The 115,343-nt window shown below is 69.5% G+C and carries 107 protein-coding genes, 3 pseudogenes, 1 CRISPR repeat array and 3 riboswitches (2 of these 114 cut by a window edge); of the genes and pseudogenes, 49 read left to right on the top strand and 61 right to left on the bottom strand.

Annotated elements, in window-relative coordinates; genetic code table 11:
- Positions 1–1,830 carry the 3' portion of a beta-galactosidase gene (locus ID554_RS00245; RefSeq protein ID WP_223884374.1) on the top strand. 534 nt of this gene lie to the left of the window's left edge, so 1,830 of the gene's 2,364 nt are visible here — the last part of the coding sequence; the start codon falls outside the window, past its left edge; its stop codon occupies positions 1,828–1,830.
- Positions 1,831–1,892: 62 nt separating this feature from the next.
- Here the strand turns inward: ID554_RS00245 and ID554_RS00250 are convergent, their stop codons facing one another.
- From ID554_RS00250 to ID554_RS32870, 4 genes and pseudogenes are all read right to left on the bottom strand, one after another.
- Positions 1,893–2,054 carry a hypothetical protein gene (locus ID554_RS00250; RefSeq protein WP_158573871.1) on the bottom strand — a complete coding sequence of 54 codons (162 nt, stop codon included), beginning with the start codon at positions 2,052–2,054 and terminating at the stop codon, positions 1,893–1,895.
- A gap of 282 nt (positions 2,055–2,336) precedes the next feature.
- Positions 2,337–2,801 carry an RCC1 domain-containing protein gene (locus tag ID554_RS32620; RefSeq protein ID WP_317985237.1) on the bottom strand — a complete coding sequence of 155 codons (465 nt, stop codon included), beginning with the start codon at positions 2,799–2,801 and terminating at the stop codon, positions 2,337–2,339.
- A pseudogene (locus tag ID554_RS32865) lies at positions 2,802–3,026 on the bottom strand (hypothetical protein); the annotation flags it as partial.
- Positions 3,027–3,034: 8 nt separating this feature from the next.
- Positions 3,035–3,385 (bottom strand): annotated as a pseudogene (locus tag ID554_RS32870) (RCC1 domain-containing protein); the annotation flags it as partial.
- Here ID554_RS32870 and ID554_RS32630 point away from each other — a divergent pair.
- The 3 genes from ID554_RS32630 (at position 3,339) to ID554_RS00265 (ending at position 4,917) form a co-directional block, all read left to right on the top strand.
- Positions 3,339–3,560 carry a hypothetical protein gene (locus tag ID554_RS32630; protein WP_317985239.1) on the top strand — a complete coding sequence of 74 codons (222 nt, stop codon included), beginning with the start codon at positions 3,339–3,341 and terminating at the stop codon, positions 3,558–3,560. The pseudogene ID554_RS32870 and the gene ID554_RS32630 overlap by 47 nt on opposite strands.
- 195 nt (positions 3,561–3,755) lie before the next feature.
- Positions 3,756–4,757, top strand: a complete 1,002-nt coding sequence (locus ID554_RS00260) for an ATP-binding cassette domain-containing protein (protein ID WP_223884375.1) — start codon at positions 3,756–3,758, stop codon at positions 4,755–4,757.
- Entirely contained in the window at positions 4,723–4,917 is a 195-nt protein-coding gene (locus tag ID554_RS00265) for a winged helix-turn-helix transcriptional regulator (RefSeq protein ID WP_117231123.1), read from the top strand. The genes ID554_RS00260 and ID554_RS00265 overlap by 35 nt, the downstream gene beginning before the upstream one ends.
- 54 nt (positions 4,918–4,971) lie before the next feature.
- Here ID554_RS00265 and ID554_RS00270 read toward each other — a convergent pair whose 3' ends face one another.
- Entirely contained in the window at positions 4,972–5,691 is a 720-nt protein-coding gene (locus ID554_RS00270; protein WP_117231124.1) for a VOC family protein, read from the bottom strand.
- A gap of 158 nt (positions 5,692–5,849) precedes the next feature.
- Entirely contained in the window at positions 5,850–6,212 is a 363-nt protein-coding gene (locus tag ID554_RS00275) for a DUF4345 family protein (protein ID WP_117231125.1), read from the bottom strand.
- Positions 6,213–6,707: 495 nt separating this feature from the next.
- On the opposite strand from ID554_RS00275, the gene ID554_RS00280 reads away from it, so the two are divergent.
- Positions 6,708–7,865: an ISAs1 family transposase gene (locus tag ID554_RS00280; RefSeq protein ID WP_117230052.1), complete on the top strand. Its 1,158-nt coding sequence runs from the start codon at positions 6,708–6,710 to the stop codon at positions 7,863–7,865.
- 442 nt (positions 7,866–8,307) lie between these two features.
- Complete coding sequence (locus tag ID554_RS00285) at positions 8,308–8,502, top strand: SH3 domain-containing protein (protein WP_325051150.1); 195 nt, start codon at positions 8,308–8,310, stop codon at positions 8,500–8,502.
- Between the two features lie 115 nt (positions 8,503–8,617).
- Here ID554_RS00285 and ID554_RS00290 read toward each other — a convergent pair whose 3' ends face one another.
- The 3 genes from ID554_RS00290 to ID554_RS00300 all read right to left on the bottom strand — a co-directional run bounded on the left by ID554_RS00290 (position 8,618) and on the right by ID554_RS00300 (position 11,827).
- The gene (locus ID554_RS00290) at positions 8,618–9,460 is read right to left on the bottom strand and encodes a carbohydrate ABC transporter permease (protein WP_191088686.1); all 843 of its coding nucleotides are present in this window, start codon (positions 9,458–9,460) and stop codon (positions 8,618–8,620) included.
- 97 nt (positions 9,461–9,557) lie between these two features.
- Positions 9,558–10,496 carry a carbohydrate ABC transporter permease gene (locus ID554_RS00295; RefSeq protein ID WP_117230725.1) on the bottom strand — a complete coding sequence of 313 codons (939 nt, stop codon included), beginning with the start codon at positions 10,494–10,496 and terminating at the stop codon, positions 9,558–9,560.
- Positions 10,493–11,827 (bottom strand): ABC transporter substrate-binding protein, encoded by a 1,335-nt coding sequence (locus tag ID554_RS00300; protein WP_158573836.1) that lies wholly within the window; start codon positions 11,825–11,827, stop codon positions 10,493–10,495. The genes ID554_RS00295 and ID554_RS00300 overlap by 4 nt, the downstream gene beginning before the upstream one ends.
- Positions 11,828–12,089: 262 nt before the next feature.
- On the opposite strand from ID554_RS00300, the gene ID554_RS00305 reads away from it, so the two are divergent.
- The 12 genes from ID554_RS00305 to ID554_RS00360 are packed head-to-tail and all read left to right on the top strand — an operon-like array spanning position 12,090 to position 25,002.
- The gene (locus tag ID554_RS00305) at positions 12,090–12,893 is read left to right on the top strand and encodes an IclR family transcriptional regulator (RefSeq protein WP_158573837.1); all 804 of its coding nucleotides are present in this window, start codon (positions 12,090–12,092) and stop codon (positions 12,891–12,893) included.
- Between the two features lie 48 nt (positions 12,894–12,941).
- A complete protein-coding gene (locus ID554_RS00310) occupies positions 12,942–14,753 on the top strand; it encodes a thiamine pyrophosphate-binding protein (protein WP_117230728.1) in 1,812 nt (603 codons plus the stop codon).
- Between the two features lie 50 nt (positions 14,754–14,803).
- Positions 14,804–16,189, top strand: a complete 1,386-nt coding sequence (locus ID554_RS00315) for an aspartate aminotransferase family protein (protein ID WP_117230729.1) — start codon at positions 14,804–14,806, stop codon at positions 16,187–16,189.
- A 14-nt stretch (positions 16,190–16,203) separates the two neighbouring features.
- A complete protein-coding gene (locus ID554_RS00320) occupies positions 16,204–17,520 on the top strand; it encodes a neutral/alkaline non-lysosomal ceramidase N-terminal domain-containing protein (RefSeq protein ID WP_117230730.1) in 1,317 nt (438 codons plus the stop codon).
- Positions 17,517–18,446: a 2-hydroxyacid dehydrogenase gene (locus ID554_RS00325; RefSeq protein WP_158573838.1), complete on the top strand. Its 930-nt coding sequence runs from the start codon at positions 17,517–17,519 to the stop codon at positions 18,444–18,446. Before ID554_RS00320 ends, ID554_RS00325 begins: the two co-directional genes overlap by 4 nt.
- On the top strand, positions 18,443–19,468 hold the full coding sequence (locus tag ID554_RS00330; protein WP_117230732.1) for a hydroxyacid dehydrogenase: 1,026 nt from the start codon (positions 18,443–18,445) through the stop codon (positions 19,466–19,468). Before ID554_RS00325 ends, ID554_RS00330 begins: the two co-directional genes overlap by 4 nt.
- A complete protein-coding gene (locus tag ID554_RS00335) occupies positions 19,443–20,345 on the top strand; it encodes a dihydrodipicolinate synthase family protein (protein ID WP_158573839.1) in 903 nt (300 codons plus the stop codon). The genes ID554_RS00330 and ID554_RS00335 overlap by 26 nt, the downstream gene beginning before the upstream one ends.
- A complete protein-coding gene (locus tag ID554_RS00340) occupies positions 20,342–21,808 on the top strand; it encodes a hypothetical protein (RefSeq protein ID WP_117230734.1) in 1,467 nt (488 codons plus the stop codon). Before ID554_RS00335 ends, ID554_RS00340 begins: the two co-directional genes overlap by 4 nt.
- A complete protein-coding gene (locus ID554_RS00345) occupies positions 21,805–22,701 on the top strand; it encodes a sugar phosphate isomerase/epimerase family protein (protein WP_158573840.1) in 897 nt (298 codons plus the stop codon). The genes ID554_RS00340 and ID554_RS00345 overlap by 4 nt, the downstream gene beginning before the upstream one ends.
- Positions 22,694–23,440 (top strand): SDR family NAD(P)-dependent oxidoreductase, encoded by a 747-nt coding sequence (locus ID554_RS00350; protein ID WP_191088687.1) that lies wholly within the window; start codon positions 22,694–22,696, stop codon positions 23,438–23,440. The genes ID554_RS00345 and ID554_RS00350 overlap by 8 nt, the downstream gene beginning before the upstream one ends.
- Positions 23,433–24,401, top strand: coding sequence for an aldo/keto reductase (locus ID554_RS00355; protein ID WP_117230736.1), 969 nt, complete (start codon positions 23,433–23,435; stop codon positions 24,399–24,401). The genes ID554_RS00350 and ID554_RS00355 overlap by 8 nt, the downstream gene beginning before the upstream one ends.
- Before the next feature lie 4 nt (positions 24,402–24,405).
- Complete coding sequence (locus ID554_RS00360) at positions 24,406–25,002, top strand: carboxymuconolactone decarboxylase family protein (RefSeq protein WP_117230737.1); 597 nt, start codon at positions 24,406–24,408, stop codon at positions 25,000–25,002.
- Here the strand turns inward: ID554_RS00360 and ID554_RS00365 are convergent.
- From ID554_RS00365 to ID554_RS00380, 4 genes are read right to left on the bottom strand one after another with little or no spacing between them, the layout of a single operon-like run.
- Positions 24,986–25,708 (bottom strand): (2Fe-2S) ferredoxin domain-containing protein, encoded by a 723-nt coding sequence (locus ID554_RS00365; RefSeq protein ID WP_117230738.1) that lies wholly within the window; start codon positions 25,706–25,708, stop codon positions 24,986–24,988. The genes ID554_RS00360 and ID554_RS00365 overlap by 17 nt on opposite strands.
- Positions 25,705–26,466, bottom strand: a complete 762-nt coding sequence (locus ID554_RS00370; protein WP_117230739.1) for an ABC transporter ATP-binding protein — start codon at positions 26,464–26,466, stop codon at positions 25,705–25,707. Before ID554_RS00370 ends, ID554_RS00365 begins: the two co-directional genes overlap by 4 nt.
- On the bottom strand, positions 26,466–27,470 hold the full coding sequence (locus ID554_RS00375; RefSeq protein WP_117230740.1) for an iron chelate uptake ABC transporter family permease subunit: 1,005 nt from the start codon (positions 27,468–27,470) through the stop codon (positions 26,466–26,468). Before ID554_RS00375 ends, ID554_RS00370 begins: the two co-directional genes overlap by 1 nt.
- 56 nt (positions 27,471–27,526) lie before the next feature.
- Positions 27,527–28,510, bottom strand: a complete 984-nt coding sequence (locus ID554_RS00380; RefSeq protein WP_117230741.1) for an ABC transporter substrate-binding protein — start codon at positions 28,508–28,510, stop codon at positions 27,527–27,529.
- A gap of 31 nt (positions 28,511–28,541) precedes the next feature.
- Positions 28,542–28,734: riboswitch (cobalamin riboswitch) on the bottom strand.
- Between the two features lie 320 nt (positions 28,735–29,054).
- Here ID554_RS00380 and ID554_RS00385 point away from each other — a divergent pair.
- The 5 genes from ID554_RS00385 to ID554_RS00405 all read left to right on the top strand — a co-directional run bounded on the left by ID554_RS00385 (position 29,055) and on the right by ID554_RS00405 (position 36,287).
- Complete coding sequence (locus tag ID554_RS00385; protein ID WP_117230742.1) at positions 29,055–29,591, top strand: alpha/beta hydrolase; 537 nt, start codon at positions 29,055–29,057, stop codon at positions 29,589–29,591.
- A 134-nt stretch (positions 29,592–29,725) separates the two neighbouring features.
- The gene (locus ID554_RS00390; RefSeq protein WP_117230743.1) at positions 29,726–30,961 is read left to right on the top strand and encodes an MFS transporter; all 1,236 of its coding nucleotides are present in this window, start codon (positions 29,726–29,728) and stop codon (positions 30,959–30,961) included.
- Positions 30,962–31,555: 594 nt separating this feature from the next.
- Positions 31,556–32,671, top strand: a complete 1,116-nt coding sequence (locus ID554_RS00395; protein ID WP_199489290.1) for a 3-oxoacyl-ACP synthase III — start codon at positions 31,556–31,558, stop codon at positions 32,669–32,671.
- Positions 32,672–32,757: 86 nt separating this feature from the next.
- Positions 32,758–35,244, top strand: a complete 2,487-nt coding sequence (locus ID554_RS00400; RefSeq protein WP_199489291.1) for an alpha/beta fold hydrolase — start codon at positions 32,758–32,760, stop codon at positions 35,242–35,244.
- The gene (locus ID554_RS00405; RefSeq protein ID WP_117230745.1) at positions 35,241–36,287 is read left to right on the top strand and encodes an NAD-dependent epimerase/dehydratase family protein; all 1,047 of its coding nucleotides are present in this window, start codon (positions 35,241–35,243) and stop codon (positions 36,285–36,287) included. Before ID554_RS00400 ends, ID554_RS00405 begins: the two co-directional genes overlap by 4 nt.
- Before the next feature lie 184 nt (positions 36,288–36,471).
- On the opposite strand, the gene ID554_RS00410 is transcribed toward ID554_RS00405, so the two are convergent.
- From ID554_RS00410 to ID554_RS00425, 4 genes are all read right to left on the bottom strand, one after another.
- Positions 36,472–37,692, bottom strand: coding sequence for a reverse transcriptase/maturase family protein (locus ID554_RS00410; RefSeq protein WP_191088848.1), 1,221 nt, complete (start codon positions 37,690–37,692; stop codon positions 36,472–36,474).
- A gap of 146 nt (positions 37,693–37,838) precedes the next feature.
- The gene (locus ID554_RS00415; protein ID WP_117231419.1) at positions 37,839–39,539 is read right to left on the bottom strand and encodes an IS1634 family transposase; all 1,701 of its coding nucleotides are present in this window, start codon (positions 39,537–39,539) and stop codon (positions 37,839–37,841) included.
- A gap of 78 nt (positions 39,540–39,617) precedes the next feature.
- Positions 39,618–40,253: a reverse transcriptase domain-containing protein gene (locus tag ID554_RS00420; protein ID WP_191088688.1), complete on the bottom strand. Its 636-nt coding sequence runs from the start codon at positions 40,251–40,253 to the stop codon at positions 39,618–39,620.
- A gap of 574 nt (positions 40,254–40,827) precedes the next feature.
- Positions 40,828–42,606 carry a reverse transcriptase/maturase family protein gene (locus ID554_RS00425; protein WP_191088689.1) on the bottom strand — a complete coding sequence of 593 codons (1,779 nt, stop codon included), beginning with the start codon at positions 42,604–42,606 and terminating at the stop codon, positions 40,828–40,830.
- A gap of 724 nt (positions 42,607–43,330) precedes the next feature.
- Between ID554_RS00425 and ID554_RS00430 the strand changes: the two genes are divergently transcribed.
- From ID554_RS00430 to ID554_RS00450, 5 genes are all read left to right on the top strand, one after another.
- Positions 43,331–43,711 (top strand): GNAT family N-acetyltransferase, encoded by a 381-nt coding sequence (locus tag ID554_RS00430; RefSeq protein WP_199489324.1) that lies wholly within the window; start codon positions 43,331–43,333, stop codon positions 43,709–43,711.
- A gap of 113 nt (positions 43,712–43,824) precedes the next feature.
- Positions 43,825–44,742 carry an IS5 family transposase gene (locus ID554_RS00435; RefSeq protein ID WP_191088674.1) on the top strand — a complete coding sequence of 306 codons (918 nt, stop codon included), beginning with the start codon at positions 43,825–43,827 and terminating at the stop codon, positions 44,740–44,742.
- Between the two features lie 218 nt (positions 44,743–44,960).
- Positions 44,961–45,794 (top strand): phytanoyl-CoA dioxygenase family protein, encoded by an 834-nt coding sequence (locus ID554_RS00440; RefSeq protein WP_117230291.1) that lies wholly within the window; start codon positions 44,961–44,963, stop codon positions 45,792–45,794.
- Positions 45,795–45,862: 68 nt separating this feature from the next.
- Positions 45,863–46,723, top strand: a complete 861-nt coding sequence (locus ID554_RS00445; protein WP_117230290.1) for a TrmH family RNA methyltransferase — start codon at positions 45,863–45,865, stop codon at positions 46,721–46,723.
- Between the two features lie 556 nt (positions 46,724–47,279).
- A complete protein-coding gene (locus ID554_RS00450; protein WP_147333558.1) occupies positions 47,280–47,567 on the top strand; it encodes a hypothetical protein in 288 nt (95 codons plus the stop codon).
- 169 nt (positions 47,568–47,736) lie between these two features.
- Here the strand turns inward: ID554_RS00450 and ID554_RS00455 are convergent, their stop codons facing one another.
- Positions 47,737–48,273, bottom strand: coding sequence for a hypothetical protein (locus ID554_RS00455; RefSeq protein ID WP_117230287.1), 537 nt, complete (start codon positions 48,271–48,273; stop codon positions 47,737–47,739).
- 114 nt (positions 48,274–48,387) lie between these two features.
- On the bottom strand, positions 48,388–49,278 hold the full coding sequence (locus ID554_RS00460; protein ID WP_233527467.1) for a hydroxymethylglutaryl-CoA lyase: 891 nt from the start codon (positions 49,276–49,278) through the stop codon (positions 48,388–48,390).
- Between the two features lie 86 nt (positions 49,279–49,364).
- Between ID554_RS00460 and ID554_RS00465 the strand changes: the two genes are divergently transcribed.
- A complete protein-coding gene (locus ID554_RS00465; RefSeq protein WP_117230285.1) occupies positions 49,365–50,021 on the top strand; it encodes a GntR family transcriptional regulator in 657 nt (218 codons plus the stop codon).
- A 55-nt stretch (positions 50,022–50,076) separates the two neighbouring features.
- Here ID554_RS00465 and ID554_RS00470 read toward each other — a convergent pair whose 3' ends face one another.
- From ID554_RS00470 to ID554_RS00550, 17 genes are all read right to left on the bottom strand, one after another.
- Positions 50,077–51,036 (bottom strand): ABC transporter ATP-binding protein, encoded by a 960-nt coding sequence (locus ID554_RS00470; protein ID WP_191088951.1) that lies wholly within the window; start codon positions 51,034–51,036, stop codon positions 50,077–50,079.
- Positions 51,033–52,070, bottom strand: coding sequence for an ABC transporter ATP-binding protein (locus ID554_RS00475; RefSeq protein ID WP_117230283.1), 1,038 nt, complete (start codon positions 52,068–52,070; stop codon positions 51,033–51,035). Before ID554_RS00475 ends, ID554_RS00470 begins: the two co-directional genes overlap by 4 nt.
- The gene (locus ID554_RS00480; protein ID WP_117230282.1) at positions 52,067–52,933 is read right to left on the bottom strand and encodes an ABC transporter permease; all 867 of its coding nucleotides are present in this window, start codon (positions 52,931–52,933) and stop codon (positions 52,067–52,069) included. Before ID554_RS00480 ends, ID554_RS00475 begins: the two co-directional genes overlap by 4 nt.
- A complete protein-coding gene (locus ID554_RS00485; protein ID WP_117230281.1) occupies positions 52,926–53,939 on the bottom strand; it encodes an ABC transporter permease in 1,014 nt (337 codons plus the stop codon). Before ID554_RS00485 ends, ID554_RS00480 begins: the two co-directional genes overlap by 8 nt.
- Positions 53,939–54,574, bottom strand: coding sequence for an isochorismatase family protein (locus ID554_RS00490; protein ID WP_117230280.1), 636 nt, complete (start codon positions 54,572–54,574; stop codon positions 53,939–53,941). The genes ID554_RS00485 and ID554_RS00490 overlap by 1 nt, the downstream gene beginning before the upstream one ends.
- Positions 54,575–54,585: 11 nt before the next feature.
- Positions 54,586–55,758 carry a CaiB/BaiF CoA transferase family protein gene (locus ID554_RS00495; RefSeq protein ID WP_233527466.1) on the bottom strand — a complete coding sequence of 391 codons (1,173 nt, stop codon included), beginning with the start codon at positions 55,756–55,758 and terminating at the stop codon, positions 54,586–54,588.
- Positions 55,759–55,951: 193 nt separating this feature from the next.
- Positions 55,952–57,367: an FAD-dependent oxidoreductase gene (locus ID554_RS00500; protein WP_158573814.1), complete on the bottom strand. Its 1,416-nt coding sequence runs from the start codon at positions 57,365–57,367 to the stop codon at positions 55,952–55,954.
- A complete protein-coding gene (locus ID554_RS00505; RefSeq protein WP_117230278.1) occupies positions 57,364–58,152 on the bottom strand; it encodes an alpha/beta fold hydrolase in 789 nt (262 codons plus the stop codon). The genes ID554_RS00500 and ID554_RS00505 overlap by 4 nt, the downstream gene beginning before the upstream one ends.
- 1 nt (position 58,153) lies before the next feature.
- Positions 58,154–58,561, bottom strand: coding sequence for a BMC domain-containing protein (locus ID554_RS00510; protein ID WP_223884376.1), 408 nt, complete (start codon positions 58,559–58,561; stop codon positions 58,154–58,156).
- 1 nt (position 58,562) lies between these two features.
- Positions 58,563–58,850, bottom strand: coding sequence for a EutN/CcmL family microcompartment protein (locus ID554_RS00515; protein WP_117230277.1), 288 nt, complete (start codon positions 58,848–58,850; stop codon positions 58,563–58,565).
- Positions 58,851–58,869: 19 nt separating this feature from the next.
- Positions 58,870–59,499, bottom strand: coding sequence for a hypothetical protein (locus ID554_RS00520; protein WP_117230276.1), 630 nt, complete (start codon positions 59,497–59,499; stop codon positions 58,870–58,872).
- Position 59,500: 1 nt separating this feature from the next.
- Positions 59,501–60,658 (bottom strand): class I SAM-dependent methyltransferase, encoded by a 1,158-nt coding sequence (locus tag ID554_RS00525; RefSeq protein ID WP_117230275.1) that lies wholly within the window; start codon positions 60,656–60,658, stop codon positions 59,501–59,503.
- Positions 60,655–61,425, bottom strand: a complete 771-nt coding sequence (locus tag ID554_RS00530) for a hypothetical protein (protein ID WP_117230274.1) — start codon at positions 61,423–61,425, stop codon at positions 60,655–60,657. Before ID554_RS00530 ends, ID554_RS00525 begins: the two co-directional genes overlap by 4 nt.
- Before the next feature lie 35 nt (positions 61,426–61,460).
- Complete coding sequence (eutM, locus tag ID554_RS00535) at positions 61,461–61,760, bottom strand: ethanolamine utilization microcompartment protein EutM (RefSeq protein ID WP_117230296.1); 300 nt, start codon at positions 61,758–61,760, stop codon at positions 61,461–61,463.
- 90 nt (positions 61,761–61,850) lie between these two features.
- Positions 61,851–63,866: a hydantoinase B/oxoprolinase family protein gene (locus ID554_RS00540; protein WP_117230273.1), complete on the bottom strand. Its 2,016-nt coding sequence runs from the start codon at positions 63,864–63,866 to the stop codon at positions 61,851–61,853.
- Positions 63,863–65,923 carry a hydantoinase/oxoprolinase family protein gene (locus ID554_RS00545; RefSeq protein WP_199489280.1) on the bottom strand — a complete coding sequence of 687 codons (2,061 nt, stop codon included), beginning with the start codon at positions 65,921–65,923 and terminating at the stop codon, positions 63,863–63,865. Before ID554_RS00545 ends, ID554_RS00540 begins: the two co-directional genes overlap by 4 nt.
- A 119-nt stretch (positions 65,924–66,042) precedes the next feature.
- Positions 66,043–67,656, bottom strand: a complete 1,614-nt coding sequence (locus tag ID554_RS00550; protein ID WP_117230271.1) for an ABC transporter substrate-binding protein — start codon at positions 67,654–67,656, stop codon at positions 66,043–66,045.
- A gap of 345 nt (positions 67,657–68,001) precedes the next feature.
- Between ID554_RS00550 and ID554_RS00555 the strand changes: the two genes are divergently transcribed.
- The 3 genes from ID554_RS00555 (at position 68,002) to ID554_RS00565 (ending at position 70,786) form a co-directional block, all read left to right on the top strand.
- Positions 68,002–68,790 (top strand): cupin domain-containing protein, encoded by a 789-nt coding sequence (locus tag ID554_RS00555; protein WP_147333557.1) that lies wholly within the window; start codon positions 68,002–68,004, stop codon positions 68,788–68,790.
- A complete protein-coding gene (locus tag ID554_RS00560) occupies positions 68,787–69,233 on the top strand; it encodes a dimethylsulfonioproprionate lyase family protein (protein WP_147333556.1) in 447 nt (148 codons plus the stop codon). The genes ID554_RS00555 and ID554_RS00560 overlap by 4 nt, the downstream gene beginning before the upstream one ends.
- Before the next feature lie 62 nt (positions 69,234–69,295).
- Complete coding sequence (locus ID554_RS00565; RefSeq protein WP_117230268.1) at positions 69,296–70,786, top strand: CoA-acylating methylmalonate-semialdehyde dehydrogenase; 1,491 nt, start codon at positions 69,296–69,298, stop codon at positions 70,784–70,786.
- A gap of 120 nt (positions 70,787–70,906) precedes the next feature.
- Here the strand turns inward: ID554_RS00565 and ID554_RS00570 are convergent, their stop codons facing one another.
- The 10 genes from ID554_RS00570 to ID554_RS00615 form a co-directional block, all read right to left on the bottom strand.
- A complete protein-coding gene (locus ID554_RS00570) occupies positions 70,907–71,377 on the bottom strand; it encodes a CBM35 domain-containing protein (protein WP_158573813.1) in 471 nt (156 codons plus the stop codon).
- The gene (locus tag ID554_RS00575) at positions 71,353–72,366 is read right to left on the bottom strand and encodes a glycoside hydrolase family protein (RefSeq protein WP_158573812.1); all 1,014 of its coding nucleotides are present in this window, start codon (positions 72,364–72,366) and stop codon (positions 71,353–71,355) included. Before ID554_RS00575 ends, ID554_RS00570 begins: the two co-directional genes overlap by 25 nt.
- 4 nt (positions 72,367–72,370) lie before the next feature.
- Positions 72,371–73,147: an enoyl-CoA hydratase gene (locus ID554_RS00580; RefSeq protein WP_117230267.1), complete on the bottom strand. Its 777-nt coding sequence runs from the start codon at positions 73,145–73,147 to the stop codon at positions 72,371–72,373.
- A complete protein-coding gene (mmsB, locus tag ID554_RS00585; RefSeq protein ID WP_223884377.1) occupies positions 73,144–74,043 on the bottom strand; it encodes a 3-hydroxyisobutyrate dehydrogenase in 900 nt (299 codons plus the stop codon). Before mmsB ends, ID554_RS00580 begins: the two co-directional genes overlap by 4 nt.
- Complete coding sequence (locus ID554_RS00590; protein WP_117230266.1) at positions 74,040–75,086, bottom strand: enoyl-CoA hydratase/isomerase family protein; 1,047 nt, start codon at positions 75,084–75,086, stop codon at positions 74,040–74,042. Before ID554_RS00590 ends, mmsB begins: the two co-directional genes overlap by 4 nt.
- Positions 75,083–76,228, bottom strand: a complete 1,146-nt coding sequence (locus ID554_RS00595; RefSeq protein ID WP_117230265.1) for an acyl-CoA dehydrogenase family protein — start codon at positions 76,226–76,228, stop codon at positions 75,083–75,085. Before ID554_RS00595 ends, ID554_RS00590 begins: the two co-directional genes overlap by 4 nt.
- A gap of 7 nt (positions 76,229–76,235) precedes the next feature.
- Positions 76,236–77,735 carry a CoA-acylating methylmalonate-semialdehyde dehydrogenase gene (locus ID554_RS00600; RefSeq protein ID WP_117230264.1) on the bottom strand — a complete coding sequence of 500 codons (1,500 nt, stop codon included), beginning with the start codon at positions 77,733–77,735 and terminating at the stop codon, positions 76,236–76,238.
- Positions 77,736–77,840: 105 nt separating this feature from the next.
- Positions 77,841–78,962, bottom strand: coding sequence for a bifunctional 2-methylcitrate synthase/citrate synthase (locus ID554_RS00605; protein ID WP_117230263.1), 1,122 nt, complete (start codon positions 78,960–78,962; stop codon positions 77,841–77,843).
- Between the two features lie 48 nt (positions 78,963–79,010).
- Entirely contained in the window at positions 79,011–79,922 is a 912-nt protein-coding gene (gene prpB, locus ID554_RS00610; protein ID WP_117230262.1) for a methylisocitrate lyase, read from the bottom strand.
- Complete coding sequence (locus ID554_RS00615) at positions 79,919–81,478, bottom strand: MmgE/PrpD family protein (protein ID WP_223884378.1); 1,560 nt, start codon at positions 81,476–81,478, stop codon at positions 79,919–79,921. The genes prpB and ID554_RS00615 overlap by 4 nt, the downstream gene beginning before the upstream one ends.
- Positions 81,479–81,621: 143 nt before the next feature.
- Between ID554_RS00615 and ID554_RS00620 the strand changes: the two genes are divergently transcribed.
- Entirely contained in the window at positions 81,622–83,025 is a 1,404-nt protein-coding gene (locus tag ID554_RS00620) for a short-chain fatty acyl-CoA regulator family protein (protein ID WP_117230261.1), read from the top strand.
- A 34-nt stretch (positions 83,026–83,059) separates the two neighbouring features.
- Here ID554_RS00620 and ID554_RS00625 read toward each other — a convergent pair whose 3' ends face one another.
- Positions 83,060–83,704 (bottom strand): TetR/AcrR family transcriptional regulator, encoded by a 645-nt coding sequence (locus ID554_RS00625; RefSeq protein WP_117230260.1) that lies wholly within the window; start codon positions 83,702–83,704, stop codon positions 83,060–83,062.
- An 83-nt stretch (positions 83,705–83,787) separates the two neighbouring features.
- Between ID554_RS00625 and ID554_RS00630 the strand changes: the two genes are divergently transcribed.
- The 6 genes from ID554_RS00630 to ID554_RS00655 all read left to right on the top strand — a co-directional run bounded on the left by ID554_RS00630 (position 83,788) and on the right by ID554_RS00655 (position 90,363).
- Complete coding sequence (locus ID554_RS00630) at positions 83,788–84,537, top strand: enoyl-CoA hydratase/isomerase family protein (protein ID WP_117230259.1); 750 nt, start codon at positions 83,788–83,790, stop codon at positions 84,535–84,537.
- A complete protein-coding gene (locus ID554_RS00635) occupies positions 84,527–85,957 on the top strand; it encodes an AMP-binding protein (RefSeq protein WP_117230258.1) in 1,431 nt (476 codons plus the stop codon). The genes ID554_RS00630 and ID554_RS00635 overlap by 11 nt, the downstream gene beginning before the upstream one ends.
- 148 nt (positions 85,958–86,105) lie before the next feature.
- Complete coding sequence (locus ID554_RS00640; RefSeq protein WP_117230257.1) at positions 86,106–87,704, top strand: amidohydrolase; 1,599 nt, start codon at positions 86,106–86,108, stop codon at positions 87,702–87,704.
- Positions 87,695–88,321 carry a GNAT family N-acetyltransferase gene (locus tag ID554_RS00645; RefSeq protein ID WP_117230256.1) on the top strand — a complete coding sequence of 209 codons (627 nt, stop codon included), beginning with the start codon at positions 87,695–87,697 and terminating at the stop codon, positions 88,319–88,321. Before ID554_RS00640 ends, ID554_RS00645 begins: the two co-directional genes overlap by 10 nt.
- 75 nt (positions 88,322–88,396) lie before the next feature.
- A riboswitch (cobalamin riboswitch) is annotated at positions 88,397–88,613 on the top strand.
- 402 nt (positions 88,614–89,015) lie between these two features.
- Entirely contained in the window at positions 89,016–89,318 is a 303-nt protein-coding gene (locus tag ID554_RS00650) for a hypothetical protein (RefSeq protein ID WP_117230255.1), read from the top strand.
- Between the two features lie 121 nt (positions 89,319–89,439).
- The gene (locus ID554_RS00655) at positions 89,440–90,363 is read left to right on the top strand and encodes a MerR family transcriptional regulator (RefSeq protein ID WP_158573811.1); all 924 of its coding nucleotides are present in this window, start codon (positions 89,440–89,442) and stop codon (positions 90,361–90,363) included.
- An 80-nt stretch (positions 90,364–90,443) separates the two neighbouring features.
- Here ID554_RS00655 and ID554_RS00660 read toward each other — a convergent pair whose 3' ends face one another.
- The 6 genes from ID554_RS00660 to ID554_RS00685 all read right to left on the bottom strand — a co-directional run bounded on the left by ID554_RS00660 (position 90,444) and on the right by ID554_RS00685 (position 97,798).
- Positions 90,444–91,859, bottom strand: coding sequence for a glycine hydroxymethyltransferase (locus ID554_RS00660; RefSeq protein WP_396888444.1), 1,416 nt, complete (start codon positions 91,857–91,859; stop codon positions 90,444–90,446).
- A 57-nt stretch (positions 91,860–91,916) separates the two neighbouring features.
- Complete coding sequence (gene metE / locus ID554_RS00665; protein WP_117230292.1) at positions 91,917–94,154, bottom strand: 5-methyltetrahydropteroyltriglutamate--homocysteine S-methyltransferase; 2,238 nt, start codon at positions 94,152–94,154, stop codon at positions 91,917–91,919.
- A gap of 113 nt (positions 94,155–94,267) precedes the next feature.
- Positions 94,268–94,478: riboswitch (cobalamin riboswitch) on the bottom strand.
- Between the two features lie 95 nt (positions 94,479–94,573).
- Entirely contained in the window at positions 94,574–94,801 is a 228-nt protein-coding gene (locus ID554_RS00670) for a hypothetical protein (RefSeq protein ID WP_147333554.1), read from the bottom strand.
- Positions 94,802–95,012: 211 nt separating this feature from the next.
- Positions 95,013–96,218: an IS4 family transposase gene (locus tag ID554_RS00675; protein ID WP_191088630.1), complete on the bottom strand. Its 1,206-nt coding sequence runs from the start codon at positions 96,216–96,218 to the stop codon at positions 95,013–95,015.
- A 75-nt stretch (positions 96,219–96,293) separates the two neighbouring features.
- Positions 96,294–96,623, bottom strand: coding sequence for a winged helix-turn-helix transcriptional regulator (locus ID554_RS00680; protein ID WP_117231453.1), 330 nt, complete (start codon positions 96,621–96,623; stop codon positions 96,294–96,296).
- 257 nt (positions 96,624–96,880) lie between these two features.
- Positions 96,881–97,798: an IS5 family transposase gene (locus ID554_RS00685; protein WP_191088674.1), complete on the bottom strand. Its 918-nt coding sequence runs from the start codon at positions 97,796–97,798 to the stop codon at positions 96,881–96,883.
- Positions 97,799–97,940: 142 nt separating this feature from the next.
- Here ID554_RS00685 and ID554_RS00690 point away from each other — a divergent pair, with 142 nt between their 5' ends.
- From ID554_RS00690 to ID554_RS00700, 3 genes are all read left to right on the top strand, one after another.
- The gene (locus ID554_RS00690; RefSeq protein WP_191088690.1) at positions 97,941–98,087 is read left to right on the top strand and encodes a hypothetical protein; all 147 of its coding nucleotides are present in this window, start codon (positions 97,941–97,943) and stop codon (positions 98,085–98,087) included.
- Positions 98,088–98,150: 63 nt separating this feature from the next.
- A complete protein-coding gene (locus ID554_RS00695; RefSeq protein WP_113974894.1) occupies positions 98,151–98,582 on the top strand; it encodes a transposase in 432 nt (143 codons plus the stop codon).
- Between the two features lie 5 nt (positions 98,583–98,587).
- Positions 98,588–99,604 carry an IS3 family transposase gene (locus tag ID554_RS00700; RefSeq protein WP_113974893.1) on the top strand — a complete coding sequence of 339 codons (1,017 nt, stop codon included), beginning with the start codon at positions 98,588–98,590 and terminating at the stop codon, positions 99,602–99,604.
- Positions 99,605–99,839: 235 nt separating this feature from the next.
- Here ID554_RS00700 and ID554_RS00705 read toward each other — a convergent pair whose 3' ends face one another.
- Positions 99,840–100,130, bottom strand: a complete 291-nt coding sequence (locus tag ID554_RS00705; protein ID WP_317985225.1) for a group II intron maturase-specific domain-containing protein — start codon at positions 100,128–100,130, stop codon at positions 99,840–99,842.
- Positions 100,131–100,198: 68 nt separating this feature from the next.
- On the opposite strand from ID554_RS00705, the gene ID554_RS00710 reads away from it, so the two are divergent.
- Positions 100,199–101,446, top strand: a complete 1,248-nt coding sequence (locus tag ID554_RS00710) for an IS4 family transposase (protein ID WP_191088605.1) — start codon at positions 100,199–100,201, stop codon at positions 101,444–101,446.
- Between the two features lie 119 nt (positions 101,447–101,565).
- Here ID554_RS00710 and ID554_RS00715 read toward each other — a convergent pair whose 3' ends face one another.
- A complete protein-coding gene (locus tag ID554_RS00715) occupies positions 101,566–102,330 on the bottom strand; it encodes a reverse transcriptase domain-containing protein (protein ID WP_223884379.1) in 765 nt (254 codons plus the stop codon).
- A gap of 104 nt (positions 102,331–102,434) precedes the next feature.
- Here ID554_RS00715 and tnpC (ID554_RS00720) point away from each other — a divergent pair, with 104 nt between their 5' ends.
- Positions 102,435–103,895, top strand: a complete 1,461-nt coding sequence (tnpC, locus tag ID554_RS00720; RefSeq protein WP_117231431.1) for an IS66 family transposase — start codon at positions 102,435–102,437, stop codon at positions 103,893–103,895.
- Positions 103,896–103,971: 76 nt separating this feature from the next.
- Here the strand turns inward: tnpC (ID554_RS00720) and ID554_RS00725 are convergent, their stop codons facing one another.
- Positions 103,972–104,307: an RNA-dependent RNA polymerase family protein gene (locus ID554_RS00725; protein WP_223884380.1), complete on the bottom strand. Its 336-nt coding sequence runs from the start codon at positions 104,305–104,307 to the stop codon at positions 103,972–103,974.
- A gap of 739 nt (positions 104,308–105,046) precedes the next feature.
- On the opposite strand from ID554_RS00725, the gene ID554_RS00730 reads away from it, so the two are divergent.
- The 5 genes from ID554_RS00730 to ID554_RS00750 all read left to right on the top strand — a co-directional run bounded on the left by ID554_RS00730 (position 105,047) and on the right by ID554_RS00750 (position 110,015).
- Entirely contained in the window at positions 105,047–105,607 is a 561-nt protein-coding gene (locus tag ID554_RS00730) for a transposase family protein (protein ID WP_223884381.1), read from the top strand.
- Entirely contained in the window at positions 105,502–106,920 is a 1,419-nt protein-coding gene (gene tnpC, locus ID554_RS00735; RefSeq protein WP_191088609.1) for an IS66 family transposase, read from the top strand. The genes ID554_RS00730 and tnpC (ID554_RS00735) overlap by 106 nt, the downstream gene beginning before the upstream one ends.
- Before the next feature lie 70 nt (positions 106,921–106,990).
- Positions 106,991–107,380, top strand: coding sequence for a transposase family protein (locus ID554_RS00740; RefSeq protein WP_263407317.1), 390 nt, complete (start codon positions 106,991–106,993; stop codon positions 107,378–107,380).
- A 64-nt stretch (positions 107,381–107,444) separates the two neighbouring features.
- The gene (locus ID554_RS00745; RefSeq protein WP_191088637.1) at positions 107,445–108,761 is read left to right on the top strand and encodes an IS256 family transposase; all 1,317 of its coding nucleotides are present in this window, start codon (positions 107,445–107,447) and stop codon (positions 108,759–108,761) included.
- Between the two features lie 273 nt (positions 108,762–109,034).
- The gene (locus ID554_RS00750) at positions 109,035–110,015 is read left to right on the top strand and encodes an HNH endonuclease (RefSeq protein WP_117231003.1); all 981 of its coding nucleotides are present in this window, start codon (positions 109,035–109,037) and stop codon (positions 110,013–110,015) included.
- Between the two features lie 148 nt (positions 110,016–110,163).
- Positions 110,164–112,024: a CRISPR direct-repeat array (repeat unit 28 nt; unit sequence GGATCATCCCCGCGTGCGCGGGGAGCAG).
- Positions 112,025–112,226: 202 nt separating this feature from the next.
- Here the strand turns inward: ID554_RS00750 and cas2e are convergent.
- The 5 genes and pseudogenes from cas2e to cas6e (ID554_RS00775) all read right to left on the bottom strand — a co-directional run.
- Positions 112,227–112,625 (bottom strand): type I-E CRISPR-associated endoribonuclease Cas2e, encoded by a 399-nt coding sequence (gene cas2e / locus ID554_RS00755; RefSeq protein ID WP_117231002.1) that lies wholly within the window; start codon positions 112,623–112,625, stop codon positions 112,227–112,229.
- Entirely contained in the window at positions 112,625–113,608 is a 984-nt protein-coding gene (cas1e, locus tag ID554_RS00760) for a type I-E CRISPR-associated endonuclease Cas1e (protein ID WP_117231001.1), read from the bottom strand. Before cas1e ends, cas2e begins: the two co-directional genes overlap by 1 nt.
- The gene (cas6e, locus tag ID554_RS00765) at positions 113,605–114,282 is read right to left on the bottom strand and encodes a type I-E CRISPR-associated protein Cas6/Cse3/CasE (protein WP_117231000.1); all 678 of its coding nucleotides are present in this window, start codon (positions 114,280–114,282) and stop codon (positions 113,605–113,607) included. The genes cas1e and cas6e (ID554_RS00765) overlap by 4 nt, the downstream gene beginning before the upstream one ends.
- 2 nt (positions 114,283–114,284) lie before the next feature.
- Positions 114,285–114,899, bottom strand: a pseudogene (gene cas5e / locus ID554_RS00770) (type I-E CRISPR-associated protein Cas5/CasD); the annotation flags it as partial.
- A 125-nt stretch (positions 114,900–115,024) separates the two neighbouring features.
- Positions 115,025–115,343, bottom strand: the final stretch of a protein-coding gene (gene cas6e, locus ID554_RS00775; protein ID WP_117230998.1) for a type I-E CRISPR-associated protein Cas6/Cse3/CasE. It continues 386 nt past the right edge of the window; only the last 319 of its 705 coding nucleotides appear in the window; its start codon lies off the right edge, out of view; its stop codon occupies positions 115,025–115,027.

The raw sequence follows: 115,343 nt of genomic DNA on the forward strand, positions 1-115,343 counted from the left end.
ATCCAGCTGGAGAACGAACTCTACGACCAGCCCGACCACCTGATCACCCTCAAGCGGCTGGCCCGCGAGGCCGGCATGTCGGCACCACTGTGGACCGCCACCGCCTGGGGCAGCGCCGCCCTTCCCCAGCACGAGGTACTGCCGCTCTACGGCGGCTACGGCGACGGCTTCTGGGTCGACGCAGACGCACCCTGGGACCCGACCTTCCGCGACCACTACTTCTTCTCGCACGTCTGGGACGATCCCGGCATCGGATCCGACGTACGCCGCCTGCACGCCGACAACGCCCACGCCACGCGCCCCCGCTCCCCCTCGACACACTTCCCGCCGGCCACCTGCGAACTCGGCGGCGGTATGGCCACCGCTTACCATCGCCGCCCGCGTCCCCGCGCCCTGGACATCGCCGCCATCGCGCACTGCAAGATCGGCAACGGCTCCGCCTGGCAGGGCTACTACATGTACGCGGGCGGCACCAACCCGCACGGCGAGCACGGCATGCAGGAGTCCCACGCCACCGGCTACCCCAACGACCTGCCCCCGCTCGGCTACGACTTCCACGCTCCGATCGGCGAGGCCGGTGTGCCAGCCGGCAGTCACGCCGTACTACGCCGGCAGCACGCCTTCCTGGCCGCCTTCGGCGCCTCGCTCGCCGAGATGCCCTCCAGCCTGCCCGCGATCCGCCCGTCGGGCGTCGACGACGCGCACACCCTGCGGTACGCGCTGCGCAGCGACGGCACCAGCGGCTTCCTCTTCGTCGCCTGGCACCAGCCGCACCTGCCACTCGCGTCCCACCGCGACGCCCAGTTCCGGGTCGTCCTCGACCACGAGGAGATCGTGATGCCCGCCCGGCCGATCGACATCCCTCCCGGCACCCTGGCCCGCTGGCCGCTGGCGCTGAAAGCCGGCGGGGTACGCCTGGACTGGAGCACCGCGTCGGCACTCACCCTGCTTCCGGGCGACGTGCCCACCCTGGTGCTGGTCGCCGAGCCCGGCATCGAGGCCACCTACTCGGTCGACGGCGTCGTCACCACGGCCACGCCGTGTCTGTCACCGGTCCGGCTGCGCACCGCCGCCGGTGGCGCGCTGGACCTGCTGATCCTGCCTGCCACCATGGGCGACGAGATCTGGGTCTGCGAGGACGGTCCGACGCGCCGACTGCTGCGCTGCCCGCACGAGCTGTGCTGGGGCCCGGACGGCCGGATCGAGGCGTACGGGCCGCAGGCACGGGTCTACGAGCCGGCGCAGCGCGCGTTCGTCGACCTCCCGCTGGAGGGCGGCCTGCCCAGCACCGCCACGCCCGTCGCCCCGCACCCGGCCGGGACCGCCGGCCCGGCACAGCCGGTAACACCCGAACTCGTCCGGCCGGCAGCGACTCCGGTACCGGCCGGCTACGGCACGTTCCAGCGGCGACAGTCCGCGCCCACCCCGCAGACCTTCGACGACCTGGCCGCCGTCTACCGGATTCCGCTGCCCCGCTGGGCCGCCGATCCACGGCTCGACGCGATCCTCCGGATCCGCTGGGCCGGTGACGTCGGACAACTGCGGGTCGACGGCCGACCGGTCACCGACCGCTTCTGGGACGGCGCCGAATGGCTTGTCAACCTGCCCGACATCGGGCTGCGCGCCGACGCCGAGCTGACCCTGCACCTGCTGCCGCTGGCTGTCGACTCACCCGTGTCGCTGCCCCGGGACGCCCGCGACCGGCTGGCGGCGGTCGACGGGCAGTTGTCGGCCGTCGACGCCCTGCTGGTCCAGGGCCGTGGCATCTGGCGTGAACCCGCACCGCTACCTGCTGCCGCACACCTCGTCGGGCATCCGATGGTCAGCTGACCGGCACTCGTACAGGGCCCGCCACTGTCCCGGTGCGTCGGCGTCGCGGTGGACGGTGTCGGTCAGTGCTCGTGCTCCGCTGCGAGATCCTCGTTCGCGGCCGCACCTCGAAGTGTGACGAGGGCCCAGATCGCGGCGACGACCATGATCACTGCACCGGTGATGCCGGTGACGGTGATCGCGTCGGTGAACGCGGTCCTTCCGCCACTGGAACACCCACTCACCATCGACTCCGCTACGGACCAGTTGGTCGACAGTACAACACAAGCGAACAGTGAAGCGGTTCGCTGAGGGCGTCCGGGCGTAGAACGCCACCCGCGGACCAGGGTCGCCTCGGGCCTACGGCGCCGACCTGGGCCGGCGTGGCGGCTCAGGTCGGCGCCCCGATGATCACATGCTGCCGGAATGCCGAGGTTGGCTTCGGCACTGCGCGGGGACGGGTTTCGCACTCCCATTAATGAGGGCAGCGTGGACCAGCGGCTCGGGTTCTTCCGTCGGTGCCCCGGTCAGGCAGGCAGGGTCACCTGTCCCGGGGTCGTCCGGCCGGTGGTGGTGCCGTCGCCGAGCTGCCCGAGGAAGTTGTCGCCCCAGCACCACAGGCTGCCGTCGGTGCGCGCCGCGCAGGCGTGATAGGAGACGGCCAGACCGCCCGTCCAGGTGGTGGCGCTACCGACCTGGACGGGGGTCGACCGGTGGGTGGTGCTGCCGTCGCCGACCTGCCCGTAGGTGTTCCTGCCCCAGCACCACAGGGTGCCGTTGGTACGGGCCGCGCAGGACGAGTCGATGCTCGCCTCGACCCGTGCCCAGGTGGTGGCGGTACCGACCTGCAGCGGGGTGGTCTGGTAGCCGCTGCCCCCACCCACCTGGCCGTACCCGTTCTCGCCCCAGCACCACAGGGTCCCGTCGGTGCGGACCGCGCAGGTGTGGACGTACCCGGTCGTCACCCCGGACCACGTGGACGCGGTGCCCACCTGGGTCGGGGTCGCCCTGTAGCTCAGGATGCCGAGACCGAGCTGCCCGTCGGAGCTGCTGCCCCAGCACCACAGGGTCCCATCGGTGCGGACGGCGCAGCTGTGCGCATAGCCGGTGGCGACTTTGGCCCAGGTGGTCGCCGTGCCGACCTGCAGGGGGTGGTCGACATCAGGGGGGTGGCGCCGGTGCCGAGCTGGGCGTGACCGTTCAGGCCCCAGCACCACAGGGTGCCGGTGGTCCGGACCGCGCAGGTGTGGTTGTTGCTGGTGCTGACGCTGGCCCAGGTGGTGGCGTCACCGACCCGCACGGGGCTGTTCCGGGCCGTGGTCGTCCCGTCACCGAGCTGCCCGTGGTTGTTGCCGCCCCAGCACCACAGCGTTCCGTCCGTACGGACCGCACAGGTGTTGCTCCTGCCCGCGTCGACCCGCGCCCAGGTGGTGGCGTCACCGACCTGGACCGGCGCGGACCGGCTCGTGGTGGTCCCATCCCCGATCTGACCGTTGAAGTTGTTGCCCCAACACCAGAGCGTCCCGTCGGTGCGGACCACACAGGTGTGCAGATCACCCGTAGCGACCTGGGACACCGCCGCGGCGGCGACCGAGACGCCCGACGCACCCCCCTCGGCGGGGCTGCTGCCCGCCGTAGCCGCGCCCGCCGTGAAGCCGACCGCGAGCACGGCGATCCCCACGACGGCCGTCGCCGCCGCAGCGAGGGTCCGGGCTGCCCGCCGCAACCGCGTCCGCAGCCGGGCCTCCTGATATTCCTTCATGTGCTGTTACCTCCAGGCATCGTCGGATCTGCTGAGTGGAGGCGGCGCTGCCCCGCCAGGTCGCCAGCGGCCCACCACTTCATATCGATCGGCACGGTTGGCTGACTGGACGAACTCGCTCCCGGTCTACGGGTTCGGCACGGCCGCATGACTCACGGCATGCGGCGAGCGCGATCAGCTCAACGTGGTTAGGCGGGTCGACGGTGCCCAACCGTCGCCCAGGCCCCCAGCTGCTACAAGAGGGTCGGGTGTTCCCGCGCGGGTGACTCGCAGCAATCCTGCCGTGCACCCAGACCACCGTCAATATAACCTGCCCGGCGACCCGCCAGCGCTGTCCGTCCGGGCCATCCGCAAGCGCTACGGCACGCATGACGTGCTGCGCGATGTCACCTTCGACGTTCCCGCCGGCCAGGTCTTCGCGCTACTGGGACCCAACGGTGCCGGCAAGACAACCCTGATCCGCATCCTGACCACCCTGATCGCCGCCGACGGGGGTTCGGCGCGGGTGCTCGGTCACGACCTCAGTCGGGAAAGCGCCCACGTCCGCAAGCTCATCAGCGTGACCGGCCAGTACGCATCGGTCGACGAGGAACTGACCGGGCTGGAGAACCTCGTGATGATCGGCCAACTCCTGTGCCTGCGAAAGGCTGCGGCCCGTGTACGAGCACAGGAGCTTCTCGCGGAGTTCGACCTGACCGATGCGGCCAGACGCCGAGTGGGCCAGTACTCCGAAGGCATGCGGCGGCGCCTGGACCTGGCGGCCAGCCTGGTCTCGTCGCCGCCGCTGATCTTCCTCGACGAACCGACGACGGGGATGGACACCCGCAGTCGAAGCGCACTGTGGAACGTGGTGAGACGGCTCGCCAGCCAGGGCAAGACGATCTTCCTTACCACGCAGTATCTCGACGAGGCCGACGTCTTGGCCGACCGGATCGCGGTGCTGGACGGCGGGACGATCGTGGCCGAGGGCACCGCGGCAGACCTGAAACAACGGGTCGGCGGGGAGTCCGTCGAGATCGTCCTCGACGATGGCAGCACACTCCGCGAACTCACCGACGGCAGCCCGGAGCGCGTGCGCCAGCTACTCAACCGGCTCCACGACGAAGGCCGCGCCCCGCAGGCACTCACCATCCAGACCCATCAGCCCACGCATGCTCACGCGGACGCTGCGGACGCTGGAGAGTAACGGTCTGGTCGAACGTGAGGTGTTTCCCACGGTGCCGCCGAGCGTCGAGTACCGGCTGACACCGCTCGGCGTCAGCCTTCTGGAGCCGCTCTCGGCGCTGGCGGACTGGGCGGTCGACCACTCCGCCGAGATCGCTATGGCACGTCAGCGGCCCAGCTGAAACGCCACGGGCACACGCATCTGGCCGAGATGAGGGAGGCGTTCGTATGGTGAGTCACCGCAGTGCCGCTGCGAGGTCGGCGGCGTTGTCGAACGCGGGTGCCGCCCTTTCGGTTTCGTCCTTCGTGAGCGTGACGGACTCGGCACGGGCCAGCATCTCGGCCGCGGTCTGTGGATCGTGCAGCACCATCGCGAGTTCGGCGCGGTAGATCAGGACCTCTACCTGCTCGACCGGGGCGTCGTCGGCTTGTGGGCGAGCCAACGCGCTGTCGAGGATCCGGACGGCCTGTCCGACGCTTCCCCGGGAATCGGCCTGTACGACAGCATTGGCCAGGGCCTTGGCCAGCCGCCCGCCGGGCGTGGTGGCCGGCATGGGCGCGGTGGCGGCGTCCCGGAAGACGCGGATCCAGTTGCCGCCCGGGTCGATGATGCTGAACCCGCCCCACCCGTCGGCGTTCTTCCGCGCCCTGGGCCGGGTCATCCGCGGCGTTCCGGACACCAGCACCTTGCCGTACGCGGCGCGCATGCCGGCTACGAATGCCCGGTGTAGTCCCTCGATGTCCGCCGTGAGTACCAGACAGGAGCCATAGGACTGCTCCGGGTCAAATCCGGGGATCTCGAAGAACTGTAGTTGCAGGTCTTCCCGCTGCACCCCCACACACGGGTGGGGCTTGCGCTGCTTGTACGTGGTGCGGAAACCGAGAACTCCGTAAAAGGTTTCGATGTCGTCGATGGATGCGCATGGCAGCAGGGGAACGGTCCGCTCGTTGGTCATGCCTCCTTCCTAGACGTCGCGGGGTGTCCGTCGCCCATGGAAATAGCCGATCATCACCTTCGGTCATCCGATCGGCTGATGACCCAGAACGCAACGCCGCCGAGCCAAGCCATCGGCGGCGCCTTCCCTGCCTGCGATACGGCTCGCCAAGATCAGGGTCAGGCGACGCCGAACAGCAGGGCGGCACCGATGGTCTCGATCCAGAAATACCACCAGATCGGATAGAACGCAGTGGCCTTGTCGGCGATCCGGGAGAACAACCGGCCGAGGGCCATTCCGGCAAGGGCCGCTGCGACGGTTATGACCGCGCCGGGCCGGACATCGCCGATGTCGAGCGCCGCCGCAGCCAGTACGGCGGCGATCGCCAGGCCGAACCCGCCGTAGACCGCACGGATCTCGGACCGGCTTTCTGCTGATTCGATGACGATGCGGAACGGACGGGCAAGTGCCGCAGGCGCGGCGAGCGCGTAGACACCCATGCCGAAAAAGAACATCCCGACGATGATGACCGTTGTCGTCATTCGCGCCCTCGAACCGCTGGCGTCGTGCGGCGCCCGCAGGGGCCGGACGCCAAAACGATCACGGTGACGCCGACCAGAGCGAGCAGGATCGCCCGATGTCGCATGAGTATCTCCAGGTCCGCGCCCGTGACGTCCACGCCGTAGGCCGAACGGGCCCAGGCCGGCGACACGGCACCAGCGCCGGGCAGCACGTTGAGCAATCCGGCCGCCACAAGGAGCCCTTGCCCCAGTCGCCGCCTGATTCGTCCTGGCGGGCGCAGCACGCGCGTTGGCCGTTCCTCTGCGGTTATGAGCACATGTGCGATCATCGGCCACGTGGCCGATGTCCCAGGGCGTTCGCAAGGTAGTGAGATGACCGGATTGCCGATTGTGGGGTAGTCACGCCGGTTCCGGCGGGTACGTGAGAGAGCGCGGCCTTCTGGTGATCATTCAGGTGTCTAGACTGGATGATCGAGGAAGACCGCGCTCGTGGAAGCATCATTGTTGATCGGCGGGTTGTCCGCACGCCTGGGTGGCGTGTCGCCGTTGTCGGAGCGGGACACGCCGGGGTTGCTGCAGGTCCTTGCCGAGGTGCCGGACCCGCGTGATGCCCGGGGTCGGATCTATGCGCTGCCGGGGCTGCTCGCGATGGCGATCGCGGCGGTGCTCTCGGGATCCAGCCGGGTCGTGGAGATCGTCGAGTGGGCTGCGGATCTGCCGGACGCGGTGTGGGACCGTCTCGGCGCGGCCCGCGACGCCTTGACCGGGGCCCGGCGGGTGCCTGATGACGGCACGCTGGGCCGGGTGCTGGCCGGCATCGACGCCGACGCGTTGGATGCCGCGGTGTGTCGCTGGCTGCTCGGCCGGGCCGGTGTGACCGGGCGGGGTCGGCGGGTGATCGCCGTTGACGGCAAGACGCTGCGTGGCAGCGGCCCGGCCGGGTCTCAGGCGCACCTGCTGGCCGCGTTGGACCAGGCCGAGCAGATCGTCCTGGCGCAGATCGACGTTAATGGGAAGACGAATGAGATCAGCCGGTTCCAGCCGTTGCTCGACGGTCTGGACCTGGCCGGGGCGGTCATCACGGCGGACGCGCTGCACACCCAGCGCGAGCATGCCCGCTGGCTGGTCGAGGACAAACACGCCGGATACGTCTTCGTCGTCAAGCGCAATCAGCCACGGCTCTACCGACAGGTCAAGGCCCTGCCCTGGGGGAAGATCCCCGCCCTGGACGCCACCCGTGAGCGCGGGCACGGCCGCTACGACATCCGGGAGTTGCAGGCGGTCACCTGTCTGGGGCCGCTCGCGCTGGACTTCCCACACGCGGCCCAGGCCCTGCGTATCCGGCGCCGCCGACACAACCCGGCCACCGGACGTTGGTCCACCGTCACCGTGTACGCGATCACCAGCCTGACCGCAGCCGCGGCCGGTCCCGCTGACCTGGCCGACTGGCTACGCGGACACTGGGCCATCGAGGTCCTTCACCATATTCGCGACACCACCTACCGCGAGGACGCCAGCCGGCTACGCACAGGCAACGCGCCTCGCGCCCTGGCCACCCTTCGCAACACCGCGATCAGCCTCCTCCGCCTCAACGGCGCCACCTCGATCGCAGCAACCCTGCGCCGAAACAGCCGAGATCCATACCGATCCCTACAAATACTCGGACTCACCTAGAACGGACATACCTCGACCTTGCGAACGCCCTGGCCGATGTCCCGCTTCCAGAAACGTGTTGTGCCGAGCAGGCGAGGATCTGGATCTGGCTCGGACAGGCGGCCTATCTGGGGCCCTCACTGAGGCTGAATGCGCACTCCGGTTCCGTGCACTGCTTCGCGTTGGGCGTCGACGCACCGTTCACGCTGCAAGCCGTGGCCCTCGGCCTACCGCTGCTGGTCGGGCCGGTCGTGGCCGCCGCCCCGGCGACCGCGCAGTCCGCCCCGCAGATCGCGACCGCCCCGGGTGCGGGCGGTAGCACGGATGGCACCGCCCCGGCGGCGCGGATCTCCGCTGGCGACCGAGCCGGCACCGGCCCGGCCACGGAGATGGCGCCGCGCTGCGGCTGGCTGCCCGGCGCATACGAGCCGTACAGCGTCGGCTTCTCGGGCACCGGATCCGCCTGCGCACCGGCCCGTCGACGACCTGCACCGTGCTGGGCCTGGGCTACGCGGGCCAGAGCGCGACCCTGCGGTGCGGCGCGGTGGGTGACGACGGGTGGGGCTGGTACTACGTCAGGAACAACAGCACCGGCGTCACCGGCTTCGTCCGGAGTGACGGCCTGACGGGCGTACCGACCTCCACCCTGGCGTGCTGACCCCCGGCGTCGGCCGGCAGCGGTCGGCACCGACGGCCACGCATGGCGTCCGATACCTCGACGGTGCCATCACGAAGGTGGCGGACCATGAGCGGAAGGACTGGACCGGCCCAGGTCAGCCCTTTATCGCTCCGGAGAGCAGCCCCCGAGTGAGCTGCCGCTGCAGGATGAACGCGAGGATCATCGGGGGCACGCAGGCGAGAACGGTGCTGGCGAACAGCACGTCGTAGTCGGCGCGCATGTCGCTGTAGGTGGCGGCGATCTGCGGCTGCACTGTCATCACGGTCGGGCTCGATGACAGCACCAGGGGAAAGATGAAGGAGTTCCAGCTGGTGAGGAACGTGAAGATGGCGGCGGTGGCGACACCCGGGCGGGCCGCCGGCAGCATGATCAGTCGAAGCATCTGTGGCTTGGTCGCGCCGTCCACCAGGGCCTGTTCATCGAGCTCCACATCGATCGTGTCGAGGTAACTCTTCATGAGCCAGATGCTGAACGGCAGCGTCACCGCCAGCTCGGCGAGCACGAGCGCAAGATAGGTGTCGTAGATGCCCACGCGGCTGAACAGCAGGAAGAGCGGGATGATGATGGCGAACATGGGCACCATCCGGGAGATGATGAGCCCGTTGAGTGCCATCGACCACCCCCGGCCCCTGGCCCGGGAGAAGCCGTACGCCGCGGCGAAGCCCAGCACGACATTGATCACGGTGACGACGACACCGACGACCATGCTGTTCTGTAGGCCGAGGGCGATCAGCTGGGCGGTCGTCGTACCGTCGCCGGGCGCGAAGAGCGCGGCCAGCAGGTCGGCGTAGCTGGCGAACGTCACGGTCTCGGGCCACCAACTGATGGGTACCCGGGTCATCTCGCCCGACGGGGACAGACTGCTGCGCAGGAGCCAGAGGAACGGCGCGACAGACCAGACAATGATCAGAACTGCGCCGGCCAGCACCCCGGCCATCCGCCAGCGTCCCCGACGGCGCGGCCTACGCCGCGCGGCGGCGCTCGGGGTGGCCTCCTCGGCACGGGTCGGAGTCGCCTGCATCGCCGCTCCCGGTTCAGACGGCGGGACGCCGCAGCGCCCGCATGTAGACAAGGGAGACGGCCATCACCATCGCCGTCAGGAAGTAGAGAATCGCGGCGCCCTTCTCGGTCGCGCCGTAGGTGAACATCGTCGCGTAGCCCCACCAGGCGAGCACCGTCGTCTCGTACCCGGGGCCACCGTTGGTGAGCATGTAGATGAGGCTGAACGCAAGGAAGCCCTCCAGCGAGGCCACGACGAACACGACGGCGAAGCTGTTCCTCAGCCACGGCAGTGTGACGTACCGGAAGCGTTGCAGGACGTTGGCCTGGTCGATCTTCGCCGCCTCGTACTGTTCCTTGGGGATCGCCTGTAGCCCGGACAGGAAGATCAACGTCGCGTACGGCGCGATGCTCCAGATGAACGCCGTGCCCAGCAGGACGAATGCCGTCGTGCCGTCGTTGAGCCAGGCCCGATACCCGTCGATGAGGCCGAGGTCGAAGAGCAGACCGTTCAGTGCCCCGTACGAGCCGTTGTAGATCCAACCCCAGATGACGGCGACCGCGACCTGCGACATCGACCAGGGGATGAGCATGGCCACTCGGGCGGCACCGCGCAGCGGCGACGGGATGTTCAGCAGGAGCGCCATGGCCAGCCCGAGGATGATCGAGCCGGCGATCGCGATGACCGCGAACAGGAACGTGTTCCGCAGGGCGGTGGGCAGGATCGGATCGCCGAACATGGCGGCGTAGTTGCCGAAGCCGAAGGTGCGACCGGTATCGCTACGCTCGGTGAGGCTCAACCACAGCGAGTAGACCAGCGGATAGAAGAGCACGCCCAGCACGACGAGGATGGCCGGGCCCATCAGCCCGAACTCGCCGAGGCGCTGCCGCCGTCGGGCGGCTCGCCGGGTGGCTGTCGTGGGCGGTCGCCCGGGACCGGGCGACCACCCACGCGGGGCGGACCGAACCGTCATCGCTGTTCCTGGGCGAACGACGCCGAGTTGGCCAGAGCCTCCTTGACGCTCGTCCTGCCGAGCAGGGCGTTCTGCAACTCCGCCGCGGTGCGGTCGAGCCACTCGGTGAACCACGACTGCTGGATCACCGGTCCCAGCAGCCGTGACTTCGACTTCTGCTCGGCCACCAGCGCGGGATCGCTGAAGGTGCTCCACTTGGCGGTCACATCCGGGTCGTCGAACACCGGGGCGTAGCCCGGTTCGACGCCGAGGTCGATCGCGCGGTAGCGGGTGGGTATCAGGTACGTGTCGTCCCGGTCCAGCGCCCCGAGAAAGCGCGCCAGGTCGGGGCCGTTCTCCGCCTCGGCGCCGGACCTGGTCAGACAGACCCAGTTCGAGCCGGTCAGGCACTCGTGGGTGGCGCCCGGATACATCATCAGCTTGATCTTTCCGGCGACGTTCGCGTACTTCGTCGTGTCGAGGTTGAGCACCGGCAGGACCTGGGAGATGTTGTGCTGGAAGTAGGCGGCGTTGCCGGCCGCGAAGATCTCCAGGGTGGCGTTGTGGTCGGCCGTCAGCACGTCCGGCGGCACCAGCTCGGCGGCCCACATGCGCCGCCAGAACTCGATGGTCTCGATGACGGCCGGGTCGTCCTGGTAACGCGGGCTCAGCGTCTGCGGATCAAACCACTCCTGCGCACCCCGCGAATAGCTGTCGCCGATCGCGAAGTACGTGATGAGGCTGTACGCCTTCGTCCACATCGGCACGAACGGGTACTGTGCGGCGCCCGCGCGTTTGAGGGCGGTGAGCTGGGTGAAGAACTCCTCCCAGTCGTCGGCCGGATCGAAGCCGCCGGCACCCAGCACACTCTCGTTGAAGACCATGACCTTGGTCAGGCCGTTGCCGGGCAGGGCCACCACCTTGCCGCCGTCGGTGACCGACTCGAGCAGCGACGGGTACATGTCGTTCTTGATCTTCGACAGGTCCATCGCGTCCTCGACGGCGACCAGCCAACCCTCCTTCAACCACTTCTGTGGGTAGCCGTCGTCGCAGGTGACGACGGTGAGGTCGGTGCCGGCGCGCAGCCGCGTCTCGGTCGTCGGGTGGTAGTCCCTCGGCACGGCGGACGTGGTCACCGAGCTGCCGTACTGCTGGGTGAAGGTTGCCAGGTAGGGCGTGATCTGCTCGACGCCGAACGACGGCGTGTGGTAGGTCAGGCTCGCGGCGGAGCCGCCACCGGACCCGCGACCACAGGCTGACAACGCGGTGGCCACCAGCGCGGCACCGCCGACCCCGAGGAACGATCGGCGCGACAGGCCACGGGGCAGCCCTGTGTGAACTCCTTTGTCCATCTGCGTTCGGTCCTTTCGCGTCGCCTGCACGGCGGTTCGCCGGCGGCGGATGGTCATCTGGGCACTACCAAGGCGAGGCGCGGACGGGGCTACCAGGCAGATCATCGCCAATCTGGTAACGGGTGCCAAACTAAACCGGCTCTAGCATCCCGTCAAGCATTGATTTCCCATGATCAGAGCATTGACTACCTGCCCAATTACCCCTAGCCTGCGTTCTGGAACCAAGTTCCAAAACCGTCCAGTTGGCAGTTCAGGAGGCAGGGTGGCCACCCAACAGGGAGCCGCGGCAGCAGCGCAGGCGACAGTCCTGTCGCAGTCGATCCAGCGCGCGTTGGATGTGCTCGAAACACTCAGCGCCGAAGCACCGGAGGTCGGTCAGACACTGACTGAGCTCGCCGACCGGCTCGGTCTGCCGAAGTCGACCGTGGCCCGGGTGCTGCACAACCTCGAGGTGCGCGGCTTCGTCGAGCAGGACGGCCTACGCCGTTACCGGGTGGGCATGCGGCTGTTCTCCATCGGCGGGCAGGCCCTCGCCCACAGTCACCTACGCGTCACCAGCCGCCCCTATCTCGAAGATCTGACACTGCGCGTCGGGGAGTCGTCCTACCTGGGCGTCCTCGACATGCATCAGGTCCTCTACGTCGACCGGATCGAGTCGCCCCAGCCGGTCAAGTCGCTGTCGCCGATCGGCTCACACCGTCCGATCAACGCCACCGCGATGGGCAAGGCGATCGTCGCCTGGATGGACGAGAGCGACCTCCGACGACTCCTGACGCGGGCCGGGATGGCCTCCCGTACCCGGCACACGGTGACGGAACTCGACACCTTCGTGGCCCAGCTCGCGCAGATCCGGGCCGACGGGTTCGCAGTCGACGTCGGCGAATGGGACGAGGGCCTGACGTGCGTGGCCGCGCCGGTACGGGCCAGCAACGGCGCCGTCGTGGGTGCCCTGGGCATCAGCGGACCGAGTTGGCGGCTCGCCGGCGAGCAGCTCAACGACGCCACGCGTCTGCTTTCGAAGGCGGTCACCGAACTCGGCGCCGAGCTGGCGCCCGCGGTCCGCTGACCGCCGCCGGCCAGGAACGACGGCAGGAAACGACGACAGGAGGATCTGGTGGTTGAGGCAGTGCGGGCACGTGGTGTGCTCCCCGAGGCGATCGACGAGAACGGCCACCGGGGCCGGGTCCGGTCCGGCGCGCAGGCCATCGTCGAGACCCTTGAGGCGTACGGCGTGCGGTTCGTCTTCGGTATGTGCGGCCATACCAACCTGGCGATGCTGGGCGCGATCGAACAGTCGTCGTTGACCTTCATCGGGGTCCGCCACGAGCAGGTGGCCGCGCACGCCGCGGACGGCTACTTCCGGGCCACCGGCGAGCTGGCGGCGGTGCTGACCACCATCGGTCCCGGTCTGACGAACGCCCTCACCGGGATCGGCGACGCCGCCCTCGACGGCGCCGGCATGGTGGTGGTCGCCGGCGACGTGCCGTCGTACCTGGCCGGGCGGGGCGGCTTCCAGGAACTCGACCTCCATGGTGAGGCTCAGCAGGTGGAGATGGTGCGTCCACTGGTGAAGCGTGCCTGGAAGGTGGCCAGCCGCGAAGGGCTCGCCGACATCGCGGGCCGGGCGTGCCAGGTCGCCCTGGCCGACCAGCCCGGTCCGGTGCTGCTCGACGTGCCGATGAACTTCTTCTCCGCCACCTTCTCCGACGAGATCCACGTGGCCGCGCAGCGGCTGCCGGCCGATCGGCGACGCTACGCCGCCGAGGGTCAGGTGTCCCGCGTCGCCCGGATGCTGATCGACGCCGAGCGCCCGGTCGTCTACGCCGGCGGGGGCGCCGCCCGGTCGGGTGCACGTGACTCGCTAGTCGCGCTGGCCGAGCACCTGGGCGTGCCGGTCGTGACGACGATGTCCGGGCAGGGCGCCATCCCCCAGGACCACCGGCTCTGTGCCGGCTACACCGCGACCGTCGGCACCCCGCTGGCCCACCAGCTCGTCAACAGCGCGGACGTCGTCCTCGCCCTCGGTACCCGGTTCGGTGAGATGGAGACCAGTTCGTACGACCACGACGTGTCGTTCCGGGTTCCACCCACCCAGGTCGTCCAGGTGGACCTGGACGCCACCCAGATCGGCCGGGCCTACCCGGTGGCGGTGGGCGTGGTCGCCGAGGTCGGCGCGTTCGTCGAGCAACTCCTCGGTGAGGTCCGGGCAGCCACGCCGCGCCGCGACTGGGAGTCGTCCGCACGGTTCGCCACGATCCGCGACGAGATCCGCGCCTGGCGTGCCGACATCGCCGAGGCTCGGCGCAGCGACGCCACGCCCATCGCGGTCGAACGCCTGCTGGGCGACATCCGTGAGGTGCTGCCCCGCGACGGGATCTTCCTGACCGACGTCGGCATCCGCCACCAGGTGGCCCAGCAGTTCGACGTCTACGAAGCGCGCGACCACTATGTGGCCTCCGGCTGGGGCACGATGGGCGGTTCCGTCGCGGCGGCGCTGGGCGCCAAGGTCGGCGCGCCGGACCGGGCCGTCGTGGCGGAGGTCGGCGACGGCGCCTTCACCTCGATTCTGAGCGCCGTCATCACCGCAGTCGAGCACGACATCCCCGTCGTCTGGGTCGTGATGAACAACTTCGGCTACAGCTCGATCTCGGTATACCAGCACAAGCACCGACTCGGCGCGCTGGGGACGACCTTCCGTACGCCGGACGGCCAGCCGTACAACCCCGACTTCGCCGCGCTCGCGGCGGCCTGTGGCGCGCTGGGCGCCGTCGTCACCGACCCGGCCGACCTCAAACCGGCGCTGCGCGCAGCGTTGGACTCGGGCCGGCCATACGTACTCGACGTGCACACCGAACCGGCTCCACGCACCCGCGCGAGCGGTAGGTGGGACGTCAACGACATCCTGTCCGGCAACCGGAACGCCTGACCTGTTCTCCGATCCCGTCCCGCCGGAAATCGACGACCGTTGGAGGACCGATGACCGCTGAGTCACCGACGCACCTGCGCGACCTGGCCGCGAGCGACCTGCCGCGGCTGCTGACCGAGGTCCCCGGCCCCCGCTCGCGGGAGCTGACCGGCCGGGAGAGCGCCCACAGCTCACCGGGGCTGTCAGCGCTGTCGACGTTGTCCGGCATCGCGGTCCACCAGGGCTTCGGTGCCCTGGTGGAGGACGTCGACGGCAATGTCTTCATCGACTTCAGCTCCGGCACCGTGGTCACGGTGACCGGGCACGCGCATCCCCGCGTCGTCGAGGCGATCAAGACGGAGATCGACAAGTTCATCCACATCTACGACTACACTTCGGCGTCCCGCGCGGACTTCCTGGATCACCTGGTGTCGGTGCTGCCGGACGGGCTCGACAAGGTGCAGATGTACACCTCCGGCGCCGAGACCGTGGAGGCCGGTCTGCGGCTGGCCAAGTCGCACACCGGCCGGACGGAGTTCATCTCGCTCTACCGTGCCTTCCACGGCAAGACGATGGGTGCCATGTCGTTGATGGGCGGCGGTTACAAGAAGGGGTTCGGACCGCTCGTCAGCGGCTTCTACCAGACGCCGAACGCATACTGCTACCGGTGTCCGCTCATGCTGGAGCCCGACACCTGCGGCGCGAAGTGCGCCGACTTCATCGAGAACGTCTTCGAGCAGGAGACCACCGGAAACGTCGCCGCCGTGGTGGCCGAGGCGATCCAGGGCGCCGGCGGCGCCATCGTGCCGCCACCCGAGTACTTCGCGAAGATCCAGGAGTTCTGCCGCCGCAACGACATCCTGCTCTTCATCGACGAGGTGCTCACCTCGGCCGGCCGTACCGGCAAGATGTGGGCCTCCGAGCATTACGACATCAAGCCCGACATCATGACCATGGGCAAGGGCATCGGTTCTGGTTTCCCGCTCGGCGTCGTCGCCTCGTCGGAGCGGGTCATGTCGTCGTTGCCGTGGGCTCAGCACAACGGTGGCACGAGCACGTACGGCGGCAGTCCGGTTTCCGCCGCCGCCGGCCTGGCCACGTTGATCACCATCGTGAACGAGAACCTCATCGAGAACGCCGCGGTGGTCGGTGCCCACATCAAGGGTCGTCTCGAAGAGCTACAGTCCAGACACCTGTCGATGGGCGACGTCCGGGGCCGGGGCATGCTGATGGCGGTCGAGTTCGTCACCGACCGCCAGACGAAGGAGCGGATCAGCCAGGAGGCCGCCGAGTTCCTGTACCGGGACCTGGTGAGCCACGGCATCCTGGTGGCCAGCGCCGCGCCGATCATGCGGATCACTCCCCCACTGGTCATGACCCGGGACCTTGCCGACCGGGCGCTGGACATCTTCGATGCGGCCGTCGGCCGCATGGAGAACCAGTTCCGCATCGGGTAGGGACGGTTGACGCGATGAGCTCCCTCCAGGTAGGCGTCGGGCGGATCGACATCACTCCCCGCTCGGCCGTTCCCATGGCCGGTTACCCGATCATCCGTCCGATCGACGGCGGCCCGCCCGATCACACCGGTTACGTCGGTCGTAGCAGCGACTCCGTCGACGTGGCCGATCCGACCTTCGCCCGCGCGGTGGCGGTGACGGCCGGCCCGCACACCGCCGTGCTGGTGTCGTTGGACGTGTGCCTCGTCACCGCGGCGGTCACCGCAGAGGTCCGGCGACGGGTCCGCGACGCGCACGGCATCCCGGAGCGCAACCTGATGCTCGTCGCGACCCACAACCACTCCGGCCCGGATTTCACCGGCCACTGGGCGCCGGTCGACCCCGACGTGCCGGCGTCCGTCGTGGACTCGGTCGTGCGGGCCGTCGACGCCGCGGTGGGCAGTCGCGAACCGGCAACCGCCGGGGTCCATGTCGGACACCTGCCCGACCTCACGATCAACCGGCGGGATGCCGCAGGGCCGGTCGATCCCGACGTGCCCGTGCTGCGGTTCGACCGCGCCGACGGCACCTGCCTGGCGCTCGTCTACGGGTTCGCGAGCCATCCGGTCATCATCGGCGCGCACAATCGGTCGATCTCCGGCGAGTTCCCCGGCCTGTGCTCGTCGCTGCTTGAGGCGGTACCGGGCGGGCCCCGGGTGGCCCTGTTCCTCAACGGCGCGGCCGGCAACATCAACCCCCGTGCCTTCCCCTACACCACCGCCGAGAACGTCGTCCTCGCCGGCCGGCACAGCCAGGCACCCCGGGTTCGCTCGTTTCCGGCCGCAGCGCGCTTCGCGACCGCGCTCGCGGGTGAGGTGCTGCGCACCGCCGCGGTGACGCCCACCGGTGTGCTACGGCCGGAACAGGACGTCGGCGGGAGCATCAGGACGGTCGAGGCGCCGCTGAAACCGGCCGATCAGCTCGACCGGCTGCTGCGGCACATCACGCACAGTCCCGCCGTGGCCGCCGGGTGGCGTGCCACCCGGCGGCTGTCGATCGAGGTGTCGCTGCTCCGGCTCGGCCCCCTGGTCCTGCTGGGCATCCCCGGTGAGCCGTTCGTCGAGACCGCGCTTCGGCTCCAGGCCAGCGGTCCGCACGCCGTGCTCCGGGTCGCCGGCTACGCCAACGACTACCCGGGCTATCTGCCTCCGCCGGAGGAGATGGCCAGGAACCGGTACGAGAGCATCGCGACCCCGCTCAGCTCCGACGGCGTCGAGCGGGTGCTCGACGAGGCCGCCGCGCTGGCGGCATCCGTACCCCTCGGTCCCGGCAAGGCGGGGGTGGCACGGTGAGCCCGGGAACCGTGTACGTACCGACGCGCTGGCCCGCCGTCGACCGGGACGGACCAACGGTCACCTACGCATCCCTCTCCGCGCTGCTGGAATCGGGCGCCGTCGCGGCACCGTCGGCCCTCTGCGTCGACGAGCCCGTCGACGACCGGCTGCTCGCGCTCGTGCCGGCGGGATGTCTGCTGTCCTTCTCCGGCACGGGCGTCTGGGACCTCGTCGATCTCGACCGCGCCGCCGCCCTCGGGATACGGGTCAGCAACATCACCGACTACGGCACGGACGCCATCGCCGAGCACACCTTCGCGCTCATCCTCACGGTCAGCCGAAGCCTGCTGCGGGCCGACCGCCGCGTCCGCCAGGCGGCACCGCCACCCGACGTCTGGGGCACCACGCTGGCGTCCCGGACACTCGGCGTCGTCGGGCTCGGCGCCGTCGGCCGGCGAGTCGCCCGGCTCGGTGCCGCGTTCGGCATGCCGGTGCTGGCCACCGCCGACCGGGAGGACTCGGTGCGGTGGGCGACCGAGACCCAGGCGGTACAGCTCACCTCCCTGGCGGACCTGCTCGCCCGCGCCGACGTGGTCAGCCTGCATCGCCGGTACGACCGGGGTGCGCCGCCCACGATCGACCGGTTCGCGCTCGCCGCCATGAAGACCTCGGCGATCCTGGTCAACACCGCCCGAGGCGGCCTCGTCGACCACGCCGCGCTTGCCGAGGCGCTGGCCGCTGGAACGATCGCCGGCGCCGGGCTGGACGTCTTCGAACCCGAGCCGCCACCCGCCGACCACCCGCTGTTGCGTCTCGACAACGTGGTGCTCAGCCCGCACGTCGCCGCAGGCCCCGCCGAGGTACGCCGACGGGCGGTCGACGCAGCGCTCGACAACGCCTGGGCGTTCGTCCGATCTGGCTGCCCAGCGGACGTGACGGGATGACGCCCGTCGTGCTGCTCTCCGAGCCCATCCACCCCGACGGACGTCGGTTGCTGGACGAACGGGCGGCGGTGACGGTCGCCGCCGATCCCACCGCCCTGCTGGCGCACGCCGGGTACGCCGACGCGGTGATCCTCCGCGCCCGTGGCCGGCTCGGTCGAGAGTTCTTCACCCGTGCCCGGCGGTTGAGGGTGGTCGGCCGGTACGGCGCGGGCGTGGACAACATCGACCTGGCGGCCGCGGCCGAGAACGGGGTCACCGTCGTCAACACCGCCGGGCTCAACGCCCGCTCCGTCGCCGAACACACCGTCGCCGTACTGCTCTCGCTGGCCCGCCGGCTGCCCGCGCAGGACCGCGCGGTACGGAGCCACGACTGGGCCGTCCGCGACGTGCTCGGCGGTGTCGAACTCGCCGGCGCGAGCATCGGCGTCGTCGGGTTCGGCGCCATCGGCCGCGCTGTGGCGTCCATCTGCGGCTATGGCCTGGACATGCGGGTGCGCTACCACGACCCGTTCGTCGGGCCCGAAACCACCGGCCGGGTGCCCGGGTCACCGGCGAGCCTTGCCGACCTGTTACGCACCAGCGACGTCGTCACCGTCCACGTCCCGCTGACGCCGACGACCCGCCACCTGATCGGCGCCGCACAACTGCGCCTGATGCGACCGCACGCCTTGCTGGTCAACGTCTCCCGGGGCGCCGTGGTCGACGAGGCGGCACTGGCCGCGGCACTGGCCGACGGCACGATCGCCGGTGCCGCCCTCGACGTGTTCGAGCAGGAGCCGCCCGCGCCGGACGCGCCGATCCTCTCGGCCCCCCACACCGTCCTCACCCCACACAGCGCCGCGCTGACCGAGGAGGCCGCCCGTCGCATGTCGGTCGGTGTCGTCACCGACGTGCTGGCCGTTCTCGACGGTCGTCCTCCTACCCGCCCGGTGCCCTATCTCATCGATGCTGGGAGTACCTGTGACGAACCTCCGGTTGCGCGGTGTCATCGCGCCGATGATCACCCCGATGTGTCCCGATGAGACGGTGGACGAGGACTCGGCCCGCCGCCTGACCCGCGTACTGCTCTCCGCCGGGGTGGACGGGTTGTGGCTGCTCGGCACCTCCGGCGAGTTCGCCGCGCTCGACGCCGGCGCGCGGGCCAGCCTGGTCGAGGCGGTCTGCGACGAGGTCGCCGGCCGGGTTCCGGTGGTGGTCAACGTCAGTCAGCCGGGCACGGCGCTCACGATCCGGACCGGCCGGGACGCGGTACGCGCCGGCGCCGACGGTGTGGCGGCGACCCCGCCCTTCTACCACCCGCACAGTCCCGCCGAGATCGACCGGCACTACCGGACGACGAAGGACGCCCTCGGCGACGTTCCGCTCTTCGCTTACCACATCCCGCAGAACGTCCAGCCGCCACTGGACGCCGCGAGCATCGTGGCGTTGGCCGCGGACGGGGTGTTGCAGGGCATGAAGGACTCGCAGCCCAACCTCCAGTGGTTCCGGCTGGTCGCCGACCGGACCCGCGAGGCGACCGGGCCCGACCCGTTCACGATGCTGATGGGCACCCGGACCCTGGTGGACGTGGCGGCCGACGTCGGCGCGCACGGCGTGGTCCCGGCCATGGCCAACCTGGTACCGGCCGCCTGCCGGCGGGCCTTCTTCGGCGAGAGCGGCACGGTACGGGAAGACGTGAAGACGATCTCCGGATGCGAGGCGCTCACCGCCCACGTGCGGGCCACGTCCGGCACCGCGACCGCGATCTGCGCCATCAAGGCCGTGCTGTGCCACTGGGGCGTCATCGCCTCCGACCGGGTCGGCCTGCCCCTGGTAGCCCCGGCAGCCGACCAGCTCGAAGCCCTGGGCACCGCGCTCGCCGCGCTCACCCCGCTGACAGACCCGGAGGGATCAGCATGACGGTCCAGGACGACCACACCGCCGCACCGTTTCGGGTGGGCGTGGCCCGCACCGACATCAGCCCGCCGGTGGGGTTACGCCTCACCGGCACCCTGCGCGAGGGCGGCTCGACGGCGGTCGACCGGCCGCTCTCCCTCACCGCACTGGCCCTGCTGGACGGCCGGAGCACCGTCATCATCCTCGCCTGCGACCTCGTCCACCTGGCGCCAGAGGAGGTCACCCTGCTCCGGGCGGCCATCGTCGACCAGACCGGGCCAGCCGCCATCTACGTCAACGTCAGTCACTCGCATGCCACGCCGGCGACACCGAGGGCCCAGGAGTTCGATCCGCAGACCGAGGCCGACCAGGTGGAGCTGGTCGACCGGTACTTCCGCACGCTCGTCGAGGAGGCGGTCCGCGTCAGCACCGCCGCCCTGGCCGACGCCCGCCCCGCAGTCGCCGGGCACGGTACCGGCAGCGTCACCATCGGGGTCAACCGGCGCGAGGTCGGCCCCGACGGCAATCTCCTGCTGGGCGAGAACCCGGACGGGGTCACCGACCCGACCGTCGGCGTCGTGCGTTTCGACGAGCCCGGGGGTCGGCCGATCGCGGCAGTGGTGCACTACTCCTGCCACCCGGACGTGCTCGGCCCCAAGTCGGGCCTGATCTCGCCCGACTTCGTCGGCGCCGCCCGCGCGGTCGTCGAGCAGCTCACCGGCGCCACGGCACTGTTCCTGCAGGGCTGCGCAGGCGACATCGATCCGCTCTGCGGCATCGTCACCGGCGACGACGGCATCCGCGAGGCCGATCGGCTGGGTACGGAGCTGGGCTGCGAAGCGGTCCGGGTGTATCAGCGACTGGTGCGACACCGGCGCCGCGATCACCGGGTGCACTGGCGCTCGTCCACGTCGACCTCCTCGGTCACCGGCTGGGTGTACCGGGACGCCCCGCGGCACGACCCCATCCTGGCCAGCATCTCCACCACCATCACCCTTCCGCTGCGGGAGCCGCCCAGCGCCGACGAGGCCCACGCCGAGTACACCGCGGCCGTCGACCACCTCGACGCCGTACGCCGGCAGGAGTCCGACCTGCCGACGCGGCTGCGGGCGCGACGGCGGGTGATCTGGACGGGCATGCAGTTGGCGGCCGCCAGGGACGACCGGACGCCCACCATCGACGTCGAGGTCCAGGGCATCCGGATCGGCGACCTCGCCCTGCTCGGCATCCCCGCCGAACTCTTCGTCGAGATCGGGCTGCGGATCCGCGCCGGATCCCCCTTCCGCACCACCCTGGTCAGCGGCTACACCAACGGCGTGCTGTTCTACGTGCCCACCGCGGCCGCCTTCGAGCAGGGCGGGTACGAGATCGAGTCGCACCAGAACTATCTGCGGCCCGCCGGGCCGACACCGGAGTGGGAGAAGCACCTCGTCGCCACCGGCCTCGACGTGCTCGCCGAGTTGCAGCGCGTGGAGGTGACCCGGTGAGCCCGAAGATCGCGCTGTCGGGGTTCGCCTTCGACGACTACTCCCCCGAGGATCTGCTGTCGTTCGCCTGCGACCTCGGCGTGGTGGGCATCGACTACTGGCCGTGGAACCGCGGATCACATCCGATCGGCACCTACCGCCGGTTGCTCGACCACGCGGGAATGAGCGTCTGCTGCGTCAACGTGCCCAGCGGTGAGATCCGGCTCGGCGGCACCGAGCGGCCGGAGGTCAGCCGGCGCCTGGTCGTCGGCGCCATGGACGACGCGGTCGCACTCGGCGCGCCAGCCGTGCAGGTGTACTGCGCCACGCCCGATGTGCGGACCCGGGCCGAGGCCGTGGCCATCCTGGCCGATCGGCTCGCGCCGCTGCTCGACGAGGCCCGTGACCGTGGCCTCACGGTGCTCGTGGAGAACAACCTCGACCAGCGCCGCGAGGACGGCCACGGCGTCAACCCGTCGCGATCGGTGGAGAGCCTGGTGGCGCTCGCCCGGCGCACCGGCTCCGACGGCCTGCGCATCTGCTACGACCCGGCGAACTTCGTGACGGTCGGCGAACCGGCTTTCCCGGAGGCGTACGAGCGGCTGCGTGACCACATCGGCGCGGTGCACGCCAAGGACTGCGTCCGCTTCGACGAGACCCGACGCGACGACCCGGCCGCGAACCGGCTCCTCGTCGACGGGCTCGAAGGGCCGTTTCTGCCGGTCGTCGTCGGCGCGGGCGCGGTCGGCTGGCCAGCGCTGATCGGCCGGCTCGCCGCCGACGGGTACGACGGTTGGCTCGTCCTCGACCCGTTCATCGATCCGGAACTGCTCGCATTGTGGTGCGAGACGAGCATGGACGCGATCCGCCGGCTGATCGCCGCGGCGTACGGAGCGGAGACCTCAGATGACTGACTGGTGGGGACTGGCCGGCCGGCGGGTCCTGGTTGCCGGGGCCGGCGGGCTCGGCGGCGCGGTGCTCACGGCCCTGACCGAGTTGGGCTGCGTCTGCGCGGCCGTGGACCGGTCGGCAGAGACCCTACGGGCAGCGGCGACCAGCCATCCGGACCTGCACACACACGTGGCGGACCTCACGGATCGTTCGGCGGTCCGCGCCGCCGTCGACGAACTGGTCGGCCGGCTGGGCGGGCTGGACGTGGCCGTTCACGCGGTGGGCGTCAACGACCGCCGGCCCATCCTGTCCGTCACCCCGGACGGTTGGCGTGACCTGCTCGCCGTCAACCTCGACTCGGCGTTCCACTTCGCGCAGGTGACCGGCGGCATCATGACGGCACAGGGCGACGGTCGGCTCATCCTCTTCTCGTCCGTCGCGGGCACGCTGGCCCATCGCGACCACGGGCCGTACGCCGCATCCAAGGGCGCGCTCAACCAGCTCGCGCGGGTCATGGCCAACGAATGGGCGCCGTACGGCGTCACCGTCAACACGATCGCCCCGGGCTACACGCCCACCGGACTGACCCGCCAGCACCTGGCCCGGCCGGGTGTCGAGGAGACGCTCACCGGCCTCGTGCCGAGCGGACGCCTCGGAGCGGTCGACGACGTCCAGGGCATCGTCGCGCTGCTGGCCTCGCCCCGATCCGCCTACCTCACCGGACAGGTCATCCACGTCGACGGAGGTCGAACCCTTGTCTGACCACCACGCACTCGCCGCCCGCCGGGCGGTCACCGGCACCGAACTCCAGGTCGCCCCGCTCTGCTTCGGCGGCAACGTGTTGGGCTGGACCTGTGACGAGCAACAGTCCCGCACCATTCTGGACGCCTACCGCTCGGCCGGCGGCAACTTCATCGACACCGCGGACCAGTACTCATCCTGGGTCGCCGGTAACGTCGGCGGCGAATCGGAGACGATCATCGGCGGGTGGTTGTCCACCGGCGTCGACCGTGGCGACGTGGTGATCGCGACCAAGTGCGGCCGTAAGCCGGGCCTCACCGGCCTGGCGCCCCACACCGTCCGTGCCGCCGTCGACGCTTCGCTGCGCCGACTCGGCACCGACTACATCGACCTGCTGTACGCCCACATGGACGATCCGGAGACCGACCTCGACGCGACGCTGGACGCCTTCGACGGTCTCGTACGGGCGGGCAAGGTCCGATACGTCGCCGCGTCGAACTACGGCGCCGAACGGCTGACCGACGCGTTGAAGACTGCCTCGGCGAACGGCTGGGCACCGTTCGTGGCGTTGCAGACCCACTACAACCTCGTCGAACGGGCGGCGTACGAGACGCAGCTTCGACCCGTGGTGGCCCGGCACGACCTGGCATGTTTCCCCTACTACGCCCTGGCGAGCGGGTTTCTGACCGGCAAGTACGACGACCGGTCAACCTCGACAGGTCCCCGCGCCGCAGCGGCGAGCCGCTATCGCGACGGCGCCGGCCAACAGGTCATCGACGCCTTGCGGGCGATCGCCGACCAGCGGGCGGTGGCCGTCGGCGCGGTGGCGCTGGCCTGGCTCGCCCACCAGCCGACGGTCGTCGCGCCGATCGCGAGCGCACGCACCCCGGAGCAGTTGGCCGAGCTCATGGCCTTCGCCGAACTCGCCCTGACACCCGCCGAACTCACCGCTCTCGAATCCGCCAGCCGGATTGCCGGGTGATGACGTGGAGTTCGACCGGACCACGCTGACATCGGCCCAGGACGAGGTCTACCGCGCTCTCACCGAGGGCCGGCGCAGCAAGGGACCACGCTTGTTCGAGATGGTCGCGCCGGACGGTGGCCTCTACGGCCCCTTCCACGCGATGCTCGCCAACCCCGAGGCCGGCATGGCCCTGCAGCGACTCGGCGCGACGCTGCGGTACACGACCGGCGTCGACCCGGCCGTCCGCGAACTGGTCATCCTCGCCGTGGCCGCGGCGAAGCGGAACGAGTACGAGTGGTACGCCCACGCGGCGGTCGCCGCATCGCTCGGCGTGCCCGCCGACGTGGTCCACGCCGTCGGGCAGGGCGAGACACCCGTCGGTGTGACAGCGGCGGCCCGGGCAGCCCTGCGGGTGACCCGATGCCTGGTCACCGGCACGCCTTTCGACACCGAGCCGGCCCGGGAGACCCTGGGCCGGGCGGGCCTGGCCACCGTCATCTGCCTCGTCGGCTACTACACGATGCTCGCCGACCTGGACACGGTCGACGGCGGTGGGCTGCCGCCCGCAGTCGTACGACGCTTCGGCCACCCGCCGGAACCTACTACGGCTCGGGATTGACGGCGGTGTCGCCACGGTGATGGCGTCTGCCGTCGATCGGCGTGCCGTCACGCAGGTGCACGTCGGCGATGCGGACGGCGAGGCCCGCGTCGACGTGTTCGTACCAGGTGTCGTCGGGATACACGACGACGAGCGGGCCGAGGTTGCAGGGGAACAGGCAGCCGGTCGCGGTGACCAGGACGTCGTCGTCGCCGAGGCCGTGCTCCTTCAGGCGGTTGCCGAGGGTGGCGACAACCTGATTGGCCCCGTACGCGGTGCAGCGCGGCCCACGGCACACCAGCACGTGTCGACGGTGTCGGGTGATCTGTGACCAGGCCGGGCTGCGGAACGGTCCGGGGTTGCCGTCGAGCGTGGTGTGTGCGCCGGTGATGGCGTCGCTGACTGCCGTGACCAGCGCGGGCTGTGTCGCCAGCGGCGGGGCGAGGAGGACTCGTACCTGCCGGTCCCGGGTGGTGCGCCAGTGGGCGACCGCGCGGCGGAGCCAGGTGTCGAGGTACCGGTCGGGCGGTAGGTGCGTGGCCACGAGCAGGACTTCGGCATGCTCCGGTGCGGCGTCGAGGGCGGCGTGCAGGGACGGCTCGGCGCCGTCGAGGAAACAGGCTCGCACCGGTACGGACGTGGCCTCGGCGACTGCCGCGGCGAGGCGGTGGATCGCGTCGTGGCCGCCGTGGTGGGTTGCCCCGCGCGAGACGAGCAGGACGTTCATGCTGCCGGTGCCCGGTAGGTGATGACCGGGCGTCCGTCGTGCACGGTGACGTCGGCGTCCACGGCGTACACGTCGGCGAGCAGCGCGGGCGTCAGCACGTCGGCAGGCGGTCCGGAGGTGACGACCCGGCCGTGGTGCAGCACCACCACGAGGTCGCAGAACATCGCGGCCAGGTTGAGGTCGTGCAGTGCGGCGAGAGTGGTGACGGCGCTGCGGCGGACCAGGCCCAGCAGTTGGAGCTGGTGGCCGATGTCGAGGTGGTTGGTGGGCTCGTCGAGCAGGAGCAGTTGCGGTTCCTGGGCCAGGGCTCGGGCGAGCTGGACCCGTTGGCGTTCCCCGCCGGAGAGCGTCTGCCAGCGACGGTGGGCGTACCCGGTCATGTCGACGCGGTCGAGAGCGTCGGCGGCGGCTGCCCGGTCGGTGTCGGTGTCCGACCAGCGGGAGCGGCGGTGCGGGGTGCGGCCGAGCAACACCACGTCGAGGGCGGTCAGGTCGAGGTCGGTCTCGGCGTACTGGGCGAGCAGGGCAATCCGCCGCGCCGCGGTGGCACGCGGTAGTCCGGCCACGTCGTCGCCGGCGACGGTCACGGTCCCGGATCCGGGGGCGATCAACCCGGCGACGACCCGCAGCAGAGTGGTTTTGCCGGACCCGTTGGGGCCGAGCAGTCCGACCAGGGTGCCGCGCGGCGCCGAGCAGGTCACTCCGTCGAGGAGCCGAGCGGCGGGCACCGACCACGAGACATCGCGGATGTCCAGCATCAGGTGTTCCTGTCCCCTCGGCGCAGCAGTAGCACGAACGCGGGCACCCCGATCAGGGCGGTCAGGACGCCCACCGGTAGCTCGCGGGGTTCGAACAGGGTCCTGGCCGCGGTGTCCACCCAGATCAGGAAGATCGCTCCGGCGAGGACGACGACCGGTAGCAGCCGCCGGTGGTCGGGGCCGGTGAACCGCCGCACGGCGTGCGGCAGTATCAGCCCGACGAAACCGATCGCGCCGCTTATCGAGACCAGCACGGCGGTCAGCAGCGCCGTGGTGACCAGCAGCAGCCACCGGACACGCCCGACGTCCACGCCGAGGGCGGCGGCGGCCTCCTCGCCGAACGCGAACGCGTTGAGCGCGCGAGCACACCGGAGGATCACGGCGAACCCCGCCGCGAGTAGCGGCGTCGCCCACCCGAGTGCGGTCCAGTCGACGCGGGCGAGGGAGCCGGACAGCCAGAAGGTGATGCTCTGGGTCGCGTGCGGGTGGGCCGCCCAGATGATCACGAACGTCGTCAGCGCGGCGCACAGTTGCGCGACGGCGACGCCGGCCAGCACCACCCGGGTCGGTCGCAGGACCGCTCGCCGGCCGGCGGCGGCGACCACGACGGCGAACGCGGCGAGCGCCCCCACGAACGCGCCTCCGGTGAGCGCCGCGGCACCCGCGCCGAGTCCCAGGACCAGGACGGCGACGGCCCCCAGCGACGCTCCGGAGGAGACACCCAGCAGGTACGGGTCGGCGAGCGGGTTGCGGGTGACGGTCTGCATGACCGCCCCACAGGCGGCGAGGCCGGCCCCGACCAGCGCGGCGCCCAGCACCCTCGGCAGCCGCAGTTCCCACACGATGTGGTCGCGCAGCAGCGGCACGTCGGCACTGGTCAGGCCGAGATGGCCGGTGATGACCAGCCACACGGTGCCCAGCGACAGGTCTGCCGGCCCCACCGTCACGGCCGCAGCCACCGACAACACCAGGCCGCCCGCGAGTACGACTACCGCGGCCACCATGCGCACCGCCCGGACCGGGCTCGCCGGGGTCTGCGCCGGCCGGGTGGTGACGGTGGTCAGCTGCTCACCCCGCCGACACCCCGCGCCAGTGCCTCCACCGCGAGTACGTTCCGCACGCCGGCCGAGGTGGAGGAGAAGGGCAGGGTGACGTACCGCTTGCCCTTGACGGCGGGCAGGTCCTTGAGCGCCGGGTGCTTCTCAAGGAATGCCTGCTTGGCGGCGGCGGTGTCCCAGCTCGCGTCGATGAGCACGATGACGTCCGGATTGCGCTCGACGACGGTCTCCCAGTTGGTGTCGGCCCAATTGCCGGTCAGGTCGTCGAAGATGTTGGTGACCCCGGCGGCAGACATGATCATGGCCGGGCTGCCACAGCAGGCACCGGCACTCGGCGCGTCGGTACCGTTGTCCCACCACAGCACCCCCGTACCCTTCGCGCCCGCCGACACGTCCACGATGCGCTGCTTCTGGCCGGCGATCAGCGTCTCGGCCCGATCCGCGACGCCGAAGATCGCGGCGATCTCACGGATCTCGGCGAACACGTCGTCGATCGCCAGCTTCGCCGGCCGCGTCTCCTTCGGACAACCAGCGGCGGAGATGTACGTGCCCACGCCGAGCTTCTGCCAATCGGCGCGGTCACCAGCCCCCTCGTCACCGAACGCGCTCGAGAATGAGCCGTAGACGAAGTCGGGCGCCAGTTCGAGCAACTTCTCCTTCGACGGGTACTCCTCGGCCAGTACCGGCACCTTCGCGTACGCGGCGGCGTACTCGGGCAGCACCTCGTCGTCGAGGTAGGCGGTGCCGGCCATCCGGTCCTCCAGGCCGAGCGCCAGCATGATCTCGGTGGCGGACTGGTTCATCGTCACCGCCCGCGCCGGAGGGCTCGGGACCGTGACCGATGTGCCACAGTTGGTGAATGCGACAGGCCCGGCGGCGGACGCTGTGGCAGCCGGCTCGCTGTCGCCGGACGCGGCGCAGCCACCGACCAGGGCGAGCACGACGGAGAGCGGCGCGGCAACGCGCCAGGACGTAAGGAACCGCATAGCGGGACCACCTTCCAGCACCTCGTGGACGGGTCGTACAGGTGCCGTGGCCGGTCTCCTGACTGACGGGTGGTGCGCCGGCGACCGGCCTTCCCAGGCATACGCCCAGTGACCTTGCGGTGGCCTCCAGCATCCCGATCACAGTGGCGAGGGCCGCACCGGTCTCACACCGGCTTCCCAAACACCACGGCGAGGTCACCCTAACCAAAGCAGGCAGCACCGTCACCGTGGCCTATCTCATGGTCTAAGCCTCGATCCGTGGATCAGGTCGGCTGGGCGTGGTGAGCTGCGGCGGGGGCGCCGGTCAGATCGCTCGGGCGAGTTCGGTGAACGCTGTGGCCACCCGATGTGCGACACCTCAGCGCGCTGATCGCGGCAGATGTGCGCGCCCAATCAGCGGGCACCAAGTCGGCACCCCAGCCAACCGCCCACGATTCGTGGCACCTGAGGGTGACTCGACTCCGCCGCGCTTGCGTCGGCACGCCGCGAGCCCGCTCGTGCGGATCACATGGTTTGATCAAGCGTCGAGGCCCAAGGAGACAGGGTGGAACGCAGAGCGATCATCTTCCACGGGACCGGCGGCAGCCCGGACATATGCTGGTATCCCTGGCTGGCAGGGCGGCTCGCGGCCCGGGGATACGCCGTCGAGGTGCCGCATTACCCGGGCATCAACGTCGAGCCGATCGCTACGTTCCTGCCGAAGGTGCTGAACGGGCACGGCTTCGACGAGGACACGGTCCTCGTGGGCCATTCCGGCGGCGCGGCCCTCCTGCTCGCGCTTCTGGAGCATGTGGACGTAACCGTCGCTCAGGCAATCCTGGTTGCCGGCTACTGCACCCGGCCCAACACGGAGGAGGAACCGGTCCTCCAACAGGGCTACGACTGGGCCGCGATCCGGTCGCATGTGCGAGACATCTACTTCATCAACTCCCGGAAGGATCCGTACGGCTGCGACGACCGACAGGGACGCGCCATGTTCGAGCGGCTCGGCGGCACCCAGATCGTCCGCGACGACGGGCACTTCGGCGACTACAACCAGCCGTACGAGCGGTTCGAACTGCTCGACCAGCTCATCCCCTGACGCACCACAACACAGAACCGCGCCGGTTCACATCGACGGCAAGAGCGGAATCAGGCTTTCACGGACCCGCCACTCCACGCATTCGATCAATTTTCGTCGATCGATTTAGCTGCTCAGCCTGGAAGGCATGGGTCATGTTGAATGTGAAGCCCTACCGGGACACCCTCGCGCTTCCGGGGTTACGGCCCCTGCTGCTGGTCGCGATCCTCGCCCGGGTCCCGGTGGCTGCCACGGCGGTGGCGATGACGCTGTACGTACTCGATCTGGGTCGCGGATTCTTCGCCGCCGGACTGGTAGGGGCCGCGATGACGGTCGGTTCGGCGCTCGGCGCACCGCTGCTCGGCCGGCTGGTCGACCGGCGGGGCCTACGGCCGATGCTGCTGCTGACCACAGCGGCCTCGGCGCTGTTCTGGGGCACGGCGCCGGTTCTGCCCTACCCGGTGCTTCTCGGCGCCGCGCTCGTCGGTGGGTTGCTCACCCTCCCGGTATTCTCCGTGGTCCGCCAGTCGATCGCCGCGCTGGTCCCGCCGACCCGACGGCGCCATGCCTACGCGCTGGACTCCATGTCGGTCGAACTCAGCTTCATGATCGGACCAGCGGCGGCGGTGGCCCTCTCCACCAGTGTCTCGCCCACCCTGACCATGTACGCCGTCGGCGGCGGCATAGTGCTGGCCGGACTCACCCTGCTGGTGCTCAATCCGCCGACCCAAGCCCAAGACGAGGTGACGACGCCGGCGCAGCCGCTGCCCCGCAGGGAGTGGCTGACCCCACGGTTGATCGGGCTGCTCGCCGGTGGTGCGGCCGGCACACTGGTGATCGCCGGCACCGAAGTAGCGGTGGTGGCAGTGTTGCGTGACGCCGATCAGGTTGAATGGACCGGCGTGGTCCTGGCGCTCTGGGCCTCATACTCGCTGGTCGGCGGCTTCACCTACGGCACGCTATCTCGCCCCGTGCCATCGCTGATCCTTGCCCTACTACTCGGAATCGTCACCATTCCGGTCGGTCTGGGCAGCGGCGAATGGTGGCTCCTGGCCCTCGTGCTGCTGCCGTCCGGGGCGCTCACCGCCCCGACCATCGCCGCTACTGCCGACGCGGTGAGCCGGCTGGCACCGGCGAGCGTACGGGGTGAGGCGATGGGCCTGCACGGCTCGGCGATGGTGGTCGGAGTGGCCCTCGGCACCCCGCTGGCCGGGGCGGCAATCGATGCCTCCGCACCGGCCTGGGGCTTCGCCGCGACGGGCCTGCTCGGCGCCCTGATCGCACTGGCCATGCTACCGGCCGAGTTGCGTCACCGACGGTCCGACGCTGCCGAATTCATCCTCACTGCCCCCCGCACGATCCCGCCTCTGTTCGAGTCGGTCCAGGGATGACGACTGGCTCGGGCGAATGTATCAATCCCCCGACCCGCGAGCAGTCCGCCACTCCCGCCAGGTCCGCCCATACCGCCGCCGCGCGACATCGAGCAGATCGCCGAAACCGTGATCAGCGAAGCCAGCACCTTCGAACAGACCGTCACTACGATCCTGCACACCAGCGGCCAGGCCACCGCCTCGCCGCAGACCCCCTGCCCCCGACGCTGCCGACACTGCGCCCGCGACTCCCACGCCTCTGCAGCACGCCGGAACTTCTCGGGACTCTGCTGGTTGGTGTGATCCTGCTCCGGCGGCTCCTGACGAGAAGTCGGATCCACTCTGCGATCGTGCTCGGTACCGCCGCTGCGGCACCGACACTCGTGCTCGTGGCAGCAATCGCCGTGCCCGTCCTGCGTTGAGGGTCACGTCCGGCCGGGCGTGTCCAGCCTGCTCCGCCAACTGGATCTGATTTGAGAACGAGGCGGTTCAGGCGCTGCGCCCGCTGAAGGCCCGTACCCTCCGACCGGCGCGCAAAATGTGCAACTGCGGGTCAAAGTCGCCACTCGTGGGTGAACTGGCGGACCGCGTCATGTCGATGGTGTGCGCGGGTGAGTGACGTTCACCGCGATGCCGGTTGACCGTTGGTGGGAGGGTGACCGAGTGGATAACTTCGAGCCCTCAGGGTGGGCGACGGGCGGAGGCTGGATGACGCATGGCAACGCTGAGTATCGCTACGCGAACACGGCGATACTGTCAGTGACAGCTCTGGAGGCGCCGGTCATCGTCACCTCTGATCAGTTCGATGAACATCTGAGCGAGACCTTCCGGCGGCTGAGAATGCGCCCGGGGATGCTTCAGCGGATCGCCGGAGTTCAGGAGCGGCGCTGGTGGCCGGAGGGCTTTGGATTCGCCGACGCGGCGGCGACGGCCGGGGCCAAGGCGCTGTCGGAGGCGGGTGTCGACGCGCGTGACGTCGGCCTGTTGATCAACACGTCGGTGTCCCGCGCGTATCTGGAGCCGTCGACGGCGGTCGCGATCCACCACGCTCTGGACCTGCCGCCGTCGGCCTTGAACTTCGACATCGCCAACGCCTGCCTCGGGTTCGTCAACGGGATCCAGGTCGCTGCCAACATGATCGACGCCGGACAGATCCGGTACGCGCTGATCGTGGCGGGCGAGAGTTCCCGCGCGGCTCAACAGACGACGATCGAGCGGTTACGTAGGGCCGACTCCACCCGCGACGACGTCCGGGAGCAGTTCGCCACGTTGACCCTCGGTTCAGGCGCGGCCGCGATGGTGTTGGCCGCCGCAGGCAGCCATCACCAGGAGCACCGGCTGATCGGCGGTGTGAGCAGGGCGGCCACCCAACATCACGAGCTGTGCGTCGGGGACAACACGCGGATGCGCACCGACGCGAAGGGGCTACTCGACGCGGGTGTGGGCCTCGCGGAGGCGACCTGGGCGCATGCCGGGTCGTGGGATTGGCAGAACATGGACCTCTACGTCATGCATCAGGTCTCGGCGGCCCACACGCGCAGCGTCGTCAGGCGGCTCGGCCTGGACCCTCGGAGGGTCCCGGAGACGTTCCCGCTGTGGGGAAACGTCGGCCCGGCGTCGCTACCGATGACCCTGGCCCACCACGCTGGATCGCTCCACTCCGGTGACCGGGTGCTGTGCATGGGGGTCGGCTCCGGCCTGAACACGTGCGCCCTGGAGGTCGTGTGGTGAGCCGTCGACAGGCAGTGCCGCCGCTCGGGTCACCCGGTCTGGACAGTGCCTGGTCCCGGTGGGTCACTGCGACGGACAGTCAGGGCGTGCAGCGCACCTGGCATGTCCTGGACACCGCCGGTACGGACTCGGACAGCGCGATCCAACCTGCGGGAACGCTGCTGTGCGTACACGGCAATCCCACCTGGTCGTACCTGTGGCGGCACCTGCTGGCCCGGTTCGGACGGGCTGACGCTCCGCCGTGGCGGGTGGTCGCCGTGGACCATCTGGACATGGGGTTCTCAGAGCGAACTGGCACCGTACGCGGGTTGGCGCAGCGGATCGACGACCTCACCACGGTCACCGGCGCGCTCGGCATAACCGGGCCGGTCGTCACCGTCGGGCACGACTGGGGCGGGTCCATCTCATTGGGTTGGGCGCTGCGTCACCGTGATCAGCTACGTGGTGTCGTGCTGACCAACACTGCGGTGCACCAGCCGAGTGGGTCGCCGGCGCCCGCACTGATCCGCCTGGCCCGACTGCCCGGCGTGTTGCCGGCAGTGACCGTGCGGACGCCGACGTTCCTGCAGGCCACCCTCGCATTGGCGAACCCGTGGCTGTCGAAGCCTGTCCGAGAGGGCTATCTCGCTCCGTACCACGGTGCGGACCGACGGGCGGCGATCGGCGGCTTCGTCGCGGACATCCCGCTCGGTCCCGACCACCCGAGCTGGCAGGCGCTGCAAGAGGTCGCGCAGCGTCTGCACACGCTGGCGGGGATACCGACACTGCTGCTGTGGGGGCCACGCGACCCGGTCTTCGGCGAGGTGCACCTGCGAGACCTGCGGAACCGGCTGCCGCATGCGCAGGTGCACCGGTTCGAAGGCGCGGGTCACCTGCTCACCGAGGACGCTGATGTCGCCGGTGCGGTCGCGCAGTGGCTGGTCGACCTGGACCGCCGGCCCGCCGAGCCGATTGCGACGCCGGAACCGGCGGTGCCGTGGCGTCCGCTGTGGGCGGCATTGGCAGAGCGTGCCGAGGACCGGTCGGTCGCTCTGGTCGAGCTGGCGAACAACGGCCGGCAGATCAGCTGGTCCTTGCTGTGGCAACGAATTCGGGAGATCGGGGCCGGGTTGTCCGCCTCCGGAGTGCGTCGCGGCGATCGGGTGGCACTGCTCGTACCGCCCGGCGCCGATCTGACCGCCGCCGTCTACGCGTGCCTCCGCATCGGTGCGGTGATCGTGGTGGTCGATCCAGGGCTGGGACTTGACGGCATGAGCCGAGCACTACGCAGCGCCGACCCCTCGTACCTCGTCGCCGTCGGTCGCGGACTCGCCGTCGCCCGGGCCCTGCGCTGGCCCGGAAAGCCCATCGGGGCCGGACCTGGCGCCGCCGTGTTGGGCGCGCTCACCCTGGGCAAGCTCGCCCGCCTCGGCGCCGACGTCCTGGACCTTCCGGCCGCGCCAGACCCGGACGACGACGCGGCCGTACTGTTCACTTCCGGTTCTACCGGACCGGCGAAGGGTGTGGTCTACACCCATCGTCAACTCGCCGCGATGCGTGACGCGCTGTTCGGCCTCGGAGTGAACGCCGACGCCGGAATCGTGGCGGCTTTCGCGCCATTCGCACTATTCGGACCGGCTCTCGGCGCCCCGTCGGCGATCCCGGACATGAGGGTCACCGCCCCACGGACGTTGACCGCCGCCGCTCTCGCCGAAGCGGTAGCCGCAGTCGACGCTTCGGCGGTGTTCGCCTCACCGGCCGCGCTACGCAACGTGGTCGACACCCGCGACGTGGTGGACGATCGCCAGCGCGCCGCGTTGGAGGAAGTCACATTGCTGCTGAGCGCGGGCGCGCCGGTGCCCGCCGCGCTGCTCACACAGACGCGAGCCTTGATGCCCAAGGCACAGCCGCACACCCCCTACGGGATGACCGAGGTCCTTCCGGTCACCGACATCACCCTCGACGAGATCGTCGATGCCGAGCCAGGCGACGGAGTCTGCGTCGGCCGGCCGTTGCCCGGCATTCAGGTGGCGATCGCGGCCCTGGACTCGACCGGCACGCCTTCCGAGCAACCCGGTTGCGCTCCTGGGCTGACCGGCGAAATCGTGGTCAGGGCCGGGCATGTGAAGGATCGTTACGATGGGCTCTGGCTGACCGAGCGGGCCAGCTCCCGCAATCCCGGATGGCACCGCACCGGCGACGTGGGCTACCTGGATCCCGAAGGCCGGCTGTGGGTGCAGGGTCGGCTGGCCCATATCCTGCTCACCTCCGACGGCGTGCTCAGCCCGGTCGGGATCGAGCAGCAGGTCGAATCGGTGCCGCAGATCGCGCGGGCCGCAGTGGTCGGCGTGGGACCGCCCGGTGTGGCGAAGGTCGTGGTCATCGCCGAGACCCTGCCCGGGACCCGCCATGCCCGACTGGCAAGCCGGGAACTGGCCGACGCGGTACGTGCCGCGGCCGTGCCGCCGGTCGCGGCCGTGTTGGTGGTCCCGTCCCTGCCCACTGACATCCGCCACAACTCGAAGATCGACCGTACCCGGCTACGTCGCTGGGCGGAACGAGTGCTCGCAGGCGGGAGGGTCAGCGGACTGTGAGAATCCTGGTCACCGGTGCCAGCAGCATGCTCGGCAGCGCCGCTGCCACAGCTTTGCGGATGCGCGGCGACGAGGTCCGCGTCCTGCAACGTCGCCCCAGCGGCCTGGTCGGGGTCGACGAGCACCGAGGCGACATTACCGATCCGAGAGTCGTACGTGCGGCCACGGAGGGCGTCGACGCCGTGGTCCACCTGGCCGCGAAAGTATCGATGACCGGACCGTGGCGACAGTTCGAGCACATCAACATCGGTGGTACGGCCACCCTGCTCGCCGCCGCCCGGGCAGCCGGCGTGACGCGATTCGTGCACGTGTCCTCGCCGTCGGTCGCTCATCATGGCACCGGCCTGGTCGGCGCCGAAGCCGGCGCAGCTGACCCGGATCGGGCCCGGGGACACTACGCTCGCAGCAAGGCCTCGGCGGAATTGCTCGCACTGGCCGCCGACTCGCCCGACTTCGCCGTGGTGGCGATCCGCCCCCACCTGGTCTGGGGACCGGGTGACACCCAGTTGGTGGGCCGAATCGTCGAGCGGGCCCAGGCCGGCCGGCTGGCACTGGTCGGCCAGGGAACCGCCCTGATCGACACGACGTACGTCGATAACGCCGCCGACGCCCTCGTCGCCGCGCTCGACCGGGCGCCCGAGGCGGGCGTACACGGGCAGGCCTTTGTCGTCACCAACGGCGAGCCACGGACGGTATACGAACTCATCGAGCGTATCTGTTTCGCCGCCGAGTCGGCGCCCCCGAGACTTCGGGTGCCGGTGGCTGCGGCAAAGGCCGGCGGCACCGCAGTGGAGCGGCTATGGTCGGCGCTTCGGCGCACCGAAGAACCGCCCATGACCCGGTTTCTGGCCGAGCAGTTGTCCACCGCACACTGGTTCGACCAACGCCGGACCCGAGAGGCACTGCGCTGGTCACCGCAGGTGACGCTTGATGAAGGGTTCGTTCGGCTGGCTGCGGCGTACCGGCAAGGTTCCCGCCCTCGTGGCCACCAGCAGGACCTGGGGCGTCATCGCCCCTTTGGCCGGGACGATGACGGCGGTTGACGACCTGGCACTGCATTGGGTTGGGTGGGCCGCGCAGCGAGGTGCCCTATGAGGGTCCTTTTCCGCGCGGCCTCCCGCCGAGTGAAGTGGGCCGCCGGCGAGGTGCCCGTGGTGTGGGTCCTTTTCCGTCGGCCTCTTCCCGAACCGTGCTGGTCGGTTTCCCTGACACACGGCTCTCCAGTGGTCAGTTCCGGGTGGATGTGCGTGTCCGACCGGCATGGATGTCCTCGTGGCAGTTCCGGCAGATCACGAGGGTCTTGCGGCGGCGTTTGGCCATGAGGTGCACCCATGCGGGTTTGTCGGGTCGATCGCGGCGGTTGAGGTCGGCGAGTTTCCGCAGGTGATGGACTTCCAACCTGTCGGTGGACTCGCAGAGCTCGCAGCGTCCGGCCAGCAGCCGGTGGATCAGTTCGTTGCGTTTGGCGCTGGCCATGATCGGTGACGTGTCGGTCAGGACCGCTGCGCGTTGGCGGCGTAGTGGTATTCCACCGAAGCGGGCGACCAGTGGTTTCCTGCCCCGGTCCCGGGGGACGGTGACCTGGAAACAGGTCCGTGGCCCGTCAGGGGTGCCGATGACCGTCTTGTACTTGCGGGCCATCTTCGTGACGGTGGACCGGTGTTTGCCTGCGAGGGTCTTGAGCATGGAGGTCTCCATGACCCAGCGCAGGGTGTCCAGGCGCAACACGTCCTGGGCGAGGAGGTAGTACTGGACCAGGCCCCGGTACTCGGCCTGGTACTTCGCGACGATGGTGAAGTCGTCGTCGTGAAGCAGCGCACCGCGTTGAGCGGGTTTGCCTTCGCGCAGGTAGTTCGCGCATCGCTGCCTGATGACGTCGCGGGGCACGAACAGTCCGATTGCCCCGTTGGCCGCTCGGCGGCCCCGGGTGATCTTCGTGTCCGAGTGTTGCGTCTTGACCTCGTAGCCGAGGAACCGCGCCGCCTGGCTGGTGGCGTGGGTGATCAACGTCTTGGATGGCGAGAGTTCCAGCTTGAGTTCCTCGCGCAGGAACGTCGCGATCCGCGTCTTGATCTGTTCGGCTTCGTGCCGCGGTCCGGCGAACCCCAGCAGCCAGTCGTCGGCGTAGCGCACATACCGAAGTCGTCGATAGCCCGGATCGTTGGGGTCCTGGCTCGGTATCCGGCGGCGGCGCTGCGTGAGCAGCCGGACCGCAGCACGGTCACCGTGGCGTTTGGCCTTCGCGATCTGGTCGACGACGACTTGGTAGGCGCGGTGGCGCCGACGCCGGACGCCTTGATGGTATTCAGGCAGCAGGGTCTGCTCGAGGAACCGGTCCAACCGGTCCAGGTAGATGTTCGACAGGACCGGTGACGCCACCCCGCCCTGCGGCGCACCGCTGAGCGTGGCGTGCCATCGCCAGTCCTGCAGGTACCCGGCCGTGAGCATGTTGGACACCAGCCGCAGGAACCGGCCGTCATGCCTGCGTTCCGCAGCTCGGCGTCGATATAGGCGGCGGATCTGGGCTGTGAGCTGGGCAAACAGCGGTGGGCCCGGTGACGGGGCGTGTCACTAGGCGGCTGTGTTGTCGCAGGTCAGGCGGTTGCGGGTGTGGCGTCGAAGATCCGGGGCGGCTCGGCGATCTTCAGCTTGGTGAGCAGGGCCTTCTGGGGTTGGGACAGCTCGGTGCGCTGGGCGAACGTGCCGGCGGGGCCGGTGAACACGCCCAGGTGCAGCCGGTCGATCTCGGTGCGGATCGCGGTCCAGGTGCGGCCGGTCTCGGTCTCGGCGACCCGGATCAGCAGCAGGGCCAGCCAGCAGAGCAGGATGTGAGCGCGGATGCGGTCCTCGCGGCGGTGGAACACCGGGCGCAGGTCGAGGGTGGTCTTCATGTCGCGCCAGCCGCGTTCGACTTCGAGGAGCTGCTTGTAGCCCAGGGCGATGTCCTCGGCCGACAGTGTCGGGTCGGAGCAGCGCAGCAGGTACTTGCCGTCCAGGCGCTGTTCGGCCTTGACCTTGGCCTGGTCGAGGCGCAGCAGGCCCTTGGGGGTGACGCGCAGGAACCGGTTCAGGCCGGGCTTGGTGGAGATCACGCCGCGTAGCTCGGCGCGTTTGGTGGCCGGCAGCCGGTCGGTGTCGTCGATCAGGTCCGTGAGCTGGGCGATCAGCCGTTGGCGGACAGCGGCGTCCCGGTCGGCGGCCTCGGGGTTGTAGCAGATGACGAACCGGTCGTCGGTGTCGATGTTGACTTCCTTGACCTGCAGGTTCTCCGCGACGGTGGCGTAGCGGCCCTGCCGGGCGAGCGCAGCGTCGGCTTCGCTGGTGCCGGCACGCAGCTTCTCACCCAGGATGTAGTGCCCGCCGCCCTGTTGCAGGAAGCGGCGGTTCTCGGCGGAGGCGAAGCCGCGGTCGGCGACCCAGACGACGCGAGCCAGGCTCCACTCGCGCATGTCGGTCTTGACCTGCCGGATCAGGGCGGAGTCGCTGGTGTTGCCGGGCCAGCACCACACCCGCACGGGAATGCCGGTGCGGGTGACGGCCATCCCGACCACGACCTGGGGCAGGTCGTCGCGGGAGTCCTTGCTCTTGCCATGGGTGCGGAACCCTGCCTGCTTGACCGCCGCCGGATCGTCCTCGGCCACGACCCGGCCCTGCTGGTCACGCCACAGCGGTTCGTCGGCCTCATCGAGTTCGAAGTAGGTGCTGGTGGTGTCGAAGAACAACAGGTCGACCTCAAGGTTGAGCAGGTCGGCGATCTGGTCGTAGACCCCGCGGGTCAACGCGGGCTCGACCTCGATCAACTGGTCCATCGCCCGGTAGCAGGTGTCGTCGGTGACGTGCGGCAGGTCGGGCAGGTACACGTCCTGGCAGACCCAGTCGGCGGCGGCCAGCTTGCTCGACGGGGCCAGGGCCCGGTTGGCGACCAGCGCGAACAGCACCCGTTCGACGTCGACCTCCCGGCGGGACGAGCCGACCAGCGGCCGCAGGACGGTGTCGATGCGCAGCCGGCGCCACAACCCGTCGAGCAGCCACGCCCCGCCCAGCGAACGGGACTCCACAAACGACAGGCCGGCCGGCGCGGCCGCGGCCAGGGCGTCGGCCGGGGCGAGCAACCGCGACAACGCGTCGACCAAGCGGCGGATACCGGCCACGTCGAGCTGGTCTTCGCGGCCGAACGAGTACAACACCCGGGTCTTGGACGCCTTCGCGGCCGGGTCCCACTCGTTGTGAGCCAGTTGCAGGTAGCGGATCGTCTGCCCGTCGCGGGTCTTGCGGGTCGACGCTTTCACGTACACGAGGCACGACCGTACACCGACTATGAGACCAGCAACAGATCAGCAGCTCAACAAAGTTATCCACAGGCAGGCGTGTCACTAGGCGTTTTCGCCGTTCCCGCCAGGCCGCAACGCCCTGAACTGCACCTTCACACCGCGACGCCGACTATATCGACGCTGAGCTGCGGAACGCAGGTCATGGATCTTCTCCGCAAGAGTCGAGCCCATGACCTGGTGATCAAGAGACCCGAAGCAGTCGGAGATGTCGCCCTCGATGAACCAGTGCGTTCCCTTCCAGACCTCGACCACCTCACTCAACGCGGTGTGGCAGCCCCGGCCCGGACGGAAACCGTGGGACCGGTCGGAGAACTGGACGTCGTAGTACGCCTCCAACAGCAGACGCACCACCTCAGCGACCAGTTTGTCCGACCACGTCGGCAGGCCCAGCGGGCGCGATCTCCCGTTGCTCTTCGGGATGTGCACCCGCTTGACCGGCCGCCATCGGTAGCGCTCACGACGTAGCACGTCGATGATCGCTTCGATCTTGGCCAGGGACATGCCGTCCACGGTCTCCGGCGTGACTCCGGGCGTCATCGACCCCTTGTTGGCGTAGATGCGCCCGTAGGCCAGCAGGAACAACTGCGGATTGAACAGTTGCCGATACAGCCTCTCGATCGGCAGGCCACGCCTGCCGCGTTCCCGGATGACGCCCAGCACCGTTGCGGCGTTCCGCATCACGCGTACCTCCCATCGCTGGACGTCGTGATCACCTGTGCCCCTTCGCCCTGCGGTCCGGCTTTCCCGGCCTCCCTGGCGGGTCGTGACTCCCGCGACTACTACGGGCACTCCGTCGCCGTAGGACTCGCGTCCCGTAGGCGATCCCGTGGTACGTCTTCGTCATACGTGTCGAGCCCGACGTAGGCCGCCCACTCATCCCCTCACCCGCCCTCGTTGAGCGGTGCCCCACGCCGTGGAGGTTGCATCGACCTCCGGGTTCATGCCGACGCACGACGCGGCATCGGTTTCAAGCGTCGTTCCGATGGATGCGCACATTCATCGCTGGGGATTGGGCTTCAAGCAATCCAGCCTTGGCCATATCAGGCGGGTCCCGTGACGCGTCACCCTGGACGCCTCCAGACAACCGTCACGCTTCCGGCATGCTCTTGTCCCCTCGCGCTTTCGCGTCCAGGTAAGCCGGCAGACCCAGGAACCTCCCTCCAGTTCCTCCCCGCTGCGCGGGGGATACAACGAAGCGCCTCACGGCGCACACCGGACGTGCGAGTTTCCCCGCATCCGGCTCTCCAGTGATCTATGCCGTGAGCGTGTCGGGTTGTCTCGCGTGGATGTGGTCGTGGCAGGCGTCGCAGACGACAAGGGCTTTGCGTTTGCGTCGGGCCATGATGGCTGCCCATGCGGGTTGGGCGGGTCCGGGTGGGCCGAGATCGGCGAGGCTGCGGACGTGGTGCGCATTCATGTGTCCGGTTTGGTCGCAGAGCTCGCAGCGCCGTTTGAGTAGGCGGGTGATCAGCTCCTTGCGGGGTTGATGCAGCCCGTCCGGCTGACGGTCGTCGATGACCGCCGTTTTCTGCCGCTGGAGGGGAATGCCGCCGAACCTGGCGACCAGTGGTTTCCTGCCCTCGCGGTGCAGGGTCGCCTCGAAACAGACTCGTGGCCCATTCGGCGTCACGATTTTGGCTTGATGCTTGCGAGCCATTCTCGTCGGCGTCGAGTGGTGCTTGGAGGCCAGAGTCCGTAGCAGCGAGGAGAGCATGACCCATCGCAGCCGGTGAAGTCGCCTGATATTGCTGGCGAGCAGGTAGTACTGGACGATGCCGCGATATTCGGCCCCGTAGGTCGCGACGATGCTGTAGTCGTCGCGGTTCATGATCGGGGTCCGGCGCGCGGGTTGGCCGCGCTGGAGATATCGGGCAATTTTGGCTTGAACCACCGACCGGGGCACCCGCAAAGCCACTTGACCATTGGTGTTGCGACGGCCTCGGGTTAGTTTGCGGTCGTTGTGCTGGACGGTGATTTCGTAGCCGAGGAATTTCGCCATGCCGGTGCGGGCGTGGGTGATCAGCGTTTTGGCGTGGTTCAGTTCGAGCTTGAGATCGTCACGCAAGAACTGGGTCAGCTGCTGTTTTATTTCCTCGGCTTCGGCCTTAGGTCCGGCGAACCCGAGCAAATGATCGTCGGCGTAGCGGATATAGCGCAGCCGGCGATAGCCCGGGTCGTTCGGGTCCGAACTGGGCAGGGCCAGCATCACTTTGCGTAGCGCCCTGGCTTGGGTGCGATCGCCTCGTCTGCGAGCCTTGGCCAATTCGTTGGCCACCTGGAGGTAGGCCGGATTTCGGGCCCGCCGTTCCCCTCGGGTGTAGTGCGGAATCAGAACGGTCTCGACGTAGCGGTCCAGCCGGTGCAGATAGATGTTGGACAGGATCGGGGACGCCACTCCGCCCTGCGGCGCGCCGCTGAGCGTGGCGTTCCAGGTCCAATCCTCCAGGTATCCGGCTTGCAGCATGTTGCGCAGCAGCCTCAGGAAGCGGTTGTCGTGGATCTTCCCCGCCAGCGTGTCGAGCATGACCTGATGGTCGAGCGACCCGAAGCAGTCGGAGATGTCACCTTCGATGAACCAGGCCGTCCCCGGCCAGGTGTTCGCCACTTCGCGTAGCGCGGTGTGACATCCCCGGCGGGGACGGAATCCGTGGGACCGGTCAGAGAACGACGGCTCGTAGTACGACTCCAACAGCAGCCGGACCACCTCACCCACCAGCTTGTCCGACCAGGTCGGCATGCCGAGCGGGCGCAATTTGCCGTTCTTCTTCGGGATGTATACCCGTCTCGCCGGGCTGAATCGGTAGCGTTCGTGGCGCATCGCATCGATGATGCGACCGATCTTCCCCAAAGACATTCCGTCCACGGTTTCCTGCGTGACCCCGGCAGTCATCGCGCCGTGGTTGGCGTAGATGCGTCCGTAGGCCATCAGATACAACTGCGGGTTGAACAACTGTCGATACAATTCCGTCAGCGGCAGACCCTTCCTGCCGCGCTCACGGAGGACACCCAGTACCGTTTCGGCGTTCTGCATTTCGCATACCTCCCGACCTTTGGTATCCGATCACCTGGTCCCCTTCGCCCGTGCGGACGGCTTTCCCGTCCTCCTTGGCAGGGCGCGAATCCTGCGACTACTACGGGACCTGCGTCGCCCTAGGACTCGCGTCCCTTAGGCGATCCCACGTTCGTCCTTGCCGCACGTCCGAGCATGACTTAGGCGGCCCACTCATCTCCTTAAATACCCTCGCTGGGCATCGCTTCGCGTTCCGGAAGTTGCCGCGGTTATGCTTCATCACCGCGGCAGAACACGTCACCGGTTTCAAACGTCTTTCCGATGGATGGGAAGTTGCATCGACTGGAGATTGGGCTTCAGGCAATTCAGCTTTCGCCATATCACGCGGGTCTCCCAGCGCACCGCCCCTGACGTCTGGGCCCGGCCGCTGGTTTCCTGGCATGCTCTTGTCCCCGCCCACCTTTCGGCTGCGGGTAAGCCATTCAGACCCAGAAACCTCCTCCCGAGTTCCTCCCAACTGTGTTGGGGATGCGACAAGGCGCCTCGTGGCGCACAAGCGCTCCTCGATCGCCCGGCGGGCGCCCGCGATGCGGGCCGGGTCGATCAGTCCCCAGTTCGGCCAGCAGACGACGCAGCGCACCGGACGCGTCGGTATCGGAGGAGCAGCCGTCGCGTGGGCGGTGGCGTCGGTGGTGCCTGCCGGGTTCGGAGTGCAGTGTCGGTGGGCGGTGGCAGGGTGGATGTCATGGAGATCGAGGTACGTCCCGCTACCGTGTTCGAGGATGTCGCGGCCCTCGTCGGCCCGAAACGGCCGGACGCGAACGTGTGCTGGTGCCTGAGCTACCGCATCGGCGCGAAAGCCAACCAGCAGCTGCGCGGGCCGATGCGCGGCGACCGGGTACGCGAACTTGTCGGCATGGATCCCCCTCCCGGGGTGCTCGCCTACCACGGTGACGAGGTCGTCGGTTGGGCCGCGGTGCATCCGCGAGCCGACACCAGCTTCGCCACCAACAAGCGCATCCCGCACGTCGACGACCTCGATGTGTGGAGCGTGTGGTGCTTCCGGGTCCGGCCGGGCCACCGCAAGCAGGGCATCGTCCACCACCTGCTAGGCCGTGTGTCATAAGTGCTCGTGGCCCTGGCTGTGAGGTGATCGGCTGGGTGTGTCGGTGATCGATATGCGGTGAGGTCTCCGGTAGATGGGTTATCGACCAAGACAACCATCTGCACGGAGACCTCGTGGCCAGCGTAGTGGTGACGAGGCGGCACGACCTGACCGACGCGCAGTGGGCGGTGCTGGAGCCGTTGCTGCCCGGGCGGAAGAAGCCGGGTCGGCCGCCGAAGTGGAGCAAGCGGCAGCTCATTGACGGGATCAGGTGGCGGGTCCGTACGGGTGCGCCGTGGCGGGACGTGCCGGACTGCTACGGGCACTGGCGCACGGTGTACGGGCTGTACCGGCGCTGGCAGCGGGCGGGGGTGTGGGCGGGGATCCTGGCCGGGTTGCAGGGTAGGGCCGACGCGCTCGGGTTGATCTCCTGGGACGTGAGTGTGGACTCCACGATCGTGCGGGCGCATCAGCACGCCGCCGGCGCCCGCCGGGGCAGTCACACGCAGGTCGAGCCGCCGGGCGGCAGCAGCGCCGCCGAGCCGGCGGATCACGCGCTGGGCCGGTCCCGGGGCGGTCTGACGACCAAGCTGCACCTGGCCTGCGAGCAGGGCCGCATGGTGCTGGCGTTCGTCATCACCGGTGGGCAGCGCGGCGACAGCCCGCAGTTCACCACTGTGCTGGACCGCATCCGGGTGCCTCGTCTCGGTGTCGGCCGGCCCCGGTGTCGGCCGCAGCGGGTCCTGGCGGACAAGGCGTACAGCAGCAAGGCCAACCGCGGCTACCTGCGGCGCCGTGGTATCGGCTGTGTCATCCCGGTCAAGGCCGACCAGGCCGCGAACCGCCGTAAGAAGGGCTCGGCGGGTGGCCGGCCACCCGCCTTCGACCCCAGCGCATACCGGCAGCGTCACGCCGTGGAGTGCGGCATCAGCCTGCTCAAACAGCACCGTGCCGTGGCCACCCGCTACGACAAACTCGCAGTGCGCTACGAAGCCACCGCCACCATCAGCATGATCGACAACTGGCTCCGGCGCCTCGAACGGCACTTATGACACACGACCTAGCCGGCGCCGTCGACTTCGCCCGCGAACACGGCGCACCAGCGGTCGAGGGCTACCCCGTCGACAACCACGGCGGGTTCGCCCCCTGCCGGCGGTCCGGATCGCCTCGGCTGTCGTCAACCGTGGTCGCAGCGCACCGGTGGGCACCCGACAAGAGCGGCGCGGAAAGTGTCGGGTGATCGGGACCGGCGCCGCCGCACGATGGGGGTATGGATGACACGACCCTGGTATCCCGTTTTCTTCGCGACGGCTTCGTCAAGCTGGAGGGCGCCGTCGCGCCGCGCGTGGCAGCGGACTGCGCGCGGCTGCTGTGGCGGGAGGCGGGCTGTGACCCGGACGATCCAGCGACGTGGACGCAGCCCGTGCACTGGGTGCCCGGCCTGGCGCAGGGGCCGTTCGCCGCCGCTCCCAATTCCCCGTTCCTCCATCACGCGTACGACCTGCTCGTCGGCGCGGGACGCTGGGAGCCGCGCTACTCGCTGGGCACGTTCCCGCGGCGCTTCCCGCACGATGAGGAGCCGGACGACGCGGGCTGGCACATCGAGGGCAGCTATCTGCCGGAGGGCGAGAGCTGGTACTTCACCAATGTGCGCTCCCACGGCCGGGCACTGCTGATGCTGTTCCTGTTCAGTGAGGTCGGTGAGCAGGACGCCCCGACCCGGATCCGGGTCGGCTCCCACCTCGACGTGCCGAAAGTGCTGGAGAAGTACGGGGATGACGGAGCGAGCGGACTGGCCCTTGCGCCCGACCTGGTGGCGGCGTCCGATCACCGGCCGATCGCCCTCGCCACCGGATCTCCGGGCGACGTTTTCCTGTGCCACCCGTTCCTGGTGCACGCGGCGCAACCGCACCACGGAACGCGGCCTCGCTTCATGGCCCAACCGCCGCTGATGCCAGCCGCGCCGTACGAACTGGAGCGGGCCGATGGCGCATACTCCCCCGTAGAGATCGCGATCCGTCGGGGTCTTGGACAGGATGCCCTCGGTCCGGACGGGGACGGCATCGACCGCAGCGCTGTGGAGAGTGGAACCGTCCGTTCCTGAGCGCCTGGCCGACGGTCCTGTCGGAAACCTCGGGGAGCCAGAGGCCGGTGAAGAGTGGCAGGCAGGGCATGGGCGGGCTAAGTGCGTCGGAGGCGGGGTGGGCAGTGGTTCTGCGAGTAAGTGCGCACAATGCGCGGTTCCAGCAGTGGAAAGCTCTCCTCGGCAATCGGACCAAGCGGCAGCGACGTGGCGAGTTCCTCGTGCAGGGCGTGCGCCCGATCACCATGGCGATCGCACACGGCTGGCAGATCCGGGAGCTGCTCTACGACACCAGCGCTCCGCTGTCCGGCTGGGCACGCGAGGCCCTGGACACGGTCCGGGCCGAGAAGTTCGCCGTCTCGCATGACCTGATGCACGAACTGGGAGGCAAGGCGAACACGGTTCCCGAGCTGCTGGCCGTGGTCGCGCTGGCGGAAGACGACCTGCGCCGTATCCCGATCGGTCCGACCATGCTCACCGTCGTGTTCGATCGGCCCACCAGCCCCGGCAACATCGGGACCCTCGTTCGGTCGGCGGACGCCTTCGGCGCCAGCGGCGTCATCGTCACGGGCCACGCCGCCGACGTGTACGACCCGAAGGCGGTCCGGGCGAGCACCGGCTCGCTGTTCGCCTTGCCCGTGGTCCGGGTGCCCTCCCACCAGGCCGTTCTCTCCTGGGTCGCTGACGTCCGCGCCGACGGCATCGGCATGGTCATCATGGGAACCGATGAGCGCGGCATCCTGGACGCCGCCGAGTACGACTTCACACAACCCACCCTGGCGTTGATCGGCAACGAGACCACCGGCCTCAGCTCCGGCTGGCGCGAAGCATGCGACCAGCTCGTCCGGATCCCCATGTTCGGGTCCGCCAGCTCCCTCAACGCGGCGACCGCCGCGACTGTCGTGCTGTATGAATCGGCACGCCAGCGGGCCACCGCGGCCCGGAGGTAGGGCAATGATCGCAGGCGGCCGCGCCATACGCGCAGATCGCCGGTAGCGGCCGCTCCGGCCCCGTGCGACGGGCGCGGGACCCGGTTGATCAAGAAGTTTGCGTCAGGGGCGGGCGGAATCCTGACGCAAACCTCTTGATCAACACGGCGGGGGCGCACCTCCATCCTTGCCGAGTGGCGGGCCTCCTTCGACTCCTGCTGCATGCCATGTCCACAAGGGGAAACGCACTGTGACCCGCAGGTAAAACACACAACATCATCGATAGAATGCAGAGAAGTCACACCGTTCGGATGACAGACCCTTCGACGTCCCCGCCGAAGGCGATGGCGACCACCGGTACGCCAAGTGACCGCAACGCGGGGATTCGGTGGCGCATCCGGGGTGTCGGGTCCACCTGCCGGGGGACGCGGGCGGCCGGACTCACCCGCCTGGTGTACGCGGCGGTCAGGTCGTGGGCCGACGACTTGAGCCCGTTCTCGGCGCAGCATTAGCGCATCGTTCATCGACAGATGCCCACGGCCGGACATGCGGCCTGGGCACGTGGGAGGAGAGCCCGATGCGCAAACAATCACTGCGTCAACGACTGGTCCGGACGACCCTGGTGGTCACCCTGGTGGCCAGTGGCCTGGGCACGACGGCCGGGGCCGCCCACGCCGCCCCCGTTCCCGCCGTCAACGCGGCGGTGAGTGCCGCGCCGGTCACGCAGGCCGCTGCGGGTGCCTGGCTACTCCAAGGCGTCTTCCCCGACCCGATCACCTGCCACATCGCCGGAGTCGCCTCCGGTCGCGAGTACGTCTGCGTCTGGTACGTCCTCGCCTGGGCCCTCAACATCTGGCAGGACTAGCGATCCCGGCGTCGCCGTTTCCGTCGAACAGAGAGCCGGGTCCCGGCCCCGGCCCACGATCACGGATGTCCTGATCGCCACGTGCGGGTCGGCGTCGACAGGCCGGGGTGCCCGACCGGGCACCCCGGCCGCACGCTGCCCGAAGCGACCACCACCAGCGTGACACAGCTCAGTAGCCGAGCAGGGCGATGACCAGCGAGGAGGCGGCGGCCGTGAGGAGCACGCTGCCGGTGCCGAGCCCGGTGACCGCGCTCACCGGTAGGGCACGGTGGCGGGCCACCGGGACGGCCGCGACCGCGACCAGCGTGATCAGCGCCGCCACCACATGGATCAGCGGGTAGTTGATCAGGGCGGCAACCGGGAACAGGTGTACGCCGACGACGAACGCGATCCAGGCCGGGATGATGTCGCGGTGGCGTACGGCGGCAAGGATGCCGGCACCGAGCGCGGCGAGCCCGAACTCGATGCCGACCACGATGCCGAAGGCGCGGCTGGTCTCCGCGGTGAACGCCGTTCCCTCCGACCAGTGTTGCCAGGTCACGAGCGCCCCGACCACCAGCACGAGGACGGCCGCGACCGCACCGGCAACGAGTGGCTTGCGCCAGCGCGGCGGCGGTGCTTCCTGCGCCCACCCGAACCAGCTGGAGGCGAAGAACCCGAAGACGACAGCGGTGGCTGCCGCATCACGGACGTGCTCGGCGATCATCACACTCCATCCGTGGCGGCCGGCTGTGCCGTAGGAAGCTACCAGGCGGGCAGACATGGCTGCCCGGACAGCGGGATAGCGGGCGGATGGAGGTTCCCTGGGCGCGCGGCCCGGCTACCGCGGGTCGGCCGGGAACCAGCCGGCCCGACCGAGCGCACCGGGCAGCCGGTCCTTGCCCAGTTGGTCGCCGATCCACGCCGCCGTTTCGATCACCTTCGTCGGATCGAGACCGGTGGGGTGGCCGGAGCGGTGCAACGCGTAGGTGAGGTCCTCAGTGGCAACGTTGCCGGTGGCTGCCGGGGCGAAGGGGCATCCTCCGATACCACCGACACTCGCGTCGAGCACGGTCACGCCGGCCTCGACCGCCGCCAACGCGTTGGCGACGGCGGTGTTCCGTGTGTCGTGGAAGTGGGCACGCAGCGGCACGCCCGGTGCCGCCGCCGTCACGGCGGACACCAGGGCCCGCACCTGGGTGGGTACGCCCACCCCGATGGTGTCCGCCAGCGCGATCTCGTCGGGTTCGCCCTCGACCAGCCGCCGCGCCAGGTCACCGACGGTCGCCGGGGAGACATCGCCTTCGAAGGGACAGCCGAACGCGGCGGCCACGGTCACGCTGGCCCGCACACCGGCCGCGTGGGCGGCTTTCGCGATGTCGGTCCAGGCACCGAGCATGGCATCGACGGAGGCACCCTGGTTGCGCTGGCTGAAGGTCTCGGTGGCGACCACGACGCAGTTCACCTCGTCCACCCCGGCTGCCAGCGCCCGGTCCAGCCCGCGCCGGTTCAGCACCAGGCCGATGTACGATACGTCGCCGCGCCGTGGCACTGCGGCCATCACCGCTTCCGCGTCAGCCATCTGCGGCACCCGGTCGGCACGGACGAACGACACCGCCTCGACCCGTCGGGCTCCTGCCTCGACACAGCGCCGGATCAACTCGATCTTGCTTGCCGTCGACAGGATCTCGGGCTCGTTCTGCAGACCGTCCCGAGGAGACACTTCCACCACCTGAACCACCATATGTATACAATCTCAGACTGTCAGACCGGCGGCAAGGGTGCCGACGACATGCGGCTCACACGACGGAGGCACGGGTGACGAACGCCGCGGAGGATGCGTACGAGGCACTGCGGAGCGCGATCCTGAACGGCTCGATCGGCCCGCGCGCCCGCCTGGGCGAGATGGAGCTGTCCCGGCAGTTCGGCGTCAGCCGGACGCCGATCCGGGAGGCGCTGCGCAGGCTCACCGCGGAGGGCCTCGTCGTCTTCCAGCCCAACCGCGGGGCCCGGGTCGCCGAATGGTCACTCAGCGATCTCCAGGACATCTACGAGATCCGTGCCCGGCTGGAGAGCTATGGCGCGGCCCTGGCCGCCAGGCGCATCGACGCCGACGTCCTGGATCGGCTGGACGTGCTCTGCGATCAGATGGAGGAGCTGGCCCGACGGATGGGTCCGCAGGATCTGGACCGGATCGCGACCCTCAACTCCGAGTTGCACCACCTGGTCCTGAAGGCCGCCGCCAGCCCTCGGCTCACCTCGCTGCTGTCCGCGGTCGTGGAGGTGCCGCTGGTCGTACGGGCGTTCCGCCTCTACACGCCGGACGCCCTGGCCCGCAGCATGGCACACCACCGGGACCTGGTGGCGGCGCTGCGGGCCAGGGACGCTGAGTGGGCGTCGAGCACGATGCGGGCCCACGTGCTGGCCGCCCGGACGGTGCTGCTGGACGGCATGGTGGACCGCCCCGAGCGGTGACCGGTGGCCGGTCCCGCACCCGCCGCCCGCAACCGCCTCACGCCCTGGTTAGCCGTCAGCTTCCGGGCGCTCCGGGCTTGATACAGGCCACCTCTCGATCGGCGTCGAACGGCGTCAGGCGCACCTCGGTCTGTACACACCGGTCCTCGCCGACCGGGCAGCGTCCGTACAGGACACATCCCGGCACGAGCTGGGTCGGGCTCAGCGGGTCACCGACCAGCCGGGCCGGTGCCAGCTCCTGGTCGGGATCGACGGGTAGTGCCGCCGCCAGCAGGGCGCGGGTGTACGGGTGCTGCGGATCGGCGAACACCAGCTCGGACGGGCCGGTCTCGACGACCCGCCCCCGGTACATGACCGCGATGCGGTCGCTGACGTACCGGACCGTGTGGATGTCGTGGGAGATGAACAGGTAACCCATGCCGAGTTCGGCCTGCAGATCGGCGAGCAGACGCAGGATCTGGGCACGGACCGACAGGTCCAGCGAGGACGTGGGTTCGTCGAGCACGACCAGGGACGGCTCGGTCACCACAGCCCGGGCGATGCCGACCCGCTGCTGCTGCCCGCCGCTGAGTTCGCCGGGATACCGCCGCGCCATGTCGGGGGCGAGTCCCACCTGTTCGATCATCTGCGCGACCCGGGCACGGCGCTGTGCGGTGGACATCGTGGGCCGGTGGATGGCGAGCGGTTCGCCGATGATGTCGGCCACCCGCATCCGGGGGTTCAGCGACTCGAACGGTTCCTGGAAGATGATCTGCAGTTTCGCGCGCAGCTTGCGCATCTCGGCGGCGGGCAACGCGAGCACGTCGGCGCCGTCGAAGCGCACCGACCCCCGGGTCGGTTCGATCAGGCGCAGGGCCAGCCGACCCAGCGTCGACTTGCCGGATCCGCTCTCGCCGATGACCGCCACGGTCTCTCCGGCGTCCACCGACAGCGACACGTCGTCCAGGGCGTAGACACGAGTGTCGCCACCGACGTGGAACTCCTTGCTGACGTTGGTCAGCTCCAGCAGACTCACCGAGCTGCCTCCCTCTCCTGGGGCAGGTGACACCAGTACGTCTGACCGGACGGCTCCGTCACCGCGGCCGGAACCACCTGGGCGCACGGTTCGAAGGCGTGCGGGCAGCGGGCCCGGAAGGGGCATCCGGACGGGTAGTCGATCAGGTCGGGCAGTCGACCGGTGAGGTGCACCAGCGGCTCACCGGGCCGGGGAATGGCCCGGATGAGCGCCTGCGTGTACGGGTGGCGGGGGTCCTTGAGGACATCCCGGACCGTCCCGTGCTCGATGACCTTGCCGGCGTACATGACGACGACCCGGTCGCAGTACTGCGCGACGACGCCGAGATCATGGGTGACCAGGAGCATCGAGCGGTCGTGTTCGCGCACCAGGCGGCGGATGAGATCCAGGATCTGCCGCTGCACGGTCAGGTCCAGACCGGTGGTCGGTTCGTCGGCGATCACGAAGGTCGGGTTGAGCAGCATGGCCATGGCGATCACCACCCGCTGGGCCATGCCGCCGCTCAACTGGTGCGCGTAGCCGTCGAGGACCCGGTCCGGTCCGGCGATGCCGACGTCGGTGAGCGCGGTCCGCGCCCGGTCCCGGACCTCGCCGTCGGCCTTGACCCCGTGCGCGGCCATGATGGTGGCGAACTGCCGGTGGATCCGCATCACCGGGTTCAACGCGCTGAACGGGTTCTGAGCGATGAAGCCGATGTCCTTGCCCCGCAGCCGGCGCAGCTCGGTGCGGCGTAGGCCGAGCAGGTCGACACCGTCGAAGCGGGCGGTGCCGTCGACCACCCGGCCGGGCGGCCGTACCAGGCCGAGGATGGAGCGGATGGTCACCGACTTGCCGCATCCGCTCTCGCCGACGACACCGACGATCTCTGCCCGGTCGACGTGGAAGTCGACTCCGTTGACCGCGTGGACCAGACCGTCCGGCGTGTCGAAGCGGGTGGTCAGGCCGCTGACCTCCAGCAGGCGTCCGGCGGATCCGCCGGACGTGGGCGGTGTGGGACGGCTGTCGGGTCGACGTCGTGCGTTGAGCAGACTCATCGTTGCCTCGCCCGGCCGAAGGTGTCCTGCAACTCGTCGCTGATGGCGTTGAAACAGAGCACCGTGAGGAAGATGGCGAGTCCGGGGAAGACCGAGACCCACCACTGGCCGGTCGTCATGTTCTGCGCTCCTGTCTGGATCATCGCGCCCCAGCTCGCGTCCGCGGCGTTGATGCCGATGCCGAGGAAGGAGAGCGAGGCGATCACGACGATCGAGTGCGCGACCGCCAGCGACGCCTGGGCCAGGATGATGCCGGTCATGTTCGGCAGGACGTGCCGGAACATCACGCGTGGCCCGGTCGCGCCGATGGCGTGGGCCGCCTCGATGTAGCGGCTCTCCCGGATGGTCAGTCCCTCGCTGCGGACCAGCCGGACGAACCGGGGGACGTTGATGATGGCGATGGCGACCACGACGTTCTCGATGTTGTTGCCCATCAGCGCAACCAGCGCGATGGCCAGGATCAGCAGCGGGAATGCCTGGAACACGTCGAGTGCCCGGACGACCCGTTCGCCCCACGGTCCGCGGTGCAGGGCGGCCAGCCCGAGCAGTACGCCGATCACCAGCGAGATCAGCATGCCGGCGAGGGCCAACGGGATGTCCACTCCCGCCGAGGCCACCAGTCGGCTGAACACGTCGAGACCGAACTTGTCGGTTCCCATCCAGTGCTCACCGTCGGGCGCGGTGAGGGTGTTGGTGGACGGTTCCGTCGGGTCGTGCGGCAGCGGTGCGAGGTAGGCCGCGGCGAGCATGCTCGTCAGTACGGCACCGGGCACCCACAGTCGCCACCGCCGGCGGCCCCGGGGGCGTTTCTTGGTCGTCGGGGCGGTGACCGTGGTGGGGTCGGCGGCCAGGGTCTCAGTCATAGCGCACCCTCGGGTCGAGCGCCGCGACCAGGATGTCCAGCGCGGTGAAGGCCAACAGGGTCCCGAGTCCGGCGGCCAGGATGAACCCCTGGACGGCCGGGATGTCGAGCTGGAGGATCGAGTCGATCGCCCACTCGCCGAAGCCACCCCAGGAGAAGATGGTTTCGATGATGGCCGCGCCGCCGAGCAGCGCGGCGAGGAGGATGCCGCCGTAGGTCAGGATCGGGGTCCGGGCCTGGCGGAAGGCGTACGCGAGGACGGTGCGCTCGCGCAGGCCGCTGGCGCGGGCGAACTCGACCTGCTTGGACTCCAGAGCCGGCGCCAGCGAGGCGTACGTACTGCGGGCGAAGTACGCGGAGTAGTAGATGCCCAGCGTCAGGACCGGCAGCACCGAGTGCGCCACCGCCGATCGGAAGGTCCCCATGTCACCGGAGAGCAGCGAGTCCAGCAGCAGCGCCCCGGTCACGGTCGGCGGTGGCTCGTCCATCAGACCGAGCCGACCGACCGGGGCCGGCGCCCACCCGGCGAGATAGAAGAGCAGGTAGATGAGCAGCAACGCCAGGAAGAAGTCGGGGATCGACTGGAACGTGGTGACGACGAAGCGGGAGGTCCGGTCGGCGACCGTGCCCCTGCGGTAGGCGCCCAGCGTGCCGAGGCCGATACCGAGGAGCGCGGCGAGGGTGAGGGAGAGGAACACCAGTTCCAGGGTTGCCGGGGCGAACCGCAGGATCTCGTCGAGGATCGGCCGGTCGGTGTAGTAGGACGAGCCGAGGTCGCCGCGGACCAGGTTGTCGAGGTAGGTGACGAACCGTTCCCACAGGGGCTGGTCCAGGCCGAGTCGGCGTTCGATCTCGGCCAGTTCCGTCGGGGAGGCGGCCGGTCCGGCGATGACCCCGGCCGGGTTGCCGGGCAGCGCGTTGACCAGCAGGAATGCCAGCACGATGACGGAGAGCAGGCCCACCGGCAGGAAGAGGGTCCGCCGGCGGGCATATCTGAGGACCCGCATCACGCACCTCCCGGTCCGAGCAGGGTGGTCGCCTCGTCCATGGTCAGGACTTGCGCGTACTTGGCCGCGAGGTCGAACAGCGCGGCCTGGTGCGGGCGTGGGTCCCGGTCCAGGCAGGCGTCGGCGACGACGAGTGGGACGAATCCGTGCTGCAACGCGTCCACCGCGCTCGCCCGGACGCAGCCGCTCGTCGAGGCGCCCGCGATGAGCAGCGCGTCCACCCCCAGCACGCGCAGGGTGCTGGCCAGGCTGGTGCCGAAGAAGGCACTGGCGTACTGCTTGGTCACCACCGCCTCGCCGGCGACCGGTGCCAGGGTCGGCGGCGCGTCGGCGAACTCGCTGCCGCGCTCGAAGACCCGCAGGGCCGGCACCTTGCGCGTGAACAGGCCGCCGTCGACCCCGCCCGGGGTCAGCTCGACCCTGGTGTGGATCACCGGGGCGCCGTGCCGCCGGGCGGCGTCCAGCAGGTCGGCGCAGGCACGCAGGGCCGGCGGATTCTCGTCGCCGGCGTAGAGCGGTGACGCCGGGTCGAGGTAGGCCTGCACCAGGTCGACCAGCAGGAGCGCCCGGCGTGTGCCGTGTCCCAGGTCGCCGCCGAAGCCGGCGTTGCGGTAGTCCGCGTGGAGGTCATTCACCGTGTCCGCCTCTAGATGACGCCGCTGGCACGCAGTTCGTTGATCTCGGCCTTGGCGAGGCCGACGATGCCGGTCAGCACCTCGTCGGTGTGTTCGCCGAGGCGGGGGCCGGTCCACTTCACCCGGCCCGGTGTCCTCGACAGCCTCGGCACGACGTTCTGCATCGGGAACTCGCCGAATTCGGGATGCTCCACCCGGACGATGGCCTCGCGGGCGGCGAAGTGCTCGTCGTCCAGCATCTCCGGCGCGCGATAGACCCGGCCGACCGGGACGTCGTGCTTGATCATGACGGCCATCAGGTGTTCGGTGTCATGCTGACCCGACCACCGGGCGATGATCTCGTCCAGCTCGCCCTGATGGTGGCCTCGGGCGGCGTGGGTGGCGAAGCGCGGGTCGGTGCTCAACTCGGTCATGTCCATCGCCGAGGCGAGCCGCCGGAAGACGGTGTCCTGGTTGGCCGCGATGAGCAGCAGGCCGTCGTCGCGGGTCGGGTAGACGTTGGAGGGGGCGATGTTGGGCAGGATGGCCCCGGTGCGTTCGCGGACGTGACCACCCAACGTGTACTCGGGCAGCAGCGACTCCATCATCGCCAGGACCGCCTCGTAGATCGCCGAGTCGACGACCTGGCCACGGCCGCTCTGGTCACGCACCCGCAGGGCCAGCACCGCGCCCAGGGCGGCGAAGGTGCCGGCCAGCGAGTCGCCGAGGCTGACGCCCACCCGGCTCGGCGGGGTCTGCGGGTCGCCGACGACGTACCGCAGGCCGCCCATCGCCTCACCGACCGATCCGTAGCCGGGCCGCGACGAGTACGGTCCGGTCTGGCCGAAGCCGGAGACGCGCACCATGACCAGGCCGGGGTTGTCCGCCGACATCTCCTCGTAGCCGAGGCCCCAGCGTTCCATCGTCCCGGGCCGGAAGTTCTCGACCACCACGTCGCTCTGCGCGATCAGGCGCCGGGCGACCGACTGCCCCTCGGGCGTGCGCAGGTCGACGGTGATCGACTTCTTGTTGCGGGCCACGATCGGCCACCACAACGACTTGCCGTGCGGCTTCTCCTGACCCCACTCGCGCATCGGGTCGCCCTGGCGTGGCGGCTCGCACTTGATCACGTCCGCGCCGAAGTCGGCCAGCAGTTGGCTGCAGAAGGGGCCTGCGAGCAGGGAGCCGAACTCGACCACGCGCACGCCGTGGAGCGGTCCTTCATGGTGCGTATCGCTAGACATGGACACCTCTCAAAGCAGCCCACCCGAGTGGGTGTTTGTATACAACAGTTCTGCGTCGTCCGCTGTCAACAGCGGCTTTTGCCAGCCAGAGCCAGAGCTGAATCCCGTGGTGCACCTCCGTGCATACAGGACGGTCAGTGGTATGCCATGCCGATCACCCGCCGAGCCGGCGGCCCAGCAGACGCCCGAACGCCAACGCCGGGGTCACCGCCATGCCCCCGCAGAACGCGGCACCGCTGGTGGCTCCCATGCCGAGGGCCTCACCGACGGCGTACAGTCCGGGAACCACGCCGCCGTCGTCGCGGCGTACCCGGAAGGCGGGATCGACGTGCAGGCCGCCGAAGCTGCAGAGCAGCGCGGCGGCCGACCGCACCGCGTAGAAGGGCGGCCGGGCCACGCGATGCTCCAGGGCCCGTCGGCCCAGCGGATCGACGCCCCGGTCGACCGCCAGGTGGTACGCCCGCACGGCGCGCCGCAGGCCGTCCGGATCGATCCCCGCCCGGCGGGCCAGTTCGGTGAGGTCGTCGGCGACCCAGGCCACGTCCCCCTGGTTCGCCTGGGCGCGGAGTCCGTCCGCCCCCCACGCGGGCACCAGGGGTGACCCGGCGTCGACCGCCGCGTCGTCGCACACGATCCAGAACGCGGCGCCCGGCTGGCTCTGCACGGCCCGCTCGTGGCGCGTGACGTCGCCGAGATCCTCCGCCACGAACCGATCGCCGTCCGCGTTGACCCAGATCTCCCGGGGTTCTCGTTCGGCGGGCGCGAGATGCGCCACCTCGGACCAGAAGTCCACCCGGCCCGGCGTCGAGCGGCGTTCGAGCAGGCCGAGGCGGGGGGTGTGCAGGTCGGCGAAGCGGACGGCGGCACCCAGCGGCGTGGCCATCTCGATCGCGGCACCCGTCGACGTGGGTTCCGCGTTGGTCACCAGGCGGGGTGCGCCCGGGGTCATCGCGGAGAAGAGCTGCGGGTTGGCCCCGTACCCGCCCGACGCCAGCACCGTCACGCCTGCCCGCAGCTCGCGGTCACCGTCGGGGGTGCGCACGACGGCGCCGGTGACGGTGCCCCCCTCGGTGGTCAGGCGCAGGGCGCGCGACCGCAGCCGCAGGGTGACCCGACCCGCGTCCACCTGCGCGTCGAGCAGTGGCCGCAGCGTCTCGCGGATCGACCGGCCGCGCTCGACGCCCCAGTAGGTCCGGGGCCGGGAGTACGGCGAGTGCCCGTGGTAGACCACCGGCATGCCGGGTGCGAACGGAAAGCCGTTCTCGTCGAGCCAGTCCACGACCTCGGGCGCCTCGTCCACGGCCAGGCGGATCAGGGCGGGGTCGCCCTGGTGATGCCCGATCCGCAGCACGTCGGCGAAGTGCCGGTCCGGATCGTCGTCGATGCCGGCGGCGCGTTGCCGACGGGTGCCGGCGGCGCTCATGTGCCCGGCGGAGACCCGCAACGTGCCGCCGATGTCGGTGCCGGCGTCCACCAGGTCGACCCGGAGCCCGGCCCGGGCCGCCTCGATCGCGCAGGGCAGACCTGCGGTGCCGGCACCGATCACCAGGACGTCGGCGTGGCCGGTCACGGTGCCCGCCCGGATCCGGTGACGAAGGAGACCACTGCCGCGGCGAATTCCTCCGGCACCCGCCAGGGCAGTTGCCCGGTGGTGTCGGTCAACTGGATCGACGTCGCGTCCGGGCGGATCCGCCGGGCGATGTCGTCGCAGTGGGCGAGCATGTCGCGTGCCGCGGTGAGCAGCAGGACCGGGCAGGGTGCGGTGCGCAGCGGTTCCGTCGGGTCGTACCGGAAGGCGGCGCGGTAGGCCCAGTTGTACCGCTCGAACACCGACGCGATGTTGGCCACCGCGAGGTTGACCAGCTCCGGTGGCTGTTCCCAGATGTCCAGGTACCGCGCCCAGAGGTCCCGCAGGTGCTCGCCGGCCGGGTCGATCGGCTTGTCCGGCGCCCAGGTGGCACCCAACCGCTCCCGTTCGGCCCGGTCGAGCACGAGACCCGAGAGGATCGCGTGGGTGACCCGGCCGGGCGCGGCGAGGCCGGCGACCGCCAACGCCAGGGAGGCGCCGGTGTGCTGTCCGGCGACGGCGAACTCGTCGATTCCCAGCGCGTCGATCGCGTCCAGCAGAAGGCGCGCGTAGCCGGGGATCTCCGGGGGCTCGGGCGGCGGGTCGGACTGACCGTACCCGGGGGTGTCGAAGGCGTACGCGCGCAGTGATCGGCCGAGCGCGGGCATGGCCGGCGCGAAGACGTTGGACGCCTGCGGCGACTCGTGGAACAGCACGAGCGCCGGTCCCCGGGTGCCGCTCGTCCGGTAGTGGATCTGGGCCCCCTGCGGACCCACATACCCGCGCATGTCACTCCCCTCGCTCGGTCGGTGGTGCGGGCGGCGGGGCCGCAGGCCGCCGCCTCGGGGCGGCCGACCGCGCGGACCGTCGCTTCGGGCGCCCTCCGGGCGCGGCCGCCTCGCGGGGTTCGGCCGGCGGGGAGTCACGGACGAGACGGGCCGGCACGGCGGGACGGCCGACGACGGTCGAGACGATCGTCCCGCCGGCCGCCGCGACGGCCCGCCGCGCGCTGTCCACCGCCGCAGTCACCGACGCCATGTCACCGATGAAGGACACCGAGACGAGACCGTCACCGATCCGGCTGACCCCGATCACCGTCACCTCGGCCGCCTTGGCCATCACGTCGACGGCGACGATCGAGGCAGCCAGTCCGCGCGTCTCGACCATGCCGAGCGCACCCGAATTCCACAGGTCCACGTCAGTCCTTCACATAGTTGACCCACGCCTCGGTCTCCAACCGGTCGACGATCGCGACGATGGTGGAGTCCACGGGCGCCTGGCTGGATTGCCGTTCCGCCAGTCGTGCGGCGCTGCCGCACGCGACCAGGACGACCTCGCCCCGGCCCGCGCCGACGGTGTCGACCGCGACGTACGGCTCCACGGCGTGCCCCTCACCCAGAGGCGTGACGACGAGCAGCTTGGCGCCGGTCAGCGTGTCGGCCTTGACGGTGCTGACCACCGACCCGATCACCCGGGCGATACGCATGCCGGATCACCTCGTTCCTCTATCGCCGGGACCAGGGCGTCTTCTCGAAGGCCTGCCGGACCGCCTGCCGGGCCGACTCGATCTCGGCGTGCAGTCCGGAGACCCACAACCGGCCGAACTGGCCGACGCCCCGCACGTCCACGATCTTGACGTCCGCGGACTTCTCCACCTCGTTGCCGACCGCGGAGATGTAGGCGGCCGGCTGGCACTCCACCACCAGCATCGACTCGCCGGCCACCAGCAGGGAGCCCTTCTTGGACCGGTTGACCAGTTGCGCCTGGTAGGCATCGATGTTGGAGACGACCTTCGCCGAGACCAGTTCCGCAGGCTGCGCGTCGGCCTCGGTCATCCCGAGCAGGTCGAGGATGGTGCGGCCGGCCTGACGCACGGCGTCCTGCGACATCGAGTGCAGCTCCGTCATGCCGTACTGGCGCTCGACGACCTGGGAGCCGGGCCGGACACCCGCCCCCTTGACGGCCGCGTCGACCAGGGCATAGACGTCACTGCCGGGCGAGATCTCCAGATAGAGCTGGGACATCCCCTCGACGACCGGATCACCTGACATGACGCTGCCGAGCAGGGCGGCCATCTGTGGCTGGAGTCGGTCGACGAACGCGTACGTGCGCAGCTCGACCTCGTTGCCCGCCACGTCAACGCCTGCCCACGAGGAGCGAGAGGGTGCCGCTGCGCCGGCGCTCGCCGCTCTGCAGGACGCGACCGGTCGGCGTGGTGACCTCCTCGACGCACTCCCGCTTGCAGGACAGCTCCGAGCAGTCGCCGGTGAATCCGGCGTCCCGGGCGGCCTGGAGGAGATCCATGTCCCGCATCGGGCCCCAGAACGGCTCGTTGTTGTTCCAGGTGTCCCAGTCGATGAGGAACTGCACCAGCGGGTCGAGCCCCGCGTAACCGGGGAAGTCCGCGTGGATCATCATGCCGCCGGGGGCCAGCAGCCGGTGGCACTCCCGCAGGATGGCGCGCACCGCGTCCGGCGGGACCTCGTGCAGCACGATGTGCGAGACGATCAGGTCGAAGTGCCCGTCCGGGAACGAGGTCGCCTCGGCGTTCTGCTGCGAGAAGTGCACCGCGCGGCCGAGTGACTCGGCGCGGGCGTGGCCGTAGCGCAGCAGGGCCGCGCCGACGTCGATGCCGTGCACCTCGGCGTTCGGGTAGGCGTCGACGTAGGGCAGTGTCGAGTTGCCCACGCCGCACCCGATCTCCAGGATTCGCTTCGGGCGGAAGTCCTGGTGGGACTGCTTGAGGTAGTTGTTGACCACGGACTGGCCGTAGTCGTCGTTGAGGGCGCCCATCTGGCCCATGGCGTAGACGTAGACGCCCCGGTCGTAGAGTGCGCCAGCGGTCAGGTCATCCGCCACGTACTCGCCCCGGTAGCCGCCGGGCATGGCGTGGATGTCGATGCCCCAGAAGTACCAGGGCAGTTCGAAGGCGGGATCCAGTTCGAGGGAGCCGAGCCCCCGCTCGGCCCGCTGCGCGCGGGCGCTCAGGTCGTCCCACTGCCGGGCGATGCTGTCGGCCACCACGTTCCAGAGCAGGTCCTGGCTCGCCCGGCGCACGGAACTCCAGAGCTGGTAGTACGGCTCCGGCTCCATGGCTCGCCGGACCGCCTCCCGGTCCCGGGGTGCGACGCCCATCTCCCGCTGGTAGCGGGGGGCGACGCGGTGTGCGTACAGCTCCCGGACCCCGGGGGTCACCTCGGTGGAGATGTGCGACTTCAGTGCCCGGACGAAGTTCTCCCGCGCGAGTTCGTCGTGGTTCTCCCGGGGCAGGACACCGTGCTCCTGCTGCGTCATTTCCCCTCCCCCACCTGTGCGAAGGCCTGCCGGATGACCTCCCGGTACGAGTCCGGGGTCTCCTCCCGCACGATCTCCTCGCGCCACTCGTAGAAGACCCGCAGCACCCGGGCGACGAAGGCCGCCGCCTCGGTGTCCCGGGCCTGCGCGTCCTCGGCGGAGACCGCGAAGGAGTCCACGGCGCCGCGCTCCACCACCCGCCGGTCGGCGAGGAGCTGTTCCAGGGTCGTCAGCCGTTCCCGCAGCACCCACACCTCGGAGGAGAGGGTGACCACCGTCGAGACGAGGGCCTCTATGCCCGGCTCGGCGAAGAACTGCGGGCGGGCACCCTTCGCCTTCTTGGGCAGCGGCTGCCCGGGCAGTGGTTGCGCCTGGTCGGGACGGCCCACACCCGGTCCGCCGAACGCACCGAGCGCCTTGAGCGTCTCGTTGGCGACCGTCGACGCGTCCGCGTCCGGGTTCGCCGACAGCACGGCGGCGGCGACGGTACGGATGGCCCGTTCCGCCTCCTCCTCGGCACCGGCACAGCCGCACGAGCAGTCGTCGGCGTCGCACCCGGCGCCCGTGCCGCCGGACCCGGTTGGTGCCGGTGGCGCGAGCGTCGGCGGTGGCGCGTCCTGTCCTGCTCTGCGGATGTCGATGCCCAGGTTGCGGGCCAGGTCCTCCGCGTGCGGCGAGATCAGGTCACGCGCGCCCAGAAGGATTTCGCGCGGCCCGGTCGACCGGGCGACGTCTTCGATATCGACCGCAGTCCATACCCGACTCATGTATCAACTCCTTCGACGAGCACGCGGCGCCCTGTTCAGGCCTTGGTTCCGCCCCGGGTGGCCCCGGTAGGCAGGATCGCCTCGACCTCGCCGTGCGGACGCGGGATGACGTGCACGGAGACGACCTCACCGAGCCGGGAGGCGCTGGCCGCTCCGGCGTCCGTGGCGGCCTTGACCGCGCCCACGTCGCCTCGCACGACCACGGTGACCAGGCCACCGCCGACGTACTCGGTGCCCACCAGCACGACGGTGGCGGCCTTGACCATCGCGTCGGCGGCCTCGATCGCCGCGACCAGGCCACGGGTCTCGATCATTCCGAGCGCGGACATCTGCAGGTCAGCCATGACAGTTCTCCTCCGATAGTTCGTCGGCGGGCGGGTGCCCGCCGGTGTCCAGGGCCTTACGGGTCCGGCGGTGGCGCCGGCTCATCGCCCGGTCACCTGCCGGGCGATGCGGTGCACGAGCACCTCCAGCGGGGTGCGCACGGTGGTCTCCGTTCGCGGCCCGGTGGACCGCTCGGGTGCCGCCGATGCGCGGGACCGCGCCGTGGCGGTGCCGCGTCCGTCGGTGCCGGTCGGCTCCACCGGCACGCGGCTGGGTGCCGGTTCCCGCGGCGGTTCCAGACCGGTCTCGGTCAGGCAGCGCGCCCGCAACTCCTCGACCGTGCCGCCGTGATGGAACCGGGGCAGTGCCGACCGGCTCGCAGCGATCTCGGCGCGGAGTCTCCGGGTCTGGTCGTCGTCGACTCGGTCGCCGACCAGGACCACCCCGTACCGGCGGGCGCCCTCGACGGTGACCAGTCCCCGCTCGACGTCGTGGCGCACCTGGTCCGGGTCGCGCTCCAGCGGGTCGCCCCAACCGCCGCCACCCCAGGTGACGAAGTGCAGCAGGTCGCCGGGCCGCACCCCGACGTGGTCGCACTTGGCCGGCACCGTCTGCCGCGACCCGTCGGCCCGCTCCAGGATCTTCGTGCCTCGCTGCCCCGGCTCGCCGCCCAGCACACCCCAGGGTTTGGTGAACCACCGGTCGTCGTGGATGGAGACCTGGCCCGGTTCGAGGAACCGGTAGCCCACCCGGATGCCGTTGCCGCCCCGGTGCCTGCCGGCGCCGCCGGAGTCCGGGATCGACTCGTAGGACTCGATACGCAGCGGGTAGTACGCCTCCAGGTACTCGTTCGGCACGTTGGTGAACGAGGGCCACATCGAGTGGCCGTCGAAGCCGTCGCCGATCGGTCGGGCGGGTACCCCGCCGAAGCCGATCTGGTAGAGCTGGAACCAGGTGCCGGAGCGGTCCAGGCCGGAGTACATGAGGTGTGGGCTGGACGAGAAGCCGGCCGCGCAGAGGAAGTCCGGCTGGCACTGGCCGAGCAGTCCGGCGAGGACGTCGAAGAGCCGGCCCAGGGCGTGCGTACGGCAGGACAGGGCCGCCGGCCGTCGGGGCTTGAGCAGGCTGCCCTCGGGGATCCGGACGTCGACCAGCGGATAGAACCCGTCGTTGAACATGATCAACGGGTCGACCGCCATGATCGTGTACACGCCGAAGAACATCCGTAGCACGTTCTCGTTCAACAGGAAGTTGATCGAGCCCTCGGCCTGGTCGCTGGTGCCGGTGAAGTCGAGCACCACCCGGTCGCCGTCGCGCCAGAGCGTGCACCGGATGCGGAACGGCCCCGCGCCGCGCCCGTCGTCGTCGATGTAGTCCTCGAAGGTGACCGGCTGCTCAGGGACGACCTGCCGGAAGAGCTTCGCCATGGCCTGCCGGTTGCGTTCCAGCAGCAGGTCCAGCGTCGACAGGTAGGTGTCCAGGCCGAAGCGCTCGCAGAGTTCCCGGACCCGGGTCTCGGCGGTCCGGCAGGACGCCAGCACCGCGTTGAGGTCGGCCCGGTTCCAGTTGGGCAAACGCACCTGGTTGAGGACGGTGTCCAGCAGCTGCTGGTCGAGCGTCCCGCCCCGGAACAGCTTCACCGGCGGGACGATGACTCCCTCTTCGTAGATCGACACCGCGTCGGTCGGGAGGCTTCCCGGCACCTTCCCGCCGACGTCGCTCATGTGGCCGAACATCGCCGCCCAGCCGACCAGCGCCCCGTCGAAGTAGATCGGCAGCAGCACCAGCCAGTCGTTGGCGTGGCTGATCGCGCCGTCACAGGCGTACGGGTCGGAGGTGAAGAAGACGTCGCCCTCCTCCACCGTGCCGTCGTAGCCGGAGAGGAAGCCGTCGATGAAGGACCCGAACTGTCCGGCGACCATCCGACCCTTGCGGTCGGCGATCAGCGGGAAGGCGTCGTTCTGTTCCCGGATGCCCGGCGACATCGCGGTGCGCAGGACGACCGCGTCCATCTCGAAGCGGGCGTTACGCAGGGCGTTCTCGACGATGTCGAGCACTGCGGTCTCGACCTCGACCGGACGCTGCGTACGCGTCGTCTCGACGATGACGGCACTCATCGGACCACTCCATCCTCGGCGGGCAGGATGAGCAGGTTGCCCAGCCTGTCGACGCGCGCGACGCAGCCCGGCAGGACCAGGCTGGTGGAATCCATCTCGACCACGATCGCCGGCCCGCGCAGTTCGTCGCCGGCGCGCAGGGCGGTGCGGTCGTAGAGGGTCGCCTCCTGCCAGCCGCCCTCGACGTACACCCGCTGGCGGCCGATCACCGCCCGGGACGCGTCGCGGTCTCCCGACTCGACTTCGACGGGTCTGATCCGCTCGGCGTCGGAGACCCCCACCGCCCGGATGTTGACGATCTCGTGCTGCTCGTCGAGGGCGAAGCCGAACAGGCGTCGGTGTGCCTCGTCGAAGCCGCCGCGCAGCGTGGGGATCAGGGGCTCCTGGCCGGACGCCGGGACACCGACCGGCACCTCGAAGCCCTGCCCGTGGTAGCGCACGTCGGCCTCGAACCGGACCGTACGGGCGTCGGCGGGCACCTCGGCCCGGTCGAACTCGGTGTCGATCTGGGCGGCCAGGTCGGCGAACTCGCGCCGCAGTCGCCCCTCGTCGAGGTCGTCGAGCGGGCGGACCAGCGACTTGTTCGCCTCGGCCCGGACACCCGTCGAGGCATCCCCGTAGGCGCAGAGCACCCCCGGTGACTGCGGGATCACCACCGGCCACGATCCGAGGAGCTTCGCCAGGGCGTTGGCGTGCAGGGGACCCGCGCCACCGAACCCGAAGAGCGCGAACCGCCTCGGGTCGTACCCCCGCTGCACCGAGACCAGCCGCAGGGCCCCGAGCATGTTCTCGTTGACGATGTCGATGATCGCGGCGGCGGCGGCCTCCACCGTCACCCCGAGCCTGGTAGCCACGGTCCCGACCGCCGTACGCGCCTTGTCCACGTCGAGTGGCATCGCGCCGCCGAGCAACGCGTGCGGGAGATAGCCCAGGACGACGTTGGCGTCGGTCACCGTGGGCAGCACGCCGCCGCGACCGTAGGTCGCCGGGCCGGGCAGGGCACCGGCGCTGGCCGGGCCGACCCGGAGCGCACCGGTCAGTTCGGGTACGTGGGCGATGGACCCGCCACCGGCACCGACGGTCTGCACGTCGATCGACGGAGACCGGACGGCCAGGTCGGCCACGGTCGTCTCGCGCCGGATGACCGGCGTGCCGTCCTCGATCAGGGCGACATCGGTGGAGGTGCCGCCCATGTCCAGGGTGAGCAGGTCACGGAAGCCGGCGGCCGGTCCCAGGGCCACCGCCGCGGCGACCCCGCCGGCCGGCCCGCTCATCAGCAGGCTGACCGGGATGTCCTCGGCCCGCTCGAAGGTCATCAGCCCGCCGTCGGAGCGCAGCACCCGACGGTCGCCCACCAGGCCCTCGGCGACCAGCTTGCCGCTCAGGTTGCGCAGGTAGGCACCGACGCCGGGACGGACGTAAGCGTTGGCCACGGTGGTCAACGTCCGCTCGTACTCGCCCAGCTCCGGCAGGACACCGGCGGAGGTGGAGACCGGTACGCCGGGTGCCTCGGACGCGGCGATCTCGGCGGCCCGCTGCTCGTGGACGGGGTCGGCGTAGGAGTTGACGAAGCCGATGGCCAGGGCGTCCACGCCCCGGTCGACCAGGTCGCGGACGGCGGCCCGCACGGCCGTCTCGTCCAGCGGTTCGATCTCGGTGCCACGCGAGTCCAGGCGGCCCCGGACCTCGCGCACGTCCTCGAGCGCGACCAGTTCGGCCGGCCGGTCCCAGACGATCCAGCCGCCGAGTCCGCCGGGCACGAACGACCTCGCGATGTGCAGGACCTGCCGGTAGCCGACGGTCACGACCAGGCCCACCCGGGCGCCACGACGTTCGAGGACGGCGTTGGTGGCCACGGTCGTGCCGTGCAGGAACTGGCGGATGTCCGCCGGACGCGCCTTGGCGTCGGCGAGCACCCGGGTCACGCCCTCCACGACACCGACGGACTGGTCCTGCGGCGTCGAGGGCACCTTCGTCCGGCGGGTCCTGCCGGTCGCCTCTTCGATCAGAAGGACGTCCGTGAACGTGCCACCGACGTCAACTCCAAGTCGGTACATCAACGACCTGCTTTCTCGGAAACGTCAGCTGTCTCGAAAAGTCGCCGGCCCGACGGCGGTCCGACCGCGGGCCCCGCCGGTCGGCGTCCCCGGCGCGTGCACCGGGGACGCCGGCCGAGTCAGGAGACGGAGATGTCGTAGTAGTTGACGTGACCCTGGGAGTAGCTGACGAAGCCGGTCACACCGTCACGGAAGGCGTAGAACTTCTGCGAGTCGACCAACGGGATGGCCGGCATGTCCCCCACCAGGAAGTCGTTGACCTGCTTGACCAACGCCTCCCGCTCGGGACCCGGCTGGGTTTCGAGGATCTGCCGGGACAGCCCGTCGACGGTCGGGGAACTGTAGTTCTGCAGGTTGGTGAGTCCACCGGTGGAGTAGAAGACCTGGAGGTAGTAGGCGGGGTCGGGCACCAGCGGCGTGCTGGTGGCCAACCAGCTCTGGAGCTTGCCCTCGCGCTTGGCGGCGTCGAAGTCCGCGCCGGAGGCCACGTTGTTCAGTTTGACCTCGATGCCCACCTTGGCCAGTTGCGACCGCAGCAGGACGGCCACCTGTTCGCTGTGCGCGCCGACGTTGGCCGCGTTGTAGGCCAGTTCCATCGGGAAGCCGTTGGGCAGGCCGGCCTCGGCCAGCAGTTGCTTGGCCCGGTCGATGTTGTGGGTGAGGGGCTGCGTCGCCCCCGGAGCGCCGAAGTCGTCGTGGATGAAGTCGGTCGACGCCGTGGAGTAGCCCTGGTACGCGGAGTCGACGATCGCCGTACGGTCGACGGCGTAGGAGATGGCCTCGCGTACCCGCTTGTCGTCGAAGGGCTCGGCCTTCAGGTTCGGCACCAGCACGTCGATGTTGGGATAGAGCACCCGTTCGAGCCGGACGCCGTTGCTGTTCTCCAGCGAGGAGAGCTGGTCGAAGGTCAGCGCGCTGGCGACGTCGACCTGCCCGCTCTGGGCCAGTTGAAGCCGGTTCGAGGTGTCGGCCACGGCGCGCACCACCACGTCCGTCACCGTCGGCGTACCGCGGAAGTAGTTCTTGTTGGCGGTGAGCCGGACTTCCTTGCCCGGGTCGAACGACCGCACCTCGTACGGCCCGAAGGTGGCGGTGTTCTCGCCCAGCCACTTGTAGGCGTACGGGTCGTCGCCGGTGGCGTGCTTCTTGGCCTCGACCGAGTCGTAGATCGTCATGAAGAACGTGCTCAGGACCGAGACGCTGACCGCGTTCGGCTGGGCGACGTTGATCGTGACCGTCCGGTCGTCGGTGACGGTGACCGGGTTCTCGATGTCCCATCCGCCGATACCCATGAGGATCTTGGCGATCGGCACACCCTCGCTGTTGACCATCCGCTCCACGGACCACTTCACGTCCTCGGCGGTGAGGACGTTGCCGAACTGGCTCTTGGCCTCGCGAAGCGTGAACGTCATCTGCTTGCGGTCGTCGCTCAGCGTCCAGGACTCGGCGAGCTCGGGCTCGATCTGGTCCGGCGTCTGGAGGGTCGTCGCGCCGGCCTCGGGCTTCGTGAAGCGCACGAGGGTCCCGGAGATGTTCGGTAGCAGGTCGATCGAGATGAAGCCCTGGTAGCGCTCGGAGTCGAGGCTGGAGACCACTCCGGGCGCCGCGACGGTCAATGCCTGGCCGGTTCCGGCGTCGGTGCCGTCGCCGTCGTTCCCACTACAGCCCGCGACAGCCAGGCTCGTCACGGCGAGCGCCGCCACGGCCCGCATCCGAACGGAACTCGTTCCCATGCCGACACCTCCACATTGTGTGCAAGGTTGCTTTATCAGGCGTACTTGACTTGGTGAAGCGGATCACAGGATGCGATGTTTGTATACAGGTTCTCGCCTGTCAAGGCTTCGTTCAGCCAGATCGGGGCCACCCCGCAGCGAACCTGGCGGACATCCGCACACGCTGGAGCGCGCGGGCCCAGACCCGCACCACTATCAGGCTTTGCATACATGAGCTGTGCCGCACTCTAACCATGCGCCGAACCCAGAGCTACCAGCTGGGAAGCCAGCGCGAGCGCCGCTCGCAGACCTAGACGCCCTCCGACAGATTACATACAATCCTGCCTCAACGTGAAGGAGGTCACCGTGACTCATGCCGGCAAGCGACGGGTCGTCGTCGATCAGGTGCCGCACCGCGTGTGGCGGGCAGCGGGCCTGCCCTTCGGACTTCTCACCCGCCAGATCAACGCCGACCCGGAGACCGGCGCGCAGACGCTGGTCGTCGACGTCCCACCCGGCTGGCACATGCCGGCGCACTGGAACGGCGCCGACCTCGAACTCCTGGTCCGCGAGGGCGACCTGACCATCGCCGGCCGCCAGTGCCGACCCGGGCACTACCTCTTCCTCCCCTCCGGCACCGACATCGGCCCGGTCTCCTCGGCGGAGGGCGCCACGTTGATCTTCTGGACCGACTCCCCCTTCGAGGTCCGCACGGACGCGCGGCCGGCACCGTCGACACCGCTCGGCGAGACCGTCGACATCTTCGACCCGGCCAACTGGCGCCCCGTCCGGGAGGCGTTCGCGGGGGTGACCGACACGAGCAGCCATGGCGACCTCGATGTACCCACCCAGTGCATCCGGCTGCGCAAGGTCGAGGAGAGTGGCAAGGACACCATCCTGTTCGTCCTGCCCCGAGGGTTCGCGAAGACCGCACTGGAGTTCCACCACAGCACCGAGGAGATCTTCTTCCTCGGCGGCTGGTGCGCCACCGACCCGGAGCACGTCTACCACGCCGGTGAATACCTGTGCTGGGAGCCGGGCGTGATCCACGGCGTGGTCACCGGCTGGGAGGCGCTCTGCCTCTCCAAGCACCACGGACCGCTCACCAGCCCGCAGATCCCCCTCGGGGCCACCAGTGTGGACGCCGGACGGTGACCCAGCTACCCCACGGCGGTCACCGTCGCACCTCACCGGGGACGTCCCGCCCGGCCTTCGTCGTGCGCCGCGACACGCTGGATTACGAACTGATCTCCGCCCTCAACCACAACCCCGACGACGAGGGGCTGGTGCACCGTCTCGTCGACCGGGACACCACCGGCGATCCGGAGTGCGAGTTCCTGACCGGTGTCTACCGCATGGAACCCGGGATGACCCACCCGCTGCACCTGCACGCCGACTCGGCCGAGTTCTACTACGTGCTGTCCGGTACGGCACGGTTCACGCTGGCCGACGAGGAGTTCGAGGCGGGCCCGGGCACCGCGATGTACATCCCCGCCGGAGTCGCCCACGCCATCGAGACCGGCAGCGCGGACGGCATGGAGCTCCTGTACTCCTTCAGCACCCCCGACCTGCGGGGAATCGGCACCAGGTGGCTCTAGGCCGGTATCGCGCCGGACCCACCGCACATCGACACAACCGTGGATCGACGAAGGAGACGAGGGTGCGCAGCATCGAACATTGGATCGCTGGGGCGTCCGCCGCCGGCACCGGGTACGCGACCGTGTACCAGCCCGCGACCGGCGCACCCCAGGCACAGGTCGCGATCGGTTCCCAGCCCGAGATCGACCAGGCCGTCGCGGCGGCGGCCCGGGCCTTCGAGTCGTGGGGCGACGTGTCCCTGTCCCACCGCGCCAAGGTTCTCTTCCGCTTCCGCGACCTGGTGGAGCGGCACGAGGACGAGTTGGCGAAGCTGGTCACCGCGGAACACGGCAAAACCGTCGAGGACGCGCGCGGCGAGGTGATCCGGGGCCGGGAGGTCGTCGAGTTCGCCTGCGGCATCCCGCAGCTACTCAAGGGCGCCTACTCCGACCAGGTCTCCACCGGCGTCGACTCGTACTCCCTGCGCGCGCCGCTCGGGGTCTGCGCCGGCATCACCCCGTTCAACTTCCCGGTGATGGTGCCGATGTGGATGCACCCCATCGCCATCGCCTGCGGCAACACCTTCGTGCTCAAGCCCAGCGAACGCGACCCGTCCGCGTCGAATCTCGTCGCGCAGCTCTACGCCGACGCGGGCCTGCCCGACGGCGTCCTCAACGTGGTGCACGGCGGCAAGGAGGCGGTCGACGCGCTGCTCGACCACCCGGACGTCGCAGCGGTGTCGTTCGTCGGCTCCACCCCGGTCGCCCGTCGCGTACACCAGCGCGCCGCCGCCTCCGGTAAACGGGTGCAGGCGTTGGGCGGGGCGAAGAACCACGCCGTGGTGCTGCCCGACGCCGACCTGGCCGAGGCGGCGCGGCAGATCACGTCCGCGGCGTACGGGTCGGCCGGACAACGCTGCATGGCCATCTCCGCCGTGATCGCGGTCGGCTCCGCCGGGGACGAACTGGTCGACCTGCTGCGGCGGGAGGCCTCGGCCATCGTGGTGGGCCCCGGCGACCAGGTGTCGTCCCAGATGGGCCCGGTGGTCACCGACGAGGCGCGGGACCGCGTCATCACCTCCGTGGACGGTGCGCAGAAGGCCGGGGCCACGGTGGTCGTCGACGGCCGGGACCTCCGGGTGGACGGCCACGACAACGGATACTTCGTCGGCCCCTGCCTGCTGGACCGGGTCACCCCCGACATGGCCGCGTACCAGCAGGAGATCTTCGGACCGGTCCTGGTGGTGCTGCGGGCCGAGAGCCTGGACGAGGCGATCAGGATCATCAACGCCAACCCGTACGGCAACGGGACCGCGCTGTTCACCTCCGCCGGGGCGGCGGCCCGCCGCTTCGTCCGCACCGTCACGGTCGGCATGGTCGGGGTGAACGTCCCGCTGCCGGTTCCGATGGCGTACCACTCCTTCGGCGGTTGGAAGGCGTCGCTCTTCGGCGACACCCACATCCACGGCCAGGAGGGCGTGGCGTTCTACACCCGGGGCAAGGTCGTCACCACCAGGTGGCCGGGCACGACCCCGACGGCCCGGCCGGACTTCCACTTCCCCACCGCCACCTGACCGGCAGCGCTGACCGGCACGGGCTCCCCGACGTCGTCGCCCTGCCGCGCGGGTGATCGCCCTGGCCCGGAACGGGGCTCGGCCGGAGCCGAGACCCGTCCCGGGCCGCTGCGGCGAGGATCAGTTGATCCGGATCGGGGCCAGGTCGAACCGGTCGAGGTTCGGCGCCCACTGGCTGTCCAGGGTGGGCATGCAGGGCGTCGGGCACCCTTGCGCCGTGGCCCCGTTGGCCGGGTCGTTGTACATGGTGATGGTGTTCGTCCCCGCCGTGAGGGTCACCGGTACGCCACGCGCCCACCAGTTGCCCCACGACCAGGTGTTCTTGAACCAGTACCGGGTGGCGTCGCCGCCGTTGACGGCGAGGTCGACCGGGCGGGAGATGATGTCGGCGTTGTAGACGTGACCGGTGTCCCGCTCGTCGTTGGAGTAGTGCACGACGAGCGTGTAGTCACCGGCGCGGTCCACGTCGACCTGGAAGGACAGCCGGTTCTGCGGCCCCTGGCCGACCCAGCCGACGTACTGCCCGCCCGAGGCGTACCCGTGGTTCTCCACTGCGGCCGAGCCGGTCAGGGTGGCCGATTCGGCTTCCACCGTCCGCACCGCCGGCGCGTTCGTGGCTCGGGTGACGCTGAGCTTGTCGCGGCGGACAGGAAGAGGCGGTGCCGGTCGGTCTTGACGAACGCGCCACCGCCCGGGTTGGCCCGGAGCACGGCACCGTCGACCGGACGCCGGTCGAGTTCGATGTTCGCGGTGACCGACCCGCGCCGCCCCGGGCTGTTGTGCCGGTTCTGCCCGCTCCAGGTGGTCGCGGAGACCGTCACGTTGACCCTGCCGCCGAACAGCTTCCGGTCGATGTTGTCGATCACGACGTCGAAGTCGGTTTCGGTGCCGCCGCCGGCGATGACCCGGGCCTGGCGGCGACTGTCGTCGATGGCCCCGATGGCTTCGAGCTTGTCGATGGTCGTGGCGGGCGGTGGGGTCACCTTGACGGTGTCGGCGCCGGCCAGGTCGGCGTACATCTTGTAGAACCACCAGCCGCCACCGGGCTTGTTGGTCTCCACGACGTCCCCGCCGAGGAGCCCGGCCGCGGTCCAGTACGCCTTGCCGCCCGCGTCGACCTTGGCCTCCTCGAACATGGCGACGTACTGGAGGAGTTGGCCGGGCACGGTCAGGTCCCGGTTACCGCCGTACTCGTTGATGTTGATCGGGATCGGCGCGATGCCGCGCTCGCGCTCCAGGTTGCGGTAGGTCTGGTAGTTGGTCCGGAAGTAGTTGCCGTGCTGCGGGTCCAGGCCGGTGGAGTCGAGCTGGTGCCAGGAGACGAAGTCGGGCAGGACGTCGTTGTCGCGGGCGAAGGTGAGGAAGTCGCCGTAGAAGCGCTCACGGAACAGCGCGTCGTTGGCGCCCATGACGCGGGCGTCCTGGTCGTGCTCCCGGATGTACTCGACCGCGGTCTTCCAGTGGCTGAGCAACGCGTCCCTGCGCTGCTGGTACTGGGTGAGGTTGCCGGTGGAGGTGCCGTACCAGATGAAGTCCGGCTCGTTCGAGGCACGTGGACCGCACCGAAGGGCGCCTCTCACGTCCCTATCGGTCGATGAACTGTGGTGGGCGCTTGGCGATGAAGGCGGCCATGCCCTCGGTCTGGTCGGCGGTGGCGAAGGTGGCGTGGAACAGTCGCCGTTCGTGCAGCAGCCCTTCGGCCAGGGAGACCTCGAAGGAACGGTTGATCGCCTCCTTGACCATGCGTGCGGCGGGGGCGGACATGCCGGCGATCCGGGTGGCGAGTTGGATCGCCTGGTCGAGCAGTTGGTCGGCGGAAACGACCCGGGAGACCATACCTGCGCGTTCGGCCTCGTCGGCGGTCATCGTCCGTCCGGTCAGGCACAGGTCCATGGCCTTGGCCTTGCCGATGGCGCGGGTCAGGCGTTGTGATCCACCCATCCCGGGGATGACTCCCAGGGTGATCTCCGGTTGGCCGAAACGGGCGGTGTCGGCGGCGATGACGATGTCGCACATCATCGCCAGTTCGCAGCCGCCGCCGAGGGCGTAGCCGGCCACTGCGGCGATGAGTGGGGTGCGTACGGCGCTCATCGCCGACCAGCCGCCGAACCAGTCGGCGGCGTCCATCTCGCTGTAGGTGCGGTCGGCCATCTCCTTGATGTCGGCGCCGGCGGCGAACGCCGTGGCCGAACCGGTGATGATGATGGCCTTGACCGCGGGTTCGGCGTCCAGGGTGGCGGCGGCTGCGGTCAGGTCCCGCATCACCTGGAGTGACAGTGCGTTGAGGGCGTGCGGCCGGTTGAGGGTGACGATCGCGATGCCGTCGTGGGCGACGTCGATCAGAATCGTCTCGTCGCTCATGCGGTGGCCTCCGGTGTGCTCGTGCGGGTGGCGAGGGCGGTGATGATCGCCGAGAAGTCCAGTGCGCCGTTGCCGGCGGCGACGAACTGGTCGTAGAGGACGGCTGCGGCGGCCCCGAGTGGGGTGGCGACGTCCGCGCGCGTCGCGCTGGCCTGCGCGAGGTGAAGATCCTTGCGCATCAGCAGGGCGGAGAAGCCGCCCTGGTAGTCACGGTTGGCCGGGCTGGTGGGCACCGGTCCGGGGACGGGGCAGTAGCTGGTCAGCGCCCAGCACTGGGCCGACGAGGTCGAGGCCACCTCGAACAGCGCCTGGTCGCTCAGACCGAGTGACCGGCCGAGGAGGAATGCCTCGGACACGGCGATCATGGAGACGCCGAGGACCATGTTGTTGCAGGTCTTCGCGGCTTGTCCCGATCCGGATGGGCCACAGTGGATGACCCGGGTACCCATCGCGTCGAGCAGCGGGCGGGCCGTCTCAAGCGCGTCGGCAGGGCCGCCGACCATGAAGGTGAGGGTGCCGGCGGCGGCGCCGGCCACGCCGCCGGAGACGGGGGCGTCGAGTGGGGCGAAGCCCGCGTCGGCGGCCCGGGCGGCGGCTGCCTGCGCGTCGGTGACGGCGACAGTGGAGCAGTCCACCAGCAGTGCGCCGGGTGCGGCGTCGGCGAGTACCGCGTCGTAGCAGTCGGCCAGGTGTTGTCCCGTGGGCAACATGGTGATCACCGCGTCGGCGCCGCGGACCGCTGCGGTGACGCTGTCGGTCACGGTGACGCCGCGCGCGGTCGCCTGGTGAGCGGCGGCGGGTGCGGGATCGTATCCGATCACCTGGTGGCCTGCGGTGACGAGGTGGGCTGCCATCGGGGCGCCCATGTTGCCCAGTCCCAGAAACGCGATGGTCACGGTGCCTCCACGGTCAGGTCCGGCAGGTTGTCCCGTGGGCCGAAACAGGCGTCCACGAGGTGCGGTGACACGTCGGCGAGCGTCGACGGCTGCCAGCGGGGCCGGCGGTCCTTGTCGATGATCTGGGCGCGGATTCCTTCGGCCAGGTCGGGCAGCCGCAGCATCGCGGCGGACAGCCGATACTCCTGTGCCAGGGCTGCCGGCAGGTCGGGCAGGTTTGCGGCGCTGCGCAGCGAGCGGAGCGTGACGGACAGCGCGGTGGGTGACCGGCTGTCGACGACAGTGGCGGCGGTTCGTGCGTCGGGTGTGTGGTGGCGGGTGAGTCGCTCGATGATCTCTTCGACCGACTCGCCGGCGTAGCACTCGTCGATCCAGTCTCGGGCGGCGGTGAGGGCGGCCGGGGGTGGGGTGGTGGCGAACGAGGCGACGGCGCCGGCGGCGTCCCGCCGGGCCAGCGCGAGCCTCAGGTACGGGAGCCGCTCGGTGGGGATGTAGTGATCGGCCAGGCCGACAGCGATGGCGTCGGCGGCACCGATGGGGGTGCCGGTCAGGGCGAGGTGGGTGCCGAGTTGGCCTGGTGCGTGAGAGAGCAGCCACGATCCGCCGACGTCGGGGTGGAAACCGATGCCCACCTCCGGCATCGCGAGCCGGGAACGTTCGGTCACCACCCGCAGCGACGCGTGGCCGGAGATACCGATCCCGCCGCCCATGACCAGCCCGTCCATCCAGGCCACGATGGGTTTGGGATAGGCGGCGATGGTGGCGTTGAGCCGGTACTCGTCGGCCCAGAAGTCCAGCGAGGCGGTACCTCCGGACACGGCGTCGGCGTGGATGGCTCGGATGTCGCCGCCGGCGCACAGGCCACGATCACCGGCGCCGGTGATCAGGACGGTGCGGACCCGGTCGGAGGCCGCCCACAGGGCCAGGGTGCGGCGGATGATGGTGACCATCTCCGCGGTCAGGGCGTTGATCGCGGTCGGCCGGTTCAGGGTCAGGTGCCCGAGATGGCCGGTCAGCCGGGCGATGACCGGTGGCGCGCTCACGCGGCCCTCCGTTCGTCAAGCATGCTGCGGGCGATGATCAGCCGCATGATCTCGTTGGTCCCTTCGAGGATCTGGTGGACACGCAGGTCACGGACGATCTTCTCGATGCCGGTCTCGCTGAGGTAGCCGTAGCCGCCGTGCAGTTGCAGGGCGGTGTTGGCGACGTCGAATCCGGTATCGGTGGCCAACCGTTTCGCCATGGCGCAGCGGGTGCTGGCGTCCGGGTCGCCGCGGTCGAGGTCGTCGGCGGCCTGGTGGAGCAGGAGTCGGGCTGCGGTGAGGTGCGTCTGGGCGTCCGCGACGCGGAACCGCAGAGCCTGTGCCTGGGCGAGGGGGGCACCGAAGGCCGGCCGGTCGCGTAGATGGGCGGTGGCGCGGTCCAGGGCGTACTGGGCACCGCCGAGGGAGCATGCGCCGATGTTGAGTCGTCCGCCGTCGAGGGCGGCCATCGCGATCGCGAATCCGCTGTTCTCGTGACCGAGCAGGGCGGTCGCCGGTAGCCGGACCTGGTCGAGGATCACCTGCCGGGTGGGCTGGGCATTCCACCCCATCTTGGCCTCGTTGGGGCCGAAGGCCAGCCCGGGTGTGTCGGCGTCGACGAGGAACGCCGAGACGCCTCTCGGGCCGGGTGCGCCGGTGCGGGCGAACACCACGTACACACCGGCCGCACCGGCGCCGGAGATGAACTGCTTGACCCCGTCGAGCATCCAACCGTCGCCGCTGCGGCGGGCCCTGGTGCCGATGGCGGCGGCGTCGCTGCCGGCGTGGGGCTCGGTCAGGCAGTACGCCCCCAGCGTCTCCATCGCGCACAGGCGGGGCAGGTACGTGGCCTGTTGCGTCGAGGTCCCGTGCCGGTCGATCATCACCGCCACCATGTTGTGGATCGAGGTGTAGGCGGCCAGCGACGGGCATCCGGTGGCCAGCGCCTCGAAGACGACGACACCGTCGAGACGCCCGAGGCCGCTGCCGCCGTGGCGTTCGTCGACGTACACTCCGCCCAACCCGAGCGTGGCGGCCCTGCGCAGGACGTCGACCGGGAAGTGCCTGTCCCGGTCCCAGCGCACCGCGTGCGGCGCCAGGTGGGTGGTGGCGAAGTCGGCGACGGTGGCACCCAATGCGATCTGCTCGTCGGTCAGCTGCATGGTGGCCTCAGCTCATCGTGGGGATCACGAAGCTGGCACCGTCGCGGACGCCTCGGGACAACCAGCGGGAGGTGACGGTCTTGGTGCGGGTGTGGAAGCGGATCGAGTCGGGACCGTGCTGGTTGAGGTCGCCGAAGCCGGACGCCTTCCAGCCACCGAAGGTGTGGTAGGCGATCGGCACCGGGATCGGCACGTTGACACCGACCATGCCGACCTGTACCCGCTGGGCGAAGTCGCGGGCGGTGTCACCGTCGCGGGTGAAGACCGACACCCCGTTGCCGTACGGGTGCTCGTCACACAGCCGTACCGCCGACTCGTAGTCCGCTGCCCGGACCACGCACAGTACCGGCCCGAAGATCTCCTCCTGATAGATCGACATCTGAGGGGTGACCCGGTCGAAGAGCGACGGCCCGAGGTAGAAGCCGTCCGGATGGGTGTCCACGGTCCGCCCACGGCCGTCGAGAAGAAGTGTCGCGTGCTCGGACACACCGGCGGCGATGTGGTCGGTGACCCGCTGCCGGGCGACGTCGGTCACGAGCGGCCCGAAGTCGGCATCCGGGTCGTTTGCGGCACCGACCCGCAGACCCCGGATGCGGTCGGTGAGGCGGGCCACGAGCGCGTCGGCGGTGCGCTCCCCCACCGGCACCGCCACGGAGACCGCCATGCAGCGTTCTCCGGCGGACCCGAACGCGGCTCCGACCAGGGCATCGACGACCTGGTCGAGGTCGGCATCGGGCATCACCACGGCGTGGTTCTTGGCACCGCCGAAACACTGTGCCCGTTTACCGTGGGCGGTGGCCGTGGCGTAGACATGACGCGCGGCCGTCGACGAGCCGACGAATCCCACCGCCTGCACCCTCGGGTCGGTCAGCAGCGGCGCGGCGGCCTCGCTGTCGCCGTTCACCACGTTGAACACGCCGGGCGGGCCACCGGCGGCGACGAACAGTTCGGCCAGCCGCAACGGCACCGACGGCGTCCGCTCGCTGGGTTTGAGCACGAACGCGTTGCCGCAGGCCAACGCCGGGGCGGCCTGCCACAGCGGGATCATCGCCGGGAAATTGAACGGAGTGATGCCCGCGACGACGCCCAGCGGCTGCCGCATCGAGTACACGTCGATGCCGGCGCCGGCGGAATCGGTGTACTCGCCTTTGAGCAGGTGCGGTACGCCGATGGCGAACTCGACAACCTCTGTGCCTCGCTGGATGTCGCCGTGTGCGTCGGCGACGGTCTTGCCGTGTTCGGCGGAGAGCAGCGCGGCGAGTTCATCGGCCTGCTGGTGGATGAGTGCCAGCCACCGGATCAAGACCCGGGCGCGGCGTTGGGGGTTCGTGGCGGCCCAGCCCCGCTGTGCGGCCGCCGCGTCGGCAAGCGCCGCGTGGACCTCGTCTGCCGAGGCCATCGGCACCTGCCGGGCGACGTGTCCGGTGCTGGGGTCGTACACGTCGCCGAATCGGCCGGAGCCGCCGGCGACGTGTCTGCCCGCGATGAAGTGGGTGAGCTGTTCCATGGCGTCTCCTGGTGGGAAACGGACGGCCTCGTCCTGGTGGGACGGCGGACGTCGGGTCTTCTACGGAGTCGATGCGGTACGGGTCAGGTCTTCTACGTGGTCGGGTCAGGCCGGGACGGGACGCTGCTGCGGGCCGGTGTAGGCACTCAACGGGCGGATGAGCACGTTGGCGGTGAGCTGTTCGACGATGTGCGCGGTCCAGCCGGTGATACGGCTCATCACGAAGATCGGCGTGAACGTCGGGGTGTCGAAACCCATCACGTGGTACGCCAGCGCGGAGGGGTAGTCGAGGTTGGGGTGGATCGCCTTGCGCTGGAACATCGCGGTCTGGAGCCGGGTGTACACCTCGGCGAGCCGACGGACGCGGTCGTCGGCGTGGGTGGCGATCAGGTTGTCCAGGGCGTCCTGCATGATCGGTACGCGCGAGTCGCCGTTCTTGTAGACCCGGTGCCCGAATCCCATGATCTTCTGCTTGGTGGCGAGGGCCTCGTCCAGCCAGGACTCCACCCGATCCGGGTCGTCGATGGCGACGAGCATGTGCATGACGGCCTCGTTGGCCCCGCCGTGCAGCGGGCCCTTGAGCGCGCCGATCGCGCCGGTGACGGCGCTGTACAGGTCCGACAGGGTAGAGGTGATCACCCTGGCGGCGAAGGTGGAGGCGTTGAAGCTGTGCTCGGCGTACAGGATCATCGTGGTCTCGAAGGCGCGGACCACATCGGCGGACGGTACCTCGCCGAAGCACATGTGGAAGAAGTTCTCGGCGTAGCCGAGCGTCGGGTCGGGCGGGATCGGGTCCTGTCCCCGACGCCGACGGAGGTCCAGGGCGACGACGGTGGGCAGCTTCGCGAACAGCGACAGGGCCTTGGCCTGGTTGGCCGCCCGGTCGGCGAGGTCCTCGGTCGGGTCCTGGGCACCGAAGTAGGAGACCGCGGTGCGCAGCACGTCCATCGGATGGCAGGTTTCGGGAAGCTTGCGCAACACCTCCTGCCCGGTGCGGTCCAGTCGACGCTGGGCGGCCTCGGCGGCACGGAAGTCGGCCAGTTGGGTCGCGTCGGGCAGGTCGCCGTGCCACAGCAGGTGGGCGACCTCTTCCCAGCTTCGAGAGGCCGCGAGGTCCTGTACGGCGTAGCCGCCGTAGGTCAGCGAGTTGGTCTCGCTGATCACAGTGGAGATGGCGGTGGTGTCGACCACCACGCCGGTCAGGCCACGGCGGATGTCGGTGCTCATGGGTGTCGTTCCTCCGGGATGTCGGGACGCGCCGCGCCCCCGTAGTGGTCAGGCGTCGGATGGCAGGGTGAAGGCGGCGACATCGCCGTCGAAGCGGCCGTACTGGTCGTAGTCGATGACCTCGTAGAGCCGGGAACGGGTCATCATCGTGTCGAGCAGCCCGGCAGCGGTGCCGTCGGCGGCGAGTCGACGCAGACCGGCCTCGACCGCGCCCATCGCCAGTCGCAGCGTGGTGACCGGATAGATGACCAGGTTGTAGCCGAGGTCGCGGAGCTGGTCGACACCAAGGTTCGGGCCCTTGCCGAACTCGGTCATGTTCGCCAGCAACGGCACGTCGACGGCGGCCCGGAAGGCCGCGAACTCCGCCGCGTCGGCGAGCGCCTCGGGGAAGATCGCGTCCGCGCCGGCATCGACGTACGCCTTCGCCCGGGCGATCGCGCCATCCAGGCCCTCGACGGCACGCGCGTCGGTGCGGGCCATGATCAGAAAATCGGGGTCGCGGCGCGCGGCCACGGCGCCCCGCAGGCGGCGCGCCATGTCCTGCGGGGTGACCAGGGTCTTGCCGTCCAGGTGTCCGCAGCGTTTCGGGTTGACCTGGTCCTCCAGGTGACAGCCGGCCAGCCCGGCGTCCTCCAGCCGTTGCACGGTGCGGGCCGCGTTCAGCGGCTCGCCGAAGCCGGTGTCGGCGTCGACCAGCGCCGGCAGGTCGGTGCTGGCAGCGATGTCGGCGGCCCAGCCGGCGACCTCGGTCAGCGTGGTCAGGCCGATGTCGGGCAGACCGGCGGCGGCCGACAGCGCACCGCCGGAGACGTACACCCCCTCGAAGCCGGTCTGCTGCACGATGCGGGCGGTCAACGGATTGAAGGCGCCCGGAAGCCGCAGCAGTTCGCCGCTCTTCAGACCGGCGCGCAGTGCCGCGCGTTTGGCGGTGGCGCTGGTACGGGCGTACAGGTAGGTCATCGGAAGATTCCTTGCGGCAGGGCGGCGTCGGCGTCTGCGATCGCCGCGTGGTCGACCGTGGGGAACAACGCCGTTAGCTCCGCACCGGTGAGGTCGGCGAGGCGGGCGACGGCGTCGAGGAACTCCCGCTGGGCGTCGGCGGTGACGACCCCCTCGGCGAGGGTGGTGAACTTGCGGACGTACGCCGGGCGGTCGAACGGACGCGCGCCGTCGGGGTGGGCGTCGGCCAGGGCGAGGGAGTCTTCCAGGACGGTGCCGTCGGTGAGGGTGATCTCCAGGCGCCCGCCGAACGCCTTCTGTGCCGGGTCCGGGCTGTGGTAGCGGCGGGTCCACTCCGAGTCCTCGACCGTGGTGATCTTGTGCCAGAGGGCGACGGTGTCGGGTCGGCCAGCCCGCTGCGGGTCGTACGAGCGCACGTGGTGCCAGGCGCCGTCCTGCAACGCCACGGCCAGGATGTAGGGGATGGAGTGGTCCAGCGTCTCCCGGCTCGCGGTCGGGTCGTACTTCTGTGGGTCGTTGGCTCCCGAGCCGATCACGTGATGGGTGTGGTGGCTGGTGTACAGGACGATCGAGGCGATCCGGTCCACTCCTGCGGCGGTGTCGATGCCGGGGACCTTGTCCCGCATCGCGCGGGCTAGGTCGATGAGCGCCTGGGCCTGGTACTCGGCGGAGTGTTCCTTGGTGTAGGTCCGCAGGATGCCGCGTAGGGGATCCCCGGGTGCCGGTAGTGGCACGGTGTAGGCGGCGTCCGGGCCGTCGAGCAACCAGGCGATGAATCCGTCCTCGCCCTCGTAGATGGGGGCCGGGGCGCCCTCGCCCCGCATCGCGCGGTCGACCGCCTCGATCGCGGCCTTGCCGGCGAACGCGGGGGCGTACGCCTTCCACGAGGAGATCTCGCCCTTGCGGGACTGGCGGGTGGCGGTGGTGGTGTGCACCGCCTGACCGATGGCCTGGTAGACCACCTCGGTGGGCAGGCGCAGCAGCGCGCCCAGCCCGCAGGCGGTCGCCGCGCTCAGGTGCGCCACGTGGTCGATCTTGTGCTTGTGCAGACAGATCCCGGTCACCAGGGCCACGTGCACCTCGTAGGCGGCCAGCAGGCCGCGCAGCAGGTCCGCGCCGCTGGCACCGACGTGCTGGGCCACCGCGAGCAACGGCGGGATGTTGTCACCGGGATGGGAGTAGTCCGCCGCCAGGTAGGTGTCGTGGAAGTCCAACTCCCGCACCGCGGTGCCGTTGGCCCAGGCCGCCCACTCCGGCGACACCCGTAGCGCCGGGTCGGCGCCGAAGACCGAAGCCCCGGGGGCCGTCCGGTGCGGTCGGGCCTGTGCCCGGGCCACTGACACCGGACGCCGGGACAGCGAGGCCATCGCCACCGCGGCGTTGTCGATCACCCGGTTGGCGACCATCGCCGCCGCGTCGGCGTCCAGCGGAGCGCGCGCGGTGGCCACCTTGGCCAACGCCCAGGCGAGTTGCCGGTCGCGGGGCAGCCGTTCCGCACTGGGCGATACGCGTACGACGTGCTCGATCAACGGGGACTCCTCAGGCTCGGCGGTCACCCTGTGAGGTTCACCGGCCGACAGGGCCTGCGTCGAGGCCCGGAAGATGCGTACTTTCCACCACGGGAGCAGCAAAACTGCAAAGTTTGCGAACTTTGCAAGTGTTATATTCGCAGCTCCGGGGCGCCGCAGGGAGGCGACGAGTGACGGCGGACAAGAAGCTCTACGCGCACGCCAAACTGCGCCGGCTCCGCCGCGAGCATGGCCTCACCCAGGCCGAACTCGCCCGCCGGCTGGACATCTCCACCAGCTACCTCAACCAGATCGAGAACAGCCAACGCGCGCTCACCGCGCCCGTCCTGCTGCGCCTGGCCAAGGTGCTCGGCGTCGATCCGGAACACTTCGCCGACACCGATACCGAGCGGCTCGGCGCCGACGTGCGCACCGCGCTGGCCGACGAGGCGAGCGGCGTGAGCGTCGACCCGGTCGAGGTCGTCGAACTCGTCCGCGACTACCCGGCCGCCGCGCGCGCCCTGGTCGCTCTGCACCAGCGCTACCAGGACGCCGCCGGACGGGCCGCCGCCCTCACCGGACCCACCGGCAGCCCGCCGTTGCTCGGTGAGCCGCACGACGCCGTGCGCGACTTCTTCTACGAGCACTACAACCACTTCGACCCGTTGGACACCGCTGCCGAGCAGCTCGCCGACCGACTGCGACTGACGCCGGCCCAGGCGGCCGAGGGGCTCGGCCGACACCTGCGCGACCAACACGGCGTCCGGGTGGTCGTCACGGCTCCCACCGCCGAGTCACGCCGGTTCGACCCCGACAGTCGCGTGCTCCACCTGGCCGCCAACCACACCGACGGCCAACGCGCCTTCCAGATGGCCACGCAGCTGGCATTCCTCGAACACGGCGACCGGATCAGCGAGCTGGCGGCCGGCCTGACCTCGCCGCAGGCGACCGCGCTGGCCCGCATCGGCCTCGGCAACTACTACGCGGGCGCGCTGCTGATGCCCTACACCGACTTCCACAGCCAGGCCGAACAGGTGCGCTACGACGTCGAGTTGCTCGCCGGGCACTACGGTGTCAGCTTGGAGACCGCCTGCCACCGGCTCAGCACCCTGCAGCGGCCGACCCGACGCGGCGTGCCGTTCTCCTTCCTGCGCGTCGATCGCGCGGGAAACATCTCGAAACGACAGTCCGCGACCGACTTCCACTTCTCGCGTTTCGGCGGCACCTGCCCACTGTGGATCATCTACGAGGCGTTCGCCGCACCCGGACGGATCCTCACCCAGGTCGCGGAGATGCCCGACGGCAAACGTTACTTCTGGATCGCCCATACGGTCACCCACGGCGGACGCGGACACCACAGCCCTCGCAGCACTTTCGCCGTCGCCCTCGGCTGCGAGCTACGTCACGCCCACCGGCTCGTCTACAGCGACGGCATCACCCTCGACGACCCCCGCACCGCCACGCCCATCGGCCTCGGCTGCCGCATCTGCGAACGCCGCGACTGCGCCCAACGCGCGCGTCCGCCCGCCGCCGGCGGACTACTGATCGACGAGAACCGGCGCACCGTCATCCCCTACGCGGTGGAGCGCCGATAGCCGAGCCGCCGCACTCCGTCCGTGGTGACGCCCGCTACGCGGCGTCCTCCGGCCACAACTCGGCGACCAGGCGGTGCGCGTCGCGGGCGATGGCCGTGTCGAGGTCGGGAACCGGCCCGGCCACCCCGAGCAGGTTGAGCGCCAGCTCGGTGTAGCGCGCGGCCATCTGTTCCACCGACAGCGGCCCGTCCGGCCGGTACCATCGCGCGACGCCACTGCACATCTCCAGCAGAGCCCGACGCGCCACGTCCGACGCCCGGAGGTGGAAGACGCCGTCGGCCACACCATCGGTGATGGCGGCCTGCCACAGCCGCTCGTATCGGTCCCGCAACCCGATGATCTCGACACGCAGCGGTGGGGAGAGGGCACGGAGTTCGTCATCGACGACTCGGGTGTGCAGTGGTCGGGCTGCATGGGCCAGCACGTGGACATGGACCAGCCGGGTCACCCGGTCGACCGCAGCGCCCTGCACGCCGACCCGGGTGGCTGCTTGGAGCAGCAGATCCATGCTGCTGCGCATGATCTCGGCGAGCAGTTCTTCCTTCGTACCCATGTAGTGATAGAGCGTCGCGGTGGACAGGCCGGCGCGTTGCGCGAGGTCGCGGATCCCGGTGCCGTGGAACCCGCGCTCGGCGAACAACTCCAGCGCGGCGGCCCGCACCCTGTGCCGCGCCTCCATACGCCTCCCCCACTCGACGTGCGCCGACACTATCGCACCGGTTCCCGATCGACCGATCGATCGGGAGTGGCTAGAGTAGCGGCGTGGTAGTGGACTACGAGTACGAAGACCCGATCGCCCGGATCTGGCTGAACCGACCCGGCCGGCTGAACGCGGTCGTACCCGCACTGGTCGACGGGCTCCTTGCCGCGCTGCACCGGGCCGAGGTGGATGGCGCGCGCACGGTCCTGCTCGCCGGGCGGGGCCGGGCCTTCTGCTCGGGGCACGACCTGAAGGAGCCACCCGAGGGCGGTGACCTGCCGCAGGTCCGGGCACGTGTCGACCGCATCCAGGAGGTGACCCGCCGGATCAGGGGATATCCGGGCGCTGTCCTCGCCGCCGTCCACGGCTATGCGCTCGGTGCCGGTTGTGAGTTCGCTCTCGCCTGCGATGTGGTGGTCGCCAGTGAGGACGCCGAGTTCGGGTTCCCTGAGGTCGGCGTGGGGCTCAGCGTGACCGGCGGTGTGTCCCGGCTGCTGCCGCATCTCGTCGGGCTGGCCAAGGCCCGCGAACTCCTGCTGTTCGGTGAACGGGTCAGCGCCGCCGAGGCACTGCGCATCGGGCTGGTCGGCAAGCTGGCGCCGGCCGGCGGACACGAGCAGGTGGCCGGTGAACTCGCCGCCGCCCTGGCGGGCCGGCCTCCGGTGGCGTTGCAACTGGCCCGGCGCGCGCTCGACCTCGGCCTCGACGGGACCTTGGCTCAGGCGCTGACCGTCGAGGTCGACCACGCCCTGTTGACCACTCACAGCGGCGAGCACGCCAGTCCCCGCGCGGAGTTCTCCGATGGCCGCTGACCCACCTGCTGATCTGGTCGCCCTGATCAGCCGCGCCGCTCGGCGGTGGCCCGATCGGATCGCCTGGCGATTCGATCGGGCACCGGTCGCCGTCACCTTCGCCGAGGTGGACCGGCTCACCGCCGGATACGCCCAGGCACTGCGAGCCCGTGGTGTCCGCGCCGGCGATCGGATCGCGGTGATGCTGCCCAACGGTCCGGAGTTCGCCCTGGTCTGGCTGGCGCTGGCCCGCCTCGGCGCAGCGACTGTTCCCCTCAACGTCCGGTACCGTAGCGCTGACGCCGCGCACGTGCTGGTCGACTCGGGTGCGGATACCGTCGTCACCACCGGCGAGCATCGCCGACTGTTCGACGCACTGCCCACGCCGCCGTCGGTCCAGCTCATCGAGGCGCTGACGCCGGAGGACGGATTCGCGCAGCAGCCGATCGATCCTGCCGCCACAGTCAACGTGCAGTACACCTCCGGCACCACCGGCCCGCCCAAGGGCTGCCTGCTGTCGCACCGGTACTGGCTGACCCTCGCCACCAGCCTGGTCGAGGAGTTTCCCCACATCACCGATCAGGATGTGATGCTCACCGCGCAGCCGTTCAGCTACGTCGACCCCCAGTGGAACGTGGTGACCGCGCTGGTGGCCGGTGCCGAGTTGGTGGTCCTCGACGGCTTCCATCCGAGCCGCTTCTGGTCGGACGTCCGCCGCTACCGGGCGACCTACTTCTACTGTCTGGGAGCGATGCCCGCGCTGCTGCTGTCCATGCCCCCGGACCCTCGCGACCACGATCACCGGGTCCGCGTGGTGCAGTGCTCGGCCATCCCCGCCCACCGGCATGCGGAGTTGGAGCAGCGCTGGGGCGTGCAGTGGTACGAGGCGTTCGGCATGACCGAGACCGGCGCCGACATCCGCGTGGGTCCGCAGGAGCACGACGAACTGCGCGGTACGGGCTGCCTGGGGCGGCCGGCGGCCCACCGGGAGGTGATGATCTCCGCCGACGGGGAGTTGCTGCTGCGCGGTCCCGGCATGTTCGACGGCTACCTCGGCCACCCACCGCCCTGGCGGGACGGCTGGTTGCCCACCGGCGACCTGGCCCGCCTCGACGCGCAGGGCCGGGTGTACCACGTCGGCCGGATCAAGGACATGATCCGCCGTAGTGGTGAGAACATCGCCGCCGCCGAGGTGGAGCACGTGCTGATGGAGCATCCTCGGGTGCGCCTCGCGGCGGTGGTGGGTGTGCCCGACGACCTGCGCGGCGAGGAGGTCAGGGCCTACGTCGTGGGCACCGCGACAGTCGAGGAACTCCACGAGTGGTGCGCGCAGCGGTTGGCGGCGTTCAAGGTGCCGCGTTATTGGACGTTCTGTGACGACCTGCCCCGCACCCCCTCCGAGCGGGTCGCGAAAGACCAGCTCGACCGCGGCGTGCGATGACCGTCACCACCCGTGCCATCTGCGCCGGTCGCCGCGGCAGCCACCCACCGCGCACCCACGGGCACCGCGAGACCCGCACGGTGCGCCTCGGCACGGCACCGCCGATGCTGCGGGGGCTTCGGTGCCGAACGTTCCCGGAGGCCATCCGATGAGCACCGCGGATCTCCTGCTGACGAACGCCCGCGTCATCACCGTCGACGGCGTCGACGCCCGCGCGGTGGCGATCAGTGGCGACCGGATCGTCGCCCTCGATGTGATTCCCGCCCGGCAGGTGATCGACCTCGACGGGGCCACCGTCGTGCCCGGCTTTCACGACGCGCACAACCACATGGCCTGGTACGGACTCGCCCTCGACGAGATCGACCTGCGCGTATCCAGCCTGCCGGCGCTGCTCGCCACCATCGCCGAACGAGCCGCTCAGGCACCCCTCGGCAGCTGGCTGATCGGCAGCGGCTACGACGAGAACATCCTCGGCCGGCATCCACACCGCGACGACCTGGACGCCGTCACCGCCGACCATCACGTGCTCCTCAAGCACGTGTCCGGACACATGTGCGTGGTCAACTCCCGGGTACTGCACCACCTCGACCTGCACGAACGACCACGAGATGTCCCCGGCGGAAGCGTGGTCACCGACCGTGCCGGCCGCCCCACCGGCCTGCTTCAGGAACAGGCGCAGAACTTGGCCCACGAACTGGTCCTGCCCTACCCCGTCGAGGCGTTGACCGCCGCCATCGACCGGGCCGGCCGGCAGTACCTGCGCGAGGGCATCACCAGCGTGGTCGAGGCCGGCATCGGCGGCGGCTGGATCGGCAAGAGCCCCATCGAGTTGGCCGCCTACCAGAACGCCCGCGAGCAGGACCGGCTACACGTACGGACCGAACTCATGGTCACCGCCGACGCGCTTCACCCGCTCAGCGGCCACCCGCAGGACGACATCAGTTTCGGCCTGGACCTCGGCATCCGCACCGGCTTCGGCGACGACTTCCTCCGCCTGGGCCCGATGAAGATCTTCCTCGACGGCTCCCTGATCGGGCGCACCGCAGCCCTGACCCGACCCTACGCCGACCGACCCGGCCAGACCGGATACCTGCAGCAGGACCCGGCTCGACTGCGCGCGACGATCCTGGCCGCACACGCCAGCGGTTGGCAGGTCGCCGCCCACGCCATCGGCGACGCGGCCATCGACCTTGCCCTGGACATCTACAGCGAGGCGCGACGCCGGCATCCCCGCCCGGACACACGCCACCGGATCGAACACTTCGGAGTGGCCCGACCAGACCAGGTCCACCGCGCTGCCGCGCTCGGGGTACTGCCGGTACCGCAGGCACGGTTCGTGACCGAGATCGGCGACGGGATGCGCACCGCGCTCGGCGCCGACCGGGTGCCCTGGGCCTACCGGCTGCGGTCCCTACTCGACGCGGGCATGATCCTGCCCGGCAGTTCCGACCGTCCAGTGGTCACCGGCGCACCGCTGCTCGGCATCCAGTCGATGGTCACCCGCCGTACCGCATCGGGAGCACCGTTCACACCCGAGGAGGAGATCACGGTCCGGCAGGCGCTGCGCGCCTACACCCTCGGCTCCGCGTACGCGTCCCGCCAGGAGCACCGCACCGGATCGCTGACCGTCGGCAAACTCGCCGACTTGACCGTCCTCGGCGACGACCTCACGGCCGTCGCGCCAGACCGGATCGCGGACATCCCGGTCCTCCGCACGATGATCGGTGGCACGTTCCGATGGACCTGATACCGGCCGACACCCGCGACAGCGCCATGCTCGGCGACGTCGAAGCCCTGTACGTCAGCAGCTTCCCGGACGGGCTGCGGGCACCGTTCAGCGACCTTTTCCAGGATGACGTGACCGTGGCGGTCATCGACGGTGCCGTGGCCGGGCTCGCCGTCTCCCGCGACCTCGCCGACACGCCGTGGGTGTTCCTGCGCTACTTCGCCGTCGCGACGCGCGGTCGTGGACTCGGCACGGTGCTATGGCGGCAGCTGTGCCACCGTTGGGCGGCACAGCACCGCAGCCGAGTCCTGCTGGACGTCGAAGATCCCGACGAGGCGGATATCGACCGTGACGAGCAGACACTGCGTCGGCGGCGCATCAGCTTCTACGAACGGCTGGGGGTCCAGGTGCTGCCGATTCGGGACTACGCGCCACCACACCAGGCGGCAACACACCGGCTGCGGCTGCTTGCCGCCGGCACCCACGCGGCATCGACGGCGCCCCTGCCCGCAGCGCACCTTCAGGACATCGTTCTGGCCGTGTACCGACACCGGTACGGTCTGCCGGCCGACCACCCGGCGGTGCATCGCACGTTGCGCTCCAGCGGTCTGCTCGACCCTGAACGTCCGCAGGTCTAGCACGCCACAGCCGGGCGCACCGTCCACGACAGCAACGGCTTGCCCGTGCCCGCCGGACCGAGGGCTCTGACGCGATATCCTTGCTTCGCAGCCGGTCCGCTGCGGCATCCAGTCGTAGTGGCGCAAGAGGGAACCCGGTGTGAGTCCGGGACTGCCCCGCAGCGGTGAGTGGGAACGACCGCCGTCGAAGACACTGGACCCATCCGGGTCTGGGAAGTGACGGTCACTAGGAAGCCCGGAATATCCGGCCACGACCACGAGTCCGAAGACCTGCCCGCTGTCCACCTGCACGAGGCATGTGGCGAGCTCGGTGACCTTCGAGGGCGGGTCGACCATCAGCGACAGCACGTCACCCTGTGCTGCGCTCGATCGCACCCTCTCCGTGGCCGAGTCTTCACGGCCGGAAGGAGACAGAGGTGCGCGCGTCATCGATTAGAGAGCACCCCATGCCGACCGGCATCGGCCAGCCTCACCATCTGCGGATCACACTCAGGAGCAAGCCTCGTAAGGGCCGCACCCGAGCACGCTGCACGGATCGCCTCGACGTCAACCTGTGTGCTCCCCCGTTCTGGTGGAAACACACACCCGGCCCGGCGGCCCCATCATGCGAGGGGGCACTGCGAGCCTTCCCTGCGGAGACCCGGAACACGTGCCGGCCGACCACCCCTGTCCCGCACCACGAGCGGAGCACCCCATGAGCAAGCCGCTGCGGCCCCGACGCACGACCATCAACGGCGAAGACCTCGTCGTCCTACCGGTCGCCGACTACGAACGTCTCGCCACCGCGCGCCGGCAACTCGGGGCACGCGAGGCCCGGCTCCGTGGCCTGACCGACCAGGTGCGAGCCCTGACCGAACTGCTCGCCGCGATCCAGCAGGTCCTCGCCGAAGCACCGGCCTGCTGCGACACACGACGCGATGTCGACAGCCACATCAACGACCTGATGTGCGCCCGCCGACTCCCGCGACCAGCGTCCGCACCCGAGACGAGACCATGAGTCACCGCCACCTCCGGGAGACCTCCGCTACCGCAACGATCACGGCACCGTCCTCTGCGGGGGTGTGGTCGGTGTGCACGCCGCAGGGACGCCGATGAGCGACGACCAGCCACATCGCCTCATGCCATCCATCGACCGCCACCACCCGGTGCCTGACGACTGTCGAACTTCGACCGAATCGTCGCTGCCCGCCGGCGCACTCGCCCGCCGGCTCGGTGTGGCCCCCACGACGCTGCGGTCCTGGCACCAACGGTACGGGCTGGGCCCCAGCGGTCACCAAGCCGGCCGACATCGCCGTTACACGCCGCAGGACGTGGCCGTGCTCACGGTGATGGCCCAGCTGACCGCGCGTGGCCTGTCCGCGGCAGAAGCCGCCCTACAAGCCCGCCGACAGGCGACCCTGCAGCCCGTCGACCACCCTGCCGTCAGCCACCACACCCAGTCCGCCGCCCGTGGCATCGCCCGCGCCGCTCGCCGCATGGACGTGCTGACCCTACGGGAAACGCTGACCGCTGCAGTCGCCGCACAGGGTGTGGTGCACACCTGGCACACCCTGGCCGGCCCCGCGTTCATCCTGATCAGCCGAGCCCGATACAGCGAGGCACGTCGCGCGTCCACCCGCCGGGTGCTGGCCCGATGTCTGAGCGAGGTGTTCGCCACCGTGCCGCGGCCATGCTCCGGATCGTCCGTGCAGGTCCTGCTGATCGCCATCGACGAGCACCGCGACTGCGTGGCACTGGACGCCGTGGCCGCCGCGCTCGCCGAGGACAGGATCGCCTCGGTACACCTGGGTGCCGGGCTGCGACCCGCCGCGCTCGCCGACGCGGTCGGCCGTAGCCGACCCACCGTCGTCGTGGTGTGGAGTCACGGGCGGCATTGCCGCGGGCCGGAGATTCTCCGGACGCTCGCTGACGTGTCGGGCTGGCGGCCCACGGTCGTGATCGCCGGCAAGGGGTGGGCGCCCCAGGGCACACCGGCCGTGGGGATGGTGGGTCCGTGCCGCGACCTCGCCGACACGGTGACAGCCGTCGCAGGTCTGATTTGAGACGGCGCGGGCCGGATCTCGGGAGGAGTCGACGTTCGGGTGGCACGCACGCGAGGTGGTGCCACCCGGACCGTTTCCGCTCAGGCGAGGTTGACGCCCGGATAGAGCGGAAATGCCGCGAGCAACTCGGTCGCCTGTTTGCTGACCCGGTCGGCCAGGGCCGGGTCGATCTGGTACTTCGCCTTGGAGCCCTCGGTCGGCGTGGTGCCGGTGAGCACGGTGTGGATCAGGTCGGCGATCTGGTCCATCTCACCGACTCCGAGGCCGCGGCTGGTCAGGGCCGGGGTGCCGATACGGATGCCCGAGGTGTACCAGGCGCCGTTGGGGTCCCGGGGAATGGCGTTGCGGTTGGTCACCACCCCACTGTCCAGAAGGGCCTGCTCGGCCTGGCGGCCGGTCAGACCGAACGGATGCACGTCGATCAGCACGAGATGGTTGTCGGTACCGTCGCTGACCAGACGGACGCCGCGCCGCATCAGCCCGTCGGCGAGCGCCTGACTGTTGTCGACGACCTGCTGGGCGTACGCGGCGAACGCGGGTTGACGGGCTTCGGCGAACGCGACCGCCTTCGCCGCGATGACATGGTTGAGTGGGCCGCCGAGCACCATCGGGCAGCCGCGGTCGACCTGGTCGGCGAGCTCGGGCTGGGCCAGGACCGCCCCGCCGCGGGGGCCACGCAGGCTCTTGTGGGTCGTGGTGGTGACGATGTGTGCGTGCGCGACCGGGTTGAAGTCGCCGGTGAAGACCTTGCCGGCGACCAGCCCGGCGAAGTGGGCCATGTCGACCATGAAGGTCGCCCCGACCTCGTCGGCGATCTCCCGTAGCGCCGCGAAGTTGACCTTACGCGGGTAGGCCGAGTAGCCACCGACGATGATCAACGGTTTGAACTCGCGGGCCGTCTCCCGCAGCGCCGTGTAGTCGATGCGCCCGGTGGCCGGGTCCACGCCGTAGCTGCGCTGGTCGAACATCTTGCCGGAGATGTTGGGCCGGAATCCGTGGGTGAGGTGGCCGCCGGCATCCAGGGACATGCCGAGCATCCGCTGGTTGCCGAACGCGCTCCGCAGCTGCGCCCACTCGGTGTCGGTCAGGTCGTTGACCTGCCGCCGCTCGAACCTGCGCAGATGCGGTACCTCGACCCGGTCCGCCAGGATCGCCCAGTACGCCACCAGGTTGGCGTCGATGCCGGAGTGCGGCTGGACGTAGGCGTAGGGGCTGCCGAAGAGCGCTCTGGCGTGCTCCACCGCGACCGCCTCGACGGTGTCGACATTCTGGCAGCCGGCGTAGAAGCGGCGACCGATCGTGCCCTCCGCGTACTTGTCGGACAACCAGTTACCCATTGCCAGCAACACCGCCGGTGAGGCGTAGTTCTCGCTGGCGATCAACTTCAGCGACTCCCGCTGATCGTGCAGCTCCTTGGTGATCGCATCGGCGATACGCGGCTCCACCGCGCGGACAGCCTCGATCGCGGCACGGAAAGCAGTCGATTCGACGTTCAATGTCCCTCCCGGGTCGAGCCGGGCGATCCTGTGGTGGGATCGCCCGGCGTGGCGATGTCAGTTGCCGCGGACCTCGGCGGCGGCGGCGACCAGGTGTCGTAGGGACGCCTCGACCTCCGGGTAGGCGCGGGTCTTCAACCCGCAGTCCGGGTTCGCCCACAACCGTCGGGCCGGCACGGCCGCGACGGCCCGACGCAGCGCCTCGATCACCTCGTCACGCGGCGGCACCCGGGGCGAATGGATGTCCCACACCCCGGGGCCGACACCCCGGCCATAGCCGATCGCGGCCAGGTCGTCGAGGACCTCCATCTTCGACCGGGACGCCTCGATGCTGGTGACGTCGGCGTCGAGGGCGTCGATGGCGCTGATCACCTCACCGAACTCCGAGTAGCACAGGTGGGTGTGGATCTGGGTGTCGTCGGCGACGCCGCTGGTGGCCAGCCGGAACGCGCCGACGGCCCAGTCCAGGTACGCCTTCTGGTCGCTCTTGCGCAACGGCAGCGTCTCCCGCAGCGCCGGCTCGTCGACCTGGATGACCCGGATCCCGGCGGACTCCAGGTCACGGCACTCGTCACGTAGCGCCAACGCGACCTGGTCGGCGGTGTCCGCCAACGGCTGGTCGCTACGCACGAACGACCAGGCCAGGATGGTGACCGGACCGGTGAGCATCCCCTTGACCGGCTTACTGGTCAGCGACTGCGCATAGGTGGACCACTCCACCGTCATCGGCGCCCTGCGCGCCACGTCGCCGTAGATGATCGGAGGACGGACACAACGGGAGCCGTACGACTGCACCCAGCCGTGCTCGGTGGCCGCGAAGCCGTCGAGCTGCTCGCCGAAGTACTGCACCATGTCGTTGCGTTCCGGTTCACCGTGCACGAGCACGTCCAGGCCCAACTGTTCCTGCAGTCGGATGACATGCTCCACCTCGGCACGCATCCGCGACGCGTAGCCGGCGTCGTCGAGGCTGCCGGCCCGGTGCGCGGCACGGGCCTTGCGCAGCTCACCGGTCTGCGGGAACGACCCGATCGTGGTGGTCGGCAACTCCGGCAGCCCGAGCCGTTCCTGCTGGCGGGTGGCCCGCGTGGAGTAGTCGCCGCGCTGCCGGTCGGTGGGCCGCAGGGCGGTAAGGCGGCCACGGACATCGTCGTGACGCCACTGCGCCGGGGTGGCCGGCACCGGGGCGGGCAACGACGTGGCGCCGTCACGCAACGCCCGACCGAGCACGACCACCTCGTCGACCTTCTGCCGAGCGAACGCGAGCCGCTCGGACAGCCGAGGGTCGAGGCGGGTCTCCGCACCCAGATCGACCGGGACGTGCAACAGCGAACAGGACGTGGACACCGCCACGTGATCAGCAAGGCCAGCGACCGTCGCACCGACCGCGACGGCAGCCCGCAGGTCCGTACGCCAGATGTTGCGGCCATCGACCAGACCCGCGACGATCGTCTTACCGCCCAGCGGACCCGCGGCCGCAAGCCGACGCAAATTACCCGGCCCAGCCACCAGGTCCAGACCGACCGCCTCCACCGGAGTGCCCAACAGGGCCGGCAACGCGTCACCGAGCTCACCGAAGTAGGTCGCGACGAAGATCCGCGGCCGCTGCGCCAGCTCGCCCAGTCGGGTGTAGGCGTGCCGCAGCGCGTCGATCTCGTCCGGCGTGCGGTCGGCGACGTATGCGGGCTCGTCCAACTGCACCCAGGCCACACCCGCCTCAGCCAACGCGGTGAGGATCCGGGCGTACGTCTCGACCAGGTCGTCGAGGCGGGCGAACGGATCGTCGCCCTTGGCCAGCAGCAGGAACGTGGCCGGTCCCACGAGCACCGGCCGGGTGGTGATGCCCAGCTCAGCGGCCTCGGCATACTCCCTGAGGGCCTTGGCCGGATCGGCGGTGAAGACGGTGTCGGAGTCGATCTCCGGCACCAGGTAGTGGTAGTTGGTGTCGAACCACTTCGTCAGTTCCAGTGCCGGCTCGGCGTCCACGCCACGGGCCATGGCGAAGTAGGTGTCCAGCGCGGAGAGGCCCAGCCGGGCGAACCGGGTCGGGATCGCGCCGACGGCGACGGCGGTGTCGAGCACGTGATCGTAGTAGGAGAAGACGTTCGACGGAATCGCGTCGAGACGGGCGTCGCGCAGCGCACGCCAGACCTCGACCCGCAGGCCGGCGGCCGTACGTTCCAGACCGGCGGCGTCGACGCTACCGGCCCAGTACGCCTCCACCGCCTTCTTCAGCTCACGATTGGCGCCGATGCGTGGGTAGCCGAGCACGGTGCTCTGACCGAATGGGGTACTCACCTTGGGGGTCCTTCCCTCGAAGTGCCCGGCGGACACGGGAGGGAAGGCAGGTACACCTCGGGTACCGGCTTTCCGCCCAGGCCCTCCCGAGAGGCCGCCGGCAGCGCACACCGGCGGTGTGCGCAGCGCTGGCAGGTCTTCGGACTCGCGGGCATGACACCAGGTCGCCTACTGGCCGTCGCTTCCCAGACCTCACGGCCCAGTGCTCAAATGACGGCGGTCGTTCCCACTCACCGCTGCGGGGCAGTCCCGGTCTCCCACCGGGTTCCCTCTTACGACGTTCCGCCCATCCGGACGGGACGAACCAGCACCACCGGACATGGTACGCATCCGACACCGCTGTCCGGGCCATCGCGTCCGACCTGCGGGACGGCGGGCTGCGGACGCTGGTCGCTCGTGTTGCCGTCTCGCGGCGAGGGCTACACGGCAACGGTGACGTGCACGGCGTTGTCGTAGGCCGCTTGCAGTCGTTGGCTGGGGCGCGGCGCGGTGGGGTCTGGCCGCGGGATGCCCAGGTGGAGCTCGCGGAGCTCGTCCATCATCTCAGCCAGGAGTTCGGGGCCGCCGTCGCGTAGGAGTTCCGCGCGGGCACGCAAACGCGGGGAACCGTCTCGGAATTCGAGGCCCCATTTAGCCAGCACGACCATGATGCAATGCCATTAAGTTAAGGCGTCTGGGCAGGCCAGCCTGGGTATGGCGGGCCCGTCGTGGCGGGTGGTCCGGTCGGTGGGTCGTTTGACGCGGTAGGAGTTGTGGCGGGCGCGTTTGATGACGCGGGGGCAGCTGCGGTCGCGTCGGGGCGGGTTCGGCTGGTGGCGGATCTCGGTGAGGGCATCGTCGAGGGCGGTGGAAAGGTGCTCAGGGGGTAATGGCCGCCTGGTCGGTGACCTGGCGGCGTACGACGCGTAGGCCTTTGACGAACGACATGCGGTCGGGGTCGTAGCCGGCCGGGTCGGCGGCTTCCAGCAGCAGTGCGCGGATGGCGTAGTGGGCCAGCAGTAGTCCCCACATCTGCTGTTCGACCAGGTCAGGGACCTTCGATCGGAGGACTTCGCCGCGGCCGCGCAGGTCCGTCTTGATCTCGTTCAGAGTGGACTCTTCTTCCCAGCGCTGCTGGTAGGCACCCGCCAGTTCCATCGCGGGGACCTCGTGGTGGTCGGTGAGGGTGGTGACCACCACGATGAGTTCGCCGTCGGGGTTGCGGTCCGGGACGGTGTACTCGACCACCCTGACGAGGCGGGCGAGATCGGCCGGGATCTCCTGGCCGGTCCGGGCCTGCTCGACCAGCCTGGCCCGGCGTTGCGCGGACAACCCCGCCTTGAAGATCAGTGCCTGGTAGGAGCCGTCCGCGAGCCACCGCAGATGCCCGATGGACACGCTCGCGCCGACTCGCCAGGCAAGGTCCGCGCCGGTGGCGGCGAAGGAGTTGAACAGGTCGAAGGAGTACAGGCCCGCGTCGGCCAGGACCAGCATGCCCGGCCCGACCCGCCCGGCCAGATCCTTGATCAGGGTACGTTCCCCGGTGCGGCACGACCCGAGTACCGCCCCGACGATCGCGTGGCTGCCGCACTCGGCCAACGCCGCGATGTGCAGCTTCGGGTACGCCGACGCCTTCGGCCCCGACCCCATCCGGTCGAAGCGTTCCACGTTGGCCGGGGTGTCGGCCACGTCGAGGGTGGTCGCGTCGATCGCCATCAGCCGGCGCCGGGCCAGCCAGGCGCCCTTGGTGCCCGGTCCAGCCAAGGGCACGCACGCCCTGTCGAACAACATCTTCACCGGCTCGGCGCCCAGCCGCTGACGTGCCTGGGTGATCGCCGACGCCGTCGGGACCTGCCAGTCATCGTCCCAGGAACCAAGTCTGCGCAGGTTACCCACCAGCCGGCGCATCACCTCGTCAGAAGACTCGGCGCAGAACAACCCCATCGCGATCACGTAACGGATCATCACGTGCGCCGGCAGCCGCCGGACCCGCTTCTCACGCCGCCCGCTGCGGTTGAGTACCTCTTCCAGCAGATCCCGGTTGAACCGGGCCGACACCACCCCGAGCCCGATGTGATCGGTCAACCGGCCCTACGGCCGCAGCGACTCCACCCCAGACGACGTCACGCCACGGCACGGTACCGGCCCGCCGACCCCTAGTCAGCTCACCGCGCTGACCAGCACTGATGCCTTAACTGAACGGCATTGGACCATGATGGGTAGGACCTGGATCCCCGCCTCGGTGAGGGAGTACATCGCCCGCTGCCCTCGGTGGGCGTCCTCGCGGGTCAGCAGACCCGCAGCGGTGAGCTGCTTGAGCCGGCTGCTCAGGATGTTGCTCGCGATCCCCTCCTCGGAGCCCAGCAGCAGTTCACGGAAGTACCGGCGATTGCCGAACATGACGTCGCGCAGCACCAGCATCGCCCACGGATCGCCGAGCACCTCGACAGCGGTGTTGATCGGACATCCCGAACGCGGCGTCCTGTGCATCTGCCTTCCTCCCCGCGAGTGATTGCAATCTACCACCACGCCACCTAAAGTCGACACTGGTTGCAATCAGCAATCACTAGGGTCGGCGGCCGAGACCGGTGCACCGGCCGAAACCTTCTTCGCGGATACGTCCGCGCAGAACTCGCCGACGACCACAAGGAGAAACTCATGACTGCACGCTCACCGCCGGAACCGACACCCTGACCGGCACGGACTAGTGTTGTGTCTCGTAAATAGCTAGCCGTTTAGGTCGTGTGTCATAAGTGCCGTTCGAGGCGCCGGAGCCAGTTGTCGATCATGCTGATGGTGGCGGTGGCTTCGTAGCGCACTGCGAGTTTGTCGTAGCGGGTGGCCACGGCACGGTGCTGTTTGAGCAGGCTGATGCCGCACTCCACGGCGTGACGCTGCCGGTATGCGCTGGGGTCGAAGGCGGGTGGCCGGCCACCCGCCGAGCCCTTCTTACGACGGTTCGCGGCCTGGTCGGCCTTGACCGGGATGACACAGCCGATACCACGGCGCCGCAGGTAGCCGCGGTTGGCCTTGCTGCTGTACGCCTTGTCCGCCAGGACCCGCTGCGGCCGACACCGGGGCCGCCCGACACCGAGACGAGGCACCCGGATGCGGTCCAGCACAGTGGTGAACTGCGGGCTGTCGCCGCGCTGCCCACCGGTGATGACGAACGCCAGCACCATGCGGCCCTGCTCGCAGGCCAGGTGCAGCTTGGTCGTCAGACCGCCCCGGGACCGGCCCAGCGCGTGATCCGCCGGCTCGGCGGCGCTGCTGCCGCCCGGCGGCTCGACCTGCGTGTGACTGCCCCGGCGGGCGCCGGCGGCGTGCTGATGCGCCCGCACGATCGTGGAGTCCACACTCACGTCCCAGGAGATCAACCCGAGCGCGTCGGCCCTACCCTGCAACCCGGCCAGGATCCCCGCCCACACCCCCGCCCGCTGCCAGCGCCGGTACAGCCCGTACACCGTGCGCCAGTGCCCATAGCAGTCCGGCACGTCCCGCCACGGCGCACCCGTACGGACCCGCCACCTGATCCCGTCAATGAGCTGCCGCTTGCTCCACTTCGGCGGCCGACCCGGCTTCTTCCGCCCGGGCAGCAACGGCTCCAGCACCGCCCACTGCGCGTCGGTCAGGTCGTGCCGCCTCGTCACCACTACGCTGGCCACGAGGTCTCCGTGCAGATGGTTGTCTTGGTCGATAACCCATCTACCGGAGACCTCACCGCATATCGATCACCGACACACCCAGCCGATCACCTCACAGCAGGGCCACGGGCACTTATGACACACGGCCTAGTAGGCTTTGCGTGTGACACGTGCTGCCGCGCCGTTGGCGCTCGAAACAGGTCAGCGGGAACTGCTGGAGTCTCTTGCCAAGTCGCGTACGGTCGAGCATCGGCTGGTGCAGCGGGCGCAGGTGTTGTTGCGCGCTGCGGACCCCTCCCTGTCACGCTGATGTGAGACAGCCCGTCTACCAGGGGATACTCTTCCTGGACGGCCCTGAGGAGAGCACATCAGCATGACGTCGAGGCCCCATGAGAGTCTGGATCCGGACGCCCGGCCCCAGCGGCGGACATTCACCGCGGAGTTCAAGGCGAGGATTCTGGACGAGTACGAGTCGGCGCCGGATGCGGCGGCTCGCGGGGCGATTCTGCGCCGGGAACGGCTGTACGGTTCACACCTTCTCGACTGGCGCAAGGCGCGGGATGCCGGAGCCGCGGCCGGCCTGACGGACCGGCGGCAATCGGCTGCGCGGGCGGCGAAGAAGGCCGAGAACGCTGAACTTTCCCGTCTTCAGCGGGAGAACGCCCGCCTGCAGGCCGAGTTGAACAAGACCCAGACCGCGTTGTCGATCATGGGAAAAGCTCACGCGCTCTTGGAACTGCTCTCCGAGAGCGCGGATGCCGTGGCGATGCCGAACTCGTCCTCGCCGAGGCGCAGGCGGCGCTGACGCCGTTGTGGGGCATCGCGCCCGCGTGCCGGCTGACCGGCCTGTCGAGGGCGACGCTGTATCGCCGTAGTGCCCCGCCGCTGGTCTCCCGGCCACGGGCGCCGCGTAAGCCGCCGCCGTCCGCGCTGACCGAGCCTGAACGCCGGCAGGTCCTGGACCTGCTCAACAGCCCGCCATACGTGGATCTGGCCCCGGCGCAGGTGTGGGCCCGCGAACTCGACGAGGGCCGCTGGTGGTGCTCGGAGTCCACGATGTACCGGATCCTGCGGGCCGCCGGGCAGACCGGCGAACGCCGCAGCCAGGCCACCCATCCGGCCCGGACCAAACCCGAACTGGTCGCCGACGCCGCGAATCAGGTGTGGTCGTGGGACATCACGAAGCTGCGCGGCCCGGTCAAGGGCGTCTGGTTCCACCTTTACACGGTGATCGACATCTGGTCCCGCTACGTCGTCGGGCACATGGTCGCCGCCCACGAGGACGGCCAACTCGCCGAAGCGCTGATCGCCGACGCCGCCGCCCGCGAACGCGTGAACCCCGATCAGCTGACCGTGCACGCCGACCGCGGCGCCGCGATGACCAGCAAGACCGTCACCCAGCTGCTGACCGATCTCAAAATCGGCCGCAGCCACAGCCGGCCCAAGACCTCCAACGACAACCCGTACATCGAGGCCAGCTTCAAGACACTCAAGTACGACCCCACGTTCCCAGAGCGGTTCGGATCGATCCAGCACGCCCGACAGCACTGCGAAGCGTTCTACAGCTACTACAACCACGAACACCGGCACTCCGGGATCGGCCTGCACACCCCGGCATCGGTCCACCACGGCACCGCCGGACAGATCCGTGAACAGCGGCAACGCACCCTCGACGCCGCCTGGGCCGCACATCCCGAACGGTTCGGACGCCGCCGTCCCCAACCACCCCGGCTACCGGACCGGGCATGGATCAACAAACCCGACAACAGCCACCCGGAACAGGCCGTGACCTCGGCCGGAGCCCCTCTTCCACCAGCACAAAGCTAAACAAAATCAAGAAATTGTCTCAGTTGACTTGACAGGTTCCGGGATCTGTCGCAAGGACATGTCTATCGATGGCTCCACGCCTGTTTCCACTGCCGCCCGACTCGCCGCCTTCGCCCGTGTCGCGCCAATCAACCCATATGCGTTGCTGCCGGGTAGACGGCGGGAGTTTCACCCGCCGTCCCCCACAGATCCGGACGTGAACCTCTCGACTCATCCGGCTCGTGCCGTTCGGTTGTCAGGTCGTGTACCGCATCGCCCAGTGCGCGAACAGGTCGGGCGACCGTTGCCGGACGTCTCGTAGCCATACTCGAGCTCTGTCGTCGCTGCGTTTGAGTCGCTTGTACTTCCACTTCGCCCAGCGCATCAGATGACGATCGATGCGCTTGCCGATCGGGTAGACCGCGCTCGGGTAAAACACGGTGAAGTAGTTCAACCAGCCCCGAAGGACAGGGTTGACCTCTACGGCGAGGTCTGCCAGGTTGCCGGTCGTGCGTCGATGTAGCCGCCAGGACGCAATGCCGTTCAGTTAAGGCATCAGTGCTGGTCAGCGCGGTGAGCTGACTAGGGGTCGGCGGGCCGGTACCGTGCCGTGGCGTGACGTCGTCTGGGGTGGAGTCGCTGCGGCCGCAGGGCCGGTTGACCGATCACATCGGGCTCGGGGTGGTGTCGGCCCGGTTCAACCGGGATCTGCTGGAAGAGGTACTCAACCGCAGCGGGCGGCGTGAGAAGCGGGTCCGGCGGCTGCCGGCGCACGTGATGATCCGTTACGTGATCGCGATGGGGTTGTTCTGCGCCGAGTCTTCTGACGAGGTGATGCGCCGGCTGGTGGGTAACCTGCGCAGACTTGGTTCCTGGGACGATGACTGGCAGGTCCCGACGGCGTCGGCGATCACCCAGGCACGTCAGCGGCTGGGCGCCGAGCCGGTGAAGATGTTGTTCGACAGGGCGTGCGTGCCCTTGGCTGGACCGGGCACCAAGGGCGCCTGGCTGGCCCGGCGCCGGCTGATGGCGATCGACGCGACCACCCTCGACGTGGCCGACACCCCGGCCAACGTGGAACGCTTCGACCGGATGGGGTCGGGGCCGAAGGCGTCGGCGTACCCGAAGCTGCACATCGCGGCGTTGGCCGAGTGCGGCAGCCACGCGATCGTCGGGGCGGTACTCGGGTCGTGCCGCACCGGGGAACGTACCCTGATCAAGGATCTGGCCGGGCGGGTCGGGCCGGGCATGCTGGTCCTGGCCGACGCGGGCCTGTACTCCTTCGACCTGTTCAACTCCTTCGCCGCCACCGGCGCGGACCTTGCCTGGCGAGTCGGCGCGAGCGTGTCCATCGGGCATCTGCGGTGGCTCGCGGACGGCTCCTACCAGGCACTGATCTTCAAGGCGGGGTTGTCCGCGCAACGCCGGGCCAGGCTGGTCGAGCAGGCCCGGACCGGCCAGGAGATCCCGGCCGATCTCGCCCGCCTCGTCAGGGTGGTCGAGTACACCGTCCCGGACCGCAACCCCGACGGCGAACTCATCGTGGTGGTCACCACCCTCACCGACCACCACGAGGTCCCCGCGATGGAACTGGCGGGTGCCTACCAGCAGCGCTGGGAAGAAGAGTCCACTCTGAACGAGATCAAGACGGACCTGCGCGGCCGCGGCGAAGTCCTCCGATCGAAGGTCCCTGACCTGGCCGAACAGCAGATGTGGGGACTACTGCTGGCCCACTACGCCATCCGCGCACTGCTGCTGGAAGCCGCCGACCCGGCCGGCTACGACCCCGACCGCATGTCGTTCGTCAAAGGCCTACGCGTCGTACGCCGCCAGGTCACCGACCAGGCGGCCATTACCCCCTGAGCACCTTTCCACCGCCCTCGACGATGCCCTCACCGAGATCCGCCACCAGCCGAACCCGCCCCGACGCGACCGCAGCTGCCCCCGCGTCATCAAACGCGCCCGCCACAACTCCTACCGCGTCAAACGACCCACCGACCGGACCACCCGCCACGACGGGCCCGCCATACCCAGGCTGGCCTGCCCAGACGCCTTAACTTAATGGCATTGACCCAGGACGCGACCTTGCGGCTCATATCGGTCAGCTTCCCCGGGGCAACCGCGGGTAGGAACCCGGTCCGGGCCCTTCCGCGGATCTTGTCCCATGCCTTCCGGGGACGAAACGCGTACCCGCAGAACGTGAACGTCACCAGCTCGTAGTCGAGACGGCGCCGGTCGTCTTTGCAGTACACGATGCGCGTCTTGTCGGGGTGCAACTGCAACCCGATGTCCGCGAACCGACGATCGATCGCCTGACGCACCTGTTGCGCCTGACGTTCGGTCACGCAGTGGACCACCACATCGTCTGCGAACCGCTCGAACCCGACCCCGGGAAACTCACGGCCCATCCAGGTGTCGAAGCCGTAGTGCAGAAAAATGTTGGCGATCAACGGGGAGATCGGACCACCCTGCGGTGTCCCCTTGTTCCGATGGGTCAGGGTCCCGTCGGGCATCAGAATCGGCGCTCTCAACCAGCGCTCCACATACAGCATGACCCACGGGTGAGTCGTGTGACGCGCCACCGCCTTGAGCATCAAATCCCACCGCACGGAGTCGAAAAAGGCCTTGACGTCCAAATCGACGACCCAGTCCTTCTTGAAACACCGCTGCCGACACACCCGAATCGCATCAATCGGGGACCGTCCGGGACGATATCCGTAGGAGTCGTCGTAAACATTCAGGGCCACTCCGGGTGGTGGCCGTGAGTGGCTGTCTGTGATTGACGGGCTGGGTCGATCTTGACGGTGTGTCGATGCGCGGCCGGGTGCGATCGATGTGTTGTGATCGGTGGGTGCCGGGCTTGGAGGAGTTGTCGCGCGAGGAGTTGATCGGACTCACGCGACGGCTGATCGTTCAGGTGGAACAGTTGACCCAGGCGAACCGGGAGTTGACTGATCGGGTCGCGCGGTTGGAACGCCTGGTGTCGCGTAACAGTGGGAACTCGGGGATGCCGCCGTCGAAGGATGATGATCCGGGACGGACGCCGCCGGCGGAGGTGTCCACGCCGGTGCCGGCAGCCGGTGCTGGTAAGCGGTCGCGGGGTAAGCAGCGGGGTGCGCCGGGTGCGCAGCTGTCCTGGTCACCGTTTCCGGACGGCATTGTGGATCATTTTCCGGGCGGGCCGTGTGGATGCGGATCGGATCTGGCATCGGCGGCTGATCTGGGGGTTTACGCCTCGCATCAGCAGGTCGATGTGCCGGCGATGACGGCGACGGTCACCCAGCATGATCGGCACGCGGTGCGCTGCGGGTGCGGGGCGATGCACGTGGCGGCCCGCCCCGAGGGGGTGCCGGACGCAGGCGTCTCGTACGGGCCGAATCTTCAGGCGTGGTGCGTCTATCTGATGGTGGTGCACGCGATTCCGGTGGCCCGGTGCGCTGACCTGGTCGCCGCGTTGACCGGCTCGCGTCCGTCGGACGGGTTCGTCCACGCGTTGATCGGCCGGGCCGCGGCGGGGGTGGCCGAGTCGAACCGGATCATCCGCACGCTGATCGCCCTCGCGCATGTGGTCTCCTGCGACGAGACCCCGATCCGGGTCGGTGCCCGCAAGGTCAAGAAGTACCTTCTGGTCGCCTGCACCCGCCTCTACACCTGGTACCTGCTCGGTGACCGCAGCCTCGACACGTTCAAGGTGTTCGTCCTGCCGGACCTGACCGGGGTGGTCGTGCACGACCGTTACCAGAACTACGACGCGAAGATCTTCGCCCACCTGGTCCACCAACTCTGCGTAGCCCACCTGATCCGCGACTGTCAGGACGCCGCCGAGACCTACCCCGACGCGCACTGGCCGATCCAGATCCGCCAGGCGCTACAGGGACTCGTCCACGCCGCGAACCTCGCCCGCGCACAGAACCTGCCCGCGATCGGCGAACACATCGCCGGCCCGCTGATCGACGCCTACCGGCACGGCGTGCGGATCGGGCTCAAGGAGGTCGCCCGGGTGGACGGCCGTAAACAGCCGAAACACCGGGCACTGCTGGAAGACCTCCACGACCGAGAAGCCGACATCCTGCGATTCACCACCGACCTGCGCATCCCACCCACGTCGAACCAGGCCGAACGCGACCTACGGCCCGCGAAGACCCAGCAGAAGATCTCCGGACGGCTCACCAGCGAGAAGGTCACCGAACACCGCTACGCCATCCGCGGTTACGTCTCCACAGTGACCAAACACGGCGCGGATGTCATGACCGCCATCCGCGACGCCATCCTCGGCCGACCCTGGACACCACCCGCCTGGGCACCCGGCTAACCCACCACGAGCAACGACCGCCACCACCCATCACACACTGCCACCAACGGCTACGTCATGGAGTGGCCCTGAATGCTTACGAGTCGTCGTGGAACACCTTCTCCACCTCCGGCTCCAACACCAGCACCGCCACCGTCTGCGCCACCCGGTCGACCACATTGGGAATGCCCAGAATCCTGACCCCACCCTTCTTCGGGATCTCCACCGCCCGGACCGGGCCGGGGAAATAGCTGCCCGACGACATACGGTTCCACAGCCGGTAGAGGTTGTCAGCCAACCTCGTTTCGAACTGTTCGATCGTCACTCCGTCGGCCCCGGCCGCTCCGCCATTACCTTTCACCTTCAACCACGCGGCCCAGATCAGCCGCTTTGGGATATCGTGCGACTTGCCTGTCAACCCTGGCTGACTCACGCGGTTCCTCCCTCACGGTTGACCGCACAAACCAGCCTGAACGACCCCGCCCCTTCGCTCCCCAACCCACTGCGATACGCAGGCGGTTCACAGCTACTACGGGCGAGTCCGCCAGCGGCCCCGCATCGGTACTCTGCTCCTCGCGGTCTCCTCCGCTTGGAGTCCTCCCTCTCGCCGCCGGTCAACCGACGGACAGTATCGGGGTCCGCCTTCACACGTTCCGTATGAGAGCCTGGACCGGGCTCATGCTGCCTATATGCCGGACACCACCTGGGCAGTAAGCGGATATCCCCCAGGCTCATCCCGAGACTCACCTCCGGCCTCGGTTCTGATGTCGTCTGACTGAGTTTCGACACGTCAACGACAGAGAACTCGACGTTCATCGCTCATCTTCCCGGTCCATACCTGACGCGATCACAGTCACGCCTTCTCCAACGACGCTCAGGACGACGGTCTTCAGCCAACGCCCCTCGTGGTGGTTTGAAGCCTGCTTCCGCAAGCCGGCTCCGGAGGGCCAAACAACCTCCATCTCCCATACAGCACCGCAGTCCACGAGACCGTCATCAATCTTTGCCTCGCTTTCCACGTTCGTGTTCACAAGAGCTGATCTCAGCGACGCGAATGTGTTGATTGGTGCGACACGGGCGAAACTGTTGAGATCGGACGGTGCTGGAAGAGGACGCGGAGTCCTCGGTAGGTAGTTCTCACCACAAGATCACCTACACCATGAGGACTCCGCGTGATCGCCTATCGTGCCATGATCGATGTCCCCAGGGAACTCGTGCAGTACCTCGGCCGGCTGCTGGCCGCCGAACGCCGAGCCCGCGGAACCCGGCGTGACACCCGCGCCCTGACCTGCTTCCACCAGGCACTTCTCGTGCTCATCTGGTTCCGCAAAGCCGAGGACCTGACCCTGCTGGCCGCCGGATTCGGGATCTCCCGGGCCACCGCCTACCGCTACCGCGACGAGGGCGTAGCCGTACTCGCCGCCCAGGCGACCGACCTGCACACCGCTCTGCGTCGGGCCGCCGCCGACGGCTGGCCGTACGTGATCCTCGACGGCAAACTGTTCGACTGCGACCGGCTCACCGAGACCACCCTGTCCGTCAAGGGCGAGACCATCGTACGTATTCAGCTTGAGGTGAGTGGGGGGCCGGTTGTCCACTCTGGTCGATCGGCTGACATGATCATGGGGTGTCGTCCGTCCCGCAGGTCCCGCTCTCGTACGAGGATCTGGTCGCGATGCTGGTTGAGCTGCGGGAACGGGTTGATCGGTTGGAAGCCGAGAACGCTGAACTGAAACGCCGGTTGGGGATGAACTCCTCGAACTCGTCGAAGCCTCCCTCGTCGGACGGTCCGGGCCGTCCGGCCCGGCAGCCGGGTAAAGGCAGTGGGCGGCGGCGGGGCAAGCAGCCGGGAGCGCCGGGATGGACCCTCGAACTGGTCGCGGATCCGGATGAGGTCATCGAGCACCGGCCACAGCGGTGTGGCCATCCGGGTTGTGGGGCTCCGCTGGGTGATGGGCGTGAGTACGGGCGGCAGCGCCGGCAGGTGATCGAGCTGCCCGAGCGGCGGTCGGTGGTCGTTGAGCACCAACTGGTCGCGGTTGAGTGCGGCGGGTGCGGGCAGGTCAGCGAGCCGGTGGCACCCGGCGGGGTGTCCGGGCGGGTGCAGTACGGCGTCGGTGTCAAGGCCGCCGTCGTCTACGCGCGGGCCGTCCAGTTCCTGCCCTTCGCCCGGGCCGCCGCGCTGTTGGGTGATCTGCTCGGGGTGCGGGTGTCGACCGGGTTCGTGCACCAGGTGGTCGGTGAGGCGGCCCGCAGGCTCGGGCCGTTCGTGTCCCGCACGGCCGCGTTGCTGCACGTCCAGCAGGTGCTGCACGCCGATGAGACCCCGGCAAGGGTCGACGGCGGCTTCAAGTACGTGCACGTGGCCTGCACCCCTGAGCTGACCTTGTTCCACGTCGGCGGCCGCAGCAAGGCCGACATCGACGCCGGGAAGGTCCTGCCCGGGTTCACCGGCACCCTCGTGCGTGACGGCTACGCCGCCTACCGCCACCTGGCCGACGCCGATCACGCCTGGTGCGGAGCACATCTGATCCGCGATCTGCGCGGCGTGCACGAGTCCGACCCGGCCGGCCAGCAGTGGGCCGAGGTGATGGCGCAAACCCTGCTGATGGCCAAGAAGATGACCGAGCAGGCCGTCACCGCGGGCCGGGACGCACTGTCAGCCGACGAGATCAGTCACATCCGTGCCTGTTACGCCGGGGCCCTCGCTTACGGCCGCCAGCAGAACCCGCCCGATCGTGACGGCAAGCCGTCACGAGCCGGCACGCTGGTCGAACGCTTCACCGCCCACCGCGACATGATCCTACGGTTCACCGTCGATCTGGCCGTGCCCTTCACCAACAACCAGGCCGAACGCGATCTCCGCCCGGTCAAACTCCAACAGAAGATCTCCGCGACCTGGCGCACCCTGCAAGGCCTGGCCGACTTCGCCACCCTACGGTCCTACCTGTCCACCGCCACCAAACACGGCAAAGACGCCCTCGACGTGCTCGAACAACTCTTCACCACCGGACCATGGCTACCGGAACCGGCAATATCAAGCTGAATACGTACAGACCATCGACGCCTGGTATTCGGGAAAGCACCGCGACTTCGGCGCGAACATCCAAGCCGTCATGCGCCCGGACGGGCTACCGATCTGGACATCGGCGGCGATGCCCGGGCATCTGCATGACACCAGCTGCGCCCGCGAACTCGGCGTCACCGCCGCCCTGAACTGGTCCGCCGCCGAACTCGACCTGCCCGCCCTGGCCGACTCCGGCTACGAAAGCACAGGCCACGGCATCAAGACCCCGATCAAGCAGCCCACCGACGGCAGCCGCCTCGCGCCCGACAACCGCGCCTACAACCAGCTGCTCCGCGGCCTGCGATGGCAAGGCGAACGCGGCTTCGCCATCCTGATCGGACGCTGGAAGACGCTCCGCCACACGAACATCAGTAAACATTCAGGGCCGCCCTGCTTACGCATGAGGCGTGAGATGCGGCTGCCGTCAGGTCGCCGATAGGTCGTCCATCGTCAGTGGGACTGTAAAAACAACGGTGTAACTCCGATCAAGGGAGTAGCACCTGATGACGATCACGACCGATGCGGTGGACACTGCCGCTGTGCCCGGTGACGAGAAGGCCAAGCGGCCGCGTACGAAGACGACGCCAGGGGGTGTCGACCCGGCGCTGGTGTCACAGCTGGTGACCCAGGCTCGTGAGCAGGGGCTGCAGCTGTCCGGTGAGGGTGGGCTGCTGCAGCAGCTGACGAAGATCGTGCTGGAGTCGGCCCTCGATGGTGAGATCACCGACCACCTCGGCTACGACAAACACGACCAGGCCGGCGCGAACTCCGGCAACTCCCGCAACGGCAACCGGTCCAAGACGGTGCTCACCGATGTCGGGCCGGTGCAGATCGACGTGCCACGCGATCGAGCGGGCTCGTTCGAACCGGCCATCGTCAAGAAGCGTCAGCGCAGGTTGTCCGGGGTGGAGGACCTGGTGCTGTCGCTGTCGGCGAAGGGCCTGACCACCGGCGAGATCTCCGCGCATCTGGCCGAGGTCTACGGCGCCGAGGTCTCCCGCCAGACGATCTCCACCATCACCGACAAGGTGATGGACGGTATGACCGAGTGGCAGAACCGGCCCCTCGATCCGGTCTACCCGGTGGTCTTCCTCGACGCCATCAACGTCAAGATCAGGGACGGGAAGGTCGCCAACCGGCCGATCTACGTCGCTCTCGCGGTCACCGCCGACGGCCACCGAGACATCCTCGGCCTGTGGGCCGGCGACGGCGGGGAGGGCGCCAAGTTCTGGCTGCAGATCTGCACCGAACTGAAGAACCGGGGCGTCGACGACGTGCTCATGGCCGTCTGTGACGGACTGACCGGCCTGCCGGATGCCATCGGAGAGGTCTGGCCCCGCACCGTGGTCCAGACCTGCGTGGTGCACCTGCTCAGGAACTCGTTCCGCTACGCGGCCCGCCAGCACTGGGACGCGATTGCCAAGGCACTCAAACCGGTCTACACCGCACCGACCGAGGCCGCCGCTACCGAACGATTCCTCGAGTTCGCCGAGGCATGGAGCAGCCGCTACCCGGCGATCGTGAAGCTGTGGGAGAACGCCTGGGCCGAGTTCGTGCCGTTCCTGGCCTTCGACGCCGAGATCCGCCGGATCATCTGCTCCACCAACGCCATCGAAAGCGTCAACGCCCGCATCCGCCGCGCCGTCCGCGCCCGCGGACACTTCCCCAACGAGCAAGCCGCCCTCAAGTGCGTCTACCTCGCGGTGATGAGCCTCGACCCGACCGGGCAAGGCCGCAAACGCTGGGCCACCCGCTGGAAGAGCGCACTCAACGCCTTCGACATCACCTTCGACGGACGCCTGTCCGCCGGCCGCAAGTAGAAGATCAACCAACCCCAGTTACACCGTTAACTTGACAGACCCCCCGCTCGCTCGCACTGGCCGAGCCAGTACGAACTTCCAGCACCGGGATGCCGACAGTGAAGGTCGGGCTTGGGGCTACATGTTGATCCAGCTCACAGGGGCCGGTCAGCTCGCGCCATCGGAGCACCACACACGGGTTCGTCGCCCCGAGAGCGCAGCCAAAGTGGACATCCGATTCGCACGCCGGCGATCTACCCTGAGGGCTGATGACTCGGGCTTGCGGGAGGGTGAATGCCTACGGCGGCGGACTATCTCGCGGTCACCCCGTTCGCGGCCCGTGCCCAATGGCGCTCGATCGTCGTACGCCCATGGGCGGTCGAGGGCCGTCGGCAGGTCGCCTTCACCCCGGTGGAGACGCTGCTGTGTTTGGCCGCGAGCCTGCTGGTCGAGCACCGCCGCTATGGCGGTTCGACCGCGCACCGTGCCGAGGAGCCGGTCCCCAGCCTGGCCCAGCTGTTCAAACGTCCCAACAGCAGCATCCTGGCGAAGATGGCCAATCTCGATGGCAGCCGCCGCAACGGCGCCCGACACGAGGTGGAGGTCGCCGCCCGCCTGCTCGGCGGTCAGGACGAGCTGGCATCCGTGTATCGGATCATCGTGCGAGCGGCCCGCGATGTCGGCGTCACGGCCGAGGACCTGCCCGATTTTCTGTACCTGGAGCATGACGACGCGCCGCTGATCCTGCTCGGCCAGGACGAGTTGAGGACCAGTGACATTGTCGACGCTGTCCAGACGGAGCACCCTGGCATCACCGACCAGGTGACCGAACTGCTCCTGATCGCCGCAGCGCGTGTCGGGCAGCATCGTTTCGCCCGCGACGTGCTGCGCAATCACGGCCACCGTTGCGTGTTCTGCGGCCTGTCAGTGACCGTCGACGACCGACGGGCACCGCGGATGCTCGTCGCCTCTCACATCAAGCCGTGGCGGGACAGCGGCCCGCGCGAACGCCTCGACGTCGCCAACGGCCTCACTGCCTGCCCGACACACGACGTCGCGTTCGACACTGGTCTGCTCACCGTCAACGGCGGACTACGCATCCACATCCACACCGACCTGCACCGCAAGATCGACACCGACCCAGCCCTACACGCCGCGTTCGGCCGGCCACCCCTGGCCGAACGCCTCCTCCTGCCCGCTGACGCCCTGCCACCCCAGCGCGCCTACCTCGACTGGCACCGAACCCACGTATACCGCCACGCACGAACGACTTGAGCGAGTTGTTCTGCAACCGCCGTGCAAGCATCGGCACGGTCGGATTTCAGAGCGACGCTGGCACAGTCAACAACAAGGCGTCCATCACCTTGTCGGTGATAGTGGAGATCGTCTGGCACCGCTGCGGAACCCGCAGACAGGGCAGGCGGGATCATCCCCGCGTGCGCGGGGAGCAGATCGCGGAGTGGGAGGCGGCGGAGCCGACCACGGGATCATCCCCGCGTGCGCGGGGAGCAGGGGCACGCCCTCATAGCGGACGTAGCCCGGCAGCGGATCATCCTCGCGTGCGCGGGGAGCAGTAGCAGCCGTCCTGACCGACCACGGCCTGCGTGGGATCATCCCCGCGTGCGCGGGGAGCAGGTGGGCGTCTCGGACCACAATGTCTATCTGGACGGATCATCCCCGCGTGCGCGGGGAGCAGTTCGGGCTCGGCAAAGAAGGCGAGCCCGTTGTGGGATCATCCCCGCGTGCGCGGGGAGCAGGCATACCGCGAGCCAGCCAAGCCCCCGAGTGCGGGATCATCCCCGCGTGCGCGGGGAGCAGCGTCAACTACACCACCTCGGGCGGCCACACGGAGGATCATCCCCGCGTGCGCGGGGAGCAGGCCTCTGGACACACCACGAGTCGCGCGGCTACAGGATCATCCCCGCGTGCGCGGGGAGCAGGCCAGCTCCGTCCACAGCTCGTGAGGAAACTGGGGATCATCCCCGCGTGCGCGGGGAGCAGCGGCTGGCAAGAAGGCGAAGCGTCAGTCCTGACGGGGATCATCCCCGCGTGCGCGGGGAGCAGCTCTTCGATCGACGGGGCGTAGGCGGTGTCGCAGGATCATCCCCGCGTGCGCGGGGAGCAGACACCAGCCGTCGCACACGCCCTGATCAGGCGGGGATCATCCCCGCGTGCGCGGGGAGCAGCGCACCAGTAGCCGGGGCCGACAGCGCGCCGAGGGATCATCCCCGCGTGCGCGGGGAGCAGGCGTTGAGCACCACGCTGCGGTCGTCGCCCGCGGGATCATCCCCGCGTGCGCGGGGAGCAGGGTGGCCTTGCGCGGACTCATCGGGCCGCCGCCGGATCATCCCCGCGTGCGCGGGGAGCAGCTGCACATGGCAGATCGGGGCGTCGCGTACGACGGATCATCCCCGCGTGCGCGGGGAGCAGAGTTCGGGGTCGGCGGCGATGGTCCGCATCTCGGGATCATCCCCGCGTGCGCGGGGAGCAGGGGAACACTGTCGGCCAACTCGAACTCCGCCCGGGATCATCCCCGCGTGCGCGGGGAGCAGGCGTCGGGAGTCGCGGACCATCTGCCCGACCAGGGATCATCCCCGCGTGCGCGGGGAGCAGAAGTTGCCGCCGGTCCACATGACCACCATCGCCGGATCATCCCCGCGTGCGCGGGGAGCAGTACGCGCCGTCGCCGTCGATCTCGTGGCCCAGCGGATCATCCCCGCGTGCGCGGGGAGCAGCTCGGGTCGGTGAGTACCTTGTCCAGTGCGGCCGGATCATCCCCGCGTGCGCGGGGAGCAGGCGGGCTGCCAGCAGGTCGGTGATCGACACGAGGGATCATCCCCGCGTGCGCGGGGAGCAGCAGCTCCCACTCGTGCAGGTACGTGATCATCGTGGATCATCCCCGCGTGCGCGGGGAGCAGCGCAGCAGCACCCCCGGCTTGAACACCTCGCCCGGATCATCCCCGCGTGCGCGGGGAGCAGGCCCGCAGTCGGGGCCGACGCATCGGGGTGATGGGATCATCCCCGCGTGCGCGGGGAGCAGTCGCCTCGGGCGCGGGAGGTGTTGGCGGTCGAGGGATCATCCCCGCGTGCGCGGGGAGCAGCCCGCGAAGGAGCCCATCCAATGACCATCTACCGGATCATCCCCGCGTGCGCGGGGAGCAGAACGTGGTGCGGGTTCGGTATGGCGCCAAGCCGGGATCATCCCCGCGTGCGCGGGGAGCAGAGTTACGGTCTTCGGTTCCATTGCTCTGCCTCGGGATCATCCCCGCGTGCGCGGGGAGCAGACTTCTTGACCTGCGGCCCTAAAGATCAAGTGCGCTGTTTTTATTCACTCGGCGTTTCAAGATCACCAGTTCCTTCGTACGGAAGTTGGGCCGTTCACGGTATCGGGGCAGCACGGGCACGACGCGTCTGGATCGTACCGCCGACGTCGGCTGGTGGGCGCAGCTCCAGCTTCCATGGGGCTGGTTGCTGGCCGACCGGGGCTTACGAATCCGTCTCGCCACGGCTTCGGTCCGTCCCCACGGGGCCGCCCGAGTTGCGGCGTCCGAAGCGCCGACGTTTCGCGGCTTTGCTCCAGCCCCGGGGCAGGGCGGGGTTGTACGTCGCACGATCGGTGGGACGGCGGATCAGGGCGATTCCGTCGAGGTCCACGGGCTGCCAGTGATGATCGTGCACATGGAAGCCCAGCCGCTGCTCACCCGGCTGTTCATAGACGAGCAGCGCCCGGCCCGGCCCAGCCATCTCGACGACCTTCGCCCACAACCGGTCCCGAATCCGACTGTTGACGTGCCCCACGTAGACGCCTGCCGATATTTCCAGCAACCACTGTGTCAGGTGTCCGCGCAGCCCCTCCGGGCAGGCGGTGAGGATGACGACGGTCATCAGAAGTCTACCTCCCCGGCGTAGTTGCGCCCGCTGGCCAGTTCGTAGCCGCCTTCGTCCCACAGGCGGAGGGTGCCGTTCTCCGGCTCCTCGTCGATCGGCTCGTCGTCAAGTCCCTCGTCGTCGATCGGTCCGGTGGGATGGGGACCGAGCAACAGGCTCCGGATGTCGCGTACGCACCGTTCGAGGAGCGCGCCGCCGTGGACCCGGTCGCGGACGGCGCGGCGGGTGTCCGCACCGATGTCGGTCGATCCACCGGCGGCGATGTCGAACGCGACCGGGATGGTGATCTCGGCCTTGTAGAGGTCGGCGATGTCGTACACGAAGGATCGGTCGTGACCGGTGTGGACGAACCCCAGACCGGGTGAGGCGCCGACGGCGACGATGACGGCGTGCACGACGCCGTACAGACAGGCGTGGGCCGCCGACAGCGCCTGGTTGACCAGGTCGCTGCCGCCGAAGTCCTCGGGATCGTACTCACGGTTGTTCCAGGTCACGCCGGTCCGCTTGGCGTGCTCGCGGTAGCAGCGGCGTACTCGGGCTCCTTCCTTGCCGCGAAGTTGCTGCATGGTCAAGGCGCTGGTGTCGTCGTCGGGAAAGCGCATCCGGTACATCGCCCTGGCCACCTGGAGACGCCGTACGCGGTGGGATACCGCGGTGGCCTGGGCGACGAGCAACCGGCTGGATCGGGCGAGCGCGCGTCCGTGGGCGTAGTAGCGGACGCCCTGCTCGCCGACCCAGATCGCCGTGGCGCCGTTGTCGGCGAGAAGCATCATCGCCTGTTGGGTGATGCTGGTTCCCGGCCCCAGCATGAGCACACCGAGGGTCGCGGCGGGGATGTGGACGACACCTTTGTCGTCGGTGGCGGTGACCGCGTTGCTGTCGCGGTGGATGACGCACCGTTCGAGGTAGATGAAGCTGACACGGTCCTGGGCGCGGTTGAGGTCAGCCAGTTCCGCCGGTGGAACGCCGGGGATCTTCACGGGCCGGTCTGGGCGGGCGCCAGGGTCAACAGCCCGCAGCCGTACGCCTTGGCGGGTCCGATGCCACGGACCAACGTACGGCGGAAGGCATCCGTGTCGGTCACCTGGAGAACGCCGTCGTAGGTTGCCGTGGTGAGTGTCACGGTGCCCATCGCGCGCTTGAAGGACTGCGTCTGCCGTCGGTGCAGACTCAGGTTGGCCCGACCGTCGTGCTGCGTCGCCACCGTGAAGCCGTGCCGCTGCGCCCGGCTGGTCAGCCACTCGACCTGCTCCGACTCCCGCAGGTAGCCGAAGCGCTGGGTGTCCTTGGCGTCGGCGGTTCTGCGTCCGCTGTGCGTCGGGTTCGCGGTGAGCCGGAACGCCCAGCTCTGGCCCGCGCCCAGCGAGGCGAGCAGCCCCTCATAGTCCCGGGTCACCCAGGCATCACCGATGGTGGGCCAGCCGGCCTGCTCGACCAGATGGGTGAGATCGGGCCGGCCGGGACTGACAACATAGAGGTGGACGCTTGTCGTGCCGGTGGTGTCGAGACGCCACAGGGTCCGGCTGCCGGCACGCTCGTAGTCCTCGACGACCGGAAACGCGGCACGGACCGCGCCGTGCATGGCATGCGCGGAGGAGAGCAACTTGCGCGCGTTGCGACGCGCCGGGTTGATCTGGAATCGGGTGAGGTACATGCTCAGCCTCCCAGCAGACTCAGCGGGTCGTGCTCGGCGACACCGGCCCGCTCCGCGAGGTCGTTGGTGACATCGACGTGCCCGCGCAGAACCGATCGCCAGGTGTGCTGACGGTGTGCGGGATCGAAGCTGACCGGCTCGTCGGGCACCGTCTCGATGGCCTGCTCACCCGGGCGGGCATCCCTGATGATCTCCAGCCGTACGCGGTGTGCCGCCTTCTTGCGGTGCCATTCGGCCGCGAGCCACGGCCACTGCGTCAGTGCGTCGTCCAGGTTCCCGTCGTGTACGCCGAGGTTGACCGGACCGACCGGCGGACACGAGCGGCGCCCCAGGTAGAGCGGGAACTGTGGCCGGTCCAGGGCGTCCGCCAGGCCGTACAGCAGTTCCTGTGGACCGCTGACGGCGGCGAGGAAGACCGCGTCGGACAGGTAGAAGCGGTAGGTCAACGGCGCGCTGCGGCGGCCGTCGAGCGATCGGGCGGTCTGGAAGTCCCGCAGGATCTGCCCAGGCTGGTCCAGCCGCACCCCGAATTCCAGGCCGAGCAGCTCGGTGAGCGGCTCGGTGCGTCGGAGGCCCCTGGCGGCGGCGAGCAGCCCGATCACTCCGCTCTTGGTGGGTGCGACCTCGGTGCCGACCTTCTACGGATCCGCGAACGGCCGCATTTCCTCAGGCGGTACATTTCCTACTCACCGCAATCGTGATCGTCTACAACTGACCCGCCAGCGCCAACAAAAAGGCGCGATCAGGGCGTACGGGCGGGGGCGAGGCTGATCAGACCGCACCCGTACGCCTTCCCGTGACCGATGCCCTGCCGAACCGCCGTACGAAAGGCGTCCGCGTCCGTGACGATCAAATGGCCCTCGAACCGTACGGGCATCACGGTGATCGGTCCTCGATCGCCCGGACGGGCTTGGCCTGCCTGTGGAAGGCACGGTGACGGTGATACGTCCGGCTGACCGTTGTGCGCGGTCGGCACGACGAAACCGTGCTGGTTCCCCTTCCGGATCAGCCATTCGATCTGCTCTTCCGGCTTGTGCCGGGCGATCCGCTTGCCCCGGGGA

Source organism: Micromonospora craniellae, assembly GCF_014764405.1.
In the GTDB taxonomy this organism is placed as follows: Bacteria; Actinomycetota; Actinomycetes; order Mycobacteriales; family Micromonosporaceae; genus Micromonospora; species Micromonospora craniellae.

Coding starts and splice junctions, on each gene's coding strand:
- ID554_RS00425 (WP_191088689.1), bottom strand. CDS start 42,606: ATGCAGAACGCCGAAACGGTACTGGGTGTCCTCCGTGAGCGCGGCAGG.
- ID554_RS00370 (WP_117230739.1), bottom strand. CDS start 26,466: ATGCTGGACATCCGCGATGTCTCGTGGTCGGTGCCCGCCGCTCGGCTC.
- ID554_RS00295 (WP_117230725.1), bottom strand. CDS start 10,496: ATGACGGTTCGGTCCGCCCCGCGTGGGTGGTCGCCCGGTCCCGGGCGA.
- prpB (WP_117230262.1), bottom strand. CDS start 79,922: ATGACCTACCTGTACGCCCGTACCAGCGCCACCGCCAAACGCGCGGCA.
- ID554_RS00545 (WP_199489280.1), bottom strand. CDS start 65,923: ATGTACCGACTTGGAGTTGACGTCGGTGGCACGTTCACGGACGTCCTT.
- ID554_RS00340 (WP_117230734.1), top strand. CDS start 20,342: ATGACGGTCCAGGACGACCACACCGCCGCACCGTTTCGGGTGGGCGTG.
- ID554_RS00595 (WP_117230265.1), bottom strand. CDS start 76,228: ATGCAGCTGACCGACGAGCAGATCGCATTGGGTGCCACCGTCGCCGAC.
- cas2e (WP_117231002.1), bottom strand. CDS start 112,625: ATGACCGTCGTCATCCTCACCGCCTGCCCGGAGGGGCTGCGCGGACAC.
- ID554_RS00270 (WP_117231124.1), bottom strand. CDS start 5,691: ATGACCAACGAGCGGACCGTTCCCCTGCTGCCATGCGCATCCATCGAC.
- ID554_RS00275 (WP_117231125.1), bottom strand. CDS start 6,212: ATGACGACAACGGTCATCATCGTCGGGATGTTCTTTTTCGGCATGGGT.
- ID554_RS00455 (WP_117230287.1), bottom strand. CDS start 48,273: ATGATCGCCGAGCACGTCCGTGATGCGGCAGCCACCGCTGTCGTCTTC.
- ID554_RS00475 (WP_117230283.1), bottom strand. CDS start 52,070: ATGAGTCTGCTCAACGCACGACGTCGACCCGACAGCCGTCCCACACCG.
- ID554_RS00335 (WP_158573839.1), top strand. CDS start 19,443: ATGATCACCCCGATGTGTCCCGATGAGACGGTGGACGAGGACTCGGCC.
- ID554_RS00365 (WP_117230738.1), bottom strand. CDS start 25,708: ATGAACGTCCTGCTCGTCTCGCGCGGGGCAACCCACCACGGCGGCCAC.
- ID554_RS00745 (WP_191088637.1), top strand. CDS start 107,445: ATGACGATCACGACCGATGCGGTGGACACTGCCGCTGTGCCCGGTGAC.
- ID554_RS00290 (WP_191088686.1), bottom strand. CDS start 9,460: ATGGCCGGGGTGCTGGCCGGCGCAGTTCTGATCATTGTCTGGTCTGTC.
- ID554_RS00315 (WP_117230729.1), top strand. CDS start 14,804: ATGACCGCTGAGTCACCGACGCACCTGCGCGACCTGGCCGCGAGCGAC.
- ID554_RS00515 (WP_117230277.1), bottom strand. CDS start 58,850: ATGCGTATCGCCCGGGTGATCGGGTCGGTGGTCAGCACCGTCAAGGCC.
- ID554_RS00530 (WP_117230274.1), bottom strand. CDS start 61,425: ATGAGTCGGGTATGGACTGCGGTCGATATCGAAGACGTCGCCCGGTCG.
- ID554_RS00450 (WP_147333558.1), top strand. CDS start 47,280: ATGCGCAAACAATCACTGCGTCAACGACTGGTCCGGACGACCCTGGTG.
- ID554_RS00635 (WP_117230258.1), top strand. CDS start 84,527: ATGGCCGCTGACCCACCTGCTGATCTGGTCGCCCTGATCAGCCGCGCC.
- ID554_RS00380 (WP_117230741.1), bottom strand. CDS start 28,510: ATGCGGTTCCTTACGTCCTGGCGCGTTGCCGCGCCGCTCTCCGTCGTG.
- ID554_RS00430 (WP_199489324.1), top strand. CDS start 43,331: ATGGAGATCGAGGTACGTCCCGCTACCGTGTTCGAGGATGTCGCGGCC.
- ID554_RS00640 (WP_117230257.1), top strand. CDS start 86,106: ATGAGCACCGCGGATCTCCTGCTGACGAACGCCCGCGTCATCACCGTC.
- ID554_RS00440 (WP_117230291.1), top strand. CDS start 44,961: ATGGATGACACGACCCTGGTATCCCGTTTTCTTCGCGACGGCTTCGTC.
- ID554_RS00420 (WP_191088688.1), bottom strand. CDS start 40,253: ATGCGGAACGCCGCAACGGTGCTGGGCGTCATCCGGGAACGCGGCAGG.
- ID554_RS00645 (WP_117230256.1), top strand. CDS start 87,695: ATGGACCTGATACCGGCCGACACCCGCGACAGCGCCATGCTCGGCGAC.
- ID554_RS00600 (WP_117230264.1), bottom strand. CDS start 77,735: ATGGAACAGCTCACCCACTTCATCGCGGGCAGACACGTCGCCGGCGGC.
- ID554_RS00505 (WP_117230278.1), bottom strand. CDS start 58,152: ATGCGCGGGTATGTGGGTCCGCAGGGGGCCCAGATCCACTACCGGACG.
- ID554_RS00390 (WP_117230743.1), top strand. CDS start 29,726: ATGTTGAATGTGAAGCCCTACCGGGACACCCTCGCGCTTCCGGGGTTA.
- ID554_RS00695 (WP_113974894.1), top strand. CDS start 98,151: ATGACGTCGAGGCCCCATGAGAGTCTGGATCCGGACGCCCGGCCCCAG.
- ID554_RS00265 (WP_117231123.1), top strand. CDS start 4,723: ATGCTCACGCGGACGCTGCGGACGCTGGAGAGTAACGGTCTGGTCGAA.
- ID554_RS00485 (WP_117230281.1), bottom strand. CDS start 53,939: ATGCGGGTCCTCAGATATGCCCGCCGGCGGACCCTCTTCCTGCCGGTG.
- ID554_RS00410 (WP_191088848.1), bottom strand. CDS start 37,692: ATGCTCACGGCCGGGTACCTGCAGGACTGGCGATGGCACGCCACGCTC.
- ID554_RS00445 (WP_117230290.1), top strand. CDS start 45,863: ATGGGCGGGCTAAGTGCGTCGGAGGCGGGGTGGGCAGTGGTTCTGCGA.
- ID554_RS00525 (WP_117230275.1), bottom strand. CDS start 60,658: ATGACGCAGCAGGAGCACGGTGTCCTGCCCCGGGAGAACCACGACGAA.
- ID554_RS00740 (WP_263407317.1), top strand. CDS start 106,991: ATGCGCCCGGACGGGCTACCGATCTGGACATCGGCGGCGATGCCCGGG.
- ID554_RS00670 (WP_147333554.1), bottom strand. CDS start 94,801: ATGGTCGTGCTGGCTAAATGGGGCCTCGAATTCCGAGACGGTTCCCCG.
- ID554_RS00330 (WP_117230732.1), top strand. CDS start 18,443: ATGACGCCCGTCGTGCTGCTCTCCGAGCCCATCCACCCCGACGGACGT.
- ID554_RS00580 (WP_117230267.1), bottom strand. CDS start 73,147: ATGAGCGACGAGACGATTCTGATCGACGTCGCCCACGACGGCATCGCG.
- ID554_RS00350 (WP_191088687.1), top strand. CDS start 22,694: ATGACTGACTGGTGGGGACTGGCCGGCCGGCGGGTCCTGGTTGCCGGG.
- ID554_RS00550 (WP_117230271.1), bottom strand. CDS start 67,656: ATGGGAACGAGTTCCGTTCGGATGCGGGCCGTGGCGGCGCTCGCCGTG.
- ID554_RS00655 (WP_158573811.1), top strand. CDS start 89,440: ATGCCATCCATCGACCGCCACCACCCGGTGCCTGACGACTGTCGAACT.
- ID554_RS00300 (WP_158573836.1), bottom strand. CDS start 11,827: ATGGACAAAGGAGTTCACACAGGGCTGCCCCGTGGCCTGTCGCGCCGA.
- cas6e (WP_117231000.1), bottom strand. CDS start 114,282: ATGTACCTCACCCGATTCCAGATCAACCCGGCGCGTCGCAACGCGCGC.
- ID554_RS00320 (WP_117230730.1), top strand. CDS start 16,204: ATGAGCTCCCTCCAGGTAGGCGTCGGGCGGATCGACATCACTCCCCGC.
- ID554_RS00375 (WP_117230740.1), bottom strand. CDS start 27,470: ATGGTGGCCGCGGTAGTCGTACTCGCGGGCGGCCTGGTGTTGTCGGTG.
- ID554_RS00480 (WP_117230282.1), bottom strand. CDS start 52,933: ATGACTGAGACCCTGGCCGCCGACCCCACCACGGTCACCGCCCCGACG.
- ID554_RS00750 (WP_117231003.1), top strand. CDS start 109,035: ATGCCTACGGCGGCGGACTATCTCGCGGTCACCCCGTTCGCGGCCCGT.
- ID554_RS00680 (WP_117231453.1), bottom strand. CDS start 96,623: ATGCACAGGACGCCGCGTTCGGGATGTCCGATCAACACCGCTGTCGAG.
- ID554_RS00540 (WP_117230273.1), bottom strand. CDS start 63,866: ATGAGTGCCGTCATCGTCGAGACGACGCGTACGCAGCGTCCGGTCGAG.
- ID554_RS00625 (WP_117230260.1), bottom strand. CDS start 83,704: ATGGAGGCGCGGCACAGGGTGCGGGCCGCCGCGCTGGAGTTGTTCGCC.
- ID554_RS00605 (WP_117230263.1), bottom strand. CDS start 78,962: ATGAGCACCGACATCCGCCGTGGCCTGACCGGCGTGGTGGTCGACACC.
- ID554_RS00650 (WP_117230255.1), top strand. CDS start 89,016: ATGAGCAAGCCGCTGCGGCCCCGACGCACGACCATCAACGGCGAAGAC.